100 protein-coding genes, 1 tRNA gene and 1 pseudogene (2 of these 102 running past the window's edge) are annotated in these 115,343 nt (G+C 71.8%); 47 read left to right on the top strand and 55 right to left on the bottom strand.

Annotation, left to right across the window (positions count from 1 at the left end; genetic code table 11):
* A pseudogene (locus OG408_RS04265) lies at positions 1–1,527 on the bottom strand (hypothetical protein) (its annotated part extends 743 nt beyond the left edge of the window); the annotation flags it as partial.
* Positions 1,528–1,808: 281 nt separating this feature from the next.
* Between OG408_RS04265 and OG408_RS04270 the strand changes: the two are divergent.
* From OG408_RS04270 to OG408_RS04285, 4 genes are all read left to right on the top strand, one after another.
* Positions 1,809–2,651 (top strand): DeoR/GlpR family DNA-binding transcription regulator, encoded by an 843-nt coding sequence (locus OG408_RS04270; RefSeq protein ID WP_266775567.1) that lies wholly within the window; start codon positions 1,809–1,811, stop codon positions 2,649–2,651.
* Positions 2,652–2,715: 64 nt separating this feature from the next.
* Complete coding sequence (locus OG408_RS04275) at positions 2,716–3,168, top strand: SRPBCC family protein (protein WP_266775569.1); 453 nt, start codon at positions 2,716–2,718, stop codon at positions 3,166–3,168.
* A 121-nt stretch (positions 3,169–3,289) separates the two neighbouring features.
* Positions 3,290–5,299, top strand: coding sequence for a hypothetical protein (locus OG408_RS04280; protein ID WP_326668299.1), 2,010 nt, complete (start codon positions 3,290–3,292; stop codon positions 5,297–5,299).
* Between the two features lie 116 nt (positions 5,300–5,415).
* Positions 5,416–5,895 (top strand): SRPBCC family protein, encoded by a 480-nt coding sequence (locus tag OG408_RS04285; protein WP_266775573.1) that lies wholly within the window; start codon positions 5,416–5,418, stop codon positions 5,893–5,895.
* A gap of 8 nt (positions 5,896–5,903) precedes the next feature.
* Here the strand turns inward: OG408_RS04285 and OG408_RS04290 are convergent, their stop codons facing one another.
* Positions 5,904–7,064 (bottom strand): PLP-dependent cysteine synthase family protein, encoded by a 1,161-nt coding sequence (locus OG408_RS04290; protein ID WP_326668300.1) that lies wholly within the window; start codon positions 7,062–7,064, stop codon positions 5,904–5,906.
* Between the two features lie 219 nt (positions 7,065–7,283).
* Here OG408_RS04290 and OG408_RS04295 point away from each other — a divergent pair, with 219 nt between their 5' ends.
* Positions 7,284–7,637, top strand: coding sequence for a hypothetical protein (locus OG408_RS04295; protein WP_266775577.1), 354 nt, complete (start codon positions 7,284–7,286; stop codon positions 7,635–7,637).
* 186 nt (positions 7,638–7,823) lie between these two features.
* Entirely contained in the window at positions 7,824–8,345 is a 522-nt protein-coding gene (locus tag OG408_RS04300; RefSeq protein WP_326668303.1) for an ATP-binding protein, read from the top strand.
* Positions 8,346–8,413: 68 nt separating this feature from the next.
* On the opposite strand, the gene OG408_RS04305 is transcribed toward OG408_RS04300, so the two are convergent.
* Genes OG408_RS04305 through OG408_RS04315 form a run of 3 tightly spaced genes read right to left on the bottom strand, consistent with a single transcriptional unit; the run spans position 8,414 to position 12,041 of the window.
* Positions 8,414–10,984 carry an ABC transporter permease gene (locus OG408_RS04305; RefSeq protein ID WP_326668305.1) on the bottom strand — a complete coding sequence of 857 codons (2,571 nt, stop codon included), beginning with the start codon at positions 10,982–10,984 and terminating at the stop codon, positions 8,414–8,416.
* Entirely contained in the window at positions 10,981–11,757 is a 777-nt protein-coding gene (locus OG408_RS04310; RefSeq protein ID WP_326668306.1) for an ABC transporter ATP-binding protein, read from the bottom strand. Before OG408_RS04310 ends, OG408_RS04305 begins: the two co-directional genes overlap by 4 nt.
* Positions 11,754–12,041, bottom strand: coding sequence for an SHOCT domain-containing protein (locus OG408_RS04315; protein WP_266775585.1), 288 nt, complete (start codon positions 12,039–12,041; stop codon positions 11,754–11,756). The genes OG408_RS04310 and OG408_RS04315 overlap by 4 nt, the downstream gene beginning before the upstream one ends.
* A 203-nt stretch (positions 12,042–12,244) precedes the next feature.
* Between OG408_RS04315 and OG408_RS04320 the strand changes: the two genes are divergently transcribed.
* Genes OG408_RS04320 through OG408_RS04335 form a run of 4 tightly spaced genes read left to right on the top strand, consistent with a single transcriptional unit; the run spans position 12,245 to position 14,760 of the window.
* A complete protein-coding gene (locus OG408_RS04320) occupies positions 12,245–12,814 on the top strand; it encodes a TetR/AcrR family transcriptional regulator (protein ID WP_285570560.1) in 570 nt (189 codons plus the stop codon).
* Between the two features lie 41 nt (positions 12,815–12,855).
* Positions 12,856–13,254 (top strand): (R)-mandelonitrile lyase, encoded by a 399-nt coding sequence (locus OG408_RS04325; RefSeq protein WP_285570563.1) that lies wholly within the window; start codon positions 12,856–12,858, stop codon positions 13,252–13,254.
* 10 nt (positions 13,255–13,264) lie between these two features.
* Positions 13,265–13,846, top strand: a complete 582-nt coding sequence (locus OG408_RS04330; protein WP_266775591.1) for a DUF4865 family protein — start codon at positions 13,265–13,267, stop codon at positions 13,844–13,846.
* Positions 13,840–14,760, top strand: coding sequence for a phosphotriesterase family protein (locus OG408_RS04335; RefSeq protein WP_266775593.1), 921 nt, complete (start codon positions 13,840–13,842; stop codon positions 14,758–14,760). Before OG408_RS04330 ends, OG408_RS04335 begins: the two co-directional genes overlap by 7 nt.
* Positions 14,761–14,795: 35 nt before the next feature.
* Here the strand turns inward: OG408_RS04335 and OG408_RS04340 are convergent, their stop codons facing one another.
* Positions 14,796–16,010 carry an ROK family protein gene (locus OG408_RS04340; RefSeq protein WP_266775595.1) on the bottom strand — a complete coding sequence of 405 codons (1,215 nt, stop codon included), beginning with the start codon at positions 16,008–16,010 and terminating at the stop codon, positions 14,796–14,798.
* Between the two features lie 179 nt (positions 16,011–16,189).
* Here OG408_RS04340 and OG408_RS04345 point away from each other — a divergent pair, with 179 nt between their 5' ends.
* The 4 genes from OG408_RS04345 to OG408_RS04360 all read left to right on the top strand — a co-directional run bounded on the left by OG408_RS04345 (position 16,190) and on the right by OG408_RS04360 (position 19,082).
* Positions 16,190–17,407 (top strand): MFS transporter, encoded by a 1,218-nt coding sequence (locus OG408_RS04345; RefSeq protein ID WP_326668309.1) that lies wholly within the window; start codon positions 16,190–16,192, stop codon positions 17,405–17,407.
* Between the two features lie 80 nt (positions 17,408–17,487).
* A complete protein-coding gene (locus OG408_RS04350) occupies positions 17,488–17,859 on the top strand; it encodes an SCO4225 family membrane protein (protein WP_266775599.1) in 372 nt (123 codons plus the stop codon).
* Between the two features lie 21 nt (positions 17,860–17,880).
* Entirely contained in the window at positions 17,881–18,636 is a 756-nt protein-coding gene (locus tag OG408_RS04355) for a maleylpyruvate isomerase family mycothiol-dependent enzyme (RefSeq protein WP_326668312.1), read from the top strand.
* A gap of 131 nt (positions 18,637–18,767) precedes the next feature.
* A complete protein-coding gene (locus tag OG408_RS04360; RefSeq protein WP_326668314.1) occupies positions 18,768–19,082 on the top strand; it encodes a DUF6332 family protein in 315 nt (104 codons plus the stop codon).
* On the opposite strand, the gene OG408_RS04365 is transcribed toward OG408_RS04360, so the two are convergent.
* From OG408_RS04365 to OG408_RS04375, 3 genes are all read right to left on the bottom strand, one after another.
* On the bottom strand, positions 19,043–19,708 hold the full coding sequence (locus OG408_RS04365) for a response regulator (protein WP_266775605.1): 666 nt from the start codon (positions 19,706–19,708) through the stop codon (positions 19,043–19,045). The genes OG408_RS04360 and OG408_RS04365 overlap by 40 nt on opposite strands.
* Complete coding sequence (locus OG408_RS04370) at positions 19,705–21,039, bottom strand: sensor histidine kinase (RefSeq protein ID WP_266775607.1); 1,335 nt, start codon at positions 21,037–21,039, stop codon at positions 19,705–19,707. The genes OG408_RS04365 and OG408_RS04370 overlap by 4 nt, the downstream gene beginning before the upstream one ends.
* 144 nt (positions 21,040–21,183) lie before the next feature.
* A complete protein-coding gene (locus OG408_RS04375) occupies positions 21,184–21,981 on the bottom strand; it encodes a TetR/AcrR family transcriptional regulator (protein ID WP_326668318.1) in 798 nt (265 codons plus the stop codon).
* Between the two features lie 128 nt (positions 21,982–22,109).
* On the opposite strand from OG408_RS04375, the gene OG408_RS04380 reads away from it, so the two are divergent.
* A complete protein-coding gene (locus tag OG408_RS04380; RefSeq protein WP_326668319.1) occupies positions 22,110–22,562 on the top strand; it encodes a nitroreductase family deazaflavin-dependent oxidoreductase in 453 nt (150 codons plus the stop codon).
* 219 nt (positions 22,563–22,781) lie between these two features.
* Here the strand turns inward: OG408_RS04380 and OG408_RS04385 are convergent, their stop codons facing one another.
* Positions 22,782–23,996, bottom strand: a complete 1,215-nt coding sequence (locus tag OG408_RS04385) for a geranylgeranyl reductase family protein (RefSeq protein ID WP_148015434.1) — start codon at positions 23,994–23,996, stop codon at positions 22,782–22,784.
* Positions 23,997–24,179: 183 nt separating this feature from the next.
* Between OG408_RS04385 and OG408_RS04390 the strand changes: the two genes are divergently transcribed.
* A complete protein-coding gene (locus tag OG408_RS04390; protein ID WP_266775616.1) occupies positions 24,180–25,544 on the top strand; it encodes a dipeptidase in 1,365 nt (454 codons plus the stop codon).
* 166 nt (positions 25,545–25,710) lie between these two features.
* Here the strand turns inward: OG408_RS04390 and OG408_RS04395 are convergent, their stop codons facing one another.
* The gene (locus OG408_RS04395) at positions 25,711–26,748 is read right to left on the bottom strand and encodes an NUDIX hydrolase (protein ID WP_326668322.1); all 1,038 of its coding nucleotides are present in this window, start codon (positions 26,746–26,748) and stop codon (positions 25,711–25,713) included.
* 217 nt (positions 26,749–26,965) lie between these two features.
* Between OG408_RS04395 and OG408_RS04400 the strand changes: the two genes are divergently transcribed.
* Entirely contained in the window at positions 26,966–27,142 is a 177-nt protein-coding gene (locus OG408_RS04400; protein WP_266775620.1) for a hypothetical protein, read from the top strand.
* A gap of 153 nt (positions 27,143–27,295) precedes the next feature.
* On the opposite strand, the gene OG408_RS04405 is transcribed toward OG408_RS04400, so the two are convergent.
* Together OG408_RS04405 and OG408_RS04410 are read right to left on the bottom strand one after the other, a co-directional pair.
* Complete coding sequence (locus OG408_RS04405; RefSeq protein WP_326668325.1) at positions 27,296–27,568, bottom strand: hypothetical protein; 273 nt, start codon at positions 27,566–27,568, stop codon at positions 27,296–27,298.
* Positions 27,569–27,785: 217 nt separating this feature from the next.
* Positions 27,786–28,052, bottom strand: a complete 267-nt coding sequence (locus tag OG408_RS04410) for a hypothetical protein (protein ID WP_266775624.1) — start codon at positions 28,050–28,052, stop codon at positions 27,786–27,788.
* Positions 28,053–28,177: 125 nt separating this feature from the next.
* Here OG408_RS04410 and OG408_RS04415 point away from each other — a divergent pair, with 125 nt between their 5' ends.
* Positions 28,178–29,299, top strand: coding sequence for a hypothetical protein (locus tag OG408_RS04415; RefSeq protein ID WP_326668328.1), 1,122 nt, complete (start codon positions 28,178–28,180; stop codon positions 29,297–29,299).
* A gap of 30 nt (positions 29,300–29,329) precedes the next feature.
* Here the strand turns inward: OG408_RS04415 and OG408_RS04420 are convergent, their stop codons facing one another.
* The 5 genes from OG408_RS04420 to OG408_RS04440 form a co-directional block, all read right to left on the bottom strand.
* A complete protein-coding gene (locus OG408_RS04420) occupies positions 29,330–30,955 on the bottom strand; it encodes a TROVE domain-containing protein (RefSeq protein ID WP_266775628.1) in 1,626 nt (541 codons plus the stop codon).
* 102 nt (positions 30,956–31,057) lie between these two features.
* Positions 31,058–31,128: transfer RNA gene (locus OG408_RS04425), tRNA-Ser, on the bottom strand.
* Positions 31,129–31,336: 208 nt separating this feature from the next.
* Positions 31,337–32,251 (bottom strand): carbohydrate ABC transporter permease, encoded by a 915-nt coding sequence (locus OG408_RS04430; RefSeq protein WP_266775630.1) that lies wholly within the window; start codon positions 32,249–32,251, stop codon positions 31,337–31,339.
* A complete protein-coding gene (locus tag OG408_RS04435) occupies positions 32,248–33,162 on the bottom strand; it encodes a carbohydrate ABC transporter permease (RefSeq protein WP_266775632.1) in 915 nt (304 codons plus the stop codon). Before OG408_RS04435 ends, OG408_RS04430 begins: the two co-directional genes overlap by 4 nt.
* Positions 33,163–33,178: 16 nt before the next feature.
* Complete coding sequence (locus OG408_RS04440) at positions 33,179–34,468, bottom strand: ABC transporter substrate-binding protein (protein WP_266785953.1); 1,290 nt, start codon at positions 34,466–34,468, stop codon at positions 33,179–33,181.
* 263 nt (positions 34,469–34,731) lie between these two features.
* On the opposite strand from OG408_RS04440, the gene OG408_RS04445 reads away from it, so the two are divergent.
* Positions 34,732–36,774, top strand: coding sequence for an NPCBM/NEW2 domain-containing protein (locus OG408_RS04445; protein ID WP_326668332.1), 2,043 nt, complete (start codon positions 34,732–34,734; stop codon positions 36,772–36,774).
* Between the two features lie 109 nt (positions 36,775–36,883).
* Here OG408_RS04445 and OG408_RS04450 read toward each other — a convergent pair whose 3' ends face one another.
* Positions 36,884–37,840, bottom strand: a complete 957-nt coding sequence (locus tag OG408_RS04450) for an ROK family protein (protein WP_266775636.1) — start codon at positions 37,838–37,840, stop codon at positions 36,884–36,886.
* 182 nt (positions 37,841–38,022) lie between these two features.
* On the opposite strand from OG408_RS04450, the gene OG408_RS04455 reads away from it, so the two are divergent.
* Positions 38,023–39,051, top strand: coding sequence for a LacI family DNA-binding transcriptional regulator (locus OG408_RS04455; protein ID WP_266775638.1), 1,029 nt, complete (start codon positions 38,023–38,025; stop codon positions 39,049–39,051).
* A 140-nt stretch (positions 39,052–39,191) separates the two neighbouring features.
* Positions 39,192–40,988 carry a hypothetical protein gene (locus tag OG408_RS40125; protein ID WP_405401858.1) on the top strand — a complete coding sequence of 599 codons (1,797 nt, stop codon included), beginning with the start codon at positions 39,192–39,194 and terminating at the stop codon, positions 40,986–40,988.
* A gap of 70 nt (positions 40,989–41,058) precedes the next feature.
* Here the strand turns inward: OG408_RS40125 and OG408_RS04465 are convergent, their stop codons facing one another.
* The 5 genes from OG408_RS04465 to OG408_RS04485 all read right to left on the bottom strand — a co-directional run bounded on the left by OG408_RS04465 (position 41,059) and on the right by OG408_RS04485 (position 45,569).
* Positions 41,059–42,357, bottom strand: coding sequence for a DUF6986 family protein (locus tag OG408_RS04465; RefSeq protein ID WP_266775640.1), 1,299 nt, complete (start codon positions 42,355–42,357; stop codon positions 41,059–41,061).
* A gap of 171 nt (positions 42,358–42,528) precedes the next feature.
* Positions 42,529–43,491 (bottom strand): electron transfer flavoprotein subunit alpha/FixB family protein, encoded by a 963-nt coding sequence (locus tag OG408_RS04470; RefSeq protein WP_326668336.1) that lies wholly within the window; start codon positions 43,489–43,491, stop codon positions 42,529–42,531.
* 61 nt (positions 43,492–43,552) lie between these two features.
* Positions 43,553–44,338, bottom strand: coding sequence for an electron transfer flavoprotein subunit beta/FixA family protein (locus OG408_RS04475; protein WP_266775645.1), 786 nt, complete (start codon positions 44,336–44,338; stop codon positions 43,553–43,555).
* A 201-nt stretch (positions 44,339–44,539) separates the two neighbouring features.
* Positions 44,540–45,046, bottom strand: a complete 507-nt coding sequence (locus tag OG408_RS04480) for a flavin reductase family protein (protein ID WP_266775647.1) — start codon at positions 45,044–45,046, stop codon at positions 44,540–44,542.
* Between the two features lie 196 nt (positions 45,047–45,242).
* On the bottom strand, positions 45,243–45,569 hold the full coding sequence (locus OG408_RS04485; protein ID WP_266775649.1) for a TlpA family protein disulfide reductase: 327 nt from the start codon (positions 45,567–45,569) through the stop codon (positions 45,243–45,245).
* A 218-nt stretch (positions 45,570–45,787) separates the two neighbouring features.
* Between OG408_RS04485 and OG408_RS04490 the strand changes: the two genes are divergently transcribed.
* The gene (locus tag OG408_RS04490) at positions 45,788–46,510 is read left to right on the top strand and encodes a lysophospholipid acyltransferase family protein (RefSeq protein ID WP_266775651.1); all 723 of its coding nucleotides are present in this window, start codon (positions 45,788–45,790) and stop codon (positions 46,508–46,510) included.
* A gap of 30 nt (positions 46,511–46,540) precedes the next feature.
* Here the strand turns inward: OG408_RS04490 and OG408_RS04495 are convergent, their stop codons facing one another.
* The 5 genes from OG408_RS04495 to OG408_RS04515 all read right to left on the bottom strand — a co-directional run bounded on the left by OG408_RS04495 (position 46,541) and on the right by OG408_RS04515 (position 51,192).
* On the bottom strand, positions 46,541–47,233 hold the full coding sequence (locus OG408_RS04495; RefSeq protein WP_285568955.1) for a B3/B4 domain-containing protein: 693 nt from the start codon (positions 47,231–47,233) through the stop codon (positions 46,541–46,543).
* A gap of 26 nt (positions 47,234–47,259) precedes the next feature.
* On the bottom strand, positions 47,260–47,862 hold the full coding sequence (locus tag OG408_RS04500) for a transglutaminase-like domain-containing protein (RefSeq protein WP_326668339.1): 603 nt from the start codon (positions 47,860–47,862) through the stop codon (positions 47,260–47,262).
* A gap of 77 nt (positions 47,863–47,939) precedes the next feature.
* Entirely contained in the window at positions 47,940–49,022 is a 1,083-nt protein-coding gene (locus OG408_RS04505; protein ID WP_266775657.1) for a threonine aldolase family protein, read from the bottom strand.
* A complete protein-coding gene (locus OG408_RS04510; RefSeq protein WP_266785955.1) occupies positions 49,001–49,768 on the bottom strand; it encodes an SDR family NAD(P)-dependent oxidoreductase in 768 nt (255 codons plus the stop codon). Before OG408_RS04510 ends, OG408_RS04505 begins: the two co-directional genes overlap by 22 nt.
* 26 nt (positions 49,769–49,794) lie before the next feature.
* On the bottom strand, positions 49,795–51,192 hold the full coding sequence (locus OG408_RS04515) for a DUF6421 family protein (RefSeq protein WP_266775659.1): 1,398 nt from the start codon (positions 51,190–51,192) through the stop codon (positions 49,795–49,797).
* Positions 51,193–51,684: 492 nt separating this feature from the next.
* Here OG408_RS04515 and OG408_RS04520 point away from each other — a divergent pair, with 492 nt between their 5' ends.
* Positions 51,685–52,368, top strand: coding sequence for a glycerophosphodiester phosphodiesterase (locus tag OG408_RS04520; protein WP_266775661.1), 684 nt, complete (start codon positions 51,685–51,687; stop codon positions 52,366–52,368).
* Between the two features lie 18 nt (positions 52,369–52,386).
* Here the strand turns inward: OG408_RS04520 and OG408_RS04525 are convergent, their stop codons facing one another.
* The gene (locus OG408_RS04525; protein ID WP_266775663.1) at positions 52,387–52,944 is read right to left on the bottom strand and encodes a GNAT family N-acetyltransferase; all 558 of its coding nucleotides are present in this window, start codon (positions 52,942–52,944) and stop codon (positions 52,387–52,389) included.
* A gap of 78 nt (positions 52,945–53,022) precedes the next feature.
* Between OG408_RS04525 and OG408_RS04530 the strand changes: the two genes are divergently transcribed.
* From OG408_RS04530 to OG408_RS04560, 7 genes are all read left to right on the top strand, one after another.
* On the top strand, positions 53,023–53,409 hold the full coding sequence (locus OG408_RS04530; protein ID WP_266775665.1) for a VOC family protein: 387 nt from the start codon (positions 53,023–53,025) through the stop codon (positions 53,407–53,409).
* Between the two features lie 126 nt (positions 53,410–53,535).
* The gene (locus OG408_RS04535; protein WP_326668343.1) at positions 53,536–54,141 is read left to right on the top strand and encodes a DUF5134 domain-containing protein; all 606 of its coding nucleotides are present in this window, start codon (positions 53,536–53,538) and stop codon (positions 54,139–54,141) included.
* Between the two features lie 86 nt (positions 54,142–54,227).
* Positions 54,228–55,163, top strand: coding sequence for a M56 family metallopeptidase (locus OG408_RS04540; protein ID WP_266775669.1), 936 nt, complete (start codon positions 54,228–54,230; stop codon positions 55,161–55,163).
* A gap of 152 nt (positions 55,164–55,315) precedes the next feature.
* Positions 55,316–56,008, top strand: a complete 693-nt coding sequence (locus tag OG408_RS04545; protein WP_326668345.1) for a phosphatase PAP2 family protein — start codon at positions 55,316–55,318, stop codon at positions 56,006–56,008.
* Between the two features lie 47 nt (positions 56,009–56,055).
* Complete coding sequence (locus tag OG408_RS04550) at positions 56,056–56,757, top strand: HAD family hydrolase (protein WP_326668347.1); 702 nt, start codon at positions 56,056–56,058, stop codon at positions 56,755–56,757.
* 70 nt (positions 56,758–56,827) lie between these two features.
* Positions 56,828–57,007, top strand: coding sequence for a hypothetical protein (locus OG408_RS04555; protein WP_266775675.1), 180 nt, complete (start codon positions 56,828–56,830; stop codon positions 57,005–57,007).
* Between the two features lie 149 nt (positions 57,008–57,156).
* Positions 57,157–57,381 (top strand): hypothetical protein, encoded by a 225-nt coding sequence (locus tag OG408_RS04560; RefSeq protein ID WP_266775677.1) that lies wholly within the window; start codon positions 57,157–57,159, stop codon positions 57,379–57,381.
* Between the two features lie 268 nt (positions 57,382–57,649).
* Here the strand turns inward: OG408_RS04560 and OG408_RS04565 are convergent, their stop codons facing one another.
* Positions 57,650–59,140: an LVIVD repeat-containing protein gene (locus OG408_RS04565; protein WP_326668350.1), complete on the bottom strand. Its 1,491-nt coding sequence runs from the start codon at positions 59,138–59,140 to the stop codon at positions 57,650–57,652.
* 324 nt (positions 59,141–59,464) lie between these two features.
* Here OG408_RS04565 and OG408_RS04570 point away from each other — a divergent pair, with 324 nt between their 5' ends.
* From OG408_RS04570 to OG408_RS04585, 3 genes are all read left to right on the top strand, one after another.
* On the top strand, positions 59,465–60,256 hold the full coding sequence (locus OG408_RS04570) for a carbon-nitrogen hydrolase family protein (protein ID WP_326668352.1): 792 nt from the start codon (positions 59,465–59,467) through the stop codon (positions 60,254–60,256).
* A gap of 355 nt (positions 60,257–60,611) precedes the next feature.
* Entirely contained in the window at positions 60,612–61,244 is a 633-nt protein-coding gene (locus OG408_RS04580; protein WP_326668354.1) for a DUF305 domain-containing protein, read from the top strand.
* Positions 61,245–61,355: 111 nt separating this feature from the next.
* Entirely contained in the window at positions 61,356–62,726 is a 1,371-nt protein-coding gene (locus OG408_RS04585) for an FAD-dependent oxidoreductase (protein WP_326668356.1), read from the top strand.
* Positions 62,727–62,753: 27 nt separating this feature from the next.
* Here OG408_RS04585 and OG408_RS04590 read toward each other — a convergent pair whose 3' ends face one another.
* The gene (locus tag OG408_RS04590; RefSeq protein WP_266775687.1) at positions 62,754–63,122 is read right to left on the bottom strand and encodes an ArsR/SmtB family transcription factor; all 369 of its coding nucleotides are present in this window, start codon (positions 63,120–63,122) and stop codon (positions 62,754–62,756) included.
* A 186-nt stretch (positions 63,123–63,308) separates the two neighbouring features.
* On the opposite strand from OG408_RS04590, the gene OG408_RS04595 reads away from it, so the two are divergent.
* Positions 63,309–63,884 (top strand): YdeI/OmpD-associated family protein, encoded by a 576-nt coding sequence (locus OG408_RS04595; protein ID WP_326668359.1) that lies wholly within the window; start codon positions 63,309–63,311, stop codon positions 63,882–63,884.
* Positions 63,885–63,891: 7 nt separating this feature from the next.
* On the opposite strand, the gene OG408_RS04600 is transcribed toward OG408_RS04595, so the two are convergent.
* From OG408_RS04600 to OG408_RS04630, 7 genes are all read right to left on the bottom strand, one after another.
* Entirely contained in the window at positions 63,892–64,308 is a 417-nt protein-coding gene (locus OG408_RS04600) for an acyl-CoA thioesterase (protein ID WP_285568986.1), read from the bottom strand.
* A gap of 58 nt (positions 64,309–64,366) precedes the next feature.
* Positions 64,367–65,446 carry an aldose epimerase family protein gene (locus tag OG408_RS04605; RefSeq protein ID WP_266775693.1) on the bottom strand — a complete coding sequence of 360 codons (1,080 nt, stop codon included), beginning with the start codon at positions 65,444–65,446 and terminating at the stop codon, positions 64,367–64,369.
* Positions 65,447–65,550: 104 nt separating this feature from the next.
* Positions 65,551–66,585 (bottom strand): LacI family DNA-binding transcriptional regulator, encoded by a 1,035-nt coding sequence (locus OG408_RS04610; protein WP_266775695.1) that lies wholly within the window; start codon positions 66,583–66,585, stop codon positions 65,551–65,553.
* A gap of 98 nt (positions 66,586–66,683) precedes the next feature.
* Positions 66,684–67,727 carry an ABC transporter permease gene (locus tag OG408_RS04615; RefSeq protein ID WP_266775697.1) on the bottom strand — a complete coding sequence of 348 codons (1,044 nt, stop codon included), beginning with the start codon at positions 67,725–67,727 and terminating at the stop codon, positions 66,684–66,686.
* The gene (locus OG408_RS04620; protein WP_266775699.1) at positions 67,724–68,698 is read right to left on the bottom strand and encodes an ABC transporter permease; all 975 of its coding nucleotides are present in this window, start codon (positions 68,696–68,698) and stop codon (positions 67,724–67,726) included. Before OG408_RS04620 ends, OG408_RS04615 begins: the two co-directional genes overlap by 4 nt.
* A complete protein-coding gene (locus OG408_RS04625; RefSeq protein ID WP_285568994.1) occupies positions 68,695–70,395 on the bottom strand; it encodes a sugar ABC transporter ATP-binding protein in 1,701 nt (566 codons plus the stop codon). Before OG408_RS04625 ends, OG408_RS04620 begins: the two co-directional genes overlap by 4 nt.
* Positions 70,396–70,585: 190 nt before the next feature.
* Complete coding sequence (locus OG408_RS04630; protein WP_266775703.1) at positions 70,586–71,671, bottom strand: ABC transporter substrate-binding protein; 1,086 nt, start codon at positions 71,669–71,671, stop codon at positions 70,586–70,588.
* Positions 71,672–72,184: 513 nt separating this feature from the next.
* On the opposite strand from OG408_RS04630, the gene OG408_RS04635 reads away from it, so the two are divergent.
* Positions 72,185–74,632 carry an RICIN domain-containing protein gene (locus tag OG408_RS04635; protein WP_326668366.1) on the top strand — a complete coding sequence of 816 codons (2,448 nt, stop codon included), beginning with the start codon at positions 72,185–72,187 and terminating at the stop codon, positions 74,630–74,632.
* A gap of 176 nt (positions 74,633–74,808) precedes the next feature.
* A complete protein-coding gene (locus OG408_RS04640) occupies positions 74,809–77,079 on the top strand; it encodes an AbfB domain-containing protein (RefSeq protein ID WP_326674470.1) in 2,271 nt (756 codons plus the stop codon).
* Between the two features lie 386 nt (positions 77,080–77,465).
* Here OG408_RS04640 and OG408_RS04645 read toward each other — a convergent pair whose 3' ends face one another.
* The 10 genes from OG408_RS04645 to OG408_RS04690 all read right to left on the bottom strand — a co-directional run bounded on the left by OG408_RS04645 (position 77,466) and on the right by OG408_RS04690 (position 94,503).
* Positions 77,466–80,750: a LamG-like jellyroll fold domain-containing protein gene (locus tag OG408_RS04645; protein ID WP_266775707.1), complete on the bottom strand. Its 3,285-nt coding sequence runs from the start codon at positions 80,748–80,750 to the stop codon at positions 77,466–77,468.
* 220 nt (positions 80,751–80,970) lie between these two features.
* Positions 80,971–83,406, bottom strand: coding sequence for a GH92 family glycosyl hydrolase (locus tag OG408_RS04650; RefSeq protein WP_326668367.1), 2,436 nt, complete (start codon positions 83,404–83,406; stop codon positions 80,971–80,973).
* Between the two features lie 267 nt (positions 83,407–83,673).
* Positions 83,674–84,771: an NADH:flavin oxidoreductase/NADH oxidase gene (locus OG408_RS04655; RefSeq protein WP_266775711.1), complete on the bottom strand. Its 1,098-nt coding sequence runs from the start codon at positions 84,769–84,771 to the stop codon at positions 83,674–83,676.
* Positions 84,772–84,895: 124 nt separating this feature from the next.
* Entirely contained in the window at positions 84,896–85,168 is a 273-nt protein-coding gene (locus OG408_RS04660) for a DUF1876 domain-containing protein (protein WP_219572999.1), read from the bottom strand.
* Positions 85,169–85,249: 81 nt separating this feature from the next.
* Positions 85,250–85,642 carry a hypothetical protein gene (locus OG408_RS04665; RefSeq protein WP_266775715.1) on the bottom strand — a complete coding sequence of 131 codons (393 nt, stop codon included), beginning with the start codon at positions 85,640–85,642 and terminating at the stop codon, positions 85,250–85,252.
* 33 nt (positions 85,643–85,675) lie between these two features.
* Complete coding sequence (locus tag OG408_RS04670) at positions 85,676–88,858, bottom strand: glycosyl hydrolase 115 family protein (RefSeq protein ID WP_326668371.1); 3,183 nt, start codon at positions 88,856–88,858, stop codon at positions 85,676–85,678.
* A gap of 102 nt (positions 88,859–88,960) precedes the next feature.
* Positions 88,961–91,375 carry a glycoside hydrolase family 3 N-terminal domain-containing protein gene (locus OG408_RS04675; protein ID WP_326668373.1) on the bottom strand — a complete coding sequence of 805 codons (2,415 nt, stop codon included), beginning with the start codon at positions 91,373–91,375 and terminating at the stop codon, positions 88,961–88,963.
* A 50-nt stretch (positions 91,376–91,425) separates the two neighbouring features.
* Complete coding sequence (locus tag OG408_RS04680; RefSeq protein WP_266775721.1) at positions 91,426–92,319, bottom strand: carbohydrate ABC transporter permease; 894 nt, start codon at positions 92,317–92,319, stop codon at positions 91,426–91,428.
* A 4-nt stretch (positions 92,320–92,323) separates the two neighbouring features.
* Positions 92,324–93,253 carry a carbohydrate ABC transporter permease gene (locus OG408_RS04685; RefSeq protein ID WP_266775723.1) on the bottom strand — a complete coding sequence of 310 codons (930 nt, stop codon included), beginning with the start codon at positions 93,251–93,253 and terminating at the stop codon, positions 92,324–92,326.
* 2 nt (positions 93,254–93,255) lie between these two features.
* Positions 93,256–94,503 (bottom strand): extracellular solute-binding protein, encoded by a 1,248-nt coding sequence (locus OG408_RS04690; protein ID WP_326668376.1) that lies wholly within the window; start codon positions 94,501–94,503, stop codon positions 93,256–93,258.
* Positions 94,504–94,717: 214 nt separating this feature from the next.
* Here OG408_RS04690 and OG408_RS04695 point away from each other — a divergent pair, with 214 nt between their 5' ends.
* From OG408_RS04695 to OG408_RS04705, 3 genes are all read left to right on the top strand, one after another.
* The gene (locus OG408_RS04695; protein WP_266775727.1) at positions 94,718–95,776 is read left to right on the top strand and encodes a LacI family DNA-binding transcriptional regulator; all 1,059 of its coding nucleotides are present in this window, start codon (positions 94,718–94,720) and stop codon (positions 95,774–95,776) included.
* A 46-nt stretch (positions 95,777–95,822) separates the two neighbouring features.
* Positions 95,823–96,365, top strand: a complete 543-nt coding sequence (locus OG408_RS04700) for a GNAT family N-acetyltransferase (protein WP_326668378.1) — start codon at positions 95,823–95,825, stop codon at positions 96,363–96,365.
* A 122-nt stretch (positions 96,366–96,487) separates the two neighbouring features.
* On the top strand, positions 96,488–97,576 hold the full coding sequence (locus OG408_RS04705) for a WD40/YVTN/BNR-like repeat-containing protein (RefSeq protein WP_326668380.1): 1,089 nt from the start codon (positions 96,488–96,490) through the stop codon (positions 97,574–97,576).
* A 21-nt stretch (positions 97,577–97,597) separates the two neighbouring features.
* Here OG408_RS04705 and OG408_RS04710 read toward each other — a convergent pair whose 3' ends face one another.
* Positions 97,598–98,275 (bottom strand): uracil-DNA glycosylase, encoded by a 678-nt coding sequence (locus OG408_RS04710; RefSeq protein WP_266775733.1) that lies wholly within the window; start codon positions 98,273–98,275, stop codon positions 97,598–97,600.
* Between the two features lie 157 nt (positions 98,276–98,432).
* On the opposite strand from OG408_RS04710, the gene OG408_RS04715 reads away from it, so the two are divergent.
* A complete protein-coding gene (locus OG408_RS04715) occupies positions 98,433–99,479 on the top strand; it encodes an N-acetylglucosamine kinase (RefSeq protein WP_326668382.1) in 1,047 nt (348 codons plus the stop codon).
* Positions 99,480–99,574: 95 nt separating this feature from the next.
* Positions 99,575–100,498, top strand: coding sequence for a sirohydrochlorin chelatase (locus tag OG408_RS04720; protein WP_266775737.1), 924 nt, complete (start codon positions 99,575–99,577; stop codon positions 100,496–100,498).
* 88 nt (positions 100,499–100,586) lie between these two features.
* Here the strand turns inward: OG408_RS04720 and OG408_RS04725 are convergent, their stop codons facing one another.
* Positions 100,587–101,657, bottom strand: a complete 1,071-nt coding sequence (locus OG408_RS04725; RefSeq protein ID WP_285569027.1) for a lactonase family protein — start codon at positions 101,655–101,657, stop codon at positions 100,587–100,589.
* Positions 101,658–101,760: 103 nt separating this feature from the next.
* The gene (locus OG408_RS04730; protein ID WP_326668386.1) at positions 101,761–103,269 is read right to left on the bottom strand and encodes an FUSC family protein; all 1,509 of its coding nucleotides are present in this window, start codon (positions 103,267–103,269) and stop codon (positions 101,761–101,763) included.
* A 378-nt stretch (positions 103,270–103,647) separates the two neighbouring features.
* Between OG408_RS04730 and OG408_RS04735 the strand changes: the two genes are divergently transcribed.
* The 3 genes from OG408_RS04735 (at position 103,648) to OG408_RS04745 (ending at position 106,219) form a co-directional block, all read left to right on the top strand.
* Positions 103,648–104,238, top strand: coding sequence for a lytic polysaccharide monooxygenase auxiliary activity family 9 protein (locus OG408_RS04735; protein ID WP_266775742.1), 591 nt, complete (start codon positions 103,648–103,650; stop codon positions 104,236–104,238).
* A gap of 81 nt (positions 104,239–104,319) precedes the next feature.
* Complete coding sequence (locus tag OG408_RS04740) at positions 104,320–104,805, top strand: Lrp/AsnC family transcriptional regulator (RefSeq protein ID WP_266775745.1); 486 nt, start codon at positions 104,320–104,322, stop codon at positions 104,803–104,805.
* Positions 104,806–105,088: 283 nt separating this feature from the next.
* Positions 105,089–106,219, top strand: a complete 1,131-nt coding sequence (locus OG408_RS04745; RefSeq protein WP_266775747.1) for a serine/threonine-protein kinase — start codon at positions 105,089–105,091, stop codon at positions 106,217–106,219.
* 33 nt (positions 106,220–106,252) lie between these two features.
* On the opposite strand, the gene OG408_RS04750 is transcribed toward OG408_RS04745, so the two are convergent.
* Both OG408_RS04750 and OG408_RS04755 read right to left on the bottom strand, forming a co-directional pair.
* Complete coding sequence (locus tag OG408_RS04750) at positions 106,253–107,245, bottom strand: aldo/keto reductase (RefSeq protein WP_326668391.1); 993 nt, start codon at positions 107,243–107,245, stop codon at positions 106,253–106,255.
* Between the two features lie 31 nt (positions 107,246–107,276).
* Positions 107,277–108,191, bottom strand: a complete 915-nt coding sequence (locus tag OG408_RS04755; RefSeq protein ID WP_285569038.1) for an oxidoreductase — start codon at positions 108,189–108,191, stop codon at positions 107,277–107,279.
* Between the two features lie 485 nt (positions 108,192–108,676).
* On the opposite strand from OG408_RS04755, the gene OG408_RS04760 reads away from it, so the two are divergent.
* Positions 108,677–112,156, top strand: coding sequence for a M28 family peptidase (locus OG408_RS04760; RefSeq protein ID WP_326674471.1), 3,480 nt, complete (start codon positions 108,677–108,679; stop codon positions 112,154–112,156).
* Positions 112,157–112,276: 120 nt separating this feature from the next.
* Positions 112,277–113,395, top strand: coding sequence for an FAD-dependent oxidoreductase (locus tag OG408_RS04765; RefSeq protein WP_326668394.1), 1,119 nt, complete (start codon positions 112,277–112,279; stop codon positions 113,393–113,395).
* A gap of 28 nt (positions 113,396–113,423) precedes the next feature.
* Here OG408_RS04765 and OG408_RS04770 read toward each other — a convergent pair whose 3' ends face one another.
* On the bottom strand, positions 113,424–114,842 hold the full coding sequence (locus OG408_RS04770) for a helix-turn-helix domain-containing protein (protein WP_266775755.1): 1,419 nt from the start codon (positions 114,840–114,842) through the stop codon (positions 113,424–113,426).
* Positions 114,843–115,328: 486 nt separating this feature from the next.
* Here OG408_RS04770 and OG408_RS04775 point away from each other — a divergent pair, with 486 nt between their 5' ends.
* Positions 115,329–115,343 carry the beginning of a discoidin domain-containing protein gene (locus OG408_RS04775; protein ID WP_326668396.1) on the top strand. 2,169 nt of this gene lie beyond the right edge of the window, so only the first 15 of its 2,184 coding nucleotides appear in the window; its start codon is at positions 115,329–115,331; the stop codon falls past the right edge of the window.

Here is a 115,343-nt window from a genome sequence, read left to right on the forward strand (position 1 = left end):
CATGGCGAGCCCGGGGACCTGGCCGCTCGCCCACGCCCCGCCGACCGCCCCCGCACCGAGCAGCAGCGTGGCACCGGACACCAGGCCGAGCATGCCGGGTGCGGAGTCGGTCAGCGCGGCCGTGGCCCGGATCCTGGCGATCTGCCGGGTCCGCACGTCGTCGGGCCGCTCCTGTCCGTACTCCGAGTCGATCAGCGGTTCCAGCCGGCGGGCCGCACGGTAGGTCCGTACGCCCAGCACGAGGCCGGGGACCAGGAGCAGCACCAGCAGGACGGGGATGACGGAGGCCTGCCAGCTGAGGAGCACCGGCGGTCCCTCTATGACGGCGCTGCGGCCCATGCCGGGGCTGCCGGGACCGTCGAGCCAGTCGGCGACGCGCTGGGCCACGCCGCCGGTCATGACGCCGCCGAGCGCGCAGGCGAGCATCGCGACGGCGGGGCCGCCGAGTCCGCGCATCACGGTGCGCGGCTCGGGGCTGCGCCGGTAGAGGCTCAGCGACACGACGGCGAGGACGACGACGAGGGCGCCCTGGGCGAGCGTGACGACGCGGAAGGTCATGTCACCGGGGAGGGTTCCGGCGGAGGTCCAGCCGGGCCGGGACCAGCCGGCGTGCAGTGAGGCGAGGACGAGCAGGGCGAGGGCGGTGACGGGCAGGTAGGTGACGACGGCGCGGTCGAGGCGGTTGTCGAGGCGCCGTTCGCTGCGGCCGCGCCGGCACACCACCCACAGGACGACGAGCATCCCCATCACGAGGGCCACCTCGATCAGCCGCCCGAACACCTCGGGCACCGGCCCGGCGACGGCACGGTCCCGACGGGCGGTGGCGCCCGTGACGGATGCGGTGACGGTCAGGAACCCGGCGGCGGTGTGGGCGGCGCGCAGGCGCGCGACGAGCCGTCGTCCGTACCAGAATCCGGGCCGTCCGAGCGCGGGCCGCACCACGGGGGCTGCGGCCGGCGGTGCGCCCTCCTCGGGGCCGGAGCCGCTGAGCGGGCGCGCCGACTCGTAGGTGCTCCAGGTCCGGTTGGAGAGGTACCAGAGGAGTCCCACCAGGGCGGTCGGCACCAGCGCGGCGAGTGCGAGCCTGCGCCCGGGCTGGGACCACCAGCCGCCCTGCGCGGAGGACAGGAAGCCCAGCCACGACCGCTGGTCGGAACAGTCCGGTACGCCCGCGCACTGCCAGGCGGTCAGATCGAGCGCGACCTCGCAGGCGGCGGCGGTCAGCAGCACGGTGAGGCTCAGGGCGAGGAGCCTGACGATCGCGCCGTACAGCCGGACCGTCCGGGGGCGGCGGGTGGCGGCCGGACGCATCCAGTGGGCGAGGTTGATCACCATGAACGGGAGCAGCAGGAGCCACAGCGCGCGGGAGCCGTTGCCGGAGGTGAGGTTGGACCAGCAGTACGCCTCGGCGATGGGCCGGTCCCGGTACCGCTCGGGGTGTGCCTCCGCGTCGATGTCGCCGGGGCGGCGGTATATGGCGGCAGTGGCGTCCCCGGTGACGCGGACCGTGCGCGGATCGGTGAGCATCTCCTGGGGAGTGGCTCCGCCCACGCCGTGGACCAGCAGTTCCAGTGCGGGTCCTTCGCTCTGCGGGGCCTGGGTGGCAGGTGGCACGGGGGTGACTCGCTCTCAAAGGTGGAAGCCCTGGGACGACGCGGCTGACGCCCGGTCACCAGAGTGGTGGATGCGTCCGGGCGTCCGCACCGCTCTCACCGAATCTCCCCAGTGCGGCGGTGTGCGACACCGCGTGGCAGGATGAGCCGTCGACATGGACCGCCGCACGGCCAGAGGGAAGGACCGGACCCGCGTTGAGCGAGAATCAGAATCTGCTCGCGGAGCAGCGGCGTGCGCTGATCCTCGACGAGGTGCGCAGGCGCGGCGGGGTCCGGGTCAACGAGCTGACCCGGAAGCTGAACGTCTCCGACATGACGGTGCGCCGGGACCTGGACGCGCTGGCCCGCCAGGGCGTCATCGAGAAGGTGCACGGCGGCGCCGTGCCGGTGGTCGAGGCGAGTACCCACGAGCCCGGTTTCGAGGCGAAGTCGGCGCTGGAGCTGACCGCCAAGGAGGACATCGCCCGGGCGGCCTCGGCGATGGCCGTGCCCGGCAGCGCCATCGCGCTCTCCGGCGGCACCACCACCTACGCCCTGGCCCAGCAGCTGCTGGACGTACCGGACTTGACGGTGGTGACCAATTCGGTGCGGGTCGCCGACGTGTTCCATGCCGCGCAGCGTCCCGGTTCGCCGGGCGCGCGGCCCGGCGCCGCGACCGTGGTGCTCACCGGCGGGGTGCGGACCCCGTCCGACTCGCTGGTGGGCCCGGTCGCCGACCGGGCGATCGCCTCGCTCCACTTCGATGTGCTCTTCCTCGGGGTGCACGGGATCTCGGTGGAGGGCGGGCTGTCCACGCCGAATCTCGCGGAGGCCGAGACCAACCGCCGTTTCGTCCAGTCGGCACGGCGGGTGGTGGTCGTCGCCGACCACACCAAGTGGGGCACGGTGGGCCTGAGTTCGTTCGCCGCGCTGGACCAGGTGCACACGTTCGTCACCGACGCGGGTCTGTCGGAGGGCGCCCGCGAGGAGATCGAGGAGCATCTGCCGGGCCTCGTCGTGGCGGGCCGGACCGCGAGCGGTGAGCCCGCACAGGACTGAGCGGCCGCCCCGGCCCGGGTTCCACTCCGCTCGCGCCGTGGCCATGACGTCCTAGGATCGAGCTGTGGCCGTCTTCCGGATCGAACGCTTCACCCCTCTGCCCGCCGCCGAGTCCTGGCGCCGGGTGACGGACTGGGAACGGCACGCCGCGCAGGTCCCGCTGACGACGATCACGGTGCCCACCGGCCTGCCGACCCGGGTCGGGACGGTGTTCGTGGCGCGTACCGGGATCGGCCCGCTGGCGTTCGACGATCCGATGGAAGTGGTGCGCTGGTCGCCTCCGGCGGGCAGCCGGGCGGGGATGTGCCGGCTGGAGAAGCGCGGCGGGGTGGTGCGGGGCCGTGCCTCGATCGACGTGTATCCCACCCATGCCGGCTCCCATGTGGTGTGGGTGGAGGAGCTCGCTGTGCGGCTGCTGCCCCGGTGGGGCGATCCGCTGATCGCCGGCGCGGGACGGCGGGTGTTCGGCCGGGTGCTCGACTCCATGCTCGACAGGCCCGCGCAGCCGTACGCCTGACGGCGGGTGCCGCCCCGGCACGGTCCGCCGCAGGCGTCATGAGCAGGTGATGTGACCGTCACACGATCGAGTCGTTTTACGGTGTGACGGTTTTCGCCTACGGCTCAGAAGGCACCGAATCATGCCGATCCACCCTCCGCGGCAGCGGTCCACCGGCAGCAGCGAGCGCCCCGGCGTGCAGCAGGCCGAGTCCGCGCTCATGGAGCACTACCCCCGTCTCGTCCGGCTCGCCTATCTGGTGCTGCCGCCGTCCCTCGGCCGGCACCGCCGGGTGCTCGCCGCGCACGCGGCGGTGCAGCGCGCGCTGCCCGGCGTGCGTGCGGCGCCCGAGGCCCCGGCCCTGTCGCGGGTCCCGGCCCAGACCCGTGGTGCCGCGCACCGGCCTGCCCCGGACGGCTCCGGCTCGGCGTACGCCTGGATGCGGCTGCGGGTGCTGCGCGCCGCGCTCGGGCACGAGCGCCGGCCGCGCTGGTGGCCGGACCGGCTCCCGGCGCCCGCGGCGCTGCGGCCCTCGCTCCCGGCCGTCTGGGGCCTGCGGCTCTTCCCGCGGGCCGGCGGCGCGGCGGAACTGGCCCTGGACCAGGCGCTGTCGGCGGTCCCCGGGGCGGTGCGGGCCGCTTTCGCGCTGCGGCTGCTGGAGGAGCTGGACGCCCGGGACACGCAGGCCCTGCTCGCCCGGGCGGGCGCGCCGGACGCTGCGGACGCGGTACGGGCCGCCGCTCGGCTGGGTGACGCCGACCGGGCGGGCACCGAAGCGCTGCTGCGCTCGGAGGAGTTCGACCCGTGTGTGCTGCAGACGCGTCCGAGCGATCTGCTGCGGCGCAGGCACCGGATGCGGGCGGTGGCGGCCGCCGCGGCGCTCTGCGTGGTGGCCGGCGTCCTGGTCTCGGTGGCGGAGGACGGTGCGCCGGTCCCGGCACCCGCCGTCGGCGGCACGCGGAGCGTGCCGGCTCCCGCACTCGATCCGGCCACGCTGCTCAGCACCGCGGCCGAGGAGTGGGCGGACACCTCCCGCATCGACTTCACCGCCTGGCCGGCCCGCGGGAACCGGGCCGGGGACCGGGCCCTGCTGAGCCGGGCGCTGCGCGCCTGGGGACGTACCCCGCAGAGCGTCGCCGTCTCGGCCACGCCCGGGACGCTCGCGGTCCCGCCCGCGCAGCCACCGCAGTTGTTGTACGCGGGTGAGGTGGACGGCGCCGCCGTGGTGATGTTCCACGACCGCGGCGTGCGGGTGGTGCGTTACGCGGAGCCGCTGACCGGGACCGGGACGCCCGCACTGGACTTCGCGCGGACGGACGGCGCGGACGTGACGACGGGGGCCGCCCTGGTCGTCAGCCGCAGCGGGGGCCGGGCCCGCTTCCTGATGGCTCCGTGGATCTCGCGGACCACGACGCGCGACCTGCTGGCGCCGGACAGCCCGGCGCGCACGCTGGAGGTGAACGCGGACGGGGTCACGGCGGCCGTGCCGCGCCCGTCGCCGGGCGGCAGCTGCGACTCCTGGCCGGCGCTCCAGCTGCGCTCATCCGAACGCATCGTGGAGAACCACGCGTTCCTCCTCACCGACCTGGGCGACCTCGCCCCGGTCCATCTCACCTTCACCCCCGGTCCGGCCGCCGGCGCCGCGGCACGACAGCCCAGGGAGGCGACGAGCACACCCGCCCTGCTGGCCTGGGCCCGCACCGCCTGTTCGCTGACGGCGCTGCGGGGCACCGGTGTCCGCGCGGTCAACAACTGGAACTTCGCCGAACAGCGGCTGCCCGAGTCCGGCACGCCCGCCGAGTGGCTCTGCACCCGCGCCGACACCTGGCAGGGCCCCGGACGCGTGCTGGTGCAGTTCCTGGCCCCCAGCGCCTCGCCCACCGGGCGGGGGACGGTGGTGGCGGACGAGCGCGACACGGCCCGGTGCAGCCGGTTCGGCCAGCACGTCCTGGCGGGCACGCACTGGAGGGCGCCGTCCGGCCAGTGGTACGTACTGGCCGCGGGAAGCCGTGCGGTGAGCGGGATCGAGGCAACCGGGGCCGTGCGCGAGAAGGCGGCCGGCACGACGCTCGCGGTGCGGGCGCCGCGGGACGCGCCGGTGGAACTGACGGCCCGGCTGAAGGAGGGCGGCTCGCTCACCGCGGTGCGCTGACCCCGTCCGCGTACCGCGGGCCGATCCGGTTCCGTTGCACCTGGCGACTTCTGACGGTCTGCCGGTTATGGTGTGCGCGGCCCCGTCCCCCGCCGATCGCACGGGAGGTGCGTTCCATGGCACGCCGACTCCGCTCCGTGAGCCTCGACTTCGTCGAGTCCGCTCCGGTGAGGCTGGTCTTCGCCGCCGAGGTGTCCGCACCGCCCGATGCCGTGTACCGGGCGCTGGCCGACGACGTCGAGGGCTGGCCCCGCTGGTTCACGCAGGTGACGGCGGCGCTGCCGCTCGACGGCGGGGCGGGTCGCGAGGTGCGGCTGCGGGGCGGGATCGCGTTCCGGGAGACGATCGTGGCGACCGATCCCGGTGAGCGGTACGCGTACCGGATCGACCAGTCCAACGCGCCCGGCCTGCAGGCCCTGTTGGAGGAGTGGCGGCTGACCCCGGCGGGCACCGGCACCCGGGTGCAGTGGACCTTCGCCGCCGACGGCTCGCCGCTGTTCCGGTTCACGCTGCGGCGGGCCCGGTCGGCGGTGGGCAGGTCGTTCCGGGACGCGGTGCGCAATCTGGACCGGCGCCTCTCGGCCGCCGCCGCCTGACGGGCCCGTCAGCTCGTCCGGGCCGCGCACTCCTCCTGGCCGGGCCAGTTGCCGGTGGCGAGGAAGCGTTCGACCGTCCGGGTGTACGGGTCGATGTCCATGTTCTGGGCGGCCAGCCAGGCATCGGAGTAGTACTTGTCGAGGTAGCGGTCGCCCGGGTCGCAGATCAGGGTGACGATGCTGCCGGTGCGGCCCTGCCCGACCATCTCGGCGACCAGCTTGAAGGCGCTCCACAGGCCGGTCCCGGTGGAGCCGCCGGCCTTGCGGCCGATGGCCCGGTCCAGGGCGCGCACGGCCGCGACGCTGGCCGCGTCCGGGACCTTCATCATCCGGTCGACGGCGCCCGGCACGAAGCTCGGCTCCATCCGCGGCCTGCCGATGCCCTCGATGCGGGAGCCGCGGTCGCTGGTGGCGTGCGGATCGTGGTTCGTCCAGCCGTCGAAGAAACAGGAGTTCTCCGGGTCGGGCACACAGATGCGGGTGTCGTGCTGCATGTAGTGCACGTACCGCGCGATGGTCGCCGAGGTGCCGCCCGTGCCCGCGGTGGCGACGATCCAGGCGGGCTCCGGGTAGCGCTCCAGCCTCAGCTGCTGGTAGATCGACTCCGCGATGTTGTTGTTGCCCCGCCAGTCCGTGGCCCGCTCGGCGTAGGTGAACTGGTCCATGTAGTGACCGCCGGTGTCCGCGGCGAGCGTGGCGGACTCCTCGTACAGCGTGCGCGAGTCGTCGACGAAGTGGCAGCGGCCGCCGTGGAATTCGATCAGCCGGCACTTCTCGGGGCTCGTGGTGCGGGGCATCACGGCGATGAACGGCACGCCGATCAGCTTGGCGAAGTACGCCTCCGAGACGGCGGTCGAACCGCTCGACGCCTCGATCACCGGCTTCCCGGGACGGATCCAGCCGTTGCAGAGCCCGTAGAGGAACAGCGAGCGCGCCAGCCGGTGCTTGAGGCTGCCGGTGGGGTGCGTCGACTCGTCCTTGAGGTAGAGGTCGATGCCCCAGCTCTCGGGGAGCGGGAACCTCAGCAGATGGGTGTCGGCGGAGCGGTTGGCGTCGGCCTGGACCTTGCGCACCGCCTCCTTGAGCCAGGCCCGGTAGGCCAGGTCGGTGCGATCGATGTCGACGGTCGCCACGATGTCGCCGTCGTGTCTGTGCTCACTCGTGTCCATCAGCGCGCTTCTCCTCGTACGACCGGTCTCGGCGAGCCCCACGATATGCCCCCTACCTGCACAAACGATGACTTTGATGCTCCATAGCGATGCCTTGGCCCCGTCGGCCGGGCGGTGGCGGGGCCGGTGCCGGGAAGGGGACCTGTGTCCTGGTCCGCTCTGGTGCACATGCCCCGGGATGTGCACACTTCTTCTCAGGGGTGCGACGGAGGGGGCGAAGTGGCCGTTTACGAGCCGGAGTTCAGCGAGGCGGGGTTCGACGAGAGCGGGTTCAGCGAGACGGGCGTGCGGATCGACCGGTGGGCGCGTTCGGTCACCCGGGCGGGGCAGGTCACCGTGAAGGACGGCCGGGTGGCGCTGCTGACCAGCTACGGCCGGGAGATCGACAGCGCGCCGGCCGGGACGGTGAGCGCGGGCAGACCGTGGTTCGCGGGCGCGGACAGGACGGTGGCGCGGGTCAACGGGAGGCGGTACCGGCTGACGATGCCGCGGCGCCGCGACAAGCCCGACAGCGCCGCTCCCGCACGCCGGTTCCTGGAAGCGGTACTCAGGGCGGGCGGCCGGCGGGGCTGACGGAGCGGCGCCGCGGGGACACCGCGAGTTGCGGTGCCGCGGCCGCTGGGCGACATTGGAGACACGTCACTCATGGTTTACCGGCGGTGACACTGCGATCCAGGCCGCCGGGCCAGATCAGCAGCCAGCCATCTGCTGGATCCGTTCCTTCGTCTTCTTCCGGACCTATTTCGGGGAGTCGCAGCCGTGATCAGCGAGCCAAGCAGGCACTGCACGGTGGAGCTCCAGGCCCTGCCGTCGCGGATCGGTCAGGTCCGCAGAATCATCTCGGCGCAGTTGCGCTACTGGCATCTCGATCCCTTGATCGACCAGGCAGCGCTCGGCGTCACAGAACTGCTGACCAATGTCCACCGGCATGCACAGCCGGACAAATCATGCACCGTCGAGATCGAGTTGCTGCTCGAACGGCTGACGGTGTCCGTCCATGACCACGACCCACGGATGCCGACCGTGCGCGAGGCCAGCGACTCCAGTACGTCGGGGCGCGGACTCGCACTGATTGCCGCGGTCAGTGAGAGCTGGGGCGTCCGCCCCCGGGGCGGTGCGGGGAAGGTGGTCTGGTTCACCCTTCCGACGCCCTCCCTGTTCGCCACGCAGCCGCCGCACGTGCTGTACGGGGCGACGACCGACGGTCCGTTCGAACTGAGCGGCATCGTGGCGCCGGAGGGTGCGTCGCCCTCGGTGGCCCGGTCGGTGGTCGTCGGCTGACGCGGCAGGAGCGGGGCGCCCCCGGTGAGGGGCGCCCCGCTCCTGCACTGCCGTTCCGCCCGCGGCGGCTAGTCGGTGGCGATGGCGCGGAGCACGTCCAGTCGCGCCGCCCGCCGGGCCGGCCGCCATCCCGCCAGCGCGCCCGCGGTGATGCCGACCGCCGCGACCACGAGCAGCCGCATCGGCGGCAGGGCGAAGGCGAACGCGGTGTCGCCCGCCCCTTCGGAGGCCTTGACCAGCACCCAGCCGAGGAAGCCGCCCAGCAGGAGGCCGCCCGCCGTGCCGAACGCGGCGACCAGGACGGATTCCCAGCGGACCATGGCCCGCAGTTGCTTCCTGGTCTGCCCGACGGCCCGCAACAGGCCCAGCTCCCTGGTGCGTTCGTGAACGGCCAGGGTGAGGGTGTTCGCGATGCCGAGCAGGGCGATCAGTACGGCGAGTGCCAGCAGGGCGTAGACCAGGGTGAGCATCATGTCGATGCCGCCGGCCGAGGACTGCGCGTACTCGCCGCGGGTCTGCACGTCCGGGTTGCCGTACGCGGCGGCGGCCTTCTCGACCGCGGCCTTGCCGTCGGCCGTGGAGACCCCGTCCGCGAAGGAGACGGCGATCAGTGAGTCGGAGTCCTGGCCGCGGTGCGGGGCCCATGCCCGGCGGGTGATGACGTAGTCCCCGGCGAGCTCGGACTGTCCGTACACGGCCCGGACGGTGAAGATCCGCTCCTGGCCGTCGGTGAAGGTCAGCCGTGCGGTGGAGCCGGTGTGCAGCCCGCGCTTGCCTGCCTCGGTGTCGGAGACGGCGAGTCCGTCTCCGCCCAGCGTCTTCATCGACCCGTCGATCCGGCCGAGGTCGAAGACCCTGGCCAGTGCCGCCGGGTCGGTCACGGTGAGGGCGCGTCCGGTGCCGTCGACCTCCGCGACGCCCTTGCCGAGGCCGACCGCGGTGTCCACGTCCGGCAGCCGGTCGACGGCCGGGGCGAGGCCGGGACTGAGCCCGCTGCCGCCGGCCCCGAAGGCGGGGGCGCTGATGGCGACGTCACCGGCGAACGAACGGTCGACGGTCTGGTTCATGGTGGCCTTCAGCGAGGCGCCGAACACCGTGAAGAGCGAGACCACCGCGACACCGATCATCAGGGCGGTCGCGGTCGACGCGGTCCGCTTCGGGTTGCGCAGCGCGTTGCGCCGGGCCAGCCGGCCGGTGGTGCCGCGCAGCCGGCCGAGCGGGCCCCCGAGGATCCGTACGGCGTACGAGGAGGCCACCGGCCCGAGCACGACGAACGCGGCGAGGGCGAGGACCGCTCCGGCGGCCGACAGCCAGATGGACGGGTCGGCCAGGGCGCCGGTCAGGATCACCCCGACCGCGGCGGTCAGCAGCGCGAGCCCGGTGACGGCGCGGGGCCGGGAGGCGGCCGAGTCGTCGACGGCGGTCTCGCGGAGGGCGGCGAGCGGAGCGGTCCGTCCGGCGTGGACGGCGGGCACCAGGGCGGAGCCGGCGCAGACCACGACTCCGACGGCGAGCGGCAGCAGCATGGACACACCGCTGATGACGAGCGATCCGTCGGGGAACGGGAACCCGATGGCCGGGAAGAGCGCCTGGAGTCCGGCGGCGATCCCGATGCCGCCGGCCAGACCTGCCGCGGAGGCGATCACGCCGACGATCGCCGCCTCGGTCAGGGTCGAGCCGAGGATCTGCCGGCGCGAGGCGCCGAGCGCGCGCAGCAGGGCGTTCTCCCGGGTGCGCTGGGCGACGACGATGGCGAAGGTGTTGTGGATGGAGAAGGTCGCGACCAGCAGCACGATGCCGGAGAACACCAGGAGCAGGGTGGTGAACAGGCTCAGGAAGGCGCCGGAGATCATGTCCTGGTTCTCGGCGGCGGAGGCCTGTCCGGTGATGGCCTCGGTGTCCGGGGGCAGCACGGGCCGCAGGGCCTCGACGAGTTCCTGCTGACTGGTGCCGGGACCGGCCCTCACCTGGATGCTCGAGGCCTGGCCGGGCTTCGGTGTGAGGTGCTGCTCGGCGTCGGCGAGCGTCATTCCGGTGTAGGTCACCTGCGCCATGCCGTCCTCGCCGCCGAAGGTGGCCAGGCCGACGACGGTGACCCGGACCGGGTCGGGGGTGCGCAGGACGGTCGTGTCGCCGATCTTCAGTCCGCCCTTGTCGGCGGTGCCGCGGTTGATGACGACCTCGCCGGCTGCGGAGGGGGCGTGTCCCTCGGCGAGCCGGTAGGGGTTGAGCTCGGGGTCGTCGATCCAGTTCCCGGCGAGGGTGGGCGGTCCCTGGCCGCCGATGGGCTTGCCGTCGGCGCCGAGCAGCTGGCCGGCGCCCTGGATGTCGGGGGCGGCCGCGGCGACCTGGGGCAGCCGGTCGATGCGCCGCACGAGGCCGGTGCTCACGGGCTGCCTGGTGCCTTCGGACTCGCCGGAGACGGTGACGACGTTGGTGGAGCGGACGACGGCGTCGGTGCCGCTCGCCGCGTTGCCGAACATCGTGTCGAAACTCGCGCGCAGGGTGTCCCCCATGACGAGGGTTCCGGCGAGGAACGCGACGCCGAGCAGGACGGCGGTCAGGGTGCCGACGAACCGGCGCCGGTGGGTGCGGAGGGAGGAGAGGCTGAGGCGCACGGTGGCGCCGGTGCTGGTCATGGCGTCCCCTGGGTGCTCGGGGCGGGGTCGAACGCCTTGAGGCGGTCGAGTACGCGTTCGGCGGTGGGGTCCGGCATCCGGTCGACGAGGCGTCCGTCGGCCAGGAAGACGACCTCGTCGGCGTGCGCGGCGGCGACCGGGTCATGGGTGACCATGACGACGGTGCGGCCGGTCTGCCGGACGGTGCGGCCGAGCAGCCGGAGCACTTCCTGTCCGGCGCGCGAGTCGAGGTTGCCGGTGGGTTCGTCGGCGAAGACGACGTCGGGGCCGCCCGCGAAGGCCCGGGCGACGGCGACGCGCTGCTGCTGGCCGCCGGACAGTTCGCTCGGCCGGTGGTGCAGGCGGTCGCGGAGTCCGACGGTGTCGATGAGCGCGTCCAGCCGGGCCCGGTCGGGCCGCTCCCCCGCGAGGTCCATGGGGAGCGTGATGTTCTCGGCGACGGTGAGGGTCGGCAGGAGGTTGAAGGCCTGGAAGACGAACCCGATGCGCCGGCGGCGCAGCAGGGTGAGCCTGCGGTCGTCGAGCGCCCCGAGTTCGGTGTCGCCGATGAACGCGGTGCCGGAGGTGAGGGTGTCGAGTCCGGCGGCGCAGTGCATCAGGGTGGACTTGCCGGAGCCCGAGGGCCCCATGATCGCGGTGAAGCGGCCGGCCGGGAAGTCGACGCTCACCCCGTCCAGGGCCCTGACCTCGGTGTCGCCCGAGCCGTAGACCTTCACGGCGTCGACGACCCGGGCGGCGGTCGTGGTGCCGGTGGCGGGAACGGTGGTGGTCATGCCGCACCGTCCTTGCCACGGATCCCGAACTGCTCGTCGAGGACGGAGAGGCGGCGCCAGTACTCGTCCTCGTCGATCTCACCGGCGGCGAAGCGCCGGCCGAGCAGGGTGATCGGTGAGGTCTCGGCGGGGCCGTTCGGCATCGCGCGGTTGTGCCAGGGGCCGCGGCCGCGCCAGACGGTGCGACGCAGGACGGTGACGACGGTGATGACGACGGCTGCCCAGACGAGCGGGAAGAGGAGGACCCACGGTCCGGGTCCGCCGTCGAAGGCCAGGGTGTTCATCTCGGTCAGCTCCTCGGTTCACGGTTCGGGACTCACGCTTTTCCTTCACCACCGAGCCTGTCTCCGGGGAGGGGGCCGCGTCGTCGTACGGCCAGCGGCAGTGGGCGTACCCCGTGGGGAGTAGACGGCGCTCCGGCTCCTGCTCCCGGGGGGCCGTGAGGCGCGTTCTGGATTCTGTACCTACTAGTATGTACAGTGGGTTCATGAGCACTCCGGACCGTCTGATCGAAGCCACTCGCGAGCTCCTGTGGGAGCGCGGTTACGTGGGCACCAGCCCCAAGGCCATCCAGCAGCACGCCGGCGCGGGCCAGGGCAGCATGTACCACCACTTCGCGGGCAAGCCCGATCTGGCACTGGCGGCCATCCGCCGCACGGCCGAGGAACTGCGCGGGACGGCGGGCGGCCTGCTGGACGCTCCCGGCACGGCGTACGAGCGGATCTCGGGATATCTGCTGCGCGAGCGCGATGTGCTGCGGGGCTGCCCGGTGGGGCGGCTGACGATGGATCCGGAGGTCATCGCGAGCGACGAACTGCGGGCGCCCGTCGACGAGACGATCGCCTGGCTCCGCGGCCGGCTCACGGAGGTGGTCCAGGAGGGTCTGGACCGGGGCGAGTTCGCACCTTCCCTGCCCCCCGGGGACATCGCCGCGACGATCGTCGCGACCGTGCAGGGCGGCTATGTGCTGGCCCGCGCATCGGGCTCGACGGACGCCTTCGACGCGGCCGCCCGCGGGCTGCTCGCCCTGCTCGCCCCGCGCCCGGACGCCGCCTGACCCCCTCACGTACACCACCGACCCCGAGGAGCACCTCACCCATGCGCATCACCAGGAACCGCCCCGGCACGCAGTCCGGACCGGCCGCGCACTTCAACGGCTCGGTCTGGCTCGACGAGCTCGCGGCCCCCGAACCGCCTTCCCGGCTGCGGTTGTTCAGCGTGCACTTCGCACCGGGCGGGCACACCGGATGGCACACCCACCCGCACGGCCAGGTCCTCCACGTCACCGAGGGCGAGGGCCTCGTGCAGCGAAGGGGCGGTCCGGTGGAGGCGATCCGGGCGGGCGACACCGTGTGGATCGAGCCGGACGAGTGGCACTGGCACGGCGCGGCACCGCACACCTTCATGACGCATCTGGCCGTCGTCGAGGCGGCCGATGACGGCAGCACCATCCACTGGCACACCGACGCCGCCGTCCCCGAGTACCCGGCAGCCTGAGGAGCGCGCGATGCATGCCATGCAGTACGAGATCACTCTGCCTGCCGACTACGACATGGGCATCGTCCGCGACCGGGTGGCGACGAAGGGCCACCTCATGGACGCCTTCCCGGGGCTCGGCATCAAGGCGTACCTGGTCCGGGAGCGCGGACGGGACTCGCCGGTCAACCAGTACGCGCCGTTCTATCTGTGGACCGGGGCCGCGGGCATGAACTCCTTCCTCTGGGGTCCCGGATTCCAGGGCGTCGTGCGGGACTTCGGCCGCCCCGAGGTGCAGCACTGGACCGGCCTGTCCTACGCGGAGGGCCCGTCGTCGGGATCACTCCCCCGGTCGGCGACGCGCCTGCGCTCCCCCGCACCGCAGGCGGCCGCTCCGGCGGACGCGGTCGATGCCGCCCTGGAGGAGAGCCGGCGGCTGGCCGAGGAGCCCGGAGTGGTGGCCACCGCGCTGGCCGCCGATCCCCGGCACTGGGAACTGCTCCACTTCACGCTCTGGGACCACCCCGGGCCGCGGGAGCCAGGCGAGCGGTACGAGGTGCTCCACCTCAGCCGGCCGGAGCGGGACCGGCTCGGGGAGGGACGCCAGTGGTAGCCGCGGTCCGCACCGTCCTCGGGGACGTCCCCGCGGCCGAGCTGGGGGTCTGCGACGCCCATGACCACCTCTTCCTGCGCAGCCCCGTGCTGCCGGGCCAGGAGCTCGACGACCCCGTGGCGGCCGGCGAACGGCTGCGCGCCTTCCGCGGGTTCGGCGGCCGGTCCGTCGTCCAGTGGACGCCGTACGGAATGGGCCGCCGGGCAGACGCACTGGCGGAGCTGTCCCGCTCGACGGGCACGCACGTGGTGGCGGCGACGGGTCTGCACCAGGCGGTGCACTATCCGGCCGCACTGCTCGACCGGATCCGGGACGACCTCGCCTCGCTGTTCGTGTCCGAGCTGACCGCGGGCATCGGCGGCACGACGGTGCGGGCGGGCCTGATCAAGGTCGCCGGTGCCTTCCACACGCTCGACGCCCACGCCCGGCTCACCATGACGGCGGCCGCGGAGGCGCATCACCGCACGGGGGCGCCGATCGCCGTCCACCTGGAGCTGGGGACAGCCGCGCTCGACGTACTCGACCTGCTGTGCGGCACGTCGGGCGTCCCGCCGCACCGGGTGATCCTCGGCCACCTGGGCCGGTCGCCGGACGGCACGGAGCAGCTGGAGGCGGCCCGGGCGGGGGCGTTCCTCGCGTTCGACGGTCCGTCACGGGCCCACCATGCAACGGACTGGCGGCTGCCGGAGGAACTGGCGGCGCTGGCCGGGGCCGGGTTCGGCGGGCAGCTGCTGCTGGGCGGCGACACCACGGTGCCGGAGACCCCGGGCATGCCGCACCTGTTGCGCCGCCTGCGCCCCCGGCTGACGGAGGTACTGGGAGCGGACGCCGTGGACAACATGCTGGTCGCCAACCCGGCGCGGGCGTTCGCGTTCGCGGCACCGGAAGGGGGCGGCCGAGGGGCGCCCCGGTGACGGAGCCCGGCCGTCCCGCCCCCGGGTGAGCAGCCTCAGGCGAGCGCGCCCAGCGGGTCGTCCAGCACCGGCTGCCAGGCCAGCTCCGCCGCCCCGACCAGGCTGTTGTGGTCGAGGGTGCAGGGCAGGATCGGCACACTGCCGCTGCGCCCCCACAGGCTGCGGTCGGCGACCACCGCGCGCAGCCGTTCCGGGTCGGCGTCCAGCAGCGCGCGGTGCAGTCCGCCGAGGATGATGCGGTCCGGGTTGAGGATGTTGACGAGCCCGGCGAGTCCGAGGCCGAGACGGTCGATCAGCTCCTCCGCCGCGTTGCGCACCGTCGCGTCGCCGTACTCGTTGCGCAGCAGGTCCCCGGACTGCTTGAGCAGGGACTCCTCGGGGCCGGGCACGCGGCCGGCGGCGGTGAGGAAGGCGAGCGGGTCGGTCTCCACGTCGAGGCAGCCGCGGCCGCCGCAGTGGCAGGGGCGGCCCTCGGGGTTGACGGTGAGATGGCCGACCTCCAGGGCGAGTCCCGAACTCCCGGTGTGCAGGCGGCCGTCCAGGACGAGCGCGCCGCCGACCCCGCGGTGGCCGGTGGCGACGCAGAGCAGGTGCTGGGCCCCTCGCCCGGCCCCGTGGCGGTGTTCGGCGAGCGCGGCGAGGTTGACGTCGTTGCCGGTGAACGCCGGTCCGGTGATGCCCGCTTCGCGGACGCATGTGGCGAAGATCTCGCGGACGGGGGCCCCGGCGGGCCAGGCGATGTGGAGGGGGTTGAGGGCGGTGCCCTCCGGCTCGGCGACCGCGGAGGGCACCGCGAGGCCGGCCCCGACGCATCGCAGACCGCTGTCGCGCAGCAACCGTGCACAGTCGTCCACGACTTCGCCGATGACCTGTGCCGGGTCGGCCGTGATGGTGACACAGCCGGGGGCGGTCGCGACGAGCCGGCCGCCGAGACCGACCAGCGCGGCCCGGAATCCGTCCGCGTGCACCTGGGCGGCCAGCGCCACCGGCCCGGACTCGCGCACGGCCAGCCGGTGCGAGGGGCGGCCCTGCGAGCCCGCCGCCGACCCGGGGCTGGAGTCGACCCGGATCAGGCCAAGCGCCTCCAGCTCGGCGGCCACCGCGCCCGCCGTGGCGCGGGTGACCCCGAGCTCGGAGGTGAGGACGGCGCGGGTGGGCGCGCGTCCGGTGTGCACCAGTTCCAGCGCGGGCCCGAGCGCGCTGCGGCCCCTCTCCAACTTCGTCCGGGTGGTGGTCCCCTTGCCGTTCATGGGGGCGAGTCTCCCATGATCCGGAGGCACTGCCGACGCGGCGGTACCCGGCTTCCCACCCGCGCCGCCCCGCTCCTCGGCGTACCGGCGCCGCTCCCGGCACACCGCGCCCGGCCGGGTTGACAGCGGGGTGGACGGCCGTCTTGCGTCCGCTGTCCACGGGCCCCTATGCTGAGTTTGTGCCGCAACTAAACAAACTGCGGACGGCACTGCCGGGGGACCCGGGCGGAAACACCGCCACACCTCCGTCGGCCCGCCTCCGTACCGCGCTGACCGTGTTCTTCGCCCTCGACGGGTTCCTCTTCGCCGGCTGGGTGGTCCGCATCCCGGCCATCAAGCACCAGACCGGCGCCTCGGCCTCCACCCTCGGCCTCGCACTGCTCGGCGTATCCGCCGGCGCCGTGATCACCATGATGCTGACCGGCCGGCTCTGCCGCCGGTTCGGCAGCCACCCGGTCACCGTCGTCTGCGGTTTCCTGCTGTCGCTCAGCATCGCGCTTCCCGCCCAGACCCACTCGGCGCTCTCCCTCGGGCTGGTGCTGCTGGTGTTCGGCGCGGCGTACGGCGGCATGAACGTGGCGATGAACAGCGCGGCGGTGGACCTCGTCACCGCCCTGCGGCGGCCCGTGATGCCGAGTTTCCACGCCGCGTTCAGCCTCGGCGGCATGATCGGCGCCGGGCTCGGCGGCCTCGTGGCGGCGGGTCTCTCACCCTCCGCGCACCTGCTCTGCCTGACCGGAATCGGACTGCTGGTCACCGCCCTCGTGGGCCCGGTCCTGCTGCGGTACCCGTCCCGCAAGCCCGTCCCGGCGGCGGCCGACCGCGGGAAGGGCGCCCAGCGCCTGACGGGACGGGCACGCCGTGTGGTGCTGCTGTTCGGCGTGATCGCGCTCTGCACCGCGTACGGCGAGGGCGCGCTGGCCGACTGGGGCGCGCTCCACCTGGAGCAGGACCTGCACGCCCACCCCGGGGTGGCAGCGGCCGGCTACTCCCTCTTCGCACTCGCCATGACGGCGGGCCGGCTCAGCGGCACGGCACTGCTCGAACGGCTCGGACAGACCCGCACCCTGGTCGCGGGCGGCACCACCGCGGCGGCCGGGATGCTGCTCGGCTCGCTCGCCCCGACCACCTGGCTCGCGCTCCTCGGCTTCGCCGTCACCGGGCTCGGCCTGGCCAACATCTTCCCGGTGGCGGTCAGCAGGGCGGGCGAACTGGCGGGTCCCGGCGGGGTGGCCGCGGCCTCGACGCTCGGCTACGGCGGGATGCTCCTCGGGCCGCCCGCGATCGGCTTCCTCACCGACTGGTTCTCGCTGCCCGTGGCCCTGACCACGGTGGCCCTGCTCGCGATGGCCGCGGCCGCCCTCGGCTACGGCGCCCGCAACGCGGCACACACCTGAGCGAGTGAGTAGCCGTACTCAGGCAGGAACGATTCACCCGGCGCAGGATGGAGAGGTCAGCCATCTACGGGGAGCACACCATGAACAAGCCGGTCCTGACCACGCGGCACGTCCGCGCACTCGCCCGACTCACCTTCGGTAACGTCGCCTCGCTGATCTACCTGGGCGTGGTGGCGGCGACCGCCGTGTTCGTCACCGTGGACACCCTGTTCGTCGCCCACGAGGACGCGTCGTTCGCGGGCGTGTGGCTCTTCTTCCTGGCGGCGCCGACCGTGTTCGTCTTCTTCGTCGGCGGCGCGGTGCTGGGCGCGGAGGCGGCGGGACCGGCCTGGTTCCTCTACCTGGCGCTGGTGGTGTCCGTGCTGGTGCAGTCGCTCGCGCTCGGCTGGTTCGTACGGCTGGTGCGCGGCGTCACCGGCCGGGCCCGCCCGGCCCACCCGCAGGGCGCCTGATCCCCTGGCACAATCCCAGCCATGAAGATCACGGAGTACATACATTCCCTGGCCGCCGACGGCCGGTTGCTGGCGGACGCGGCCGAGGGGGCGGGGACCGGGGCACCGGTGCCGACCTGTCCGGGCTGGCAGGTCCGCGATCTCCTCAGGCACACCGCGATGGTGCACACCTGGGCGGCCGCCTTCGTGACCGAGGGCCACACCTCCTACGTACCGGACGGCGGGGAGCCGGACCTGGACGGACCGGAACTGATCGCCCGCTTCCGGGAGGGACACCGGCAGCTGGTCGACGCGCTGGGCAGCGCGCCGGAGGACCTGGACTGCTGGGCCTTCTTCCCCGCCCCTTCGCCTCTCGCCTTCTGGGCGCGGCGGCAGGCCCACGAGACCACGGTCCACCGGGTGGACGCGGAGTCCGCGCGCGGCCGGGACCTGTCGCCCGTGGCGCCCGCCCACGCGGTGGACGGCGTCGACGAGCTGCTGCGCGGCTTCCACGCCCGGCCGAAGAGCCGGGTGCGGACCGAGACCGCGCGCACCCTGCGCGTGCGCGCGACGGACACCGAGGCGGCATGGACGGTGCGGCTCTCCAACGAGCCGCCGGCGGCGGTCCGCGAGGACGGAACGGCCGCGGACTCCCCCGTGGACTGCGAGCTGAGCGGCACGGCCGAGCAGCTCTACCTCACGCTCTGGAACCGGCTGCCGCTCACCGCCGTCACGGTGACGGGCGACGCGGACCTCGCACGGCTGTGGCGCGAGAACTCCTCCGTCACCTGGTCCTGACCCGGCGGGGCCCGGCGGCGGTCGGGCCCTGCGCGGACGGCGCCGGCGCGTCCTCCGGTGCGTACGGAGCGGGCGCGTGGTGGCCGGAAGCCGGGTTGTCCGGCGGCCACCGCGCCTGTGAGACTTCGGACATGGGACACCGGAGCCAGGCGGACCGTGACGCGATGACCGTCGAGATCGGCTTCGCCGTGGTGACCGGAGCCCTGCTGGCCGGAGCCGCGTTCCTCGCGGTCTGCGCCCCGGCGCTCCTGCTCACCTCACGCGACTCGGTGCCCTCCGCGCTGTTCATGGCCGCGACCGCCGTGGCCGCGCTGGTCTTCGTCGGCCGCGTCGTCGACGTGCTGTGGCGGTTCGGTCACCGCGACACCGGGCCCGAGATCGGCAGGCACGGCCCCGTACTGCCGGATCAGCCCAGCCAGCCGGGGCGGACGAGACCCGACTCATAGGCCAGGACGACCAGTTGGGCACGGTCGCGGGCGCCTAGCTTCACCATCGTCCGGCTGACGTGGGTCTTGGCGGTGAGCGGGCTGACGACGAGGCGGCGGGCGATCTCCTCGTTGGAGAGACCGATGCCGACGAGCGCCATCACCTCCCGCTCCCGTTCGGTCAGTTCGCTCAGCCCGTCGGCGGCGGCCGGCTCCTTGGACCGGGCCGCGAACTCGGCGATCAGGCGGCGCGTGACGCCCGGGGAGAGCAGTGCGTCACCCCCGACCACCGCCCGGACGGCCCGCAGCAGTTCCTCCGGTTCGGTGTCCTTGACCAGAAAGCCGGAGGCCCCGGAGCGGATCGCCTCGAAGACGTACTCGTCGAGTTCGAAGGTGGTGAGCATGATCACCTTCACCTCGTCGAGCGCGGTGTCCCCGGTGATGGCGCGGGTGGCGGCGAGGCCGTCGAGGTGCGGCATCCGGATGTCCATCAGCACGGCGTCCGGCCGCAGTTCACGCACCAGCCGGACGGCCTCCTCGCCGTCGGCCGCCTCACCCGCCACCTCGATGTCCGGCTGGGCGTCGAGCAGGGCGCGGAATCCCGCCCGGACCAGCAGCTGGTCATCGGCGAGCAGTACGCGAATCACGGTGTCTCCTTCTGGTGCGCCGCGCCGGAACCGGCGGCCGGCAGCGGGAGTTCGGCCCGTACCCGGAAGCCGCCGTCGGGCCTTGTCCCGGCCTCGATCGTGCCACCCAGGGCCGCCGCCCGCTCGCGCATCCCGGCCAGCCCGTTGCCGCTGCCCCCGGCGTCCGTGCCGGTCGCGGGTCCCGCGTCGTCGATCCGGAGCCGGATGCGGCCGCCCCCGTAACCGACCCTGACCTCGGCGGTACGCGAACCGGAGTGCCGCACCACGTTGGTCAGCGCCTCCTGCACGATCCGGAACGCGGCCAGGTCGGCGCCGGGCGGCACCGTGCCGCGTGCTCCGTCGGTCTCGACCGTGACGGCCAGCCCCGTGCTCGCGGCCTGTTCGACCAGCTCGGGCAGCCGGTCGAGTCCGGGGGCCGGTGCCCTGGGCGCGTCCCCGGGCGTACGGAGCGTGTCCAGGACCTGCCGGACCTCGCCCAGCGCTTCCTTGCTGGCGGCCTTGATGGTGGTCAGCGCCGTACGGGCCTGCTCGGGGTCGCTGTCGAGCAGGGCGAGTCCGACGCCTGCCTGGACGTTGATGACGGAGATGCTGTGCGCGAGGACGTCATGGAGTTCGCGCGCCATCCGCAGCCGCTCCTCGTCGGCGCGCCGCTTCTCCGCGAGTCGCCGCTCGGCACGCTGCGCGGCCCACTGTTCCCGGCGTACGCGGACGAACTCGGCGGCCGCGACGATGGCCACCACCCAGGCGGCGACCGCCAGTTCCTGCCCCCAGGGCGGGGCGTCGTCGCCCTCGGGCGGCAGCCAGCGGTAGAGCCAGTGCGCGACCAGGAGGTGGCCGACCCACACCATGGCCACCGCCGACCACGCGGCACGCCGGTGTCCGGCGACGACGGCGCTGAAACAGCCCACGGCCACGGCCAGGAACACCGGGCCGTACGGATAGCCCGCCCCGAGGTAGACCATGGCCGCTGCAGAGGCCCCGAAGACGGCCACCACGGGGTGGCGGTGACGGAGGAGCAGCACGGCGACGGCGGCGAGGAGGAGCAGCCGGGCGAAGAGGTCGAGCGGGGCCTTCTCGTCGGCCTGGCCATGGGCCGCGAAGGTCGAACCGACCATGACGAAGATGCCGAGCAGGATCGTCGATGCCCAGGGCAGCCGGCGGGCGGACCCACCCGACGCGCCCGTCAGCCAGCGCGGCGGTTCGCCCTGGCTCCAGAAGCCCCGCGGGCCCGGAGCGCCGGCCGTCCCGCCGCGCGCCCAGGGCGGCCGGCGCGCCGGGCCGCCCTGTTCCCCGGAGGGACCGTCGCCTGTCTGTGAGCGCTGCTCTTCCATGCCGGCCACGCTAGACCGCACACCCGCGCCCCGGCGTCCGCCGGGCGTGGTGATCACCCGTACTCCCTGGGGAGTACGGCGAACGGGGCCGGCGAAGGCCCCGGTGCGGAGGAGGCGGCGGCCGGGTGCTGCCGCCGCGCGGTCCTACCGGTGGCCGTCCAGCAGACCGACCGTACGGGCCAGCTCGGCCGCGGCCTGGCGGAAGAAGACCTCGCGGTCCTCCACCACGCGGTTGAACTGGCCGAAGATCTCGAACGACACCAGTCCGAAGAGCTGCGACCACGCGGCGACCAGGCGCGCGGCCGCCGCCGGCGGCAGACCGGGCGCGAGATCGGCGGCGAGCCGTTCGGCCTCGGGGCGCAGTTCCCCGGCGAGCGGTGGCAGGGCGATCCCCTGCGCCTCATGGGCCTCCACCACGATGGCGATGAGGGTGAGCCCGACCCGGGACGCGGGGCCGACGGTGGCCTGCGGCGCGGTGTAGCCGGGCACGGGCGAACCGTAGATCAGGGCGTACTCGTGGGGGTGCGCCAGGGCCCAGTCGCGTACGGCGCAGGCGACCGCGACCCAGCGGTTCAGATGGACGGCGGGCGGGGCGGGCGGGGCGGTACGGGCGGAGGCGGTGGGCGGGGCGGTACGGGCGGAGGCGGTGGGCGGGCGGGGGGCCGCGGCGCGTCCGTCGCCTTCGGCGGCCGCGGTCCGGTGGGCGTGCTCGGCGGCTTCGCCGACGGAGTCGTACGCATCGACGATCAGGGCGGTGAGCAGCTCGTCGCGGCTGGGGAAGTAGCGGTAGAGCGCCGACGAGACCATGCCGAGCTCGCGCGCCACGGCACGGAGGGAGAGCTTGGCCGCACCCTCGGCCGCGAGCTGCTTTCTCGCCTCGTCCTTGATGGCGGCGGTGACCTCGATACGGGCCCGTTCCCTGGCTCCCCGGATAGCGCTCATGTCTGCCAGTCTGCCACGAATTGGAGCACTGACCAATAACGAGAGCAGTGCTCTTGCTTTTGAGCACCCATTCCGTGCACACTGATCTCAAGCGAGAGCACCGCTCTCCCAAATGTGTGGGGGTCCCCATGTCGCAGCCGTACTACCTTCAGGGAAGCCCGTTCGCCATCCGGATGAACAGCATGATCGGGTGGCTGGCGCGGCACGGAGTCAGCCTGCTCGGATCGCAGGAGCTGTCGGTGCGGGGCCGCAAGAGCGGGCAGATGCAGCGCGTCCCCGTGAACCTCCACACCTACGAGGGTGTGCAGTACCTCGTCTCCGCACGCGGCCACTCGCAGTGGGTGCGCAACATGCGGGCGGCCGGCGGCGGCGAGCTGCGGGTGGGCCGCAGGACCCGCGCGTTCACGGCCACGGAGATCGCGGACGACGAGCAGAAGATGATCGTCGTCCGCGCCTACCTGGAGCGCTGGGGCTGGGAGGTCAACCAGTACTTCAAGGGCATCACGGCGAAGTCCACGGATGCCGAACTGCTGGCGGCCTGCCCCGACCACCCCGTCTTCCGGATCACGGTGGAGAACTGACCCCCTGCCGGACGGGACCCCACGACGCCGCGAGCCGGCCGGACACCTCACGGCCGGCGGCGGCGTGACAGCGGACCCCACGGACCCGGCAGGACTCGCGGATCTCGCGGACCCTGCGGGCCCCGCAGGCCCCGCAGGCCCCGCAGGCCCCGCAGGAGCAGACCCCACGGCCGGTCAGCAGAATCCGAGCCGGTCAACCGGATCCGAGCCGAGCAGCCCTCAGCGGTCCATCGCCGACAGCGCCCGCTGCGCCAGCGGGTGCGAGCGGACCAGCTCGGCCAGCGAGGTCGTCCCACGGGTGATGCCCGCGAACGCGTTCCACGCGGGGCGGAAGCCCGTCAGTACCGCGTGCAGCAGACCCGGGCGCCGCTCGAAGAGCTTCAGCATGCGTCGTCCCACGCTCATCTCGACGCCGAGTCCGGCCTTGATGGCGAAGGCGTAGTTGAGCGCCTGGCGGCGGGCGTCGACCGCGTCGTGCGACTCCGCGACCCGCACCGCCCACTCACCGGCGAGCCGTCCCGAACGCAGCGCGAACGAGATGCCCTCGCGGGTCCACGGCTCCAGCAGACCTGCCGCGTCCCCGCACACGAGCACCCGGCCGCGCGAGAGCGGCGAGTCGTCGCTGCGGCAGCGCGTCAGATGGCCGGAGGAGATCTTCGGCTCGAACCCGGCCAGGCCGAGCCGCGCGATGAAGTCCTCCAGATACCGCTTGGTGCCGCCGCCGTCGCCGCGCGCCGAGATCACACCGACCGTCAGCGTGTCCCCCTTGGGGAACACCCAGCCGTAACTCCCGGGCATCGGGCCCCAGTCGATCAGCACCCGGCCCGCCCAGTCCTCCGCGACCGTCTCGGGCACGGGGATCTCGGCCTCCAGGCCGAGGTCCACCTGGTCGAGCTTCACCCCGACATGTGCTCCTATCCGCCCGGCACTGCCGTCCGCGCCCACGACCGCACGGGCCAGGACCGTCTCGCCGCCGGACAGCACGACCGCGACCGTGCGCCGGTCGGGCACCGCGGCACCGTGCTGCTCGACCCGGGAGACCGTCGCCCCGGTGCGCAGTTCGGCGCCGGCCTTCTGCGCCTCCTCCACCAGGCCCGCGTCGAACTCGGGGCGGTTGATGAGGCCGAAGAGCATGCGCCTGGAGCGGCGGGTGCGTGCCAGCCTGCCGTTCAGCGAGAACGTGACCGCGTGGATCCGGTCCCTCAGCGGCAGTTCGAAACCGGGCGGCAGCGAATCGCGTGAATATCCGATGATGCCGCCGCCGCACGTCTTGTAACGGGGCAGCTCCGCTTTCTCCAGGAGCAGTACCCGACGGCCGGCGACCGCCGCCGCGTATGCCGCGGAGGCTCCCGCCGGTCCGGCGCCGACTACGACGACGTCCCACACGGACGACTCTTCGTGCTCATGTCCGGCGTCTGCGTTCTCGCTGCTCACGATGTGCTTCTGCTCCCGATCCGACCAGTGGCCCAAGCTGCTTCCGGCATCCTACGGCGCGCCGCGGCCGACCCCTGCTGTGGGAGGATCGGCCGAGCCTCCGTCGTACCTGCAACGCCGCACTCCTGGCGTGCATGTACCCGGATTCATACACATAACGTCGCACCTACGAGGAGCGTGCCCATGACCGCCCATCCGATTTCCGAGACCGTCGCCTCGCTGATGCCCCGCGCCAAGGCGGAGCTGACCGAGCTGGTGGCTTTCCAGTCGGTGGCGGATCCCGCGGTGTTCCCGAAGAGCGAGTGCGAGGCGGCCGCGGGCTGGGTCGCCGACGCGCTGCGCGCCGAGGGCTTCCAGGACGTCGCCCTGCTCGACACCCCGGACGGCACCCAGTCCGTCTACGGCTTCCTGCCCGGTCCGGCCGGCTCCCCCACCGTGCTGCTCTACGCGCACTACGACGTGCAGCCGCCGCTCGACGAGTCCGCGTGGCTCTCCCCGCCGTTCGAGCTGACGGAGCGCGGCGGCCGCTGGTTCGGCCGCGGCGCGGCCGACTGCAAGGGCGGCTTCGTCATGCACCTCCTCGCGCTGCGCGCCCTCAAGGCGAACGGCGGGGTCCCGGTCTCGGTGAAGGTGATCGTGGAAGGCTCGGAGGAGCAGGGCACCGGCGGTCTGGAGCAGTACGCGCAGGCCCACCCCGAGTTGCTCGCCGCGGACACCGTCGTGATCGGCGACACCGGCAACTTCCGGGTCGGTCTGCCGACCGTCACCTCGACCCTGCGCGGGATGACGATGCTGCGGGTGCAGCTCGACACCCTCGAAGGGAATCTGCACTCCGGACAGTTCGGCGGCGCCGCGCCCGACGCGCTGGCCGCGATGATCCAGCTGCTCGCGTCGCTGCGCGCCGAGGACGGCACGACGACCGTCGACGGCCTGACCACGGACACGGAGTGGGACGGTCTGCAGTACCCGGAGGAGGAGTTCCGCAAGGACGCCAAGGTCCTGGACGGGGTGGAGCTGATCAGCACGGGTACGGTCGCGGACCGGATCTGGGCGCGCCCCGCCGTCACCGTGATCGGCATCGACTGCCCGCCGGTCGTCGGCGCGACGCCCTCGGTGCAGGCGAGCGCACGGGCACAGGTCAGCCTGCGGGTGCCGCCGGGCGAGAACGCCGATGAGGCGACGAAGCTGCTGACCGCACACCTGCGGGCGCACGCACCGTGGGGCGCGCGGGTCTCGGTCGAACAGGTCGGCCAGGGGCAGCCGTTCCGCGCCGACATCACCAGCCCGGCGTACACCGCGATGGCGGACGCCATGCGGATCGCGTACCCCGGCCAGGAGATGCAGTCCTCCGGCATGGGCGGCTCGATCCCGCTCTGCAACGCGCTCTCCGAGCTGTACCCGGAGGCGGAGATCCTGCTGATCGGGCTGAGCGAGCCGGAGGCGCAGATCCACGCGGTGAACGAGAGCGTGTCCCCCGAGGAGCTGGAGCGGCTGTCGGTCACCGAGGCGCTGTTCCTGCAGAACTACGCGGCCTCGAAGAACGTCTGAGCGAGCCTCCGGGCACGACTGCGCTCCGGGCGGAACCGCCCGGAGCGCACGTCGCAGGCGAGCCGTGGCCTCGTTCCGGCGGCCGTCCGCCGCCGAGAGCGGCCACGGTCCGCCTGCGCCACGGCACCCCGCTCACCCCGGCGCCGCCACGCCCGTGCGTGCCCCATCAGCCGACCGGGACCCCGGCCTCCAGGTTGAGGACGGCCGACCGCTCACGGGCACGGAGCGCCCAGCGCAGCCGTTCGTACCGGGTGGGCGGCAGCAGGTCTGCCGCCTCCTCCTCGGTGACGAACCGCCAGCCGCGCAGCTCGGAACCGGGCAGCAGGAGCCGTTCGGCGTCGGCGCCCGGCAGCGTCCCGCCGTCGAAGAGCAGCCGCAGCCCGCCGAAAAAGGGCGGCCGGGGCGCCTCCCAGTCGACGACGAGGAGTCTGGGCACCCGTTCGAGATGGATCCCTATCTCCTCGGCGACTTCCCTGATCCCGGCCTGCGCCGGGGCCTCGCCCGCCTCCACCACACCGCCGGGGAACTCCCAGCCGGGCTTGTACGTGGGGTCGACGAGCAGGACCCGGTCGTGTTCGTCGAAGAGCAGCACCCCGGCCGCGACGGTCTCCGCCGTGGGGTCGGGTGTCTGGACGATCTCGCACGCCGGGGCCGCACCGGTGCGCACGGCCTCGGCGATGAGCTCGGCCGTCTCGCGGGGGGTGAGTGCGCTGTTGTCTATGGTGTGGGCGTCCCCGGTGATCCAGTCGAGCGCCGAGCGGTAGGGCTCGATGCTCTCGTGCGCCCACTGCCCGGTGCCGTCGGGCTGCTCCGGATCGTCGGGGAAATCTGCCCGGTGCGCGATCCGTTGCCGCAGGATCGTTTCCTCAGGTGAGAGCAGTACATGACGCACCGCGATGCGTCTGGAGGCGAGCCCTCCGAATATCTCGTCGCGATACTCCTGTCGCAGCAGCGTCATCGGCACCACCAGCACCCCACCGACCTCGGCGAGCAGAGCCGCCGCGGTGTCCACCACGAGACGCCGCCAGATCGGCAGGTCCTGGAAGTCGGTCACCTCGGCGAACTTCTTCTGGGGCAACAGGGTTCCCAGCCCCGTACCGGTCAGTTCCGGGTCGTAGAAGGTGCTGTTCGGGATCAGATCGATCAGTTCGCGCGCGGCGCTCGTCTTGCCCGCGCCGAACGCACCGTTGATCCAGACGATCACGGTTCCCCCTCTTCCGTAGCCCCCTGTGGCTTGCCCGCAACACCCTGCCGCGAAAACACGACTGTGGCGATGACGTTGCGGGAACGCAACCGCGCCTGCCGGCCGGCAGACGTCTTCAGGTACGGGGAACGGGGCCCGGTCCGGCACAATCCGGCCGTAACGGCGACGGCGGGGCGTCGTTGGAGCGGACAGCAGAACGAACGACAGGGGGTGGGCCGTGCGCCGCACCGTGCTTGAGCAGTTTCCCGCAGGGGACCCGCGGGGCAGCTGGCCCGCGGAGGAGTTCGCGGCGGCCCGCCGCGGCGAGGGTGTCGCGGCGGAAGTCGTGATGGACCTGGAACAGGACGCGTTCCTGGTGATCGTGCCGCAGCAGTCCTCGGACCGGGGGCGCTGAGGAGGTCCGGAGCATGCGGGTGGCCGGAGCGTGCGGGTGGCGTGAACAGGCCGGTCACCGGGACGCGAACGCGTGACCGGCCCGGCCCTGGGAGCGCGGCAGGCGGTCGGCCCGATCAGTCCGTCCTATCAGTCAGCCAGCCCGTCCGCCCTATTAGTCAGTCAGCCAGCCCGTCCTACCAGTCAGTCCGTCCGACCGACCGACGCCCTCCGGATCCGACCGGCCGTCCCCCGGCGCCTCGTTCCGTCGCGCGGCCACGGCGTCGAAGAGAGTCCAGCCGTCCACGGCCAGGACCTGTGGAGCATCGGTGCACCAGCCGCGGAGCAGCGCTTCGTCGAGCAGGGCACGGACGGTGCCCGGCTCATGGAGGTTGAGGAAGCCGCCCCCCATACCCACCGCACCGGAGGGCACGTAGGCGTCGGGCACCAGCCGGCCCGGACCCGCCCTGAAGGTGACCTCCAGCCTGCCCCGCTCCTCGGCCGGGTAGACGGCAACGACCTCCCGGCAGTCCAGGGTCCTGCCGTCTTCCCTGCGGTGCCGGTGGCTCCCTTCCAGTGGAAGGCGGTGCCGTCGGCAACGAGACGTCGGGCCTTCTTCTCTCTGCGCGCCGTCCGGGGATGCCAGTGCCTCCCGGCACCGGCGCTCAGGGCGTGTCGCCCCGCCAGTCCCACTTGTACGGGTCATCGGCCCGTGGCCCGTACTCCGCCCTGCCGCCGGCACCGTAGGAGCCGATCTCGGTGATCAGCGCGGAGCCGTCCGCGAGGGCCACCTCTGTCCAGCCGGTCACGTCCAGCAGCAGCCCGTCGAGCGGACCGCCCACCAGCTCCCGGTAGACACGCCCCGGCCGGGGACCCGGGTCGGGGTCGTCGTGATCGGCGCCGTACACCCTGCGCCGCATGATCTCGTCCATACCCGCAGGATCGCACCCACCACTGACAACCGCTTCGGCCGGTGAGCCCGTGCGACTCGATCGGAGGTACCTCCCGGGCTCCGGAGCGCCTTGATCCTTCCGTTCCGTGCCTGTTCAATCGGCGGATGGCCGGAAGTGATGCCGATCCGAACCCCTGGACCGCACTGTCCGCGAGCCTTCGTCCCTCCGAGGACACCGCCGTGGCGTGGCTGCGCGGTCTGGGGAACAACCCGGCCGCGCCGCCGGAGGTGCTGGTCGGTCTCTTCGACGCGGGCCCGCGGCCCTGTGTGTACTTCCTGTACCGCGACGACCTGCCGGACGGCGTGCTCGACGCGGCGGTCGTGCACCCGGCCAAGAGTGTCCGGGTCACGGCAGCGGAAGCGGGGAGGCTATCGCCGGCCCAGTGGAGCCGGCTCCTCGCCGCGACCGACGACCCGGCGCTGCGCGCCGTTCTGGCGGAGCTGGCGGCGGACCAGGCGTCGTACCGGGCATCCGGGGCGCGCATCGGGGTGGCGAATCCGCCGTCCCCCGGGTCCCGGCCCCCGTCGACCCCGGCCGAGATCGCCACGATGGCGGCCGCCGTGCCCGATATCACCGCCGACTCCCCTACGTACGCGGTGTGGTGGATCGCCGCGCTCCACTCCGACACCGACGCGATGCGCCGGCTGGCCGCCTCGCCGAACCTGCTGATCCGCCGGAGTGTGGCCCGCGCCCCACGCCTTCCGCCGGACGTCGTGGAACTCCTCGCGCACGACACGGACCGCGTCGTACGCCTCCTCAGCGAGTCCTGCGAGGACGCCCCGGCGGACCTGCTCCTGGAGGTGTGGAGCTGGTGGTCCGGCAGCTTCTCCTTTCCGGGGCGCCCGCGCAATCACCCCAACTTCCCCCGCCACGGCCTGCTCCGCTTCGCGGAGGACCCGGCCCCCCGGATGCGCCTCCTGGCACTCGACGACCCCGCTTCGTCCGCCCTTCTGGTCGAACGGTTCAGCCACGACCCCGACGCCCTCGTGCGGACGAGGGCCGCCCTCGACCCGCGCCTGTCCGCGGCATCCGCTGTCAGGCTGACCGGCGACGCCGATCACCATGTCCACAGCTCGGCCCGGCGGAATCCGGCACTGCCGGCGGACGCCCTGGTCTCCTCGCTCCTCGATGACCACTGTGCCGAGGCGGCCGCCCGGAACCCCGCCATCCCGACGGCCGTCATGCACCGCATGATCTCCCTGGCGACCCCGCGCCAACGACCGTGACGTGCCGGCCGCCGGTCGGACCGCAACGGGTCAGACGGCCGCGGTTTCCCACGGCCACGCCGCGTCCCGGCCCGCTTCGAGCAGCGGGATCATGCGGAACGCCTGGTCGGTGAGGCCGCCGAAGGTGTGCCGCGCGCCCTGGCCGGACGGGGTGTGCCCGGCTTCGTACCCGGCGAGGTTCCAGGTGTACATCGGGGTCGCCGCCGGAATCGCCTCGGTGACCTCCTGGGCGTCGTGGCCTGCCTGTTCGTCGGTGACGATGACGACCCGGTCGTGGCCGCGGAACGTCTCGCGGAGCGCCGGGGCCGTATCGGTGCCCCCGCCGAGGAACCAGCCCCCGTCCTTCCACTTCCGGACGTCACCGAGCAGGGAGCCACCCCGGGTGACGCGGAACGCCTTCGTCCTCGCACCGGGCGGCTGGTCCCAGTACTGGCGGGCCGAGGAGAACGACACCACGTCCGCCTTCGCGCACCGCCGCCCCAGCGCGATGCCGAAGAGGGCCGCGGCGTCCCACCGCATGAGGGAGCCGTCGCGGGAGAACGACGCGTCCATCGACGACGACGTGTCGACGAGGATCAGCGTCCGCCCGCCCAGCTGCGGAATGCTGGAGAGCGAGCAGGTGAGCGCCTGGTCGAGTGCGTGTCCCCAGCGCAGGGACGGCGCGGCGTTGAACGCGGAGTAGAACCGCATGGGCAACTGCCGTGACCGGGCGACCTGCTCGGGGTCGGAGAGCCGCTTCGCCACCTGCTCGGCCACCTCGTCGCCGACGCCCGTCTCGTCGAAGTTCCGGAGGTTGCGCAGCAGCGCCATGTACCCCATGGAGGGTATGACCGCCTCCCACGCCTTCGCGTCCATGGGGCCCTGGAGCCAGCCGGCCAGCGCCTCCCATGTCATGCCTGCGTCGCGGAACAGGTCCGTCACCCGGGGGGCCTCAAGGGCACCGCGGCGGTCCTCGGCCGGCATCCTCATCAGCGCGTCGCGGGCGCGCAGCGTGGGGAGGACGGTCGGTATCTCCTCGTCCCGGTTCTTGCGCCGGTCGATGGCGTGCTTGAACAGCGCTCCCTGCCAGGGCTTGTCGTCGGCGGGGCTGGGGTGGACGAGGTTGAGGACGTCGCCGAAGCGGTAGCCCTTGGAGCCGGTGTCGTACGCGAGCAGGCTCCGCTCGTTGTAGAGACGCTGTACGGCGTCGGCGACGCCGCGCTTCAGGGGCTTCGGAAGCCTGCGGCCGTACGTGGACGTCCAGTAGCCGAGCAGTTCGCCGGGCTCGTCGGCGCGCTGGAGCACCGAGTCGACGGTCTGACGGGAATGGCCCGGCGCCTCCTTCAGCAGCCGCTCGGCCGTGAACTCGGCGGCACCGACCAGGGCGGCGGTGCGCATGTTGCCCTCGCCGCGCAGCCACTTGAGGAGTCCGGCGACCCACTCGGGGTCGCTGACCGCGAGCTTGCGGACGAGCTGGGCGTAGCGGTCGTCGCGGGCCTCGCCCTTCTCGTAGAAGGTGTTCTGCGTGACGAAGTTGCTCACCGCCAGCAGGAAGAGCTCGGACTTGGCGTCCCGGAGGTACCCGGTGCCGCCCTCCGCGGTGCGCGTGTGCGTCCCGGTGCTGCGTACGGGCGAGGCGGCGGCCGGACGGGAACCGCGCTTGTTGAAACGGGACATGAATGGCCCCCTCCTGTGGAGGGGAAGCTCAGCGTGGGGTGCCCGAGATCAAGGTCGGTGACGGAACGAAGTGCTCTGGGCCGCTGAGCTACCTCCGGTCCGTGGACCGGCGGCCGGGATTCGAACCCGGGTCCCTCTCTTGACAGGAGAAGTATCCGTCGCCTGCGCACCGGGCACCCCGGCGCTGTGCCTCCCGAGATAAGGACGGGCCCGCCGGGCTTGTGAGAGAAGTAGGCGGTCCCTGCGCACCGGGAGGTGCATGTGCTGATCGCCCCACCATAATCATCAAGCCTTCGTGCGCACAGGGATTTTTGACCCGCCCGGCCTGGCGCGCCCGGACCGCCGGGTCTCCGGAACCGCCCCGCCCGGCCCGTCCGTCGCTCAGCCCTTGCTGGAGCCCAAGGTCAGCCCCGCGATGAAGTGCCGCTGCAACAGCAGGAAGACCACCAGGGTAGGGAGGGCGACGATCACCGATCCGGCGGCCAGCAGGTTGTAGTCGGTGAAGAACTGGCCGCGCAGGTTGTTCAGCGCCGAGGTGACCGGGAGTTTGTCGCCGTCGGAGATGAAGACCAGGGCCCAGAGGAAGTCGTTGTACATCCAGGTGAACTGGAGCGTACCCAGGGCCGCGAGCGCGGGGCGGCACAGGGGCAGGGTGATGCGCCAGAACTGGGTCCAGACGCCCGCGCCGTCCACGACGGCCGCCTCCAGGATCTCCTGCGGGAGGGTCCGCATGAAGTTGGCCAGGACGAAGACGCAGAAGCCGAGCTGGAATCCGATCTGCACCAGGATGACGGCCCAGTAGGAGTCGAACATCGTCATCGAGTCGGACATCCAGTAGGGCAGCGGGATGCGGTTGAAGACGACGTACAGCGGGGTGACGATCACCTGTTGCGGAAGCAGGTTGCCCGCGGTGAAGAGCATGAGCAGGACGAGCCCGCCGCGCATCTTGAGCCGGGCGAGCGCGAACGCCACGAACGAGGCGAGGAAGAGGGTGATGAGTACCCCGGGCACCGCGATGATCATGGTGTTGACGAAGTACTTCGTCATGCCGGAGTCGGAGAACGCCTGCCGGTAGTAGTCCAGCGAGAGGTGGCGCGGCAGCGAGAAGTAGCCGTACTCCGACGTCTCGTCGTACGGCCTCAGCGAGGCGTACACGGCAAGCAGCAGCGGGGCGAGGAAGGCCAGCGACACGGCCATCAGGAAGGCGTGCACCCCGAGGCGGCCGGGCCGGATCCGGCGCCGGGGCGTGGCCGGGGCTCCGGGCGCCGGGCGGACGGCTGCGGTCTGCGTGGTCATCGGTTCTTCTCCCCTCGGAGTTCCTGGACCAGGTACGTGACGACGAATCCCAGGGAGACGGCCAGCAGGACGACGGCGATGGCGGAGCCGAACCCGATCCGGCTGGCCTCGCCGATGATGTTGTCGGTGACGAGCACCGAGAGCAGTTCGAGTCCGTTGCGGCCGTGGTTGACCGCGTACACGATGTCGAACGCGCGCAGCGACTCGATGACGGTGATGACGCCGACGATGATGTTGACCGGGCGCAGCGTGGGGAAGACGATGCGGAAGAAGGTCTGGGCCTCGCTCGCCCCGTCGATCGCGGCGGCCTCCTTGAGGGAGGAGTCGACGGCCTTGAGGCCGGCGAGGTAGAGGATCATCACGTAGCCGGTGTGGCGCCAGGCGGCGGCCAGCAGGACCATCCAGATGTTGAGGTCGGGGTCGCCCAGCCAGTCGGTGGGGTTCCTGGTGTCGCCGACGATCGCGTTGAGGGCTCCCTGGTCGCGGGAGAAGATCAGCTGCGCGATGAAGCCGACCACCGCGAGGGAGAGCACGACGGGCATGTACAGGGTCGACTGGTAGAAGCGGCTGAAGCGCACGCCCCTGTCGATGAGTACGGCGAGGAGCAGCCCGAACGGCGTGGCGACCAGGCCGAGGAAGGCGAGCCAGAGCAGGTTGTGGCGGGCGGCCGGCCAGAACTGCGGGTAGTTCGTGAACAGGTTGGTGTAGTTGCGCGTCCCGACCCACTCGATGTCGCCGATGCCGTCCCAGCTGGTGAACGAGAGGACGACGGAGGCGAGGGTCGGCCCCCAGACGATGGCGATGTCGAGCAGGACGGGTATGCCGAGCAGCGCCCCGAGCACGACGAGGTCGCGGCGGGTGAACCGCCGCGTGCCCCGTCGTCCGGTGCGCCGCCCCGAGGTGAACGGCACGGTCGGTACTCCCGGTTCAGTCCGAGGCGAAGATGGTCTTCTTCTGCCGTTCGATGTCGTTGACCAGGCCGTCCACGTCGTTCGGACTGCTGATGAACTTCTGGATCGCCGGGATCATGACCGTGGACGAGAAGTCCGGGCGGGTGTCCCGGTCCAGGAACTGGGAGATCTGCTTCGCCCCGGAGACCAGCTCGACGGCCTTCTTCTGGATGGCGGAGTACTGGGAGGTGTCGGCCTGGTCGCTGACCGCGATGTTGTTCGGGTCGCTCTTCAGGTAGATGTCCTCGGCCTTGCCGGTGGCGAGCCACTTCAGCAGGTCCTTGGCGCTCTCCAGGCTCTTCTTGTTCTTGAGGTTCTTCGACTTCTTCGCGAGCAGGAACCCGTCGATCGGCGCCTCGACGGCGTCCTGGCCGTGCTCGGGGTTGATGACGGGGAAGGGGAAGAAGTCGAGGTCGGCCTGTTCGCCCTTGGGGAACTGGGCCCCGGGGTGCGGCAGTCCGAGGACGGTCATGCCCGCCTCGCGCTTCTGCAGGCTGGTGGCGGCCTCCTGCCAGGTACGGCCGTTGGCGCCCTGCTGGCAGTACGGGAGCAGGCGCCGCCAGGTGTCGAAGACCTCCCGGACCCGTTTGTCGGTCCAGGCCTCCTCGCCGGCCATCAGGCTCTTGTGGAATTCGTATCCGTTGGTCCGCATGTTGATGTAGTCGAAGGTGCCCATGGCGGGCCAGCCGTCCTTGTCGCAGAACGCGATGGGGTCCAGCTTGTCCTTCTGCATCTGCTTGGCGAGGGCCACGTACTCGTCGAGCGTTTTGGGCGCCTGATAGCCGCGCTCGGTGAAGAGGCTCTTCCGGTGGAACACGGCCCACGGATAGTAGTAGTAGGGCGTGAGGTACTGCTTGCCGTCCTCGCCGGTGGACTGGGCCTTCAGGGCGTCCGAGAATCCCTCGTAGCCCTCCCAGTTGTCACTGATGTCGTGCAGCAGCCCCTTCTTGGCGAAGAACTGCATGCGATTTCCGGCGAACCACATGAAGACGTCGTCGGGCTTGCCCTGGAGATATCGGTTGATGTTCTCCTGAAAGGTGTTGTGGTCAACGGTGTTGACCTTCACCTTGCGGCCGTCCGACTGGGCGGCGTAGGCCTTGAAGGCGTCGGCGAACGCCTTCTTCGGAATGGGGTCGGACGAGTTCGATCCCAGGGTGATGGTCTTGCCGTCACCGCCGGGTCCGCCGCCGCAGGCGGTGAGCAGAGCGGGCAGCGTGACCGCGCCGGCTCCGACTGCCGCGCCCCGCAGCAGACTTCGCCGGGACATCCGATGTCCCGCGACACTGCCGGGCAGATCTGACCTGTCGTACGAGTGCGCCATGACCCCCTCCTCCGGAAGGCAACCGAACACAACCGAACGTGCGCTTGGATCTCACCCCCAACCAGCAGTGGCGTCAAGGGTTTTGACGAGATACCGAACAACCGGCACCACCCCTCTTCCAACAGACTTCAACACGCTCTAACGTAATCGCTCGTCTTGGCGTGCACATGTCGCCACCCGTTTCGGCACGAGCCAGGAGGAACGTAACGATGCGTCATCTTCCAAGCCGTACAACCCGAACAGGCCGCCGCAGAGTCATCGGAGCGCTCGCCGCGGGCCTGCTGTGCGCGGCGGGAGTCACCGTTCCCGCCGCCGCCCAGTCCCCCGCCACCGCGTCCGCGACACCAGGCGCCGCGCGGGCCGGCAACGGTCTCGCCCTCACACCCCCCATGGGGTTCAACAACTGGAACTCGACCCATTGCCGGGCCGAGTTCGACGAGGCGATGGTGAAGGGCATCGCCGATATCTTCGTGGCGAAGGGACTCAGGGAAGCGGGCTACGAGTTCGTCAATCTGGACGACTGCTGGGCGAAGCCGCAGCGCAACGCGGACGGCAAGCTGGAAGCCGATCCGGCGCGATTCCCGAACGGGATCAAGGCGGTCGCCGACTACGTCCACTCGAAGGGGCTCAAGCTCGGCATATACACCAGCGCGGGCACCAAGACCTGCGACAGCGTCGGACTCCCGGGCGCGCTCGGGCACGAGTACAGCGACGCTCAGCAGTTCGCAGACTGGGGCGTCGACTATCTCAAGTACGACAACTGCAACAACCAGGGCGTGGACGCCAAGGAGCGCTATACGACGATGCGTGACGCGCTGGCCGCGACCGGCCGGCCCATCGTCTACAGCATTTGCGAATGGGGCGAGAACAAACCCTGGGAGTGGGCCGCCGGTCTGGGCAATCTCTGGCGCACCACGGGCGACATCAACGACAGCTGGGGCAGCATGCTGTCGATCATGAAGCAGAACCTGCCGCTCGCGGCGGCCGCGGGCCCCGGCCACTGGAACGACCCCGACATGCTGGAGGTCGGGAACGGCGGGATGACGGACACGGAGTACCGCACCCACTTCTCCATGTGGTCGGTGATGGCCGCACCCCTGCTCATCGGCTCCGATCTGCGCACGGCGACGCCCGAGACGTACGAGATCCTCGCGAACCACGAGGTCATCGCCGTCGACCAGGACCCGCTCGGCAAGCAGGGCACCGTGCTCTCGTCCGAGGGCGGGCGCTGGGTCGTCGCCAAGGAGATGGCGGACGGCAGCCGGGTGGTGGCGCTGTTCAACGAGACCGGGAGCGCGCAGCGGATCTCCACGACGGCCGCGGCGGCGGGGCTGCCGCAGGCCTCCGCGTACACCGTGCGCGATCTCTGGGCGCACACCACGCAGAACACGGCGGGCGGCCTCTCGGCGACCGTCCCGGCCCATGGGACCGTCCTGCTGCGTGTCGCCGCCGACAGCGACTGGGCCGCCTATCCGCCCGCGGTGGAACTGGGGCTCGGCACAATCCCGTTCGTGGAGGCCGGCCGCACGCAGCAGCTGACCACCACGGTCACCGGCCTGGGCCGGACGCCCGCCGTGAAGGTGTCGGCCGCGCTCTCCGGGCCGGCCGGCTGGCGGGTCAGGGCCGATTCCGCGACCACGGCTGCCGCCCTGCCGACCGGCAGGGCGCTGACCACCCGCTGGCGCGTCACGGCTCCGGCCGGCACGGCAACCGGTGCCTACGATCTGACACTCACCGCGCAGTACCGCTCGCCCTCGGGACAGCGGGTGCGGACCTCCGTACCGTTCCAGGCCCATGTGGTGGTGGCGCCACCGGCCGGCGACGGCTACCTGAGCGATCTGCCGCAGCTCTCCGCGGCCAACGGCTACGGACCGGTCGAGAAGGACACCAGCAACGGTGAGAGCGCGGCCGGTGACGGCCATCCGCTCACCATCGGCGGCGAGGTGTACGCGAAGGGGCTTGGGGTGCACGCGGACAGTGCCGTCGAGTTCTACACGGGCGGCGCGTGCAGCGCGCTGACGGCCCTCGTCGGGGTCGACGACGAGAAGGGCGACAAGGGAAGCGTGGGCTTCGAGATCTGGGCGGACGGCACGAAGGCGGCATCGACCGGGGTGCTGACCAACGCGATGGCCGCGCAGCCGGTCTCGGCCGACGTGAGCGGTGCGCAGGTCGTACGTCTGGTGGTCACCGACGGGGGCGACGGCGTCGACTCCGACCACGCGGACTGGGCGGACCTCCGCATCACCTGCTGAGGCCGCCGCCCCGGGGAGGCAGAAGGTCCTCGGGGCGGCCGGGTGGCGACGACAGCCGCCGTCGCCACCCGGCCGCGGTTCCGTGACGGCCCGGAGAGCCGGACCGCCGCTAGACGGACACAGCCCCGTCCGCGGTGACCCGTGCGGCGAAGGCCGCGGCCGCCGCGCCCACGAGTCCGGCGTCGTTGCCCATGACCGCCGGTGCCACGGTGAGCTGCTGGACGAACGAGAGCGTCGCGTACCGGCGCAGGGCGGTGCGCAGCGGGGCGAACAGCACCTCGCCGGCGCCGGCCACTCCGCCTCCGATCACCGCGATGTCGATCTCGACCAGGGTGGCCGTCGCGGCGATGCCCGCGGCCAGCGCCTGCGCGGCGCGTTCGAACGAGGCGACGGCGACCGGGTCGCCCGCCCGTGCGGCGGCCGCGACCGCGGCCGCCGACGCGTCGCCGTCCGGGCCGGGCCGCCAGCCGCCCTCCAGGGCGCGGCGGGCGATGTTGGGGCCGCTCGCGATGCGCTCGACGCAGCCGCGCGCCCCGCACGGGCAGGGATCGCCGTCGAGATCCACGCTGATGTGCCCGATGTGGCCCGCGTTGCCGCTGGGGCCGGGGTGGAGCGAACCGCCGAGGACGAGCCCGCCGCCGACCCCGGTCGACACGACCATGCACAGCGCGTTGTCATGGCCGCGGGCGGCGCCGAGCCAGTGCTCGGCCGCGGTGATCGCGACGCCGTCGCCGACCAGCTCGACCGGGAGCCCGCCGGTCGCCCTGCTCACCCGCTCCACCAGCGGGAAGCCCCGCCAGCCGGGCACGTTGACGGGACTGACCGTCCCGGCCGCGGCGTCCACCGGACCCGCGCTGCCGATCCCGACGGCCGTGGCCCGGCCCCACAGCGGGGAGGCGGTCAGTTCGGCCAGCACCTCACCGACGGCCGCCATCACCGTCTCGCCGTCCTCCCGGGCGGGCGTCGGACGCTGCACCCGCACGCGGAGCGTGCCGTCGCCGTCCACCAACGCTCCGGCGATCTTGGTGCCGCCGATGTCCAGCGCGGCGACGAGGTCGGTATGCATCGGTGTGGGCTCCGGATGGTGAGGGGGCGGACCTGCGGCTTCAGTAAATAGTCTGCATAGTCTCCATTCAGCTGACAACGTTGTCCAGGGCCTATGCTCGACGCCACACCCTCCGGCCGCCCCAGCGGTACCCTCCGCGGTCCGTCCGGACAGCCCCGTACCCGACGACAGGACAGCGCACCGTGGCCGAGACCACCCGTCACCCCGAGCCCCGTTACGGCAACAGGCCGACCATGAAGGATGTGGCCGCCCGCGCCGGAGTGGGCCTCAAGACGGTCTCCCGGGTGGTCAACAGCGAGCCGGGCGTCACACCCGACACCGAGCGCCGCGTCCAGGAGGCCATCGACGCGCTGGGCTTCCGCCGCAACGACAGCGCACGGGTACTGCGCAAGGGCCGCACCGCCTCCATCGGCCTGGTCCTGGAGGATCTCGCCGACCCGTTCTACGGACCGCTGAGCCGCGCGGTGGAGGAGGTGGCACGGGCGCACGGCGCCCTGCTCATCAACGGTTCGAGCGCCGAGGACCCGGAGCGCGAGCAGGAACTCGTCCTCGCACTCTGCGCGCGCCGCGTCGACGGGCTGATCGTGATTCCGGCCGGCGACGACCACCGCTACCTGGAACCGGAGATCAAGGCCGGCATAGCGACGGTGTTCGTGGACCGCCCGGCGGGCCGGATCGATGCCGACATGGTCCTCTCGGACAGCTTCGGCGGCGCCCGCGAGGGCGTCTCCCACCTGATCGCCCACGGCCACCGCCGGATCGGCTTCATCGGTGACCAGCCCCGGATCCACACCGCCACCGAGCGTCTGCGCGGCTACCACACGGCGATGACCGACGCCGGGATCACCGTCGAGGACTCCTGGGTCTCACTCGGCTCCACGGACCCGGACCGCGTCCGGGTGGCCGCCGAGACCATGCTCTCCGGCCCGGAACCCGTCACCGCGCTCTTCGCGGGCAACAACCGTGTGACGGTGACCGCGGTGCGCGTCCTCGCGGGCCGGGAGCGGCCGGTCGCCCTGGTCGGCTTCGACGACATCGAGCTGGCGGATCTGCTCGGCATCACCGTCATCTCCCAGGACGCGGCGGCAGTCGGCCGCACCGCGGCCGAACATCTCTTCCGCCGCCTCGACGGGGCCGACCACTCACCGGCCCGCGTCGAACTCCCGACGCGACTGATCGCCCGCGGTTCGGGCGAACTGCGCCCGTCCTGAGAACACTTGAGCGGATTCGCACCTTCTGGCCTTCTGGGAGGCGCGGTGCCCGGTTCACTAGGATGTCGGACGCACTGCGCCCGTATTCCTAATTTCCGGGGAAGGTCAGAAGCAAGGTGAACGAACGCACTCTTGAGGCATTGGGCCTTGATGAAGCGCCACGCGAACACCCGCTCATCTACCCGGGGGCCTGGCCCGTGGAATCGGGCCTGCTGCATCGGAACGAGTACCTGAGGTTACGGCCCAAGCAGAACCGGCGGCTCGCCCAGTGGCTGGTGGAGAGCCCGGACAACGGATTCAACGGCAACGCCGCGTCGAGTCGTGCCGTACCGCTCGACTACGCGCTCATGAGCTCCAACGAACCGCTGATCGGGGAGCGGTACCCGGTGCTCTCGATCGGCTCCAACGCCTGCCCGGCGCAGTTGCGGCACAAGATGGAAGGGCTGGGCGTCTCCTCGACCATTCCCATGGTCAAGGTCCGCTCCACCGGCATCGGGGTCGGGGTCTCCGCCTATGTGAGTCCGCTCGGCTACGTCTCGGCGTCCCCCTTCCACACGCCGGGCAGGACCCGCGACCTGTTCGTCACCTGGCTGGACGCGGCCCAGCTGGAGATCGTCGACGGCAGCGAGGGCGTCTTCACACCCGGTGGCGAGTACGACCGGGTGTTCCTGCCGGGCGACGACTTCCCCGTCGAGCTGCCCTCCGGCGAGCGGCTGGGCGGCGTCTACGCGTATGTACACCGCTACGGCGTGATCCACGACGGAACGGGCGCCCCCAGGACGCACCCCGGCGAGCGGCAGTTGCTCACCGACCTGCTCTCGGAGTCACGGCGCCTGCGGGAGTGGTTCGGTGACACGCCCGACGAGTTCAGCTCGCGGGCCCGGGGCGACGAACAGCTCTGCGAGAAGGGCACCCGGCTGTTCCAGGACGAGGAACGCACCACACGGTCCGGGCTGGAGGACCTGGTCCCCGAGGCGCCGTCGAACATTCCGTACGACGACATCCACCCGGCCAATGACCTGCCGCCGAACGCCTTCCACGCCGCCCGCACCCCCGATACGTACGACCAGCGCGGTTCGGGTGTCGTCAGGATCTCGGCCGGGCTCGCCGCCACGCTGCGCCACCCGAGCCATGTGATCGTGCAGAACGTTCAGATTCCCGCTGCCCGGCACGAGCGGCTCGGCGCTCTGGCCAATGTGGTGGTCGCTGCCGACATCGACCGCGAGGACCGGCGAACCGTGCAGGTCGACCGCTCGCTGCGGATCTGCGTGGGGGTCGAGCCGGGCGAAGCGATCACGGTGCGCCCGGCCACGCTCCCCAAGCGCAGACACCGCTGGCAGGATCTGCTGTTCGGCAAGCAGAGCTACATCACCTGCCGGATCCAGGACGGCGACCGCGCCAGCGCGGAGCACGAGGTCTGCCTGCTGGACGCCCTCACGCTTCAGCTCATCGGCGTGTCCAGCGGCGATGACGTGGTGCTGGAGGGCTTCCCGGACGAGAACGGGATCGTGCCGATCCTCGAACTGAAGGCCATCCAGACGAGCGACGAGGTGCAGAGCCGCCGGACCGAGCTGCACGGCGGCGACATGACCAGCCGCTATCCGAGCTCGCTCGACGCGCTCGGCACCTATCCGGACCTGCCGTGGGCGTTCCTGGACCGCAGGCTGTGGTCCGGACTCGGCGTCGAGGGACAGTGGCTGGCCACCGTACGCATCCGCTGCAGCCGTACCTACCAGCTCAAGAAGGAACTCCGCGAAATGGTGTTCCTGCTCGGCCTCGCGTTCATCGGCGTGGTCACCGTGCTGAACAGCATCCTCTGGCGGGTCACCAGCCTCGTCGTCCTCGTGCTGCTCGTCGGCGTCCTGGTGAGCATGCGGCTCCGCAGCAGACTCACCCAGCGCGCGCGGCGTATCGGAGGCCCGATACAACGCCGGTGATCCGGTCGTCCCGGGCGCGGCACACGCCGGCGCCCGGGACGACCGGATCGTTCACACGGTGCGCTACCCGCTACGGCGCCGTGACGGTCAGCCCGCCGCGCCGCGGTGAGGCGAAGGCGTCGAGGTCCGCGCGGGTCAGTCCGGTCAGCCGGGCCACCTCGGCGGTGTCCAGGGCGCCGCAGTCGATGCCGCGCAGCAGGTAGCCGCTGAGCGCCTTGGCGGTGGCGGGTTCGTCCATCACGTCGCCGCCGGCCTTGGCCACGTAGGCGGCGAGCCGGGCCGCGGCCTGCTCCAGGCCCTCGCGGTAGAAGGTGTAGACGGCCGCGTAGCGGGTCGGCAGGTGGCCCGGGTGCATGTCCCAGCCCTGGTAGTAGGCGCGGGCCAGAGCGCGCCGCGTGAGGCCGTAGTGCAGTCGCCAGGCCTCGTGGACCTGCGGGGTCGGGCCGACGGGCAGGACGTTGGTCGAGCCGTCGGAGACCCGTACCCCGGTGCCCGCGGCGGCCACCTGCATGACGGCCTTCGCGTGGTCGGCCGCCGGGTGGTCGCTCGCCTGGTAGGCGGCGCTGACCCCGACGCAGGCGCTGTAGTCGAACGTGCCGTAGTGCAGTCCGGTCGCCCGGCCCTGCGCGGCGTCGATCATCCGGGCGACGGCGGCGGTGCCGTCGGCCGCGAGGATGGACTGGCTGGTCTCGATCTGGATCTCGAAGCCGAGCCGCCCGGAGGGCAGGGCGTGGGCCTTCTCGAAGGCTTCGAGGAGCTGGACGAAGGCGGTGACCTGTTCGGGGTACGTCACCTTCGGCAGGGTCAGCACGAGCCCGTCGGGAAGGCCGCCCGCCTCCATCAGGCCGGTGAGGAAGACGTCCGTGGTGCGGATGCCCCGGTCGCGTACCGCGGCTTCCATGCACTTCATCCGGATGCCCATGTACGGGGCCGCCGTGCCGTTCGCGTACGCCTCCGAGATCAGCCGGGCCGCCCGGGCCGCGGCCTCGTCCTCCTCGGCGTCGGAGCGGGGGCCGTAGCCGTCCTCGAAGTCGATCCGCAGGTCCTCGACGGGCTCGCGCTCCAGCTTGGCGCGGACGCGGTCGTGGACGGGGCCGGCGAGCTCGTCCGGAATGCCGAGGACCGCGGCGAGCGAGGCGGCGTCGGGGGCGTGCTCGTCGAGCGACCGCAGTGCCTGGTCGCCCCAGGAGCGGATGGTGCCCTCGGTGAAGGCGTCCCCGGGTACGTAGACCGTGTGGACGGGCTGGCGCGTGCCGGGGTCGCCCGGGTAGCGGCGGGCGAGTTCGGCGTCCACCGCCGTGAGGGAGGCGCTGATCCCGTCGCTGACCGCACCGGCGAGGCTCGTCGCCACCTTCTCCTGCTGACCCATCTCCGCACCCTCCGCACTCTCGTTGTTTCCGCTTCCCGGAATCAACAATCCGTATAGTGAAGTTATAAGGCTGTCGTACCTGCGTCAATGGTGATCGGAAACGGTGCGGGGCCGCGCGGTGGGTTCACCGCGCGGCCCCGGGCCGTCGTGCTGTGCTGTGTGCCGTGGGGGTCAGCCCTTGCGGGTGTTGACCTCGTCGGTGAGCTGGGGGACGACGTTGAAGAGGTCACCGACGACGCCGTAGTCGACGAGGTCGAAGATCGGGGCCTCGGCGTCCTTGTTGACCGCGACGATGGTCTTCGAGGTCTGCATGCCGGCCCGGTGCTGGATCGCGCCGGAGATGCCCGAGGCGATGTAGAGCTGCGGCGAGACGGACTTGCCGGTCTGGCCGACCTGGTTGGAGTGCGGGTACCAGCCGGCGTCGACCGCGGCGCGCGAGGCGCCGACGGCGGCACCGAGCGAGTCGGCGAGGGCCTCGATGACCGCGAAGTTCTCCGCGCCGTTGACGCCACGGCCGCCGGAGACGACGATCGCGGCCTCGGTCAGCTCCGGACGCCCGGTCGACTCACGCGGGGTGCGGGAGAGGACCTTGGTGCCGGTGGCCTGCGCCGAGAAGGAGACCGTGAGGGCCTCGACGGCACCGGCGGCCGGTGCCGGCTCGACCGGGGCCGAGTTCGGCTTGACGGTGACGACCGGGGCACCCTTGGAGACACGGGTCTTGGTGGTGTACGAGGCGGCGAACGCGGACTGCGTGGCGACCGGGCCCTGATCGCCGGCTTCCAGGTCGACGGCGTCGGTGATGATGCCGGAACCGATCCGGACCGCGAGGCGGGCCGCGATCTCCTTGGCCTCCGCGGAGGAGGGCAGCAGCACGGCGGCCGGGGACACCGCGTCGTAGGCGGCCTGGAGCGCGTCGACCTTCGGTACGACGAGGTAGTCGGCGAACTCGGGGGCGTCGGCGGTCAGAACCTTGACGGCACCGTGCTCGGCAAGCACGGCGGCGGTGTCCGCGGCGCCGTTGCCCAGGGCGACGGCGACGGGCTCGCCGATGCGGCGGGCGAGCGTCAGCAGCTCCAGGGTGGGCTTCCGGACGGCACCGTCCACGTGGTCGACATAGACGAGAACTTCAGCCATGGGACTTCAATCTCCTGCGTGTGCGAGGTAGGCGGGGGCGGTGAAGGGGTACGGCCGGGGCTCAGATGAACTTCTGGCCGGCCAGGAACTCGGCCAGCTGCTTGCCGCCCTCGCCCTCGTCCTTGACGATCGTGCCCGCGGTACGGGCCGGACGCTGCGCGGCGGAGTCGACCGCGGTCCACGCGCCACCCAGGCCGACCTCGTCCGCGTCGATCCCCAGGTCGTCCAGGTCCAGCGACTCGACCGGCTTCTTCTTCGCGGCCATGATCCCCTTGAACGACGGGTAACGGGCCTCACCGGACTGGTCGGTCACCGACACCACCGCCGGCAGCGACGCCTCCAGCTGCTCGGACGCCGTGTCACCGTCCCGGCGGCCCTTCACCACACCGCCCTCGACCGACACCTCGGACAGCAGCGTCACCTGCGGCACACCCAGCCGCTCGGCCAGCAGCGCCGGAACCACACCCATCGTGCCGTCCGTCGACGCCATCCCCGAGATCACCAGGTCGTAACCCGTCTTCTCGATCGCCTTCGCCAGCACCAGCGACGTACCGATCACATCCGTGCCGTGCAGATCGTCGTCCTCGACATGAACGGCCTTGTCCGCACCCATCGACAGCGCCTTGCGCAACGCGTCCTTGGCGTCCTCCGGACCCACCGTCAGCACGGTGACCTCCGCATCGTCCGCCGCGTCCGCGATCTGCAACGCCTGCTCGACCGCGTACTCGTCCAGCTCCGACAGCAGCCCGTCGACATCCTCACGATCCAACGTCAGGTCATCGGCGAAATGCCGGTCACCGGTCGCGTCGGGCACGTACTTCACACAGACAACGATCCTCAAGCTCACGCCGGCTCTCCTACTGCATCGTCATTTCCGGGCTGCCTTGTTGCACGCAGCATAGGCGCCTGATGGGGCGATTTCCGGTCGGGGCGACCGGCGCACCGACCGTAATATTACTCGCCAGTACACCCACTGGGTGTTCAATGAGCAAGCGCTTTGCGCTGTGATCTGGCCAACGCCGGGCGCTCGGATGCCACCACGGCGAGGTCAGTCTCGCAGAGCCGTGAACCTGCCCTGGTGATAGACCAGCGGACGGCCGCCGCCGGCCGGATCACCGACGACCGCCTGCGCGATCACGATGCGGTGGTCCCCCGCCGGGATCCTGGCCACGACCCGGCAGACCAGCCAGGCGAGCACGCCGTCCAGCACCGGGACGCCTTCGGGCCCGCTGCTCCATCGGGTGGACGGGCCGAACCGGTCGGCGCCGCTGCGCGCGAAGGTGGCGGCCAGCTCCCGCTGGTGATCGCCGAGTATGTGGACGCCGATGTGCTCGGCCTCCGCCACCACCGGCCAGCTGGAGGACGAGGTGCCGACGCCGAAGGAGATGAGCGGCGGGTCGGCCGCGACGGAGTTGAGGGAGGTGGCGGTGAAACCGACCGGCCGGTCACCGGCCGCGGTGATCACGGCGACGCCGGCGGCGTGCTGCCGGAACACGGAGCGGAGGAGGTCGGGCGAGGCGGTCCGGGCGTTGCCGAGTTCGGGTGATGCCGTCATGGAGATGTCCTTCTGCACGTCGGAGGTACGGGGCCGTGGATGCTCAGGCATCCGGACAGCGCGCACTCGCGTTGCGGGCGAGGTCGACGTGGACCCGGCCGTAGAGAAGGAGTACTGGCGGCATAGCGTCAGAGTGACGATGCGTGGCGGTTGCAGTCAAGACCGTCCCATCAGGTGGGAGAAGCATCACGGCCCGTCATATCGCCTGTCCCAGCGCGGCGACGACGTCGGCGGTGCGTGGCTGTCCGACGGCCCGGCGGACGATGCGGCCGGCGGCGTCGAGGACCAGCACGGTCGGGGTCCGGCTGATGTCCAGCGCGCGCACAAGAGTGAGATGCGCCTCGGCGTCGATCTCCACATGGGCGACACCGTCGACCATCCCCGCCACCTCGGCGAGGGTGCGACGGGTCGCCCGGCACGGCTGACAGAACGCGCTGGAGAACTGGACCAGCGTCGCCCGCTCCCCCAATTCCACGCCGAGTTGGGCCGTGTCCAGCCTGTTCGTATCTGCCTGCCCGTCCACCTTCGGCCTCCTGTCAGAGCTCTACGCAAAGGGTCAGCACCCACGGCCGCCCGGACATTCCCGGCCGTTCCACGTGACGAGAATCTCGCGCCCCGCGCCCGCCGAGACTGGCCACCACGACGCGCATGGGGCACGATCGGCCCAATGCCGAAAACCTACGGCTGCGTAACTTCCGCCGGGAGAACCCTCCCCAGGCGCTGAAGAAGGGTCTTCTCCAGATGGCAGAACTCGTCTATCGGCCGGTCATCGGCGCCGCTCGTACGTTTTTCAAGGCGCTCGACCTGAAGATCGACACTCAGGGTTCGGAGCACATCCCGAAGACCGGTGGCGCGGTTCTGGTCAGCAACCACATCAGCTATCTGGACTTCATCTTCACCGGGCTGTCGGCGCTGCCGCAGAAGCGGCTGGTGCGGTTCATGGCGAAGGAATCGGTGTTCCGGCACAAGGTCTCGGGACCGCTGATGCGCGGCATGAAGCACATCCCCGTCGACCGGAAGCAGGGCGAGGACGCGTATGCGCACGCCCTCTCCTCGCTGCGCTCCGGCGAGATCGTCGGCGTGTTCCCCGAGGCGACGATCTCGGAGTCCTTCACGCTCAAGAGCTTCAAGTCGGGTGCGGCCCGTCTCGCCCAGGAGGCCGGCGTTCCGCTGATCCCGATGGCGCTGTGGGGCACCCAGCGGCTGTGGACCAAGGGGCGCCCGCGCAACTTCAGGCGCAGCCACATCCCGGTGACGATCCGGGTCGGTGAGCCGCTGGAGGCCCCGACCGACCAGTACGCGGGTGCGATCACCCGGCGGTTGCGGGAGCGCGTGCAGGAGCTGCTCGAAGCGGCCCAGCGCGCCTACCCGGTGCGCCCGAAGGACGCGAGCGACACCTGGTGGGTGCCCTCGCACCTCGGCGGTACGGCTCCGACGGCCGCCGAGGTCCGCGAGCGCAGCTGACGGGCGCCGGCCCGGAGTGCGGCCGAAACGTCACTCCGGAGTGCGGACGGTGATCCGCGCTCCGGGGCTCAGCTTCTCCAGGGACTCGGCGAGTTCGGTGCCGGCCGCCTCGAGTTCACCGGCGGTCATCGGCGCCAGGCTCTCCAGCAGGAAGAGGGCGTTCACCGACTCCTCGGTGAGCCGGGTGCGTACTCCCTGGCGCCAGTTCCACCGCCGGCAGGTGACGCCCTCGTCGTCGCGCCAGACGACCTCGCCGGGCTCGGGGTGCTCGATGGTCTCCTCTCCGCCCGCGACGGTGGGAAAGGGCTCGCGCCCGGTGGAGCGCACGAGCCGCATGGCTCCCTCGATGCGGTCCGTGTCCTCGCCGCCGACCGGGATCAGATGGGCGACGCTGATCGCGTTGTAGAGGTCGACCAGCAGATTGATCCGGGGCAGCCCCGCCTCGCTCAGGGCCCGCTTGGCGAGCGCCTCGGCGGAGTTGCGGGTACGTGAGGGCTTGGCGCCGAACGCGGTGTAGGTGTCGCGCCAGGCGGCGAGGTGGGGGTCCTCGTGCGGGGGCCGGCCGTCGAGCCGCTCGGCGAGGCGTCGCGTCGCGTCGTCCAGGAGGGCCGAGCTCCGCACGTCGCTGGGTCCGTTGACCAGGCCGTGCGCCTCCACGGCGAGGCAGGTGAAGCCGGGGGCGAGGGCGCGTACCTCGTCGGAGACGGTGATGGTCGGGGTCATCGATACCTTGCCTGGAGTGGGTGTCGTCAGAGTGCTGTCGGGAGTGTGCGCCAGAGTTCCGCGCGGTCGGCGGCCGTCCGCAGGGCACGCAGCACCTCCGGATGCGGTGCTGCATAGAGTACTGGATAGTCCACTTCATTGAACTCCGGCCGGACGGGCCAGGCCAGCCGCTCCTCGTCCAGCGAGAACTGCGCGTCCACACCCGGCGGCACGTTGCCCCGCGGATCCTGCCGGTCCCAGCGGTCACGGCCCGGCAGCCTCAGCGCCACCAGCCCGTGGACCGCCCCCGGATCCCCGGAGTCGTCCGCGAGCGCCTGGTAGCAGAGGGCGGTGGGGATGCCCTCCGCACGCAGGAGTGCGGCCAGGGCGTGCGATTTGGCATGGCAGATGCCGTTGCGGGTGGCGAGGACGTCCGAGGCGCGCCAGGCGACCCGCATATCGCCCGAGTCCGCGGAGTGCGTGACGGTGTCACGTACGAAGGCGTAAGCAGCGGCGGCGTATGAGTATGCGTCCGTTGCCTCGGAGCGCAGTCGTGCGGCCGTCTCGCGGACCAGCGGATGCTCGTGGTCGATTGCCTCGTCGGCCGTCAGGTAGGCGGAGATCTCCGGGATCTGCTGCGTCAGCTCCATGAGCGTCGAGCGTAGGGAAGCGGCCGACCGGAGTCAATGCATTTCCGGTCGACCGCATATTCATGCATGGTGGGACGCTACGCCGCCGCCATCTCTTCCTTCAGGGCGAGGAGGAACGCGTCGACGTCGTCCTCCGTGGTGTCGAAGGCGCACATCCAGCGCACGTCACCGGCCTTCTCGTCCCAGAAGTAGAACCGGAAGCGCTTCTGCAGCCGCTCGCTCACCGCGTGCGGCAGCCGGGCGAAGACGGCGTTGGCCTGGACGGGATAGAGGATCTCCACGCCGCCGACCGCGCGGACGCCCTCGGCGAGCCGCTGGGCCATGGTGTTGGCGTGCCGGGCGTTGCGCAGCCACAGGTCGCCGGCCAGCAGCGCCTCGAGTTGCACCGAGACGAAGCGCATCTTGGAGGCGAGCTGCATCGACAGCTTGCGCAGGTGCTTCATCGCCCGGACGGCGTCCGGGTTCAGCACCACGACGGCCTCGCCGAAGATGGCCCCGTTCTTGGTGCCGCCGAAGGAGAGCACGTCGACGCCGACCGTGTTCGTGAACGTCCGCATCGGTACGTCCAGGGAGGCCGCGGCGTTGGCTATCCGGGCCCCGTCGAGATGGACCTTCATGCCGTGCCCGTGGGCGTGCTCGCAGATGGCGCGGATCTCGTCGGGGGTGTAGACCGTGCCCAGCTCGGTGTTCTGGGTGATCGAGACGACCTGCGGCATGGCGCGGTGCTCGTCGTCCCAGCCGTACGCCTGCCGGTCGATGAGCTCCGGCGTGAGCTTGCCGTCCTCGGTGGGCACGGTGAGCAGCTTGAGCCCGCCGACCCGCTCCGGCGCGCCTCCCTCGTCCACGTTGATGTGCGCGGACTCGGCGCAGATGACGGCGCCCCAGCGGTCGGTCATCGCCTGGAGCGAGACCACGTTGGCGCCCGTTCCGTTGAAGACCGGAAAAGCCTCGGCGGTGGGGCCGAAGTGGCTGTGCATCACGCGCTGGAGGTGACCGGTGTAGTCGTCCTCGCCGTAGGCGATCTGATGGCCGCCGTTGGCGAGGGCGAGGGCCGCGAGGATCTCCGGGTGGGTCCCCGCGTAGTTGTCACTGGCGAATCCGCGTACCTGCGGGTCGTGATGACGACGCGCGTCGGTCCTTACGGTTGCGGGGTCAGCCACAGGCGCTTTCCGTTCACTTCCGGGGCGGGCCGGTCCCAGACGCCGGCGATGGCATCGGCCAGCTCCTTGACGTCGGTGAAGCCCGCGAACTTCGCATTCGGGCGCTCGGCGCGCATGGCGTCGTGCACCAGTGCCTTCACGACCAGGATCGCAGCCGCGCTCTGCGGCCCCTGGTCGCCCCCCGCCTTGCGGAAGGCGTCCGCGAGCGCGAGGGTCCAGGCCTCGGCCGCCGCCTTCGACGCCGCGTAGGCGGCGTTGCCCGCGGTGGGGTTGCTCGCGCCGGCCGCGCTGATCAGCAGATAGCGGCCGCGGTCGCTGCGCTGCAGACCGTCCTGGAAGGCCAGCGAGGTGCTCTGGACCGTGCGGATCAGCAGCTTCTCCAGCAGCGTCCAGTCGGCGAGGTCCGTCTCGGCGAAGGTCGGGCTGCCGCGCCAGCCGCCGACGAGGTGGACCAGACCGTCGATCCGGCCGAACTCCTTCTCCGTCTTGTCGGCCCATTCACGGGCGGCACCGAGATCGAGCAGGTCCACGGTGTCGCCGGTGACGGTGGCGCCGCCGTGGGCGTAACGGGCCGCGTCCACGGCCTCCGCGAGCCGGGTGGCGTTCGCGTCGGAGGCGACGACCACCGCGCCCGCCTCGGCGAGCCTCAGCAGCGCCGCCCGGCCGGCGGGTCCCGCCGCTCCGGCGACCGCGACCACGGCCCCTTCGAGCGCACCGCTCCCGCTGCCCCTGCCGTTTCCGTTCATGGCCACCGCCTCCTCACGACGTGCGCTCACGCGGCCGCCTGCCCGGCTTCCGCGGCGGTGATCCCCTTGGTGGAGGCGATCACGTTCTTCAGCTTCTTGGAGAGCGCCTCATAGAACATGCTCAGGGGAAACTCGTCCGGAAGCACGTCGTCGACGAGTTTGCGGGGCGGCAGCGAGAGATCCAGGGCGTCGGGACCCTTGGCCCAGCGCGATCCCGGGTGCGGGGCGAGATAGGTGGCGACCAGGTCGTACGCCGCGAACCAGTGGACGAGCTTGGGGCGGTCGATGCCGTCCCGGTAGAGCTTCTCGATCTCGGCGCAGAGCTGGTTGGTGACCTGCGGGGCACGCTCCCAGTCGATCTTCAGGGTGTTGTCCGTCCAGCGGACGACGTCGTGCTTGTGGAGGTAGGCGAAGAGGAGCTGGCCGCCGAGGCCGTCGTAGTTGCGGACGCGCTCGCCGGTGACCGGGAAGCGGAACATCCGGTCGAAGAGCACGGCGTACTGCACGTCGCGGCCCTGGCCGAAGCCGTCGGCCTCCAGCTTCACGGCCTCCCTGAAGGCGGTGAGGTCGCAGCGCAGCTCCTCCAGGCCGTACATCCAGAACGGCTGGCGCTGCTTGATCATGAACGGGTCGAACGGCAGGTCACCGTGGCTGTGCGTGCGGTCGTGGACCATGTCCCAGAGCACGAAGGCCTGCTCACAGCGCTGCTGGTCGCCGACCATGTCGCGGATGTCCTCGGGCAGCTCGACGCCCAGGAGCTCGACGGAGGCCTCGGTGACCCGGCGGAAGCGGGCGGCCTCGCGGTCACAGAAGATGCCGCCCCAGCTGAAGCGCTCGGGGGCCTCGCGCACAGCGATGGTCTCCGGGAAGAGCACCGCGGAGTTGGTGTCGTACCCGGAGGTGAAGTCCTCGAAGGTGATGCCGCAGAACAGCGGGTTGTCGTAGCGGGTCGCCTCCAGGTCCGCGAGCCACTCGGGCCAGACCATCCGGAGCACGACCGCTTCGAGGTTGCGGTCGGGATTGCCGTTCTGCGTGTACATCGCGAAGACGACGAGGTGCTGGAGCCCGTCGGCGCGGTCCTTGGCCGGCTGGAAGGCCAGCAGCGAGTCGAGGAAGTCGGGGATGCCGAATCCGTCGGCGGCCCAGCGGCGCAGGTCCAGGACGAGGGCACGGTGGTACGCGGCGTCGTGCGGGAGGAGCGGCGACAGCTCCTCGACCGCGGCGGCCACCCGCTCCAGTGCCGACCCGGCAAGGGCCCGCGTGGGCGCGCCGTCGGCGTCGAAGTCGATGGAACCGTCCTTCGACTGCCAGGGACGGATCTCCTCCACGGCATTCTTGAGCGCGGGCCAGGCAGGGTGCTCGACCACCCGCTGAGCGGAAGGTATGTCACCGGCGGCGACGTCGTGCACAAGAATTTCCGTCATAACACTTCCTCCACGGGAGAACCTCGCGTCAAGCAACCGTATCCGTGTGCGGTTCTCCAAGACAAGTGGGGACCTGAAAATTATCCTGCACATCCCCATGGTCACCGCGATTTTTCCTGCCGTCCAGCGCTCGGGCGGCCTCTTCCACGTACGAACGGCCGTCATGGACCCTCCCGGGCCGTCCTGCCCGCCCCGGCCGCGACCGGACACCAAGGGCCGTCCCGCAAGTCCTGGTGGATCAGCGCGCGGCGCCAGATGCGGTGCATCGCAAGGCGGAGAGGCGCCCTCATACTGGGCGCATTCGGGCGATTCGGCAACGGAGGGGGTCCCCCCGTGCCGTTCCGGCTACGGGGGAGAGGTGCCGCTGCTGTCGTCGTGCGCCCGCCAGGAATTGCGGGACAGCCCTTAGGCTGCGGGACTGCGGTCATGCCGTAGTGCCGCGTGGGTAGGAGCAGCACGCGGGGAGACGCCGTCGACGGAAGCGAGAGTGCCTTGTCTTTTCTCACCATCGGTCATCGCGGGGTGATGGGTGTCGAGCCGGAGAACACCCTGCGGTCGTTCGTCCACGCCGAACAGGCCGGCATGGACCTCATCGAGCTGGACCTTCATCTGAGCAAGGACGGTGCGCTCGCCGTCATGCACGACGCCGATGTGGACCGCACGACCGACGGCAAGGGCCCGATCGCCGAGAAGACCCTGGCGGAGCTGCGTGAGCTCGACGCCGGTCAGGGGGAACGCGTGCCGGTCTTCGAGGAGGTCCTCGACGCCGTGCGCTCCCCCTTGCAGGCGGAGATCAAGGACGTGGCCGCCGCGCGCACGCTCGCCGAGGTGATGCGGAGGCGCGATCTCGTCGAACGGGTCGAGGTGATCTCGTTCCACGACGAGGCGATCGCCGAGATCGCGCAGCTGGTGCCGGGGGTGCGGACGGCTCTCGTGGCCAGCCGCTGGGGCGACGACGTGGTGGACCGCGCGAAGGCGGTGGGCGCCACCCGGCTGGTGCTCAACGTCCGGCGCATCACGCTGGAGCTGGTCGAGAAAGCCCACGCCGAGGGGCTGACCGTGGTCGGCTGGGTGGTCAACACCCAGGACCATCTGCGGCTGGCCCGTGGCCTCGGGCTCGACGGCGCGACCACCGACTTCCCGGAGATCCGCCGCGCCGGCCGTTTCACCGCGTAGCCGGGCCGCGGGCCCGGGTCAGGCCTCGGGCAGGTCCTTGACGAGCAGCTCGAAGGCGAGGTCGTCGCGCTGCGGAACACCGAAGCGCTCATCGCCGTACGGGAACGGGCTCAGCTTTCCCGTACGGCGGTAGCCGCGGCGCTCGTACCAGGCGATCAGGTCTTCGCGCACCGAGATGACGGTCATGTGCATCTCACGCGCACCCCAGCTCTCGCGGACCGTGCGCTCGGCCTCGGCGATGATCACCTTGCCGAGGCCCGCGCCCTGGAGTGCGGGACGCACGGCGAACATGCCGAAGTAGGCGGCCTCGCCCCGGTGTTCGAGCTGGCAGCAGGCGACGGTCTCGCCGTCGCGCTCCACCACGAGCAGTCGGCTGCCGGGGGCCTCCACCACGTCGCGCACGCCCTGCGGGTCGGTGCGCTGCCCCTCCAGGATGTCGGCCTCGGTGGTCCAGCCCGCGCGGCTGGAGTCACCGCGGTACGCGGCCTGGATCAGCTCCACGAGGGCGGGCACATCCGCTTCGGTCGCGTCGCGGAAGGTCAGCTGTCCCGAGTCCCGGGGCGGGGCGGTGTCCATGGTGAGGCTCTCCGTTCTCTGCTTCGGCCGTGCCGCAGCAGCGTAACTCCCGGCGGGGCAGCCCTTAGAGTCCGGACCATGGTTCATGTGCTGAGCAGCCGGATCCTGGTGACCCCCACGGATCCCGAACGGTCACGGACGTTCTACGGGGAGTCCCTCGGGCTCCCCGTCTACCGCGAATTCGGTACGGGTCCCGAGCGGGGGACGGTCTACTTCCTCGGCGGCGGGTTCCTGGAGCTGTCCGGTCGCGGTGACGCGCCGCCCGCCCCCGGACTGCGGCTGTGGCTCCAGGTCGCCGATGTCCGGGCCGTCCACGCGGAGGTGTCGGCCCGCGGTGTGGAGGTCCTGCGGCCGCCGCTGCGCGAGCCCTGGGGGCTCGACGAGATGTGGATCGCCGATCCGGACGGGGTGCGCATCGCCGTCGTCGAAGTGCCGGCGGAGCACCCGCTGCGCTATCGGCCCTGAGGCCGCGGCGCCGCAATACACTCCCGTCGCGCGCTCCCCCTGTACCCCAGTGCGCCGCGTACGAGGGTGCGGGCCCGGGCATCGACTAGACGACGGCGATGTCGTTCGCCCAGGGGGAGGTCTGCTGTGCACGGACCCGCGATGTCCGGCTGGCTGCTGATGACGTTGTGCGCGGCGACGGGCGCGTACTGCCTGCTGCGGACCCGCAGCGGGACCGGGGAGGAGCGCAGAGCGGCGCGTGCCGAGGCGCTGATGGGCTTCGGCATGGCCGCCATGGCGATGCCGGCGGCTGTCGTCGCCCCGCCCGCGTGGGGATGGGCGCTGTACGCCGTGCTCTTCGGCGCCGCCGCGGTGCGCGCCCTGTGGTTCTCCCGCCGCAGCGGTCACCATCTGCACCACCTGGTCGGCTCCTCGGCGATGGTCTACATGTCCGTGGTGATGGCGCGGTCGGGCGGGACGGGGCACGGCGGCCACGCCTCCCACGCCATGGCGGCCGCCGGAGGCGTGCCCCTGCTGACCGGGCTGCTCCTCGTCTACTACGCCGTGTACGTCCTGCGGTCCGGGGCGCGGCTGATACCGGTGACCGCGGCGGCGGCAGGGGGCGGGACCGTGACCGGCGGAACCCTGACCGGCGGGACACCGGCGGCCGGCTGGGGGACCCGGCCGGAGCTGGCGCTGGCCTGCCGGCTCACCATGGGCATAGCGATGTTCGCGATGCTGCTCGCTCTGTGAGACGGGAGCCTCCACAAACCGTGGCGTGCGTCACTTGCCGAGCGCAGCCATACCCGTGTGTACCGCGCCCCTCATAGGCTGACGCCATGTTGGTCTCCCTCGTGCTGCTGCTGCTCGGTGCACTGGCCGCCGTCGTGACCCCGCGGCTGATGGCGCGGGCCGAGTGGCCGGAGCGCGAGCCCGTGGTGGCGCTGTGGGTGTGGCAGTGCGTGGTGGCGGGGGTGCTGCTCTCGTTCGGACTGTCCATGACGTTCAGCGCGGCCGCGGCCTGGCAGGCGGTGCGCGGCCATGTGTTCGCACCCGCCCCCCACGCCGTCGTCGAGGCCTACGCTCTGGCGGCCTACGGCCCGTGGTCGGCCGTGATGGCCGTGCTGCTGGCTCTCGGCGGTCTGTGGACGGCCGCGATGCTGACCCGCGAGATCCGTCGCGTCCGGCTGGAACGCAGGGGACGGCGCGCCGAACTCCTGGTGCGTTCACCGCTGATGCCCGGCGAGGAGCCCGGCAGCGGCCGGCTCGTGGTCCTGGAGGGGGAACGTCCCGACGCCTGGTGGCTGCCCGGTGCCGCGCCCCGGCTCGTCATCACCACCGCCGCTCTGGGACGGCTGAAAGGCCGTCAGCTCGACGCGGTGCTCGCCCATGAACAGGGGCATGCGAACGCCCGGCACGACTGGCTGCTCAACTGCTCGGCCGCGCTGGCGTCCGGCTTCCCGCAGATTCCGGTGTTCGCGGCGTTCCGCGGCGAGATGCACCGGCTCGTGGAACTGGCCGCCGACGACACGGCCTCACGGCGCTTCGGGCGGCTGACGACCGCGCTCGCACTGGTCGAACTGAACGAGGACCGGGGCGTGTTCGGCCCGTGCCCGACGCCGGACGCGCAGATGCCCCTGCGGGTGAACCGGCTGCTGGCGCCCGCGGGGCGGCTGACGGCGGGCCGTCGGCTGCGGCTCACCGCGGCGGCCACGCTCCTGCCGGTGGTCCCGCTTCTGGTGGCGTTCGTTCCGGCGCTCAGCGCACTGGGATAGCAGGACCGGGAGTTCCCGGGTCCGGCGGCAGCCGGACAGCCCGACCGGGCGTTCTCGTACGCGTTTTCGCCGGCGGCCGGTCACGGCACCCGGACGTCCTGCCCGCCGCGCCGGGATGGCCGTACGACCCGCCCGTCGGCAAGGATCACCTCATGCACTCCCCGCCCCTCTCCCCCACGCGCCCCGCCCGCATCCCGGCTCCGGCTCCGTGGACGGGCATCGTCTGCGGCGTCCTCGCCCTGGTGCTGCTCGCCCTGGTCGCCGCGCGCTGGTCCCCGCTGATGCGCCTGGACCGTGCGGTCGCCGAAGCGCTGCACCGGCGGGCGGTGACGGAGCCCGGCCTCGTCCATGTGAACCGGGTGCTGACGGACTGGCTGTGGGACCCCTGGACGATGCGCGCGCTGATCGCCGTCGCCGTGGTGCTCCTGTGGTGGCGCGGCGCCCGGCTGCTCGCGGCCTGGGTGGCGGTGACGAGCCTGCTCTCCAGCCTGCTGCAGCAGGGGATCAAGGCCGCCGTCGGCCGCGAGCGTCCCCGCTGGCCCGATCCGGTGGACTCCGCGCACTACGCGGCGTTCCCGTCCGGACACGCGATGACCGCCATGGTGAGCTGCGTGCTGCTGCTGTGGCTGCTGCGCCGGTCCGGGGCCCGTCCCTGGATCCGGCGGACCGCCCTCGCCGCCGCCTGGATCTCGGTGCTCGGCGTCGGTCTCACCCGGCTCTACCTGGGCGTCCACTGGCCGTCCGACGTACTGGGCGGGTGGCTGCTGGGAGCGGCCCTGGCCGCCTTCGCGACCGCCGGGTACGACCGTTACACCTCGCGCGACCGGGCGCCGGACGCCGCCTGACCGGGCATCCTTGCCCCGCGGTCACCGCGTCGGCGAGGATCGGGGCCATGCCGATCAAGGGTGTGCTCTTCGACTTCTCCGGGACGCTCTTCCGGATCGAGTCCGTCGGTTCCTGGCTCGCCGCGGCCCTCGCCGAGCGGGAGGTGAGTCCGGACGAGGCCAGCTTCGAGCGGTGGGTACGTGAGCTGGAGGCCTCCGGTGCGCTGCCGGGCGGTCCTCCTCCCGCGCAGGTCCCGGAGGAGCTGGCGGGCGCCTGGGCCGCCCGCGACGAGAGCGCCCGGCAGCATCGCGAGGCGTACACCGGTCTGGCGCGGCAGGTCGAACTGCCGGATCCGGGGCTGTACGACGCGCTGTACGAACGCCATATGGCCCCGGCCGCCTGGCGGCCCTACCCGGACGCGGCGGAGGTGCTGGCCTCGCTCCGCGACCGCGGTGTCGCGGTCGGCGTGGTGAGCAACATCGGGTGGGACCTGAGGCCGGTCTTCCGGGCGCACGGCCTGGACGGCTTCGTCGACGCGTACGTACTGTCCTTCGAGCACGGCGTCCACAAGCCGGACGCACGCCTCTTCCACACCGCCTGCACACTTCTCGGACAGGATCCGGCCGATGTGGTGATGGTCGGCGACGACCGGCACGCCGACGCCGGGGCGGCCGCGCTGGGCTGCGAGGTACGTTTCGTGGACCATCTCCCGGTGGACGAGCGGCCGGACGGTCTGCGGGAGCTCGGTCTGGCCTCCGAGGTTGCCTGAGAGACATGTGAGAGATGTCCCTGACGCGCAATGGGTCGGATTGTCACATCGGGGCCTTAGCCTGGTAGGCATGTCCCCGACTCCGTGCCCGTCCGGTTCCGTGCGTCCCGCAGCAGTGGTGAATGAAGACATTCGCGACCTGTGGCAGCGTTCGGGCGGCTGCCTGTCCCCGGAGGACGAGGAGCAGTACCAGCGGCTGCTGGTCGAGTGGGCCGCGGCCACCGGCGGCGGCGCGAGGTCCGCCGCCTGAGCATCCGGGCCCGTCCGGGTCCGCCCGCCCTCTCCGGCGCGACTGCCGCGGGGCCGCCGAAGCGGTCCTCGTACACCTTTTCGATCTGCCGTTCGACCGGGTTCCCGATTCGCTGTGCGGCGGCCGTCGGCACGTCGCACCCTGGAGGCATGACTTCTCCCCCGATCGTGATCTTCCGCCCCTCCCCCTCCGGCGGACGGCGCGTCACCGTGCAGCGCGACGGGCGGGTCCAGATACTCGGCCTCGCGCACTCCGACCACGATGTGATCGTGTTCCTCGAGGGTGCGGGGCTCGACGACCCCGAGCGGATTCTGGACAGCCCCGAGTGGGTCGAGTGGCGGGGCGGTCGGGCCCATCGGTACGAGGCGGCCTGAGACGTCTGGTTCCGGCGATCCCCTGCGTCGCCGGAACCAGGCGGTCACCCCGGCCGGTCCAGCCGCCGGGGACCGCGTACCGGCCTGCTGACGGCGGGCGGCCGGTGCGGGGGTACAGCATGTCCCGGCGCGGCGGATCGGTCAATGAACGGACGCGCCGGTACCGCCCGGGCAGTTGCCCGGGCGGTACCGGCGCGGGGACCACTCCGACGTCCGTACGGCGTGACGGCCGGCCGGCCGCCCTGGTCGGCGGCCGGCAGCCGTCGGCTCAGCGGTCGAAGTAGTCGGGCTGCGTCTGGACGTTGAGTTCGTCCGTCCGCACCCGCTTCGCCGGGTCGGTCCGCCGGTCGTCGATCTTCAGGACGTCGAAGCCCTTGGCGATGTCGTTGGAGTAGATGTAGCCGTTGTAGTAGTACGCCGACCAGGGGCCGGCCGTGGTGACCTCTTCCGTGGTGACGGGACCGCGCTCGAAGAAGCCGATCTCCTTCGGCTTCGAGGAGTCGGTGAAGTCCCACACCGAGACGCCGCCCTGGTACCAGGCCTGGACCATCAGGTCGCGGCCCTTGACCGGGATGATCGAACCGTTGTGGGCGACGCAGACCTCGGTGTCGGCCTGCGGACGGTCGATCTTGAAGTAGCTGCGGAAGACCAGCTTGCGGTGGTCGCCCCGGCCGACGATGTCGTAGATGCCGTCCGCGCCGCGCTTCGGACCGATCTCCTCGTTGCAGGTGGCAGCGCCGCCGCCGCCGAGCTCGTCGGTGAACACGACCTTGTCCGCCCGCTGGTTGAACGTCGCGGAGTGCCAGAACGCGAAGTTCACGTTGTCCTGCACCCGGTCGATGATCTTCGGGTTCTCCGGGTCCTTGATGGAGAACAGCAGACCGTCACCCATGCAGGCACCGGCGGCCAGGTCCTTGGACGGCAGCACGGTGATGTCGTGGCAGCCCGTCGTCTTGCTGACGCCCGGGTTGGTGGGACCGCCCGGGTTCCCGCCGTCCGGGAAGAGGACCGGGAAGTTCACGATGCGGGCCTCTTCGGGGGCCTTGCGCGGCACCTTGATGACGGAGATCCCGTCGTGCGGAGGCTGGCAGTCCGGGAACGTCTCGTTCGGCGAGTACGAGGAGACGTACACGTAGACGTTCCTGCGGTCCGGAACCAGCGTGTGCGTGTGCGATCCGCACGCGGTCTCGACCGCCGCGACGTACTTCGGGTTGCGCTTGTCGCTGATGTCGAAGACCTTCATGCCCTCCCAGGAGGACTTCTCCGTCGCGGGCTGGGTGGTGCTGGTGCAGGAGTTGTCGCTGCGCGAGGAGTCCGTGGACAGGAACAGCAGGTTCCCGGAGACGGAGATGTCGTTCTGCGATCCGGGACAGAGCACCTGCGCGACCGTGCGGGGCGCCTTCGGATTGCTGATGTCGAAGATCCTGAAGCCGTCGTAGTTCCCGGCGAAGGCGTACTTCCCCTGGAAGGCCAGGTCCGTGTTGAGTCCCTGGAGCGCGTCCTTGGGGACGTTCGCGAGGTGGGTGATGTTGCGGCTGTGGACGATCTCGTCCACGCCGGGCACCTCACCGCTGGCGATGGCGGCGGTCGCCTGCGCCTGCTGACGCGCGGAGACGTCGGTCCGGCTCGTGGCCGTGTCACCGGGGTCGGGTGTCGCGGCCGCGGGCCCGGCCATCAGCAGGGTGGCGAAGAGCCCGGCGACGGCTGCCGCCACGCCCAGACGTCTGCGCCGCACCGGGGTGGTGTGCAACGAGGTCACTGCGTCCTCCCATGGATCCGTATGTAGTTGAACGGGGCATGGACTCCGGCAGTATGGTCCTTGCCATGGGCATCTCAACAGATGGCAACAGAGACGTAATGAAAGTTATTGGCTTCAGGCCATGACCAGCGGTGGTCCGGCCCCTGCCACTCGCCCCGGGCGATCTCCCCGGCCACAGGGCGGCCCTGGTGCGAACGCCGCCTGCAGCAATGGGCGACCTGCGGGGATTGCGGCACCACCGCCCGAACCCGCGGCGGCACCTGGGTCCTCCGGCGGTGACCGGGCCGCTTGCGCAGACGAGTTCAGCCGCGGAAAGCAGGACTGATGAAAGCCTCCACAGCCATCGCACAGTTCCCCATCACCTGGGACATCGAGCGGAATCTCGCGGCCGTCACCGCGCTCCTGGCAGACGCCCGGCCGGACGAGATCGTCGTACTCCCCGAAGGCGCTCTCTCCGGCTACGGCGCCGACCTCTCACCTCTGGAACACCTGACGCCCTCGGCCCTCGCGCATGCCATGGACCGCCTCGCAGAGCTGGCTCGGCGCAGAGCCGTCCATCTGTTCTGCGGCACTTTGCTGTACGAACGCGGCGCCTGGAGCAATGCAGCCCTCTACTTCTCTCCGGACGGCACCCGCTGGACCTACCGGAAGACGAACCTGGCGATGAACGAGCGAGGCCGGCTCGATGCCGGCTCCGAGCTCTCGACGCTCACGATCCACCTGGCGAGCGGACCCGTCACGCTCGGCGTCCAGATCTGCCGCGAGATCCGTTTCCCCGAGCAATGGCAGCATCTGGCCGACCGCGGAGCAGAGGCCTTCATCTACCTCACCCATGCGGCCAACCCCTCCGAGCCCGCAGGGGTCTGGCGGAGCCACCTCATCAGCCGCGCAGCGGAGAACCAGCGGTTCGTCCTGGCAGCCAACGTGGCAGATCCACGCCAGCACTGCCCCAGCATGGTCATCTCACCGAGAGGAGAGGTCCTCGCCGAGGCGGACTCCGGCGAGTCCACCACGATCAGAACCACGATCGACCTTGCCGAGTCCGCCCATTGGTACCTCGGCCAGCGCCGACGGGACCTGCTCAGGACGAGTTATCAAGGTCGGACGAACGCCTGACAGGGCAGGACCGGAACCGCGGGCGCGGGCGTGAGCCGGGTCGGTTCAGCGACGGCGGGACCCAGGCGTGGTGACGCAGCATCATGCCTGTGGCGACCCGGGGCGGGTCAGTCACATCGCTGTGTTCGGCAAGGTGACGCCCAGCGGGTGGGACAGTTGCCGGCCCATCCTCCCGGCCTGCCGGGCGGCCGCTGCGACAGCCTGACCCCAATCGGGACATTCCCTCGCAGCCCGATCGAAGAATGACAGTTTTTGATCAGAGCTGCGCGTTGACGTGTTAGGACAGAGCGCAACCACCCATGTGTCAGCGGAGGTCTCTTTGTTGAGTCGTCGTCAGGTCATACGGTTCCGCGACTTGGCTCTGTTCGCTGCCGTCGCGGCGGCCGTGCTCACGTCGGCAGGCTGCGACGCGGGCGGTGCCGACAGCGGTCCGAAGGCCGGGGCGCACGGCGGCGGCACGGTCGTGGCGCCCGGGAAGCCGGGCGAGCCCGCGCGGACGCTCTCCGCCTCGGAGGCCGCCGAGGAGGCCGGGGTGGATACCCCCAACTCAGCGGACGTCCGCTACGTACAGATGATGATCCAGCACCACACGCAGGCACTGGAGCTGACCGCGCTCGCGCCCTCCCGGGCCCGCTCGGCCTCGGTCAAGCGGCTCGCCGAGCGCATCACGGCCGCCCAGAAGCCCGAGATCGGAGCGATGGAGGGCTGGCTCAGCCGTCACGGCCGGGCCGGGCAGTCCGCGGGCCACGACCACGGCGCGATGCCCGGCATGGCCACGACGGGGCAGCTGAAGGGCCTCCAGGCGGCGAAGGGCGCTGCCTTCGACCGGTTGTTCCTCAAGCTGATGATCACGCACCATCAGGGGGCGGTCACCATGGCGACCGAGGTGCTCTCGGAGGGCAACAACGTGCAGGTCGAGGAGATGGCCGGGGACGTCGTGGCCCAGCAGACCACCGAGATCGGCCGGATGCGCGCCCTTTCCTCCTGAGCGGCGGGCAGCCTCGGCAGGGCGCGCGGTCCCCAAGAGCACGCGGCGCACCTCTCCCCCGCCGGGTCCGCCGGTGCGATGCTGGAGACACCCTCAGGGAAGAGGTGCGCCGTGCTCCGTGTCGCAGTCGTCGGCTCCGGTCCCAGCGGGATCTACACCGCCCAGGCCCTGGTGGCGCAGACCCTGGTGCCCCATGTGCGGGTGCACGTCCTGGACCGGCTGCCCTGCCCGTACGGTCTGGTGCGGTACGGCGTCGCGCCGGACCACGAGAAGATCAAGTCGCTGCAGCGGAGTCTGCGGACGGTTCTGGAGCACGAGCGCGTCACCTTCGTGGGCAATGTCGCCGTGGGCGGGGACGGGCTGCCGCCCGAGCGGCTCGGCGAGCTCTACCACGCGGTGGTCTACTGCGTGGGAGCGGCCACGGACCGCCCGCTGGGCATCCCCGGCGAGGATCTGCCCGGCAGCCATTCGGCGACCGAGTTCGTCTCCTGGTACAGCGCCCACCCGGATGCGACCGACGGACTGTTCGCGCTGCGGGCGCGTTCGGTGGTGGTGATCGGGGTCGGCAACGTGGCGGTCGACGTGGCCCGGATCCTGGCGCGGGGCGCCGATGAGCTGCGCCCGACCGATGTCCCGCAGCCCGCGCTCGGGGTGCTGGCCGGCAGCCAGGTGCGCGAGGTGCACATGGCCGGCAGACGCGGGCCCTCACAGGCCCGGTTCACCACCAAGGAGCTGCGGGAGCTCGGCGGACTCCCCGGGGCGCGGATCGTCGTGGACCCCGCGGAGCTCGCCCTGGACCCCGCCTACGCGGGTACGGAGCCCGGCTCCCCGCCGCTGCCCGCGCTGGTCCGGCGCAACCTCGACGTGCTGCGCGGGTGGGCCGTGAGCCCCCCGGCCCCCGGCCCCGGCGCGGCCAGGACCATCGGGCTGCGGTTCTTCCTCCGCCCGGTCGAGCTGCTGGAGCGCGGCGGGCGGGTGGCGGGGGTGCGGTTCGCCCGGACGGTCCCCGACGGCAGCGGTGGGGTGCGCGACACGGGTACGTACGAGGACATCGGTGCCGGGCTCGTGCTGCGGGCCGTCGGCTACCGGGGGATGCCGCTGCCCGGTCTCCCCTTCGACGCGGCGCACGGGACGGTGCCCCACCGGGCCGGCCGGGTGCTGCGGGACGGGGTGGACTCGCCCGGGGAGTACGTCGCGGGGTGGATCAAGCGCGGGCCGACCGGCGTCATCGGGTCGAACCGTTCGTGCGCGAAGGAGACCGTCGCGTCGCTGATCGAGGACGCGGCCGTGCTCACGGGGCGCCCGTCGGCAGCGGATCCGCTGGCGGTGCTCCGGTCCTGGGGGCTGCGGCCGGTGGAATGGGACGGCTGGCTGTCGATCGAGCGGGCGGAGGCGGCGCTGGGGCGCTCGCTCGGCCGGGGGCCGGTGAAGATCCCGGACTGGCCGGGGCTGCTGGACGCGGCACGCGGCGGCACTCCGTAGGGCGGCGCGCGCGGCCCGTCCGGCCGGTCAGGCCTCGCCGAGGCGGTCCGCCTGGAGGTTCGCCGCTTCGAGCACCCGGTCCAGCAGTCCGGGGAAGAGCGCCTCCAGGTCCTCGCGCCGGAGCCCGTTCATCTTGGCGGTGCCCCGGTAGATCTGCTGGACGATGCCGCTCTCGCGGAGCACCCGGAAGTGATGCGTGCTGGTGGACTTGGTGACCGGGAGGTCGAAGCGGGAGCAGGTGAGTTCGCCGTCGGCGGCGGCCAGTTCGCGGACCACGCACAGGCGCACCGGGTCGGAGAGCGCGTGCAGGACGGACTCGATCCTGATCTCGTCCCGTGCGGGGTGGGCCAGCGTGCGGACGCCGGAAGCCGGTTCTGTGGTGCTGACAGGGGTCACGTTGGCTCCGCATCGTCACTCGGTCCGGGGCTCCCATAATACGAGGCTCATCGTAATTGGACGCACAGGGCGGGAGCACGTACGGGGAGGGCAGGAGGCATATAGGACAGAAACTGTCCTGGAGGAGAATTAGCGTGGTGGTGCAGCCGGGCGGACCGCCCGGTATCCCTCAGGAGGCGCAGACCGATGACGGAGACCCTGGAGCACGCCCGGCCCTTCGCACGGGCCGCGGAGCTCGAATCGTGGCTGGAGAGGCACCACGCCGACCGGGACGGACTCTGGCTGAAGCTCGCCAAGCGCGGCTCGGGCGTGGCGTCCGTGGACACGGACGAGGTCCTCGACCTCCTGCTCTGCTTCGGCTGGATCACCGGGCAGCGCAAGTCGTGCGACGAGGTGTACTTCCTGCAGCGGATCACGCCCCGCCGCCCCCGGAGCGTGTGGTCGCTGATCAACGTGGAGAAGGTCGAGGTGCTCCTCGCGGACGGGCGGATGCGCGAGGCCGGCCTCGCCGAGGTCGCGGCGGCGCGGGCGGACGGGCGGTGGGAGGCGGCGTACCCCTCGCAGCACAGGGCCGGCGTCCCGGCGGACCTCGCGGCCGCTCTGGAGGCGGACGAGGCGGCCCGGCTCTTCTACGAGGGGCTCGGCAAGTCGGACCGCTATCTGGTGATCCTGCGTCTCATGACGGCGACGAGTCCCGGTGTCAGGGCGGCCCGCCTCCAGAAGGCCGTGGCCTCCATGGCGGCGGGCCGGAAGGTCCGCTGACGCCCGGTCAGCCGCTCAGCAGCTCCGGCTCCTTGGCGAGCGAGGCGAGCCGGTCACCCGGATCGGCGATCAGCCTGCGCGTCGTCAGGTCGAGGACGCCCGCGACGCCCGTGATCTCGGCCGCCACCGTGCCGTCCTCCTTGAGGACCTGCTGGGCGACGGTGAACGTCTTGCCCTCCCCGTACTCGAACCGGCAGGTCACCCGCACCCGCTCGCCACCGCGCAGCTCGCGGCGGTACTTCACCGTGACCTCCAGCGCCACCGGCCCCACTCCGTCGGCCAGCAGCTTCTCCTGGGGCAGTCCGGCGGCCCGCAGCAGCTCCCAGCGCGCGTGCTCGGCGTACTGGAGGTAGACCGCCTGGTTGAGATGTCCCTGCGTGTCGAGCTCGTAACCCCGCACGGTCACGTCCACAAAAAAGGTCATGGACGTCGCAACACCCCGTCCCATTCCGGCATTCCCGCACCGGCCGGGTGGCGCGGGCTCAGTCCGTGGCCGCCGCGAGGTGCGGGAACCTCAGCTCGGTGCGGCTGGAGAAGACCTCGTCCGGCCGCAGGACCGTGCCGGGGTGGTCCGGACGGTTGGGTGAGTCGGGCAGGTGCTGGGTCTCCAGGCAGACGGCGCTGTGACGCTCGTGGCGTCCGCCCTCGGGGGCGGCCAGGGTGCCGTCGAGCTGGTTGGCTGTGTAGACCTGGATGCCGGGTTCGGTGGTCCACACCTCCATGACGCGCACGGCACCGGGAGCGGTGAGCCGGGCGGCGCGGCGCAGGCCGTCCGGTGAGCGGGGCCCGTCCAGCACCCAGCAGTGGTCGAAGCCGCCGGCCCGGCGCAGCTGCTCGTCCGGCAGCGCGATGCGGTCCCCGACGGTGTGCGGGGCGGTGAGATCGAACGGGGTGGCCTGCACGGGCAGGGCGGGGCCCTCGGGAATGCCGTCGTCGTCGACGGGGAGGTAGTGGCCGGCGTCCACCTGGAGCGTGTGGCCGAGGATGTCGCCCCGGGCGGTGAGCTCGAAGTAGGCGTGGTTGGTGAGGTTGATGACGGTGGGACGGTCGGTGGTGGCGGTGTAGTCGAGGGCGAGGGTGCCCGCGGTGTCCAGGGTGTACGTCACGGTGACGTCCAGCGCGCCGGGGAACCCCATGTCGCCGTCGGGGCTGTGCAGGGTGAGCCGGAGCGTCGCGGCCGTGTCGTCGGCCTCGCCTGCGGCCTGCCAGACGTGGGTGTGGAAGCCGTCGGGCCCACCGTGCAGGGCGTGGCCCCGGTCGGTGGCGGGGACCTGGTGGGCCGTGCCGTCGAGGGTGAAGCGGCCGTGCGCGATGCGGTTGGCGAAGCGGCCGATGAGGGCGCCGAAGAACGGGTTCTTGCCCGTGTAGTCGTCGAGGGACACCAGCGGGCGTACGACCGAGGCGGGGACTCCCCCGGTGTCCGGCACGGTGAGACGGTGCAGGACGCCACCGTAGGTGAGGATCTCGGCCTCGACCCCGGTACCGGAGTCGAGCGTCCAGACATCGACGTCCGTGCGCCCGTGGGCGCCGAACGGTTTGCGGTTCACGGTGGGGCGAGGCATCAGAGATCCTTGGGACGAGCGGACGGCCGGGCGGAGCGGGTACGGCGGGCCCTGGACGGGAGCGCCGGACTCCCCCGGGGACGGCGGGAGTCCGGCACCACGGGTCACGGTCCGGCGGGCTCGGCGGGAGGCCGGGGAACGGTGGATTCGCGGACGACGAGCCGGTAGCCGGGCCGCGGGCGCCGGGGTTCGGAGACCGGGTTGCCGGAGAGGCGCTCGACGAGGCTGTCGACGGCCAGCCGGGCGATGGCCTCCTTGTCGGGGGCCACCGTGGTGAGCGTGGTGGCCCCGTAGAGGCTCTCCTCGATGTTGTCGAACCCGACGACGGCGACGTCCTCGGGGATGCGCAGCCCTCGCTCCGACAGCGTGCGCATCGCCCCGATGGCGATGAGGTCGTTGTACGCGAAGACGGCGTCCGGCTGCTCCCCGCGGTCCAGGAGGGCGGCCATGGCGGTGGCTCCGTCCTCGCGGCCGTAGCCGTCGGTGACGACGACGAGCGACTCGTCGGCCTCGATTCCGGCGGCGGCCAGCTCCTCCCGCCAGCCGCGCAGCCGCAGGTGGGCGGGCTGGCGTTCGCGGCCGGTGCGCGAGCCGAGGAACGCGATCCGGCGGTGGCCGTGGTCGATGAGGTGGCGCACGGCGTCGCGGGAGGCCGCCACGTTGTCGATGGCGATGTGGTCGTACGGGGCCTCGTACTCGCGCTCGCCGAGCAGCACCAGGGGCGCGGTCTCGGTGCGCGCCATCAGGTCCTCGGTCTCCAGGTGGATGGGGCTGAGGATGAGCCCGTCGATCACATGGGACCGGAATCCCTGGCTGACCAGGAGTTCCTTCTCGCGCAGTCCGCCGGTGTGGTCGACCAGCACGGTGTAGTCGTGCCGGGCGGCGGCGTCGACGACGGCGCCGGCCAGCTCCGCGAAGTACGGGTTGCCGAACTCGGGGACGGCGAGGGCGATGATGCCGGTGCGGCCCTTGCGCAGATGGCGTGCGGTGAGGTTCGGCCGGTAGCCGAGCTCGTCGATGGCCTGCTGCACCTTGGCCCGCATCTTCGGTGTGACGTGCTGATAGTTGTTCACCACGTTCGACACGGTCTTGATGGACACGCCCGCCCGTAGTGCAACGTCCTTGAGGCTGACGCCCACGGCACTCCCTGGATCGACTTGTCGCGCGTTGACGCGCGGTGGCCCGGCTGTGCCGGTTCGGCTCGAACGGTGCCGGGGCCGCGGGCCCCGGCACCGGTTCAGGTGGTTCTGCGGCTGCGCGCCAGATAGCGCTGGGCCACGACGACAACGATAAGGAAACCTCCGCTGACGACCGACTGGTAGGAGGAGTTCAGCGAGCCGATCTGATTGATCAGATTCTGGATGACGGCCAGCAGCAGCACGCCCCAGAGCGTTCCGCTGATGGAGCCGGCACCGCCGATCAGGAGGGTGCCGCCGATGACGACGGCGGAGATCGCGTCGAGCTCCATGCCCACGCCGACGATGGTGACGCCGGAGGTGAGCCGGGCCGCGTTGAGCGCTCCGGCGAATCCGGCGAGCAGTCCGCTGAGCGTGTAGACGAGGATCTTCGTACGGGCGACGGGCAGGCCCATCAGCATGGCCGCGTCGTTGCTGCCGCCGACCGCGAAGAGCGTCTGCCCGAACGAGGTGCGCTGGAGGATCAGTCCGCCGATGCCGAACAGCACCAGGGCGATGAGGATCGGGTAGCCGAAGCCCCAGACGCTGCCCTGTCCGAGTTCGGCGAAGGCGGAGTCCTTGGGCACCAGGTAGGTGGTGGCGCCCTCGTCGGTGATCGCGAGGAGCAGACCGCGCGCCCCCAGCAGGGTGGCGAGCGTGACGATGAAGGGTGCCATTCCGGCGCGGGCGACCAGGAGTCCGTTGAGCAGTCCGATGGCCCCGCAGACCACGAGCGGGACGAACAGGGCGGCCAGGAAGCCCCATTGCGAGGCCCAGGCGGCCAGTACGCCGCCGAGAGCGAAGACCGAGCCGACCGACAGGTCGATGCCGCCGGTGATGATGACCATGGTCATGCCGAGGGCGACCACGGCGGGGAACGCCGCCTGGACGGTCACGCCCCGGGCGTTGTCCAGGGTGCCGAACGTCGGGTAGACGAAGGACGCCACGATGACGACCGTGAGCAGGACCGCGAGCACGCCCTGGCGCTGGAGGAGTTCGGCGATGCGCTGCCCGGTCGCGGGGCGGGGGGTGCCGCCGCCGGCTGCTGCCGGGGTCTTGCGCGGTACCGGGGCCTGGACCGCGGGGGCGGGTGAGGTTTCGTTCATCGGGACCGACGCTCCCGGGCGACGTAGACGGCGGCGATGATGATGGCCGCCTGGGCGATCTGTGCGGTGGAGTCGGGCAGGTCGTGCTTGACGAGGGTGGCGCGCAGCAGCTGCATCAGCAGGGCGCCGGCGACGGTGCCGAGGATCCGGATGGAGCCGCCGTTGAGCGGGGTGCCGCCGACGACGACCGCCGTGATGGCGGAGAGCTCCATGAGGGTGCCGAGCGAGGAGGGGTCGCTGGCGGTGAGCCGGGCGGTGGCGAGGATGCCGGCCAGCGCGGCGAGGACCCCGCAGAGCATGTACACACCGATGAGCACCCGTCGTACGGGCAGTCCGGCCAGGGCCGCGGCCGAGCGGTTGCCGCCGATGGCGACGACCTGGCGGCCGAAGGTGGTGCGGGTGACCAGGAAGGCCACGGCGAGGGCGAGGACGCCGGCGATGAGGACGACCAGCGGGATGCCGAGGAAGGATCCGGTGCCCAGCGAGAGCAGGTCGGGGTTGACGATCTGCTTGAGCTGGCCGTCCGCCATCACCAGGGCCAGGCCCCGGCCGCCCACGAACAGGGCGAGGGTGGCGACGATCGGCTGGAGTCCCACGAGGGAGACGAGTGTGCCGTTGACCGCTCCGACGAGTGCGCCGGCCAGCAGCGCCATGACGAGCGCGGCCACCAGGCCGTAGCCGAGGTAGAGCGGCAGCAGGGCGGCGGCGAGCGCCATCGTCGAGCCGACGGAGAGGTCGACGCCCTCGGTGCCGATGACGAGCGCCATGCCGAGGGCGACGATGACGATGGGGGCGACCTGGACGAGCTGGGTGCGGAGGTTGTCCGCGGTCATGAAGTGCTCGGTGAACAGGGCGTTGAAGAGGAGGACGACCGCGACGGCGAGGTAGACGCCGTACTCCTGGTACCAGGCGGGGTCGCGCAGCCGGGCCAGCGGCCGGGCTGCGGGGGTGGAGACTGCGGCCTGGGTCATCGGGGGTCCTCCTTGGCGGCCGGGGCCTTGTCCACGGGCGCCGGTGAGTGGTCGGCGAGTACTTCGAGCAGATGGCTCTCGGCCACCTCGTCGCCGGACAGTTCACCCGCGACCGCGCCGCCGCGCAGGACGACGATGCGGTCGGCGCCCTCGATGAGTTCCTCGATGTCGGAGGAGATGAGCAGGACGGCGAGGCCCTCGCCGGCGAGGTCGTCGATGAGGCTCTGGACCTCGGCCTTGGCGCCGACGTCGATGCCGCGGGTGGGTTCGTCGAGCAGCAGGACCTTGGGCTCCAGGCAGAGCCAGCGGGCCAGCAGGACCTTCTGCTGGTTGCCGCCGGAGAGCTCGCCGACCTTCTGCTCGGGGCTCGCGGCCTTGATCCGCAGCCGCTTCATGAAGATGCCGACGATGCGGTCCTGCTTGGCGCGCGAGACGATGCCGGCGCGGGAGAGGCGGGGCATCGCGGCGAGCACGATGTTCTCGCGGACGGAGAGGCCGGGCACGATGCCTTCGGCCTTGCGGTCCTCGGGCAGCAGGCTGATGCCCGCCCGGATGGCTCCGGCGGAGGTGAGCCGGCGCAGGGTGCGTCCGCCGATGGCGAGTTCGCCGGAGTCCAGGCTCAGCGCTCCGGCCAGGGCCTTCGCGGTCTCGCTGCGGCCGGAGCCGAGGAGCCCGCCGAGGCCCAGCACCTCACCGCCGTACAGCGACAGGGATATGCCGTGCAGCAGGTGGTCGCGGGAGAGGCCCTTCGCGGTGAGGACCGGGGTACGGGTGGTGTCGTGGCCCTCGGAGCCGAAGCTGGTGAGTCCGGAGCGGCGGACCTCGGCCATGTCGCGGCCGAGCATCATCGAGACGAGCTGCATGCGGTCGAGGTCGGCGAGGTCGCCGGTGTGGATGTGCTTGCCGTCGCGGAGCACGGTGACGCGGTCGCAGATCCGGTAGAGCTCGTCCATGCGGTGGCTGACGTAGAGGACGGCGATGCCGCGTGCGCGCAGGTCCCCGATGACGCGGAAGAGCGTCTCGACCTCGCGCGGCTCCAGCGAGGAGGTGGGCTCGTCCATGATGACGACCTGGGCGTTGACCGAGACGGCACGGGCCAGGGCGACCATCTGCTGGGTGCCGATGCCCAGGGTGTGCAGGGGCCTCTTCGGGTCGACGCGTACGCCGAAGCCGTCGAGCAGTTCGGCGGTCTCGCGGTGCATGCGGCCGAAGTCGATCAGGCCGAAACGGTTCTTCGGCTCGCGGCCCAGGAAGATGTTGCGCGCCACGCTCATCAGCGGGACGAGGTTCACCTCCTGGTAGATCGTGGAGATGCCGGCCTGCTGCGCCTCGAACGGCCGGGCGAAGGCGATCTGTTCGCCGGCCAGCCGCAGTTCGCCCTCGTCGGGCCGGTACACACCGGTCAGCACCTTGATCAGGGTGGACTTGCCGGCTCCGTTCTCGCCCACGAGTGCGTGGGTCTCGCCGGGGCGCAGGGCGAAGGAGACTCCGTCGAGTGCGACGACGCCCGGGAACCGCTTGCTCACCGAGCGGGCTTCGAGGACGGGTGCGGCCGGATCGGAGGTCTCCGGCGCGGCGGCTTCCTTCGCGCCGGCGTCGGGCGCGGCTGCCGCCCTCTCGTGGGCGGCCGGCGCGGATGCCTCCTTCGCGTCGGCGGCCGGCTCCGGCGGCTGCGGTACTGCTTCGGGTGGTGCCATGGCTGTTCTCGGCCTTCCGCTCTTCCAAGGGTGTCGGGCCCGGGGCCGCCGTGACGGGTGGCCGCGTCACGGCGGCGGGTGAAGCCGGCGGGTCCGGGCCGGGCCCGGCCGGGGGCCGCGCAGGGTTCGCTGCGCGGCCGGTCCCGGCCGGCCCGCTGCCGGCGTTACGGGCAGGTGGCGCGGGTCTGGATCAGAACGCGCCGCCGAGCGAGGCCTTGGCGTTGGACTCGTCGTAGGCGCGGTCGGAGATGATGACGTTCTCCGGGATCTCCTCGCCGCCGTAGAACTTCTGGGCGGTCGCGAAGGCCAGCGGGCCGAAGCGCGGGTTCGACTCGATGACGGCGTTGTACTCGCCGTTGACCAGGGCCTGGACGGCGTTGCGGGTGCCGTCCACGGAGACGATCTTGACGTCCTTGCCGGGCTTCTTGCCGGCTGCCTTCAGCGCGGTGACGGCGCCGAGGCCCATCTCGTCGTTCTCCGCGTAGACGGCGGTGATGTCGGGCTTGGACTGGATGAGCTGCTCCATGACCTGCTGGCCCTTGTCGCGGGCGAACTCACCGGTCTGCTGGGCGACGATCTCCAGGCCGGGGGCCTTGGCCTTGAGCTGGTCGACGAAGCCCTTGGTGCGGTCGGTGGTGACGTTGTTGCCCGAGGCGCCGAGGAGGATGGCGACCTTGCCCTTGCCACCGGTCGTCTTGATCATCGCGTCCGCGGCGCGCTTGCCCTGCTCCACGAAGTCGGAGCCGAGGAAGGCCACGTAGTCCTTGCAGGCGGTGGAGTTGAGCTTGCGGTCGACGGTGAGGACCGGGACCTTCTTGGCGGCGGCGGCCTTCAGCGCCGGCTCCAGGCCGTCGGAGTTCAGCGGGGCGACGATGAGGAACTGGGCGCCCTGCGACAGCATGTCCTGGATGTCGCTGATCTGCTTGGACAGCTGCGACTGGGCGTTGGTGGTGAGCAGCTTCTTGACGCCGACCTTCTTGGCCTCGTCCTTGATGGACTGGGTCTCGGCGATGCGGAACGGGTTGGCCTCCTTCTCCGACTGGGAGAAGCCGACCACGGCGTTCTTCAGGTCCAGCTTCGGTGCTCCGTAGGTCTGCAGCGAGCAGCCCGAACCGGAGGAGGACTCAGGAGACTTGGCCGCCTGAGCGCCCTGGCTGCTGTCGGCGTTCGCGGTGTCCGACGTCTCCGACTTGGAGCAGCCGGAGGCGGCCAGCGTGGCGGTGGCGGCGAGGAGGCAGGCCACGGCGAGGGTACGGGTTCGGCGCTGGATCATCATGCGCGGGAGCTCCTTGGCGGGATGACGGCACGTCGATGGACGTGCGGTCGGGCATGGCTGGATGATGCATCGGCTGCCGCTCGGCGGCTGATGCCACTGCGTTCCTCACGACCCCGCCACCTGGACGAACTGCGGTCGTGAGAGCCTGCGCGGCCTCTCGGCGGCTCGGTTTACAACGTTATATAGGCGCCGTGGCACGGGCGGCAAGAGCGTGGTCGATGCGTTTCCAAAATGTGTCGGAGCGATGCGGTGCCGACGGGCGGCTCCCGCCCCACTGGTTGCCGCCGCACCCCTGGACACCCGCCCGACACCGTGCTGTCATACCGCCGGTACGCAATTTTCCAACGTTGCAAGCACGGTGCCGCGCCACCCCTCCGGTCGCGACGGCGTGCCTTGCCGTGCGCGCGTCCGGTTCCGCCCCGGGCCGGTGGGCGTCATGGCAACCCCCGCACGTGTCATGTGCCGTCCCCGAGCCGGAGCCCCGCACGGCCGGCCGAGAGCAGGAGCCCCTCCATGCCCCTGAACCGCAGACAACTCATGGCCGGCGCGCTGGCCACCGTCGCCGCCACCACGGCCGCTTCGGGCCGCTGGGCCACCACGGCGACCGCGGCCGAACACCGCGCCAGGCCCGCCCACGGCGGCCACTACTCCCCCAACGCCGCGCCCCTGCACCCGACGGCCTTCCTGAAGCTGCCCCCCGGCCGGGTCACCGCACGCGGCTGGCTCGCCGGACAGCTGAAGCTCCAGCTGGACGGACTGTGCGGCCGGTACGAGGAGTTCTCGCACTTCCTCGACTTCACGGCCACCGGCTGGGTCCGCCCCGAGCTGGGCGGCTGGGAGGAGGTCCCGTACTGGCTGCGCGGCTACACCGACCTGGCGATCGTCACGGGTGACGCGACGGCGCTCGCCGCCGTGCGCCGCTGGTTCGACGCGATCCTCGCCACCCAGCAGTCCGACGGCTTCTTCGGGCCGAAGGCGCTGCGCACGTCCCTGAACGGCGGCCCGGACTTCTGGCCGTTCCTGCCGCTGGTGCAGGCCCTGCGCTCCTGGCAGGAGTACTCGGGCGACACCCGCGTCATCCCGTTCCTCAGCCGGTTCTTCCGCTACATGAACGCCCAGGGACCCGGCGCCTTCAACACCAGCTGGATCGCACTGCGCTGGGGCGACGGCCTGGACAGTGTCTTCTGGCTCTTCAACCGCACCGGCGACACCTTCCTCCTGGACCTCGCCGACAAGATCCACGCGAACGGTGCCGACTGGGGCGACAACCTGGTCAACCTGCACAACGTCAACATCGCGCAGGGCTTCCGCGAGCCCGCCCAGTACGCGCTGCGCAGCGGTTCGGCCGAGGACACCCGGAACACGTACGGGACGTACGGCAAGGCCATGGACCAGTACGGGCAGTTCCCCGGCGGCGGCTTCGCCGGGGACGAGAACGCGCGCCCCGGGCACGGCGACCCCCGGCAGGGCTTCGAGACCTGCGGCATCGTCGAGTTCATGGCCAGCCACCAGCTGCTCACCCGGATCACCGGCGATCCGCTGTGGGCCGACCGCTGCGAGGAGCTGGCCTTCAACTCGCTGCCCGCCTCGCTCGACCCGTCGGGCAAGTCCGTCCACTACATCACCAGCGCCAACAGCGTGGACCTGGACGACGTCCCCAAGAGCGGCCGGCAGTTCCAGAACGGTTTCGCCATGCAGGCGTTCCTGCCCGGCGTCGACCAGTACCGCTGCTGCCCGCACAACTACGGCATGGGCTGGCCCTACTTCGTCGAGGAGCTGTGGCTCGCCACCCCGGACGGCGGGCTGGCCGCCGCGATGTACGCGAGCTGCGAGGTCACCGCGAAGGTCGCGGACGGCACCGAGGTCACGTTCACGGAGGAGACCGGCTACCCCTTCACGGACACGGTCACCCTGACCCTGAAGGCGCCGAAGAAGCTGTCGTTCCCCCTGGTGCTGCGGGTACCGGCCTGGTGCGACAGCCCGGAGGTCAAGGTCAACGGGCGTCCGGTCGCCGCCCCCGCGGGCCCGGCCTTCACCCGCGTGGACCGCACCTGGTCCGACGGCGACCGGGTGACGCTCCGCTTCCCGCAGCGGACCACGGTCCGCACCTGGGAGCACAACCACGCCTCCGTCAGCGTGGACCGCGGCCCGCTCACGTACTCCCTGCGCATCGACGAGACGTACGAGCGCATCGGCGGCACCGACCAGTTCCCGGAGTACGCGGTGCACGCCACGAGCCCGTGGAACTACGGCCTCGTCCTCGACGAGCGGAAACCGGCCGCCTCGCTGCGCCACCACAGCGTCCGCCACCTCAAGGACGCGAACCCGTTCACACTGGAGGGCACCCCGCTGACCATGACGGCGAGGGCCCGGCGGATCCCGGAGTGGACGGCGGACGGCGAGCACGTCGTCGCGCCGCTCCAGGACGGCCCGGCCGGCACCACCGAGCCGGTCGAGGAGATCACGCTCGTCCCCATGGGGGCGGCGCGGCTGCGCATCACCTCGTTCCCCACGGCCGACCCGGGCGCCGGGCCCTGGCTGTCCGACCGCTGGTACCGCATCCGCAACCGCCACTCCGGCAAGGTCCTCGGCGTCGACGCCATGTCCACCGCCAACAGCGCCCATGTCGTCCAGTTCGGTGACACCGGCACCGACGACCACGACTGGCAGCTGGTCCCGGAGGGCGACGGCTGGTACCGCGTCCGCAACCGCCACTCCGGCAAGGTCCTCGGCGTCGACAACATGTCCACCCAGGACAGCGCCTACGTCGTCCAGTTCGACGACAACGGCACCGACGACCACCTCTGGCAGCTCGTCCCCGACGGCGACGGCTGGTACCGCATCCGCAACCGCCACTCCGGCAAGGTCCTCGGCGTCGACAACATGTCCACCCAGGACAGCGCCCACGTCGTCCAGTTCGGTGACACCGGCACCGACGACCACCTGTGGCAGCTCGTCTGACCCCCGACCGTTCCTCCGCACATCCCGCACCGCTCCCCGCGCCATCCGGCGCGGGGAGTTTCCCCGTACCGGGGGCAGCCCCCGGCGAAGGAGACGAACCGATGAGCCGTTTACGTGTGCCCGGCCGCAGGCCGTGGTGGAGACGGGCGATCGCCACGACCGGACTGCTGGCGCTGGTGTCCTCGGCACTGGTGGGAGTCGGATCGGCGCCGGCCGGTGCCGCCTCCTGGGCACCCAAGCCGTCCCCGATGACGACGCCGTGGACCGCCCAGGTCCCGGTCGACAAGCCGCTGCCGGAGTATCCGCGCCCGCAGCTGACCCGGCCCGACTGGGCCAACCTCAACGGCATCTGGGACTTCGCGGTGACCGGCCGCGACGCCGGGCAGCCGTCCTCGTTCCCCGATCAGATCCGGGTGCCGTTCGTCGCGGAGTCCGCGCTCTCCGGCATCCAGCGCAGGATCACCGAGAATGACAAGCTCTGGTACAAGCGCACCTTCGCCGTGCCCGCCGGCTGGAACGGCCGCCGGGTCGAGCTGAACTTCGGCGCCTCCGACTGGCAGACGACGGTCTGGGTCAACGGCACCCAGGTCGGCGCCCACAAGGGCGGCTACGACTCGTTCGCGTACGACATCACCCCTCAGCTCAACGGGGGTACGAACACGGTCGTGGTGTCCGTGTACGACCCGACGCAGACGGGCGGCCAGGCCGTCGGCAAGCAGCGCATCAACGACGTGCAGCCGCACAGCGGCGGCGGCATCTTCTACACCGCGGCCTCCGGCATCTGGCAGACCGTCTGGCTGGAGCCGGTCGCGGCGGCCCACATCACCCGTCTCGACATGACGCCGAACCTGGGCGACAGCACCCTGCGGGTGAAGGTGCAGGGCGCGTCCGCGTCCGGCCGCACCGCCCGGGTCACCGTCTCCAGCGGCGGAACCGTGGTCGGCACGGCCACCGGCACCGTCGGCTCCGAGATCTCCGTCCCGGTGCCCAACGCGCATCTGTGGACTCCGGAGGACCCGTTCCTGTACGACGTGAAGGCGGAGCTGCTCGACGGCTCGGCCGTCACCGACTCGGCAAGCGGCTACACGGGCATGCGGTCGATCGCCGTGGCCAAGGTCGACGGTGTGCTGCGGCCGGTGCTCAACGGGAAGTTCGTGTTCCAGACCGGCACCCTGGACCAGGGCTACTGGCCGGACGGCATCTACACCGCGCCGACCGACGCCGCCCTCAAGTCCGACCTCCAGGCCCACAAGGACCTCGGCTTCAACATGGTCCGCAAGCACATCAAGGTGGAACCGCAGCGCTGGTTCTACTGGGCGGACAAGCTGGGCCTGCTCGTCTGGCAGGACATGCCCGCCATGGACACCGGCAAGAGCCCCGGCACGGCGGCCCGCACCCAGTGGGAGGCCGAGTTCCACGCGATCATCGACCAGCACCGCAGCTCGCCCTCGCTGGTGATGTGGGTCGACCAGAACGAGGGCTGGGGGCAGTACGACCAGGCCAGGATCGCCAACGAGGTGAAGGCCTACGACCCCTCCCGCCTGGTGAACAACATGAGCGGGGTCAACTGCTGCGGCTCGGTGGACGGCGGCAACGGGGACGTGGTCGACAACCACATCTACGTCGGCCCCGGCAACACCGCGCCGACCGCGACCAGAGCCGCGGTCCTCGGTGAGTTCGGCGGCCTCGGCTACAAGGTCCCCGGACACGAGTGGTTCCCCGGCGGCGGCTTCAGCTACGAGGACCAGGCGAGCGTCTCCGCGCTGAACAACCGTTTCGTCGGGCTGCTCGACAGCATCCGCGTCGGCCAGCTGCCCGCGGGCCTCTCCGCCTCGGTCTACACGGAGATCACCGACGTCGAGAACGAGGCGAACGGGCTGCTCACCTACGACCGCCAGGTCGTCAAGGTGGACACCGCACGGGTGAAGGCCGCCAACCAGGCCCTCATCAACGCCTCACGCAACCCGGCCCCGCCCGTGACCCTGCCCACCGGGCAGTACAAGTCGCTCCGCGTCACGACGCCCGGGTACACCAACAAGTACCTGCGCCACCAGGACGCGCTCGCCTTCACCGAGGTCGTCGACGCGGGAAGCAGCGGACTGCTGAAGAACGACGCCACCTGGAAGATCGTCACCGGACTCGCCAACAGCAACTGCTACTCGCTGGAGTCCCGCAACTATCCCGGCGAGTACCTCCGGCACCGCGACTTCCGGGTCCGCCGCGACGCCAACGACGGCTCGGCGCTCTTCAAGGCCGACGCCACCTGGTGCGCCGTAGCCGGCACCGGGGGCGTGCGACTGTCCAGCGCCAATCTGCCGGGCAGCTATCTGCGCCACATCGATTCGGAGGTGTGGCTGGCCACACCGGGCGGCGGGCACGCCTGGGACAACCCGGCCACCTTCACCGAGGACACCACCTGGGCGGTGGAGGCGCCCTGGGCGCCGTGATCTGACCCGCCCGCTCCATCGCTGTGGCCGACGGCCCGGACACGACGCGACCGCGTCGCATCCGGGCCGTCGGTCTGGCGCGTCCCGACAGCCGGGGCGAGATACGTGTGCGGCAGCGCCGGCCGGCCGCCGCGGTCGCGAGCAGACACCCGCCACACCATGTCGCCGAGCCGATGCGGCCGTGAACATGCTTGGCAGCGAGGCCAGTTCGTCCCGTGGAAGCCCGGTCTGCGCCGCCGGGACGTCGTGGGTGCGGGTCAGGGTCACATGTCCCGGCACCTCCCGGCCCCCCACGCGGCGCATGCCGCTGCCTGCCGCCGCACGGATGCGGTGGCAGGCAGCGGTTTCGGTACTTCAGGGGTTCAGCACTTCACGAACAGCCCGGACTACGGCTGCTCGCTGTCGTGCAGCGCGCTCACCTCGTCGGCGGTCAGGGCCTTGTCGTACACCGCGACCTGGTCGACGGAACCGTTCCAGAAGTCGGTGTTCCCACCCGACCACTTGGCGCGGCCCACGGCCAGGGCTCCGCTGCTGACGTCGGCCGATCCAGCCGGCGCGGTCGCGGCGAGCTTGCCGTCCACGTACAGCTTGATCTCGTCACCGCTGCGCACACCGACCACGTGGTACCACTGGCCGAGCTCGGGCTTCATCTCCAGCCGGGCGCGGTGGGCGCCGGGGGTGGAGAAGGCGAATCCGCCCTGGCCGTACTGGAGGTAGAACGGGTTCTCCTGACGCCGGCCGTCCTGGCTGACGATGGTGGCGTAGTTGCCGGGCAGGGCGTCCAGCGACGCCCAGGCGGAGACGGTGTAGTCGCCGGTGGTGTCGACGACCGGGCCGTCGGTCTCGGCGTACTGGCCCGCGCCGTCGAACTTCAGCGCCGAGCCGTGCACGCCGGCCGTCCAGGACGTGCCCTCGGAGAGGGTGAGGGCCTTGTGGTTCGGCCCGCTGTCGGCGGCCTCGGTGCCCTTGTTCTCGTCGAGGGACCAGGCGCCGCCGCCCTTGATCTCGTCCCGCTCACCGGCGGCCGCGCCGGCGGCGATGACCTCTCGGTTGATCTTGCGGACCTGGGCCGGGTCGACCTTGATCTCGCGGCGGTCGTACGTCCAGAGCCCGTTGAGCTCGTTCTCCAGGTCGGTCACCTGGGTGTAGATGGAGCCGGAGAGTTCGGCGCCGGCCGCCTCCAGGTAGTACTTACGGGTGTTCTCGACGTACTTGGCGGTCAGCGCGGCCTTGTCGGCGACACCGCTGTAGATCGCGGTGGGCGCGCCGGGCCACATGTGTCCGGGCATCCGCAGGGTGAATCCGCCGTGCTCGCCGTCCATCGCCGCGCGGTTGTCGTCCGGGAAGGCCGGGTCGGTGTTGTTGTAGTCGTGGTGGTCGATGATGTCGCCCTTGCCCGAGTCACCCTTCGAGTTGCAGCAGTTGACACCGCTGTGGGCGTTGACGACGCGGGAGGGGTCGGCGGCCTGGACCTGCTCGGTGATCTTGCCGGTCTCGGTGCGGTCCCACTCGCCCCAGCCCTCGTTGAAGACGATCCAGGCACCGATCGAGGGGTAGTTGTGCAGCTGCTTCATCATCTCGGCGCCCTGGTCGAGGAAGGCCTTGTGGCCCTTCTCGCCGGTGAGGTTGCCGGAGACGAAGTCCTGCCACACCAGCAGACCCAGCTGGTCGGCGTGGTAGTACCAGCGCGCGGGCTCGACCTTGATGTGCTTGCGCACGGAGTTGAAGCCGAGGTCCTTCTGCGCCTTCAGGTCGAAGAGCAGGGCGGAGTCGCTGGGCGCCGTGTTCAGGCCGTCCGGGTAGAAGCCCTGGTCGAGCTGGGCGAGGGAGAAGAACGGCTTCCCGTTCAGGACCAGCTTCTGGTAGCCGCCGACCTCGGCGACACCGAAGGACCGCATGCCGAAGTAGCTGTCGACGGTGTCCTTGGAGCGGCCGTCGTCGAGGGTGACCTTCAGGTCGTAGAGGTAGGGGTCGTCAGGCGTCCACAGGTGCTGCTTCGCGACCGGCAGGCTCAGCTCGCGGTTGGCCGGGCCGGTGACGCTGCCGACGACCTTGCCCTTCTTGTCGCGGGCGACGGCGGTGATCCGGGCGGAGGACGAGGCGTCGGCGGAGTTGACCGTCAGGGCGAGCCGGCCCTTGCCGATGTCCGGGGTGGTCGTCAGGGAGTCGACGGCCGCCGGGGCTACGGGCTCCATCCAGACGGTCTGCCAGATGCCGGACGAGGCGGTGTAGAAGATGCCGCCGGGGTTGGCGGACTGCTTGCCGGTGGGCTGGTCGGCGCCGGTGGTGTCGGTGACCGCGACGACGATCTCCTGCTGACCGCTGCCCTTGACCGCGTCGGTGATGTCGGCGCTGAAGGCGGTGTAGCCGCCGGTGTGCTCGGCGACCTGCTTGCCGTTGACCCAGACGGTGGCCTGGTAGTCGACGGCACCGAAGTTGAGCTTCAGCCGGTTGCTCTGGCCCTTGCCGTGCTTGTCACCCTTGACGGCCCAGTTCTTCGGGACGGTGACGAGCTTGCGGTAGAACATGTGGTCTTCGTGGCGCTCGAGACCGGAGAGCTGCGACTCGACCGGGTAGGGCACGGTGATGCGCTCGCCCAGCTTCTTGCCGAAGACGGGCTGCTCACCGGCCTTGGCCCCGGCGAACTCCCACGGGCCGTTGAGGTTCTTCCAGTCGTCGCGCACCTGCTGCGGCCGGGGGTACTCGGGCAGCGGGTGGTTGCGGTCGACCTTGTCGCCCCAGGTGGTGGTCAGCCGGTGCGTGGACAGGTTCGTGGCGGTGCGGCTGATCTGGGGAACGGCCTTGCCGCCGACCTGGAGGCCGGCTTCGCCGTCGTACCCGACCCTGACCTGCTGGCCCTTCTGGACGGGCCCGGTCAGGGTGATGTCCAGCGCCTTGGCGTTGCCCGGCACCCGGGCGACGGACTTCACCGGGATCGGCGAGGTGTCGGCCTCGATGGTGAGGTGGTCCTTCAGGGCGGCGTAGTCGGCCACCTTGTCCTCGAACGTCGCCCGGAGCTTCAGGCCGTTGTCCGCGACGCTCAGCCCGACCGGGTAGACCTCGAAGTCCGCGGGCGGGGTGAAGGCGGACTCGGGCACGATCTGCCGGGCGAGCGTGGCACTGGACCAGCGCAGGAACATGTTCGCGCCGCCGGTGTCCTGGAACATCTCCAGCTTGAACGTGTGCGGCTCACCGGCCTTGAGCGCGACCGGCTTGCTGGTCTGCTCGTTGTCCCAGTCCGGCTCCCAGTGGTCGATGACCACCTGGCCGTCGATGAAGAGCCGGAAGCCGTTGTCGCCGCTCGCGGCGAAGGTGTAGTCCCCGTCCTCGGGGGCCGTGATGTTGCCGGTCCAGCGGGCGGTGGTGTTCTCGGTCCGGCCGGTGGTGGACTCGAACGTGCCGGTGAGACCGGGGAAGTTGATCTGCGGGTCGAGGGCGACCCCGCCGAGCTTGTCGAAGTCCCGCGCACCCGGCGCGGACATGCTGAAGTACTCGCCCTTCAGCCCGTGCACGGCTGTGGCCGGGTCACCGGCCTTGAAGGTGGTCGCGGAGGCGGTGCCGGCGGCTGCGGCGGGGGTGGCTGCGGCGGCCGGGACCAGGGTGGCCCCGACGGGGACCAGCAGTGCTGCGGCCACGGCCGCCGTTCGGAACAGAGCGCGGGGGCGGGGCATTTGTCGTCTCAAGGCGTCGTCCTGTCGAGAGAGCTGAAGTGCCTCGAACCTGTGAGGCACAGCACACAATCGAACATTGAGCCACAGCATCAAACGCAAAACAACAGTCGTGCACAGAGAATTTTCAACGATAGAAACCTCTGGCACCGAACCCGTGCCACGCCTGTGCCGGATCGCCGCGCACACGGCGCGGCCGATCCGGCACAGGCTCGCCGTCCGGCTACCGCGGCAGCCCCGAAGGGGCCGTGGCCCACGAGGTGTTGGCGGTGGCGGACAGCCGGTAGACGAGCGAGCCACCCCGGCCGAGCAGGCTCGCGTCCGTCCACGAACGGTCGTGCGCGCGCCCGTCGACCGTCACCGCGTCGATGTACGGATGGGCGGCGTCGGCGGCCGGAGCGGTGATCGTGATGTCCCCGCCGTGCGGCCGGTCGATCACCGCCTTCGGGAACAGCGGGGCGCCCAGCAGCATCGAGGCGCCGCCCGGCGTCTGCGGGTAGAGGCCCAGCGCGGAGAAGACGTACCAGGCGGACATGGTGCCCAGGTCGTCATTGCCCGGCAGCCCGCGCGGGCCGGTCCCGTAGACCGTGTTCAGGATCTCGCGGACCGTCTCCTGCGTCTTCCACGGCTGACCGAGGGCGTTGTAGAGCCAAGGGGCGTGGATGCCGGGCTCGTTGGTGGGGTCGTAGCGCACCGCGTCACCGCCCTTCACCGACCAGGAGCCGTCCGCCTTGTGGAAGAAGCCGTCCAGGCGCCGCGCCGCGATGACCCGGCCGCCCATCGCCTCCGCGAGCCCCTGGACGTCCTGCGGGACCATCCAGGTGTACGTGGCGCTGGTGCCCTGCGCGAAGCCGCGGTCGCTGCCCGGGCTGAACGGCCCGGCCCAGGAGCCGTCGAGGTTGCGGGGCTGGATGTAGCCGTCGGTGCCGGCCCCGTCCGTGGCCTGCGCGTTGTACACGTTGCGCCACCAGCCGCCGCGCTCCCTGAACGCCGCGGCCTCCTCGTCCCGGCCGAGCAGCCCCGCCCAGCGGCCGAGCGCGTCGTCGGCGACCGCGTCCTCCAGTGTCTCGGCGGCGCCGCCCCAGCAGTGGCAGACGTCCTGGGGCGCGTAGTGGGAGTCCAGGTACTGGGCCAGGTTGGGACGCTGGCCGGTGCACTGCCCCGGGCAGCCCGCGTCCGAGAGCCCGTCGGCCACGGGGACGGTCGCCTGCCGCGCCAGCGACTCGTACGCGCCCTCGTAGTCGAAGTTCCGCACCCCCATGGCGTAGAACGTGGCGAGGGTGGCCGCGGTGGGGTCGCCGGTCATCACGTGGGTGGCGCCGTTGATGTGCACCCAGCGGTCCCACACACCGCCGTTCTGCCGGGCGAAGTTGTACAGCGACTGGGCGAAGTCCCCGGCGATCTCCGGCTTGATGAGGGCGAGCAGCTGGATCTGCGCCCGGTACTGGTCCCAGCCGGAGAAGTTGCTGTACTGCGCCCCCTGTCCGCGCTCGATCCGGTGGGGTTTCCCGTCCATGCCCGGGTAGCGGCCGTCGGTGTCGCTGATGATGTTGGGCTGCATCAGGGAGTGGTACAGCGCGGTGTAGAAGGCGGTGCGCTGCGCCTCCGTGCCGCCGCCCGTGCGTACGGAGGCCAGCTCGCGGTCCCAGCTGCGGCTCGCGGCCGCCGCGACGTCGTCGACGCCCGCGTGCGGGGCGATCTCCGCCTTCAGGTTGGCCTCGGCGCCGGCCTGGCTGACGTAGGAGATACCGACCCGCATGTGGACGTCGCTGTCGGTCGTGGTGTCGAAGCCGACCCAGCCGCCCGAGCCGCGGCCGGCCCGGTCCGCGCCGGTGGCGTAGCCCTCGCCGCCGCTGCCGGCGGTCGAGCCGGGGGCGAGCGTGCCGTCCTTCCAGGTGCCGGTGGAGGAGAAGGCGCGGTCGAAGGAGGCGGTGAAGTAGAGGCGGTAGTAGCTCTTGCGGTTGTTGGTGCCGCCGTTGGCGCGGCGGCCGCAGAACGCGCCGGTGAGCACCGAGCCCGTGACCTTGCGGCGGGCGGTGTCGATCCGCACCTCGGCGTCCTCGCTGCCGTTGAGCGAGTTCGAGACGCGGAAGAGCAGGTTGGCGGGTTCCCCGGCCGGGAAGGCGAAGTCGGCCACACCGGCCCGGCGGCTCACCGCGAGGTCGGCGGTGGCTCCGGAGTCGAGGCCGAGGGTGTAGCGGCCCGGCACGGCCCGCTCGTCGTCGTGCGAGAAGTCCGCGGCGTAGACGGCGTCCTTGGTGTCGGCCGACGGCGACGAGGTGATGTCCCCGACGAACGGCATGACCGGGATGTCACCGGCGGCGCCCGGGTCGCACCCGGCGCCGTTGACGTGGGTGAGGCTCAGGCCGCGCAGCCGGGTGGTGTCGTACTGGTAGCCGTTCGCGGCGCCGGTGCCCGTCTGGTCGCCCTTGGTGCTCGTCGGCGACCAGGCGATCATGCCGTTCGGGGCGGTGGCGCCCGGAAAGGTGTTACCGCCGTTCGCACTGCCGATGAGCGGGTCGACATAGGCGGTGGGGCGGGTGACGGGCGTCGCGGCCTCGGCGGCGGGCAGGACGGCGGCGGCCAGCGCGCCGGTGATGACCACGGCGGCTGTTCGCGCGGCGAGGCGCCGGGTCGCGGTCAGCGGTCTGGGGGGCATGTCGCGGTACCTTCCGGGGAGTTCGGACAACGTTGTCAGCGACCGGGGTCCGGCCGGTTGCAACGGTGATCGATTCGCGGCCGAGCGTAGATCCCCGCGGCGCAGGAGGGAATGCCCCGGCAGCCATCCCGGGTGAACGCGCGATGAACGGATGCCGCGATCCGGACGGTACGCACGCAACCGCCCTCCCCGCAGCGCCCGGGCCACCGCCGGAGGACGGCGGGGCGGGACGTGCGGGGAGGGCGGTCGCGTGCCCCGGGCGATCGGTCAGATCGCGTAGGCGTACTGCTCGGGGGCGTGTGCCCGGGCGCTCAGTTCGCGGGCCGCGTCCTGTGCCCAGGACGGGCTGCGCAGCAGTTCGCGCCCCAGGAGCACGGCGTCCGCGCGCCCCTCGGTGAGGATCTTCTCGGCCTGCTGCGGGTCCGTGATCAGGCCGACGGCGGCGACGGGCAGCGAGGTCTCCCGCTTGACACGCTCGGCGAAGGGGACCTGGTAGCCCGGTCCGCTCTCGATCCGGGCGCGGGGCGCGTTTCCGCCGGTGGAGACGTCCAGCAGGTCGACGCCGTGGGCGCGGAGCTCCTCCGACAGCCGGACGGTCTCGTCGGCGGTCCAGCCCTCGCGCTCGTCCTCCGCGTTCTCGGTGAGCCAGTCCGTGGCGGAGATGCGGAAGAAGACGGGCAGGTCCTCGGGCCACACCTCGCGTACGGCGTCGACGACCTGGAGGGCGAAGCGGACGCGGTTCTCGTAGCTGCCGCCGTACTCGTCGGTGCGGTGGTTGCTGTGCGGCGAGAGGAACTGTCCGACGAGGTAGCCGTGCGCGCCGTGGATCTCGGCGACCTGGAAGCCCGCTTCGACGGCACGGCGAGCGGCCTCGCGGAAGTCGGCGACGACGCCCTGGATCTCGTCCACGGTCAGTTCGTGCGGCACGGGGTAGCCGGTGTCGAACGGGAGGGGGCTGGGGGCGACGGGCGTCCAGCCGTGCGCGTCGGGGCCGACGGGTCCGCCGCCGGTCCAGGGAGCGGCGGTCGACGCCTTGCGGCCGGCGTGGGCCAGCTGGATTCCGACGGCGGAGCCCTGCGCCTTGACGAAGTCGGTGATCCGGCGGAACGCCGCGACCTGGGTGTCGTTCCAGATGCCCAGGTCGGCCGGGCTGATGCGCCCCTCGGGGCTGACGGCCGTCGCCTCGGTGAGGATGAGGCCCGTTCCCCCCGTGGCGCGGGCGGCGAGATGGGCGAAGTGCCAGTCCGTGGGCACGCCCGTGTCCGGCCCCACCGGTGCGGCGCTGTACTGGCACATGGGTGCCATCCACACCCGGTTGGGCACGACAAGCGACCTCAGGGTGAAGGGCTCGAAAAGGGCACTCACGACGGACTCCGTTTCGCCGGGTACGGAAAGGATCGCTAGTACGATACATCCCGTACTACGACGTCCGTCAAATTACGACGCCTCTCGTACAAGGTGACGCGGAAAGCGCCAGGGCCCCTCTCGCTCAGGTCAGCGGGTACGACGTGCGGCCGGATGCCTCGTCGATCTCGTCGTGCGCCTTGGTCAGCAGCTTCATCGCCAGTTCGTTGAGTGCGCGGGCCCCCGCGATCTCCTCTCCCACCCGGGGCTGTTCGGAGTCGGAGGGATGGCGGCTGGCGTAGCCGTGGGCCCGCACCTCGCTCCCGTCGGACAGCCGCACCAGGGCGGCCGCGCGGGTGCGATGGGTGTCTTCCTCGAATTCCAGCTCGATGTGCCATCCGACAGCCGTCTGCGTCATGGCGCTCACCTCCGGGGACTCCCCTCCAGGGTGCGCCCCCGGCCGCGACCGTGCGCGGCAGGGCGGGGCCGCCGACCGGTGTTACCGCCCGCCCTGCCGCCTGCGGCGCAGAGTGATCCTGGCGTCGGCGTCGTACGCCTGACTCCAGCTGCGGCCCGCACCCGACTTCCAGGTGACATGGGCGGTGTCCCCGTCGGTCCGGACGGCGTCCACCGTCATGATCCGGTCGCCGTCGCGCACGTCCCCGCGGCGCAGCTCGTCCGCCCGGACGGTGACGGGGTCCGCCGACGCCGTGCTCTCGGCCTCGTCCGCCGCGAGGCCGAGAGCAGCGGCCAGCTCACGGGCACGGGCCGGGGTGCAGAGGAGCACGCGGTCTCCCGGCGGTGTGCCGATCCTGATCTCGACCGCACTGCCGACGGGGGTCACTTCGAGGTGCTCGGCCGGCGCGCCGGTGCCGTCGTTGCCGCTCTTCATTCGCTCTGCTCTCCCTGGCCCGGACCCCCGGGCTCAGTGCAGCCGGAGGCTCTCCGGCGGGCCCAGGTAGCTGGGCTTGAGTCCGCCGGTGTCGACCACCAGGTTCTGCAGCACCACCGTCGGGTCGACCATCCAGAATTTCAGCACATGCACTCCGGCGTCGCCGATGTGGTGCACCGTTTCGGTGATGTTGACGTTGTCGGAGGTGTGGCGGGCCCACTGCGGGTTCATGGTGCCGTCGTCGGCCCCCGTCGCCTTGGTGACGTTCACCGTCTGGGGTGCGGCGTCGTCGAAGGAGACGGCGTACGTCAGTCCGTCGGTCGGCAGCGGATTGTTGCGGGGCGAGAGATACGCGTGCACGGTGACCGGGCCGGTGGTGAAGAGGCTGACCCGGTACTCCAGCCGCGGGCCGGCGCCGCCGGGGGTCTGCCGGGCCGCGGTGACCGGGAAGGGCTCCATCCCGGCTCCGGTCCTTCCGATGTCCGGGATGCGCTGCCAGCTGATCCCGTCGCCGCCGACGGCCCGGCTGTAGTGGTCGGCCTCGATGGAGACGTACCCGTTGGCCTCGACGAAACCGTCCAGGCGCGAGCGGGACACGGCGGGGCGGTCGACGACCGCCGTGACGACGACGTCCGGCCCGTCCGGTCCGCTGACCGTGACCGGGACCTCGGTGACCCCCTCCGGGGCCCTGTCCCAGTCGACCCGCAGGGTGATCCGGTCCTGCCGGTCGACCCGGCCCCGGACCCGGTCCGCGATCAGCCAGGGGGCACCGGTGCGCACCCGGTAGCCGAACGGGGCCCGGCCCCGGTTGAACACCTCGATGTACTGCGCGGGCTGGCTCTGGTACGGGCTGAAGACGGGCAGCACGGCCGCGCTTCGCTCGTGCGGCCACCACCCCGCCGAACCGTCGACGGCCACGCCCATCTCGGCCCCGGAGGGCAGCTCGATGCGCTTGACCGCCGGGAACAGCACGTCCTTGAGGGCGACGTTGTCGATCTCGGGCTGCTGCCACGGGGCGTTCGGTCCGTAGCGGGCCACATCGCCGTAGTCGATGTGCGGCTGGGTCTGGAATCCCTGCCACTTCCCGCCCGCCACCTGCGTGTTGAAGCGGGCCGCCAGGGCCAGGTCATCGGCGAGCCGGGCCTCGGCGGCGGCCGCGAGGTCATTGGTGAGGGCCCGGCCCTGCCGGGCGTAGTGCAGGTTGGTGAACTCCGCCGCGCGCAGCGCGTACAGATTGGCGGTGGCCAGCACCTCGTAGCCGACCAGTTCGTACCAGGCGTCCTGTGCGGACGCCGGCAGCCTGCGCCCGACCCGTTCCGCCTCGGCGCCGAGCGTGCGCCACTCCTCGGTGACCCGCTCCAGTTCGCGGTAGTCGACGATGCTGAACGGCGTCGCCTCGTCGTCGTACACGATCGCCGAGCTGTCCTCGGCGGGGTCCTTGGCCGGATCGAGGGTGATCTTCCGGTTGAGGAGTTCGGGCTTGCGCCGCGACTGGAGCCGGGCGTACGTGCGCAGCACCTCGGCCACCGCGGCCGCCTGGTGCTCGCCGAAGTTCTGCCGGGCGTACTGCTCCTCCCATTCCGGCAGCCGGTCCAGGGTCCAGCGCTCCGGGTTCCAGGCGTACTCCAGGAAGAACTGCGTGGGCAGTTCGTTGCCCTTGAGGTCGCCGGCGTTGGTGACCCACAGACCGTGGTTCCCGTAGGCGACGGACTGGTGGAGCTGGTCCCACATGTTGGGCAGGGAGGCGGTGTCCACCCACTTGTAGTTGCGGCCGACACCGACGTAGTCGAAGTGGTAGTAGAGGCCGTAACCGCCCGCGCGGGCGTCGTTCCCCAGGTCGGGCAGTTTGCGGATGTTGGCCCAGTTGTCGTCGGTGAGCACCACCGTGACGTCGTCGGGGACCCGCAGCCCGCGGTCCCAGTAGTGCTGGACCTCCTTGTAGAGCGTCCAGACCTGCGGGATCGTGGTGACGTCCCGGCCGGAGACCTCGGCCAGGATCTGCCGCTGGGTGGCGATGATCTCGGTCATCAGCTCGATGCCGTCGCCGTCGGGCAGGCTGACGTCACCGTTGCCGCGCATCCCCAGGGTGACGACGCCCTCGAAGTCCTCCTCCTTCATCCGGCGGATGCCGTCGGCCCAGTACGCCTTGATCGCCTCGGCGTTGCGTCGGAAGGACCACTCGCCGGTGCCGCCGTAGGGGTCGTGGCCGGGGACGGTGACGGCTCCGGTGCTGTCGCGTACCGCCGCGACCGCGTGGCGGTTCCACTCCTCGATGCCGCGCATCATGGGCGCCTCGTGCGAGGTGCCCATGACGACGCCGTACGCCTTGGCCGTGGCGTGGTTGAGCGGGTCGTCCTCGGCGAACGCGCGGCCCCAGACGGCGGGCCAGAGGTAGTTGGCCTTCAGCCGCAGCATCACTTCGAAGATCCTGGCGTAGAAGCCGGCGTTGAAGCCGCCCTCGAATCCGGGCGCCTTTCCGGGGCCGAAGTACGCGGGGGCCCAGGTGCCGAGCGCCGGGTTCTCGTCGTTGATGAAGAAGCCGCGGTACTTCACGGCCGGGGTGCCCTGGCTGTGACGGCCGGGCAGGACGTGGATCTCGTCCCGGTGCACGGGGGCGATGTCGTCCCACCAGTACCAGGGCGAGACGCCGATGCCGCGCGAGACGTCGTACGTACCGAAGATCGTGCCCCGCTGGTCGCTGCCCGCGATCACGAAGGCGCGGTCGACGCCGGGCAGCGGCTTGTCCACGACGGTCTGGAGACTGGTCTCCCACCTGCCCCGGATCGCGGAGACGTCGAGCTTGCCCCTGGCGATCAGCCCGTCGATCAGCGGGCTGCGGCCCACGGTGCCGATGACCGTGATCTCGCGGGCCCCGGGCACCGCGCCGTGTGAGAGGGCGGGGCGGACGCCGGTGACACGTTCGATGTCGCTCCGCAGGTCGCCCGCCACCCGGACGACGCCGTCCCAGTCGCCGTCGCTGACCAGGATCGGGGCGGCGCGGCCGTTCCTGACCAGCGCGAAGCTGCCGGGCCTTGCGGCGAACGAGATGTACGCGCCGGGGTCGGACGGCCGGACCGCCGGGCCATGACCGGTCGCGGACGCCTCGGCGGACAGTCCGAGGAGGGAGCCGAGCGGTGTCGCGGTGAGGGCCGTGAGGCCCAGGCCGAGCCCCAGCGCCGATCTGCGGCTGGTGTGCCGCGGAACGTTGTTGTCCATACTGCACTCCTGTTTCGAAAGTTTCGTGGGCCTCCCCGCAGCGGCGTCAAGGCCGGATCGGGCGGGGAGGCCCACGTGGACGGGGCCCGGCGGGAGGACCGGTCAGCGCACGGCCGGCTCCGGCAGGGGCGCGGGCTCGACCGAGGTGCCGCAGACGAGCCGGCGACGGTGGTCGACGACGCGCTCGGGGCCGGTGAGCCGCAGCCGTACGGTCCGGCGGACGTCGGCCGCGTCGCTGGAGGTGGCAAGGCGCAGTTCCAGCTCACCGGGCTCGACGATCCGGCGGCCCGCGACACCCGTGAAGGACGCCAGATCCGCGTGGAAGCGGAACCGGACCCGGGCGGCGGCGCCGGCCGCCAGCGGAACCCGGGCGTAACCGATCAGCCGGGCCTGCGGGCGGGTGGTCTGGGCGACCGGGTCGTGCAGGTAGAGCTGTACGACCTCCGCCCCCTCGCGCTCGCCGCTGTTGCGGACCGTGATCTCGATCCCGGTGGAGCCGTCGGTGGGGAGCTCCGCGGGTACGGACGCGCCCGGCTCCCAGTCGAACGTCGTGTACGACAGTCCGTGTCCGAAGGCGTAGAGCGGTGTCGGATCCAGATTGCTGACCCCGCTCACCAGCCCCAGCGGCGGCTGCAGATACGTCCACGGCTGGCCGCCCGGCCCCCGCGGCACGCTTACCGGCAGCCGGCCGGAGGGGTTGACCCGGCCGGAGAGCACCCCGGCCAGCGCCGCTCCGCCCTCCTCGCCGGGGAAGAAGGCCTGCACGACGGCGGCCGTCCGGTCCGCCCAGCGCCCCAGTGCGTACGGGCGGCCCGTCAGCAGCACCAGGACCACCGGGGTGCCGGTGGCCAGCAGGGCGTCGAGGAACTCGCCCTGCACACCCGGCAGCGAGAGATCGGCCGCGTCGCAGCCCTCGCCCGACGTACCGCGGCCGAACAGCCCGGCCCGGTCGCCCAGCACGGCGACACAGACGTCGGATTCGCCGGCCAGCCGCACGGCGTCGGCGAACCCGGAGGTGTCCGTGCCGTCCACCTCGCAGCCCGCGGCGAATCCGACACCGGAGCCCGGGAACTCCCCGCGCAGCGACTCCAGCACCGTCGGCACGTCGATCCCCATCTCGGCCTCGGGGTGCGAGACACCGACGTGGCTGGGGAAGGAGTAGCAGCCGAGCATCGCCAGCGGGTCGTCGGCGCGCGGCCCGACCACGGCGATCCGTGCGCCGTCACGCAGCGGCAGCGTGCCGCCGGGGTTGGCGAGCAGCACGCAGGCCTGTTCGGCGAGTTCGCGCGCCAGTGCCCGGTTCTCCGGGGGGTCGAGGTCGACGGTGTCGCGGGCCTCGTCGGGGTCGGCGCCGGCGAGCACGGTGGGCAGCGGTGACCAGTCGGGGTCGAGCAGTCCCAGTTCGCACTTCTGCAGCAGGACGCGGTGCAGGGCGCGGTCGACGAGCGCCTCGTCCACCACGCCGTCCCGCACCGCGCCGACCAGGACGTCGCCGTAGCTGCGGACGGTGGGCAGTTCCACGTCCACGCCCGCGGCCAGGGCCAGCCGGGCGGCGCCGGCCCGGTCGGCGGCGACCTTGTGCAGGGTCTCCAGGAAGCCGATGCCGAAGTAGTCGGCGACGACGGTCCCGGTGAACCCCCAGGTGTCCCGGAGCAGTCCGGTGAGGAGCGCGGGGTCGGCGGCCGCGGGCACGCCGTCGATCTCGGCGTACGAGTGCATCACCGAACGCGCCCCGCCCTCCAGCAGCGCCATCTCGAACGGCGGCAGGATCACGTCCGCCATCTCCCGGGCCCCGGCCCGTACCGGGGCGAGGTTGCGGGCACCGGCGGAGGCCGCGTATCCGGCGAAGTGCTTGAGCGTGGCGATGATGCCGGCCGACTCCAGCCCGCGGACGTAGGCGGTGCCGATGGTGGCCACCAGGTAGGGGTCCTCGCCGATGGTCTCCTCGACCCGGCCCCAGCGCAGGTCGCGCACCACGTCCAGGACGGGTGCGAGTCCCTGGTGGACGCCGACCGCGCGCATGTCCGTGCCGATCCGGCGGGCCATCTCGGCGACCAGGTCCGGGTTCCAGGCGGCACCCCACGACAGGGGCACGGGGTAGGCGGTGGCCCCCCAGGCCGTGAAGCCGGCCAGGCACTCCTCGTGGGCGAGGGCCGGGATGCCGAAGCGTCCGGCCCCGGCGATGCGGCCCTGGGCGCGGGCCAGGGCGAGTGCCCCGACGCCGGGGTCGACGGGGGCGGTGCCGAAGGGGCGGGTGAGCTGGCCGAGGCCGCGGGTGGTGAGGCCGTCCCAGTCGACCGGGTCGACCATGTCGTTCTGGTGCGGGGCGACCCCGTCGCCGTCGGCGTCGGCGCCCACCCAGATTCCGTACAGCTGGGCGGCCTTCTCCTCCAGGGTCATCCGGGGGATCAGGTCGGCCACCCGCTCCTCGGGGGTGCGGGAGGGGTCGCGCCACGGTCCGTCGACGGCCGGGTCCGCTCCGGCGCCGCGGGCGTGCGGGACAGCGGGGATTGCCATGGGGGCAGGGGTTCCTCTCATGAGTGCGGTGGTGCGGGGCGGCGTGGGGGCTACTTGCCGCCCACCCCCATCAGTCCGTTGACCAGCGCCTTGCGCGCCACGAGGTACACCGCGAAGATCGGCACGACGGAGAGCACGATCGCGGCCAGCACGGCGGGGATGTTCATCCCGAACTGGGACATGAAGTTGAACAGGCCCAGCGTCAGCACGCGGTGCTCCTCCGACTGGGTCAGGATCAGCGGGAACAGGAAGCCGTTCCACGCCTGGAGCGCCGTGTAGATCGCCACCGTGCTGATGCCGCCCTTGGACATCGGGATCGCCAGCTGCCACAGCATCCGCAGCGGTGTCGCGCCGTCGAGCGCCATCGCCTCGTACATCTCCTCGGAGACGTCCCGCATGGTGCCGCTGAGGATCAGGACCGCCACCGGCATCGCGAAGGCCGCGGTCGGCAGGATGATCGCGGGCAGGCTGTCGTACAGGCCCAGCTTGCTGATCAGCAGGTACAGCGGCACGATCACCGCCTGCGCGGGGATGGCCACGCCGAGCAGGAAGGTCCGGAAGGCGAGCGAGGAGAGCCTGCTGCGGGCCCGTACCGCGACATAGGCGACGGGTACCGAGAGCAGCAGGACGATGGCCACGGTGGCCACCGCGACGATGGCGGTGTTGGTCAGCATCCTGGCGAAGCCGCTGTCCAGGACCGTGCGGTAGTTGTCGAGCGTGGGATGGGTCGGGACGGCCAGCGGGTCGCCGTTGAGCGCCTCGTCCTGCCGCATGAGCGACGAGGAGACCAGCGTGTAGAGCGGTACGACGACGAGCAGCAGCCAGACCGTCGAGCCCAGGCCGGCCAGGGGGTTGCCCCATCTCCTGCGGCGCCGCGCGGCGGTCTGCCGGCCGCGGGTCACGGGTGACGCGGGGCGCGTCTCGGGGCGGGTGTCGATCGACATCGCGTCACATACCTTCCCGGGTGGACCGCATGTTCCCGAAGCCGCTGAAGCGGACCAGGACCAGCGACAGGGCGGTGGCCACCACGACGAGCGCCGTCGCGATCGCCGCGGCGTAGCCGAGGTCGTAGGTCTGGAAACCGGTCCGGTACATCAGGTACGGGAGCACGGTGGTGTCCGTGCCGGGGCCGCCCCTGGTCATGATCAGCACGGTGTCGAAGTAGGTCAGCGATCCGACGATCATCAGGACCGATGAGGTCGTGATGGTGTGGCGCAGCTGCGGCAGGGTGATGTGGAAGAACTGCCGCAGCATGCCGGCGCCGTCGATCTCCGCCGCCTGGTAGAGGACCTGCGGGATCTGCCGGGTGCCGCCCTGGTAGATCAGGGTGTGGAAGGGCATGAACTGCCAGCCGCCGACGAACGCGACGGTGAGCAGCGCCCCGGTGGACGAGCCCATGATGTTGGGGTCGATGCCGAACCAGGGGCCGATCTTCTTGATCACGCCGAAGTTGGGGTCGAGCAGGGCGTGGAAGAGCATCGCGATGGCCGTGGTGGAGAGCAGCAGCGGAATGAAGAAGACCGCCGAGAGCACGGCCCTGCTGCGCTGTCTGCCCGCCGCCCAGACGCCGAGCAGCAGGGCCACGGGGGTCTGGAACACCCAGCTGACCGAGGTGAGCAGCAGGCTGAGCCAGGCGGCCTGGCGGAACTCCGGGTCCTTGAACAGCCGGGTCCAGTTGTCCAGACCGATGGGGGTCGGGGAGTTCAGCCCGTCCCAGTGGCAGAAGGAGAGGTAGACGGCGATCGCCAGCGGGACGATCGCGAAGAGGGCGAAGAAGAGGATGCCGGGCACGGCCCAGCCGACCGAGGGGCGGCCGACGTGGCCGCCGGCCGCCTTCGCTCCCCCGCGCACCTTCTTGTACGAAGAGACGTGGGACATCGCTACTTGACGGCCTTCATCGCGGCGACGAACTGCTCGGGCGTGGAGGTGCCGGCGAACAGCTTGCTGATCTCGGTGAGCAGCGGGGTGGCGTAGCGGGACTCCAGCGCCTGGTCCCAGGAGAGGGTGAAGCTCGGGGCCTTCTGGACCATGTCGTACTGGTCCTTCGCGTACTGCGGGTTGGGCGAGCCGCTCAGCATGGAGGCGGCGTTGGACGTGGTCGGTACGTCACCGTTGTCGACCAGCGCCTGGGCGTAGGACTTGGAGGCCATGGTCTTCAGGAAGGCTATGGCCGCGTCCTTGTGCTTGGTGCGGGAGTTGATCGACCAGTAGTTGGTGGGGTTGCCCACCACGTCGGCCGGGTCCCCGACACCGCCGGCCACGGTCGGGAAGTTGGCCCAGCCGAGGTCCTTCTTGGCGAACTCGGGTGCCTTGCCGAGCTGGGTCGAGTACTCCCACGAGCCCATCAGGTGCATGGCCGCCTTGCCCTTGCTGAGCAGGGTGGGTGCGGCGCCGCTGCCGTAGTCGACGGAGTTGAAGTTCTTGCCGAAGGCTCCGCCGTCGACCAGTTCCTTCACGGTCTGGGCGGACTTGAGGACCGCGGGGTCGCCCCAGCCGGAGGAGTCCCCGTTCTGGATCTTCTTGAAGACCTCGGGGCCGCCGATCCGGTCGAGCAGGTACTCCATCCACATCAGCTCGGGCCACTTCTCCTGGCCGCCGAGCGCGAAGGGGGTGATGCCCTTGGCCTTGAACGTGGTGATGGCGTGCTGCAGGCCCGCCCAGGTCCTGGGGGCCTCCAGCTTGTTCTCGGCGAAGAGCTTCTTGTTGTAGAAGAGCATCACGGGCTGCATGCCGCGCATCGGCACCCCGTAGATCTTTCCGTCGAGGCTGCCCGCCTCGACGATGGACGGGAGGAAGCCGTCCTTGAGCGTGGCGTCGTTCTTGACGGTCGAGGTCAGGTCGACGAGCTGGCCGGCGTCGAGGTACGGCTTGATGGAGCCGCCGCCCCAGTTGTAGAAGATGTCCGGGGCGCTGGGCGAGCCCATGGCGCTGCGCAGCTTGTTGACGTACTCCGTGCCCGGGACCGGGATCAGCTTGACCTTGACCTTCGAGGTCTTGTTGAACTCCTTGACCGCCGCCTGCTGGATCTTGACGGCGTCGTCCCCGTAGACGTACGCCGTGATCGTGTCGCCGCCGCCGCCGCTGCCGCCGTTCGATCCGCAGCCGGCGAGCACGCCTGCCGTGACCATGGCGGCACCGGCCGCGGTCCATCTCGCCGCACGCGAACTCCGAGTGAAAATTCCCGACCCCATGACCGCACCTCTGTCGAATGTTTCGGCCTTGCTTGCGAATGTTGCCGGAACCGTACGGTCGGGTTTCGGGCCCGTCAAGAGGGGCGGCGGAGGAAATCCCGCTCGGGGTCCAGCCCCTGCCTCCCTGCGGCGGGGAGCTACGATTCCCGGTATGAGCCCCGCAAACGTCCAGTCACATCAGGAGAACGCGCCCACCGGCGAATCGTCGGAAGGCACCGCCACCCTGGCGGAAATCGCCCGCGCGGCCGGAGTCTCGGCTCCGACAGTTTCGAAGGTGCTGAACGGCCGCGCCGATGTCGCCCCGGGGACGCGGACCAAGGTCGAGGAGCTGCTGCTGCTGCACGGCTACCGGCGCAGACGCGGCTCCACCACCCAGTCGCAACTGATCGATCTGGTCTTCCACGAGCTGGACAGCGCGTGGGCGATGGAGGTCGTCCGCGGGGTGGAGAACGTCGCCCGCGAGGAGGGGCTGAGCCTGGTGCTCTCCGAGAGCGCGGGCCGGCTCACCCCCGGGCAGACCTGGGTGGACGGGGTGCTGGCCCGCCGGCCGGTCGGGGTGATCCTCGTCCTCTCGGACCTCACCGCCGCCCAGCGCGCCCAGCTGACCAGCCGCAGCATCCCGTACGCGGTGGTGGACCCGGCGGGCGACCCGGGGGACGACGTCCCCTCGGTCGGGACGACGAACTGGCAGGGCGGACTGGCCGCCACCCGCCATCTCACCGGACTCGGGCACCGCCGCATCGGGGTCATCAGCGGGCCCTCGCGGATGATGTGCAGCCGGGCCCGGGTGGACGGCTACCGCGCCGCCCTGGAGACCGCGGGCCTGCCGATCGACCCCGAGCTGGTCCGCGAGGGGGAGTTCCAGCACGAGGCCGGGTACACGGCGGGGCTGGAGCTGCTGCGCCTGCCCGACCGGCCGACCGCGGTCTTCGCGGGCAACGACCTCCAGGCGCTCGGCGTCTACGAGGCCGCCCGTGAGCTGGGCCTGCGCATCCCGGAGGACCTCAGCGTCGTCGGCTTCGACGACCTGCCGCTCACCCGGTGGATCGGGCCGCCGCTGACCACGGTGCGCCAGCCGCTGACGGAGATGGCCGAGACCGCCGCCCGCCTGGTCGTCGACCTCGGGCGGGGCAGACAGCCGGCGACCACGCGCGTCGACCTGGCGACCAACCTGGTGGTGCGCAGCAGCACGGCGGCGCCCGGCCACTGATCAACTCCGTTGCGCGGGCCGGCCGGCGTCCGTACCGTCGCGCGGCATGAAGACCCCTGTCCTGCGCACCCGGCGGCTGCTGCTGGAGCCGTACACCCCCGCCGACGAGGAAGGGTTCGTGGCGCTCTTCCAGGACGCCGGGGTGGCCCGCTGGATGGGCGAGGGCCCGGCCACGGAGGCGGCGGACCGGGCGCTGTTCGGGCGGATCTTCACCAAGGTGTACGCGCGGGACCTGTTCGGCGTGTGGGTGGTGCGGCAGGACGGGCGCGCCGTCGCGCACGCAGAGATCAAGCCGTCCCCCACCCCCGGCGTGGACGGCCACGAGATCGTCTACGCGGTGACCCCGTCGGCGTGGGGGCGGGGGCTGGGCACCGAGATCACCGAGGCGCTGGTCGCCCACGGCTTCGGCACCCTGGGCCTGGCCGAGGTGCACGCCACCGTGCACCCCGCCAACGAGGCCTCGCTCGCCCTGCTGGGCCGGACCGGTTTCCGTCACGTCCGTGACATCCCCGAGGACGACGGGAGCACGACCCTCCTCCTGACCCGCCGGAAGACGGCCGCAGAGGGGCCGGGGCACCGGGTGCGCTGAGCGCGGGCGCGGGCGCCCGCCGCGGATGCGGCGAGTGTCCGGAGCCGTCCTGCGCGCCACTGTCAGTGGCTGGGTGCAGACTGGCGCGTATCCGGCACAACGGCGTTTCGGGAGGTTCGGTCATGACCGATGTTCTGCTCACCGTCGGCACCCGCAAGGGGCTCTTCATCGGCCGCAGGCACGGCGGGGCGTGGGAATTCGACGGACCGCATTTCAACGCGCAGGCGATCTACTCGATCGGCATCGACAAGCGCGGGAAGGTCCCCCGCCTGCTGGTCGGCGGCGACAGCGCGCACTGGGGCCCCTCCGTCTTCCACTCCGACGACCTCGGTGCGAGCTGGGTCGAGCCGAAGCAGCCGGCCGTGAAGTTCCCGGAGTTCACGGGGACGTCCCTGGAGCGGGTCTGGCAGCTGCACCCGGCGGGCCCCGAGGCGCCCGGTGTGGTGTACGCGGGCACGGAACCGGCCGCGCTGTTCCGTTCGCGGGACGGGGGCGAGTCGTTCGAGATCGTCCGCCCGCTCTGGGAGCATCCGACGCGCTCGCGGTGGGTGCCCGGCGGGGGCGGCGAGGGGCTGCACACGGTGCTGACCGACGAGCGCGACCCGCGCTCGGTCACGGTCGCCGTCTCCACCGCGGGGGTGTTCCGGACCACGGACGGCGGCGAGAGCTGGGCCCCGGCCAACAAGGGGGTGTCGGCGGTCTTCCTGCCCGACCCGGACCCGGAGTTCGGCCAGTGCGTCCACAAGGTCAGCCGGGACGCGGTCGACCCCGACCGGCTCTACCTCCAGAACCACTGGGGCGTGTTCCGCAGCGACGACGGCGGGGGCAACTGGACGGACATCGGCGCCGGACTGCCCTCCGACTTCGGGTTCGCGGTGGCCGCCCACCCGCACCGCGCGGACACGGCGTATCTCTTCCCGATCAACGCCGACGCCGACCGGGTGCCGGCCGACCACCGCTGCCGGGTCTTCCGGACCACCGACGCGGGCGCCAGCTGGGAACCCCTGTCGGCGGGGCTGCCCGACGGCGCGCACTACGGCACGGTGCTGCGCGACGCGCTCTGTACGGACGATGCCGATCCGGCGGGAGTGTACTTCGGCAACCGCAACGGCGAGGTGTACGCGAGCGAGGACGACGGGGACAGCTGGCAGCAGCTCGCCTCGCATCTGCCGGATGTCCTGTGTGTCCGGGCCGCGGCGGTCGACGGGTGACGGGCGGGGTGCCCGCCACGCCTACGGCAGGCGCCAGTCCACCGGCTGCGCCCCCTGGCGGACCAGGAGTTCGTTGGTCTTGCTGAAGGGGCGCGACCCGAAGAAGCCGCGGTCCGCCGACATCGGGGACGGGTGGGCGGACTCGATCGCCGGGTAGTCGCCGAGTGACGGCCGGAGGTTGCGGGCGTCGCGCCCCCAGAGGACGGACACCAGCGGGGTGCCCCGCGCGACCAGGGCCCGGATGGCCTGCTCGGTGACCTCTTCCCAGCCCTTGCCGCGATGGGCGGCGGGCTTGCGGGGTGCGGTCGTCAGCGCCCTGTTCAGCAGCAGCACGCCCTGCCGCGTCCACGGGGTCAGATCCCCGTTCGACGGGCGCGGCAGGCCCAGGTCCGTGTTCAGTTCGCGGTAGATGTTCTCCAGGCTGCCGGGCAGCTGACGGACGTCCGGTGCGACCGCGAAGCTCAGCCCGATGGCCATGCCCGGTGTGGGGTAGGGGTCCTGACCGACGATCAGCACCCGAACCTCGTCGAAGGGCTGCTGAAAGGCGCGCAGGACGTTCGCCCCCGACGGGAGATAGGTGCGGCCCGCCGCGACCTCCGCCCGCAGGAAATCCCCCATCTCGGCGACGCGCCCCGCCACGGGGGCCAGCGCCCGGGCCCATCCGGGCTCCACCACTTCGTTCAAAGGTCGTGCTGTCACGCGCTCACCCTACCGGCGTAACGGCGGCCTCCTCCCGCCTCCCCCGTCGCCGCCGAACTCGTGGGCCGGGAGGGCTCCGTGGCGACACCGCCGACGGTGCGCCGAACGTCTGCGGCTAGGCTGCCGCCGTCATTCCTCTGCTTACGGGAGCCATTCCATGGAGTCACACGGGCACGCGTCCGGGGAGCACGTCCTCGGCGTGGACTCCGGCGGTTCCGGGCTGAGGGTGGCGCTCGGCACCGTGGGCGGGGAGACCCCCCTGGCCACGGCGGTGTGCGCCGAACCGGTGCGGACCGGGTCCTCCGGCATCGACGCCGCCCACCTCCTCGAACAACTGCTGCCCACCGCGCGCCGGCTGCTCGCCGGGCACGGCGGCGGTGACCGCGTCGCCACCGCGGCCATCGGCGCGGCGGGCATGGCCACGCTCGGCGACCAGCTGCGCGCCGAGCTGCCCGCGGCGCTGGCGGACGCGCTCGGCGTACGCACACTGGCACTCGCCGCCGACGCGGTGACGGCGTACGCGGGGGCGGTCGGACAGCGCCCCGGCGCGGTCGTCGCGGCCGGCACGGGCCTGATCGCCCTGGGCACGGATCTGACCGGGTGGCGGCGGGCCGACGGCTGGGGCCATCTGCTGGGTGACAGCGGCGGAGGGGCCTGGATCGGACGGGCCGGACTCGACGCGGCGATGCGCGCCCACGACGGCCGGCGCGGCGGTTCCGCGGCGCTGCTGGCCAGGCTGGAGGCGGTGTTCGGGCCGGCGCCCGAGCTGCCGGGCCTGCTCTATCCGCGGACCGACCGGCCCGCGGTCCTTGCCTCGTTCGCACCCGAGGTGGCCGCGTGCGCGGCGCACGATCCGGTCGCCGACGGCATCCTCCGCGACGCCGCGGCCCACATCGCCGAGGCGGCCGCCGCGGTGTGCCCGAAGGCCGGGGCGGACGACGAACCGTATGAAGTGGCGCTCACGGGTGGCTTGTTCCGGATGGGCGACCCGCTGCTCGAACCGCTGCGTGCCGAGCTGGCGCGACAGCTGCCGCACGCACGGGCGGTCCCCGGTTCGGGTGATCCGCTGATGGGCTCCCTGCGCATCGCACAAGCGCTGGCCAGGGGCGGTCTGAGGCTCCCGCACCATCCCACGCTGCTCCGCGTCACCGTGTCCGCGCCGGGGACCGGCCGCACCCCGGGGGTGACAGAGCAGGGCAGTTGACCAGTAAGCCGCTCATCGGATAAATGCGGACAGACGACGCTCGACGGGGCCCTCCCCGAGCAGCGGGGTACCCAAAACCAGTAGCATGCGGCGCCATGAGCACCCCCACTGGGCCCGCTTCCGGCCTGCCTGTACGAATGCCGCGACCTCGCCAGTCCGGACGGCACCGCCGCCCGGAGCCCGTGGTCGCGCCTGAGGGCGCTGCCGCGCTCGTTCTCGCCGTTCCCGGTACCCCCTCCCCGGCCAGCCGCAGTCTGGCCGAAGAGGTGATCAGCATTGCCCGTTCCGAGCTGCCCGGTCTGAACGCCCTGATCGGTTATCTCGACGGCGACGATGCCGAGTACCCCACCCTTGCCTCCGTTCTCGCGCACTCCGCCGCCGAGCGCGTCGCGCGCTTCGAGCAGGCGCAGGCCGCCGGCCGTGAGGTCGCCGAGCCCGCCGGTCCGGCCGCCGTCGTGGTGCCGCTGCTCGCGGGCCCCGACGGCACCCTGGTGCAGCGGATACGCCGCGCGATCGAGGACAGCCGGGCCCAGGCCGAGCTGACCGATGTGCTCGGACCGCACCCGCTGCTCGCCGAGGCGCTGCACGTACGCCTCTCCGAGGCCGGTCTGGCCCGCGCGGACCGCGCGAGGCTCTTCACCGTGGCCACGGCCGCCGACGGCATCGTGCTGGCCACGGTGGGCGGCGAGGAGGCCGTGCAGGCCGCCGGGATCACCGGCATGCTGCTGGCCGCGCGGCTCGCCGTGCCGGTGATGGCCGCCGCGCTCGACGTCGAGGGCTCGGTCGCCTCGATCGCCGACCAGCTGAAGGGCTCCGGCTCGCAGCAGCTGGCCGTGGCCCCGTACCTGGTGGGCCCCGAGGTCGCCGACGGCCTGCTGGACGCCGCGGCGAAGGAGGCCGGCTGCGCGAGCGCGGAGCCGCTCGGCGCGTACCCGGCGATCGGCAAGCTGGTGCTGTCGATGTACACGAGCGCGCTCGGGATCGCTCCCCCGGTGGCGCAGGGGGCCCAGGCCCACTGATCGATCCGCAGGTCCGGCGGCCGGGTGCGCCGTCGGCGGCACGCCGATGCCCCGGGACCCTTCGAGGGTCCCGGGGCATCGGTGGTTGTCAGGCGAAGATCACGCAGGAGGGTGCCTGGACGTCCAGGGACCCTTCCGGGGCCGGGATGCCGGTGGCCGGGTCCACGGCGAACCAGGCGACGTTCCCGGACCGCTCGTTGGCGGCGTACAGCCGCCGTCCGCTGGGGTCGAGGGCGAGGTCGCGCGGCCAGTGCCCGCCGCAGCTCACCGTCGTGACCAGGGACGCCTGCTCGCCCGTGGCGTCGAGGGCGAGCACGGAGATGCTGTCGTGGCCGCGGTTGGCCGCCCACAGGAACCGGCCGTCATGGGCGACGACGACCTCGGACGGGTAGCTCTGCCCGCCGTCGCCGCCACTCGCCCCGGCGGGCAGCACGGACGTCTCGCCGACGGCCTCCAGGGTTCCGGCCGCGGCGTCCCACCGGCACACCGTGACCGTGGGCTCCAGCTCGTTCAGCACATAGGCGTGGGCGCCCGCCGGGTGGAAGGCGAGGTGGCGCGGGCCGGTGCCGGGGCGCAGCACCGTCTCACCGTGCAGGCGCAGCTCCCCGGTGTCCGGGTCGAGTGCGCAGATCCGTACCGAGTCGGTGCCGAGGTCGACGCTGAGCACCCAGTTCCCCGACGGGTCGGGGAGGACCTGGTGGGCGTGGGGTTCCTGCTGGCGGGCGGTGACCGGACCACTGCCCTCGTGGGTGAGCACGGTGCCGGCAGCGCCGAGGGAACCGTCCGCGAGCACGGGCAGGACGGTGACACTGCCGGAGCCGTAGTTGGCGGTGACGACATGGCCGGCCGCGAGGGCCAGGTGGGTGGGGCCGTTGCCCTCGACCGGTCGGATGTCCCCGAGCGGCCGCGGCACGTCGTGGCTGATGTCGAGGGCGCCTGCCGCCCCCTTCTCGGTCTCGCTGACCGCGTACAGGACCGCGCCGCCGGGGCCCGTGCCCCGGCCGAGGGCGAGGTAGGAGGGGTCGGGTACGACGTCCGTCGTGCCGAGGACGGTGAGCGCCCCGGTCTCCTGGTCCACGGCGGCGACGGTGATACCCCGTCCGCCCGCCGAGGTGAACGACCCGATGAATGCCCGTCCGGCACCGTTGCTGCTGTCCACCGCACTGCCTCTCTCCGCCGACTGATCGCGACGGCGGCGGCCGCCGCGATCTTCCGCGGCGACCGTAGCAGTGCCCGGCTGCGGTCTAGACCAGGGGTGCGGGTCAGGCCGGGACGAGGGGTGCGCGGGGCGGGGCGTGCAGGGGTGCGGCCAGTTCGGCGAGGGCCCGCTCCAGGCCGTGCAGGTGGGCGAGGGCGGGTTCGGTGACCGCCGGGTGGGCCGGGAGGCCGGCGGCAGGGGCGGTACGGGCCGGCCGTTCGGAGGCGGTGAGCGCCTCCACGGCGTTCTCGACGCGCCAGCAGGCCGCGGCGAGCCGGGCGTCGTGGGAGGCTTCCGGGTCCGCCGCGACGGAGGCCAGTCCGCGCACCTCGCGCGCACAGTCGTCCAGCAGCGCGAGCACGTGCCCGGCCCGGGCCCTGCGGGCGCGCAGCGGGCTCAGGGGGTGGACCAGCGGGGCCAGCGAGAGACGGACGCGGCCGAGCAGCGCCTCCAGCTCGGCGACGCGCGGCGCCGGGTCGGCGCCGGCCGAGCCGGAGAGCCGGGCGGCGGCCTCCTCGGTGCAGGCGTGGACGCAGCGCAGCGCCCGCTGGATCCAGGCGTCGGTCGTGGCGTGCGTGGTGACGGGCAGCACGACGAGCACCGCGAGCATCGCGCCGAGCGCGCCGACGGCCGTCTCGCCGAGCCGCAGCGCGAGCAGGCCCGGGTCGAGCACCCCCAGGGAGCCGTAGAGCGCCCCGGCCATCACCGTCACGGAGAGCATCATCCAGGTGTAGGAGACCGCCGCGGTGTAGAAGATCCCGAAGACCCCGGCCGCGACGAGGAGCGCGGTGGGTACCGGAGCTCCGTGCAGCGGGACGACGACGGCCAGGCCGACGGGGATGCCGATCAGCGTGCCCAGGACCCGGCGGAAGCCGCGTACCAGCGTCTCGCCGCGTGAGGCGGTGTTCACGAAGACCCACCAGGTGGCACCGACGGCCCAGTACCAGCGCTGGTCGGACATGAGCTGTCCCGCCAGGAGCGCGACGGTTCCGCCGGCGGTCGCCTGGATCGCCTGCCGCGTGGTGCCCCTGGCCAGGCCCGCGCCCATGACCGGGGCGGGCACGGTGGGCGCGGTCAGCCGGCGTTCGTAGCACCACAGCCCGAAGCGGACGGCCGAGGAGGAGAGCAGCGAGAGGGCGACCGCGGAGTAGAGCTCGGGGAGCTGTCCGGGGAGGGTGTGGAGGAACTGCGTGGTGAAGAAGGCCATGAAGGCGAACACACCGAGGGAGTGTCCGCGCGGTCCCCACCGCCGCGCGTAGACGCCCGCGCCCATGACCGCGAGGAAGGCCGCGTCACGTGCGGCGGGGTGGTCGTGGAGCAGGGCGGCGAGCGCGAGCACCGGGAAGCCGACGGCGGGGAGCAGGGCGGTGGTGACGGCCTGGCCGCGGACGGTGGGATCGGTCACCGTGAACAGGGCGAGGAGCGCGGCCAGCCCGCCGGTGATGGCCGCGACCAGGGAGTGTCCGGCCAGGCCGCACACCGTCACCGCGAGGCCGATGCCGAGGACGGCCCGGGCGGCGAACCTCAGCCGCAGCCGCCCGGGGTCCCGGGCCACGAACGCTCTCTTCAGCACTGCTGCTCCCCGCCTCCGTCCGCCGGCTCCGCTCACCGGCATGAAAAAGGCGCCGCGGAATCCGCAGCGCCATCGACAGGTACATCAGAGCATCCGGAGGCCTGTTGGCTCAAATTGACACCGGAAGACTGGACCAATGGCACAGTAGTCAGCCACCCCTGAGCGCCACCGGCCGACCAACGGACCACCGCCCGGCGCACCCCGTCGCAACGACGCCGCCCGGCCCGTCCCGGCACGGCACCTCACAAACCCTCCCCCGGGCCGGTGACAGCACCCCTCGCGCATGGTGTGGACATGATGAGTTGACATCACTACGCTCACCCTTGGTCTAGACCGCAGAACCCTCCGGACATCACCCCACATCTCCAGGAGCGACGTATGCGCAGAAAGATCACTTCCTTACTGGCCGGGCTCGGCCTGGCCGGCGTGGCGCTGTTCGCCACCTCCGGCAGCGCCCAGAGCCACGGCTACACCGACTCCCCCATCAGCCGCCAGCAGCTCTGCGGCATCGGCACCGTCAAGCACTGCGGCCAGATCCAGTGGGAGCCCCCGAGCGTCGAGGGCCCCAAGGGATTCCCCACGCGCGGACCGGCCGACGGCCACATCTGCGCGGGCGGCATCGGCCGCTTCTCGGAGCTCGACGACCCGCGGGGCGGCGCCTGGCCCGCCACCCGGGTCACCGCCGGACAGAACTACACGTTCAACTGGCGGATCGAGGCCCGGCACGCCACGACCGACTTCCGCTACTACATCACCAAGGACGGCTACGACCCGGCCCGGCCGCTCACCCGGGCCGACCTGGAACCGCAGCCGTTCCTCACCGTGCCCTTCGGCGGCCGGCTGCCCGGCTCGACGGTGACCCACTCGGGTGTGCTGCCGCAGAAGTCCGGCAAGCACCTGATCCTCGGCGTGTGGACGATCTCCGACACCGGCAACGCCTTCTACGCCTGCTCCGACGTGCAGTTCTGACACTCCGCCGCCATGGCCCGGCGGTGCGCCGTTGGTACAGTCGCTGCCCCGACCGACGTACCACGGAGAGGCCGGCGGACCATGGCGGTGGACGCGCTCGACACCCGGATCCTGCGGCTGCTCATCGAGCAGCCGCAGACGAGCGTGCGCGAGTACGCGCGGATCCTGTCCATCGCCCGGGGCACCCTCCAGGCCCGTATCGACCGGCTGGAGCGGGACGGTGTGATCACCGGCAGCGGTCCCTTCCTCTCCCCCGCAGCCCTCGGCCACCCGGTGCTCGCCTTCGTGCACCTGGAGGTGACGCAGGGGCATCTGGACGATGTGGGCGAGGCGCTCGCCGCCGTGCCGGAGATCGTCGAGGCCTTCTCGACCACCGGCGGCGGTGATCTCCTGACCCGGGTGGTGGCCCGGGACAACGGGCATCTGGAGGACGTGATCCAGCGGCTGATCCAGCTGCCCGGCGTGGTCAGGACCCGGACCGAGGTGGCCCTGCGCGAACGGGTTCCGCACCGGTTGCTGCCCCTGGTCGAAGCGGTTGGCCGGGCGGCGGCATCCGACCGGGGATGACCCGCCGAGAACATGACCGCCTCGGACGTCTCCGGTCTGGCGCCCCGTCACCGCGCGGGCGGCCGGGCCCGGATGACGGGCGGTCGACCGGGGGTCCGCGCGCCGGATATCCTGATCATGCCGTGTGCTCCCACCCCGCCCCTCGTTCCCGGCGAGGCCGCCGCGGCGGCCGAAGCGGTCCCCGGCCGGAACTGTCCGAGATACCCGAGCTATGCGAGATAGGTGTGCACAGGTGCTGGTTGCTGGTCGGTACCGATTGATATCCGCCATCGGCCGTGGCGGGATGGGTGAGGTGTGGCGGGCCACGGACGAGATCCTCGGCCGGGCCGTCGCCGTGAAGCTGCTGCTGGGGGAGCACGCCGACGAGTCGGCGACCGCCCGGTTCCGGCTGGAGGCCCAGACCGCCGCCCGGCTCAGCCATCCGCATCTGGTGGCGGTGTTCGACTTCGGGTCGTGGGAGGACCGTCTCTTCCTGGTGATGGAGCTGGTCGAGGGCCGGAGCCTGTCCGATCTCCTCCTGGCGCAGGAGCGGCTGGGACCGGAGCAGGTCGCCCGGATCGCCGGCCAGGCGGCCGCCGGACTGGCCGCGGCCCACCGGCAGGGCATCGTCCACCGGGACATCAAGCCGGGAAACCTGATGCTGGACGCCGAGGGCTCCGTCAAGATCGGCGACTTCGGCATCGCCCAGTTCGTCGACGACCCCTCGGCCGCCCTCACCACGACCGGCCACATCGTCGGCACGAGTCTCTATCTCGCCCCCGAACGGGCCCTCGGCCGCACGGCCGGTGCCGCGTCGGACATGTACTCCCTCGGCTGCGTCGTCTACCAACTGCTGCTCGGTCAGCCGCCGTTCCGCTCGGACACCGCGACCGCGACCCTGTACCAGCACGTGGACACACCGCCGACGCCGCTGCGGCAGCGCGGCGTCGAGATGTCCGCGGCCTTCGACTCCTACCTCCTCGGCCTGCTCGCGAAGCAGCCCGAGGAGCGGCCGAGTGCCCAGCAGGTCGCCGACTGGTTCCTCAGCGAGGCCTGGCGGGGGCAGGCGGAGCCGCTGCCGCAGCACCGGCCCGCTCCCCCGCGTGCCGCGTCCCCGGCCTACGCGCCGACGACGGCACCGCCCGCCGTGCCCGGCCGGCACTCCGGCGCGGACTCCGGTGCCCCGACGACGTACCGGCTGCCCCAGGCGCAGGGCCACGGGCGGCGGGCAGCGGGCCGGTCCCGCAACAGCAGGCGGCGCAGCACCAGAGAGGCGATCAGACGCAGACCCCGCGTGGCCAGCGCCATCGCGGGCACGATCGCCTTCCTCGCCGCCGTCTACCTGGGCATGAGCCTGTTCTCCCCCGACTCCAGCTCGGCCACCACACCTCAGGACAGCGGAACGACGAGCGGGTCCGTCTCGCCCGCGCCGTGACGGGAGCGGCGCGGGCGAGGAGCCGGGGACCGGCTACCAGCGGCCGTGGACGGACGCGCGGATCCTGCGGTCGTAGAGGTCCCGCACCGCGTCGGCCGTGCCCCGCGGCAGCGGACCCTGTGCCGCGGCCGCCGCGTTGCCCCGGGCCTGCTCCACTGAGCGCGCTCCGGGGATGACCGCGGTGACGCCGGGCTGCTGGATGATCCAGCGCAGCGCGGTCTGCGCGGGAGTCGCGCCGTCCGGAGCGAGCCCGGCGAACTCGGCGGCGGCGGCCACCCCGGTGCCGTAGTCGACTCCGGAGAAGGTCTCGCCCTGGTCGAACGCCTCACCGTGCCGGTTGTACGTGCGGTGGTCCTCGGGTGCGAAGACGGTGTCCGCGGTGTACCTGCCGGACAGCAGCCCGGAGGCGAGCGGCACCCGGGCGATGATGCCGACCCCCGCCGCGCGCGCGGCGGGGAGCACCTCGTCCAGGGGCTTGAGCCGGAACGGGTTGAGGATGATCTGGACGCTCGCGACACCGGGCCGGGCGATGGCGGTCAGCGCCTCGGCACACGTTTCGGCACTCACCCCGTAGGCGGCGATCCGCTCCTCGGCGACCATCGTGTCGAGCGCGTCGTAGACCTCGTCCGAGGAGTAGACGGCCGTCGGCGGGCAGTGCAGCTGTACGAGGTCGAGGGTGTCGACCCCGAGGTTGGCCCGCGAGCGGTCGTTCCACGTACGGAAGTTGTCCAGGACGTAGTTCTCCGGCACCTGATCGGCGCGCCGGCCCATCTTCGTCGCGACGAAGACGCCCGTGTCGGGGCGCTCCTTCAGATAGCGGCCGATGAGCTGTTCGCTGCGGCCGTCCCCGTACACGTCGGCGGTGTCGAAGAAGGTGACGCCGCCTTCGACGGCGGCGTCGAGCACGCCGAAGGCATCGGCCTCACGCACCTCGCCCCAGTCTCCGCCGAGCTGCCATGTGCCCTGTCCGACGACCGATACGTCCCGTCCGGTCCTGCCCAGTTCGCGCTGCTCCATGAGGATCATGCTACGTCCGCCGGGGCCCGGGCCGCCCTGATCAGCCGGCGTCCCGGCCGAGCTCGGCGAGTCGGCGGACCTCCTCGTCGGTGAGCCGCAGGGCGCCTGCCGCCACGTTGGCCTCCAGGTGGTCGGGGTCGCCCGTGCCCGGGATGGCGAGGACGTGCGGGGCGCGCTGGAGGGTCCATGCCAGCCGGACCTGGGCGGGCGAGGCGTCGTGGGCCCGGGCGACGTCGAGCAGCGCCTCGTCCTCCGCCGACCGGTCGGCTCCCGACTGTCCGGCGTCGCCGGCGATCGAGTAGAACGGCACGAAGGCGATGCCCAGCTCGCCGCAGGTCCGCAGCACCTCCTCGGCGTCGGCGCGCCGGGTTCCGATGCCGTACCGGTTCTGCACACAGACCACCGGTGCGATGGCGAGTGCCTCGGCTATCTGCTCGGGCCAGACGTTGGAGAGTCCCAGGTGGCGGATGAACCCCTCCTTCTGCAGTTCGGCCAGAGCGCCGAAGGACTCGGCGATCGGGGCCGGGCCGTTCACCCGGAGGTTCACCACGTCGAGGTGGTCGCGGCCGAGCTGGCGGAGGTTCTCCTCGACCTGCCCGCGCAGTTGCCCGGGCCGGGCCCAGTCCAGCCAGTCGCCCGAAGGCCCGCGGCCGGGGCCGACCTTGGTCGCGATGACCAGGTCGTCGGTATAGGGCCCCAGGGCGCTGTTGATCAGCTCGTTGGCCGAGCGCCGCGGCGAGAAGTAGAAGGCGGCGGTGTCGATGTGGTTCACACCGAGCTCAACGGCCCGGCGCAGCACAGCGACGGCCCGGTCGCGGTCGTGCGGGCCGCGGTCGTCGCCGAACGCCGCACCGTTCTGGGTCAGGCGCATGGCGCCGAACCCGATCCGGTTGACGGTCAGGTCGCCGAGCTGCCAGGTGCCGGCAGCCGCTGCGGTGATGAGGTGCGAAGTCAAGGGCGTGATGCCTTCCTCGAAGGAGTGCTGGACAAGGGGGTGCCGAACCGGAAGGCCAAGCGGTGAATGACAGAGGTCTTGCGCCGAGGGATGGAATCGTGATACCTTCGCCTCAACATCCGTGCCACTTGCACCACTTGGCGCGGATGCAGAATAGAGCAAGCCCGTCGGTTCGTCCAGCCCCGCCCTCCTCCCCCGCACCACGAGGAGGGTTTTTCGCTGTCCGGCCACCCTCCGGCGATGGCTTTCCTGTGCGCCGGCTGTGCGATCCCACAGGTCCGACTTGACCAGACTTGCCAAGTCCCCCCGAGGCGCCCGCAGTTCGTTGACGAGGTCATGGCGACGTGTGAGTGTTCGGTCGCCCGATCACGGACACCACCTGGGCGGACGGCCCGCGCCGGCCGCACGGGCGGGTGCGTCTCCCCACGCCGCTGCCCGTGACCGAGGTCCCCACGAACCGAGGAGCCTCGATGAAACGCAGACCGATGACGGCCGGGACAACCCTGGCCGTCCTCGCCGGAATGCTGGTCGTCACGAGCGGCCAGTCAGCTTCTGCAGAACCGTCGCCCCCGTCCCCGACTCCCCTGTCGGCCGCCGTGTCGGCCGCCGACCGGGCCGCGGCCGGCGGTCTCGACACCCTGGCCAAGGGACCCGAGGAACGGTACGAGCGAAAGACGGTGACCCCCTGGGTCAACGGGCTCTACTCCGTCGCGTACGAACGCACCTACCGCGGCCTTCCGGTCGTCGGCGGGGACGCCGTCGTGGTCTCCGACTCCAAGGGGCGCATCCGCGGATCCCAGTCGGCTCTCTCCCGGCGCGTCAACGTGCCGACCACCGCGACCGTCCCGGCCAGGACGGCCGAGGCCACCTCGCGCAAGCGGCTCCGCTCGGTGGAGCGGGTCGACAGCCACCGGCTGGTCGTCCGGGCCACCGGCACGAAGACCCGGCTGGCCTGGGAGACCGTACTCACCGGCCGGACCGGCAAGGCCCCCAGCCGCCTGCACGTCTTCGTCGACGCGGGTACCGGCGCGGTGCTCGACAGCTATGACGACGTCAAGGCCGGCACCGGCAACAGCCAGTGGAACGGCCCGTCCCCGCTCTCCATCAACACGACGTCCTCCGGAGGCAGTTACTCCCTGCGCGACCCGGGACGCCCCGGGCTGACCTGCGCCGACTACAGCACCGGGAGCGTCTTCACCAAGTCGAGCGACTCCTGGGGCACCGGCAGCGCCTCCAGCAAGGAGACGGGCTGCGTCGACGTCATGTGGGCGGCCCAGCACGAGTGGGACATGCTGCGCGACTGGCTGGGGCGCAACGGCCACGACGGCAACGGCCGCAGCTGGCCGGTCAAGGTCGGGCTCAACGACGTGAACGCCTACTGGGACGGCTCCACCGTCTCCATCGGCCACAACAACGCCAACCAGTGGATCGGCGCCATGGACGTCGTGGGCCATGAGTTCGGCCACGGCATCGACCAGTACACACCCGGCGGCGCCAACAACGAGTCCGGGCTCGGCGAGGCCACCGGCGACATCATGGGGGCGCTCACCGAGGCGTACACCAACGAGCCCGCCCCGTACGACGACCCGGACTACACCGTCGGCGAGAAGATCAACCTCGTGGGCAACGGGCCGATCCGGATCATGTACAACCCGGGACAGATCGGCGACCCGAACTGCTACAGCTCCGCCATACCCGGCACCGAGGAGCACGCGGCGGCCGGTCCCCTCAACCACTGGTTCTATCTGCTCGCCGAGGGCTCGAACCCCGGCGGCGGCAAGCCGTCCAGCCCCACCTGCAACAGCTCCACCGTCACCGGAGTGGGCATCCAGAGCGCGGGCAAGGTCTTCTACGGCGGCATGCTGCTCAAGACCAGCGGCATGACGTACAAGCGCTACCGCACCGCCACACTGACCTCGGCCAAGAACCTCGACGCCACCTGTGTGCTGTACAACCGGACGAAGGCGGCCTGGGACGCGGTGAGCGTCCCCGCCCAGAGCGGTGACCCCACCTGCACCCCGAGCGGCAACAACGACTTCTCGCTGTCGCTCGACCCGGCATCCGGCTCGGTGAAGCAGGGCAGTTCGGTGACGGCCACGGTCAGGACGACCGTGACCTCCGGCAGCGCACAGACGGTGAGCCTGTCGGCGACCGGACAGCCGAGCGGTGTGTCCGTCGCCTTCAGCCCGTCCTCGGTCCAGTCCGGCGCGACCTCGGCGATGACCGTCTCGACGACATCGGCCGCCGCACCCGGGACGTACACCCTCACCGTGAAGGGCGCAGGCACCCAGGACCACACCGTCCAGTACACCCTGACCGTCGGTGACGGCGGCAATCCGGGCGGCACGGCCCCCGACATCAGCGTCGCCAACGTCCAGGCGCACCTCACCCAGTTGAACACGATCGCCACCCAGAACGGCGGCAACCGGCGGGCCGGCAGCGCCGGTTACACCGCCTCGCTCGCCTATGTGAAGGGCAAGCTGCAGGCGGCCGGCTACACCGTCAGCGAGCAGACCTGCACCACCTGCACCTACCGGGGCAACAACCTGATCGCGGACTGGCCGGGCGGTCCCGCCGACCGCACCGTGATGTTCGGCGCCCACCTGGACGGGGTCGCCGCCGGTCCCGGCATCAACGACAACGGCTCCGGTTCCGCGACCCTGCTGGAGAACGCGCTCGCCCTGGCCCAGCAGAACCCGACGATGACCAAGCACGTGCGCTTCGCCTGGTGGAACGGCGAGGAGCAGGGTCTGGAGGGCTCCGAGTACTACGTCGGTCAGCTCACCGCCGCCCAGCGGGCCGCCATCAACGCCTACTACAACTTCGACATGGTCGCCTCGACGAACGGCGGCTACTTCATCAACAACCTCAACTCGGCGGCCTCGGCCCCGATGAAGGAGTACTGGACCTCGCTCGGCCTGGCCCCGGAGGAGAACATCGAGGGCCAGGGCCGCTCGGACGACTACTCGTTCCAGCAGGGCGGCATCGCCACCTCCGGTTACGCGACCGGTGCCAGTGACACCAAGTCCGCCGCACAGGCCACCAAGTGGGGCGGTACCGCGGGCCGTTCGTACGACCCCTGCTACCACCAGTCGTGCGACACCACCGCCAACATCAACGCGACCGCGCTCAACCGCAGCGCCGACGGGGTCGCCTACACCGTCTGGAAGACGGCGGTCGGCACCACCGCGCCCGCCGACGACTTCTCCGTCTCGGTGAACCCGGTCTCCGGCAGCGTCCAGCCGGGCGCGTCCGTCACCGCGACCGTGGCCACGGCCACCACAAGCGGCTCCGCGCAGAGCGTGCGGCTCAGCGCCTCCGGTGCGCCCAGCGGGGTCACCGTGTCCTTCGCCCCGGCCTCCGTGCAGTCGGGCGCCTCGTCCACGATGACCGTCTCCGCCGGGGCGCAGGTCACCGCGGGCACGTACAGCATCACCGTGACGGGGACGGGCACCGCCACCCACACCACCACGTACTCGCTGGTCGTCGGGGGCTCCAGCAGCTGCCAGGCCCGGCAGGTCGTCGCCAACGGCGGGTTCGAGAACGGCACGGCACCCTGGAGCCAGTCGGCCGGGGTCATCAACAACCGGACCTCCGAGAAGCCCGCGCACAGTGGCGCCTACCAGGCCTGGTTCGGCGGCTGGGGCAGCACGCACAGCGACACCGCCACGCAGTCGCTGACCGTACCGGCGGGCTGCTCGGCCTACCGGCTGTCGTTCTACCTGAGCACCGACACCGACGAGTCGGCGGGCGACCCGACGGCCTACGACACGTTCACCGTGAAGCTGGGTTCCCGGACGCTGGCCACGTACTCGAACGTCGACGCGGGCAGCGGCTATGTCCAGCAGTCCTTCGACGTCGGCTCCGCCGCGGGGCAGACGGTGACGCTGGGGTTCACCAGTAAGGAGGACGCCTACCTGCAGACGAGCTTCGTCGTGGACGACGTGGCACTGGACGTCAGCTGATCAACTCCCGGAGGCCGTGGGGGCGGGGCGTGATCCACACGTCCCGCCCCGCTCCCGTCCCGGTCCGGTTCCGTGAAAGAGCGGGACCGGGCCGGGACGGGAGACGTAGGTTGTACCGGCATGAGATCCCGTATCGCTGTGATCGGCAGCGGCCCCGCAGGTCTGGCCTTCGCCCGTGTCCTCCACCGTCATGACCACCCCGTGACCGTCCTCGAACGCGATCCCTCCCGGGACGCCCGCCCGCCGGGCGGCACGCTGGACCTTCAGGAGGGACTGGGCCAGCGCGCACTGGAGAAGGCGGGCGTGCTGGCGGAGTTCCGGGAGCTGTCCCGCCCCGAGGGGCAGGCCATGCGCATCCTGGACACGGACGGGACCGTGCTGCGCGACTGGCAGCCCCGTCCGGATGAGCGGGCCAATCCGGAGATCGACCGGGGCCAGCTCCGTGACCTGCTGCTCGGCCCCCTGGACGTCCAGTGGGGGCGGGAGGTGACGGAGGTCGTGCCGGGCGGCGGGGACGGCGCGCTGGTCCGCTTCGCGGACGGGCGGCAGGAGACCTTCGACCTCGTGGTCGGCGCGGACGGCGCCTGGTCCCGGGTCCGTCCGGCGCTCTCGCCCGTGACGCCGCAGTACACCGGTGTCACCTACGTCGAGACCTCCCTGGACGACATCGACACCTGCCACCCCGACCTCGCCCGGCTGGTCGGCGACGGTTCCGTGGCGGTGTACGGCGTGAACCGCTCGATCGTCGCCCAGCGCAACAGCGGCGGCCACGTCAAGGTGTACGCCCAGTTCCGCACGGAGGAGGACCGGTCCCCTCAGGGGGCGGCCGGCACCGACGCCGTGCGATCGGGCCTGCTGGCACTGTTCGAGGGCTGGGCACCTCCCGTCCTCGACCTCCTCCGCCACGGCACGTCCTTCGTCCGCCGCCCCCTCCACACCCTTCCCGCGTCCCACACCTGGGCGCATGTCTCCGGGGTGACGCTCCTGGGCGACGCCGCCCACCTGATGCCCCCGCTGGGAGCGGGCGCGAACCTCGCGATGCTGGAGGGTGCCGAACTCGCCGAGTCCATCGCCTCCTCCGGCCCCGGGGACCTGGACGAGACCGTCCGCGCCTTCGAGGAACGGATGTGGACCCGGGCCGGCCGGTGGGCGAGCATCACGATCGCCGGCCTGGAACGCCTGGTGAGCCCGGACCCGTCCGCCGCCCTCGCCCTCTTCGACGACGTCCAGCCCTCCTGACCGTTTCCCGCGGACCCCCGGCGCCCGCTCAGCGGACCACCGCCGCCAGTCTGCGGACGAAGTCGTCCGTCTCCGGCCGGCGGGCCGTGCGGTCCGTGCGGCCGGCCAGTCTGGTGTGCAGGCCGCGCAGTTCCTGGCCGAGCAGCGTCGCGGGGTTCACCTCGGTGGTGTCGAGGACCGGGCCCGCCACGGCCTGCGCCGCCGCGGGGTCGCCGGCGCAGGCATGGGCGTCGGCCAGCCGCGCCAGGAACAGCATCCTCGCCGAGTGCATACCGGGCGGCAGCAGGCCGAGCGCGGTGCCCGCCGCCCCGACGGCACGGAGCGCGTAGCGGCGGTCGCCGGTGGCCGCGGCCAGATCGCGCAGCGCCCCGGCCGCGCCGGACTCCACCCGCAGACGCACGGAGGCGACGGAGAGCCAGGGTGCCTCCGTCTCGTCCCGTTCGCCGACCCGGTCCATCTGCGACCAGGCCCGGTCGATGTGGCCCAGGGTCCGGGCGGCGTCGCCCCGGACGGCGTGACCGCGCGCCTGGTACAGATCGCTCATGGCGCCCGCCCAGTGCCGGCCCGCGGCGGCCCGGCGGATCTCCTCGCCGTAGGCGAGCGCCGACGGGCCGTCACCCTCCAGCCGGGCAAGGGTGCTCATGTCGCTGAGCGCCGCGACCTCCGTCCCCACGTGACCGGCCATGGCGGCCCACACCAGGGAGCGGTCGAGCCAGGCCATCGCCGTCCCGTTGCGGCCCCACAGGAGCCGCAGGCAGCCCGCCGACTGCGCGTACTCGGCCGCGAGCGGCGCGAGCCGGCGCTGGTACGAGGCGGCGGGAAGCGCCATCCACCGGAGCATGGCGTGCAGGGTGCGCTCGACGACGGCGGTCGCTCCCGGCCAGGCGCGTTCCTCGTCGGCGCGCAGACAGACCGCGAGCAGGGCGGTCAGGGCGTGCACGGTGTCGTGGTCCAGGGCGGGCCGGGGCGAGGTGTCCGGGTCCAGGGCGCAGAAGGCCGCGTGCAGCGCGATGACGTCGGTGAGCACGGGGACCGTGCAGCCGTCGCGGCCGTGGACCGGGCAGACGAGTCCGTAGGCGGGCAGGCTCACCGGCAGTACCGTCCCCGGCGGGAGCATCGCCAGGAGTTCCCCGCCCGCGGGTTCCCCGGGCAACGGGCCCCGGCGCGCGGGCGTCCGAGCCCCTCCCGCCCGCTCCTGCGCACCGGCGTCCTCGCACGCGGCCAGCAGGTCGCCGCCGGCGCCCAGAAGATCGTCCAGCCGGCCTGCCAGGGGCGGCGGTGTCCGGCGGCTGCCGTGCTCCAGTTTGCTGATGGCGGTGTGGTCGTAGCCGACGCGCGCGCCGACCTGTGCCTGGGTGAGGCCGGCCCGCCTGCGCCACTGACGTAACCGGACTCCGAACGATCTCCATGCCTCCGCGGTACGGGCGTCCGCCGGAACAGGGCCCATGCCCTCGGTCACCCGGAACCCCGTCGTCCCTGGTCAGGGACGCCACGCGTGCCACGCTCACGGCTCATGCCCCGGAGGATAGCGAGCGGCGGTGCCCGTTGTCCCCGGGGTGTCCGGAAGATGTCCGGTAACAGGCGCGGCGGTTTCCGGTAAGCGGATCCACCGACCCTTCACACCTGTCCACGGGAGCTGATCGGTTGCGGTGGCAACGACCCGCTTTCCTTCACTCACTCCGCGTGGCCGCAACATCATCCCCTGAATCGATGGTTCGTCAGATCCCTTACGGGGAAAGCCTCAAGGCTTCGGGAACTCGGTCAATCGTGAGGTATCAGTCATCATTTCTTGTTCTCAACAGAGCTCGGTGAAGCGGGTGTTGCACACCTATTGACGCGTGGGGACGCGAGGGAGAAGTATCCCCATCGGCCGGAGAGAGCGCTCTCCGGCTTCGTGTCGTGCACCCGTACCGCGACTCAGGAGAAAACCCCCATGTACGCACCCCCC

Origin of the sequence: Streptomyces sp. NBC_01257, assembly GCF_035917255.1 — a bacterium.
GTDB lineage: Bacteria > Actinomycetota > Actinomycetes > Streptomycetales > Streptomycetaceae > Streptomyces.

Coding starts and splice junctions, on each gene's coding strand:
- OG408_RS04540 (WP_266775669.1), top strand. CDS start 54,228: ATGTTGGTCTCCCTCGTGCTGCTGCTGCTCGGTGCACTGGCCGCCGTC.
- OG408_RS04615 (WP_266775697.1), bottom strand. CDS start 67,727: ATGAACGAAACCTCACCCGCCCCCGCGGTCCAGGCCCCGGTACCGCGC.
- OG408_RS04630 (WP_266775703.1), bottom strand. CDS start 71,671: ATGATGATCCAGCGCCGAACCCGTACCCTCGCCGTGGCCTGCCTCCTC.
- OG408_RS04715 (WP_326668382.1), top strand. CDS start 98,433: ATGGAGTCACACGGGCACGCGTCCGGGGAGCACGTCCTCGGCGTGGAC.
- OG408_RS04555 (WP_266775675.1), top strand. CDS start 56,828: ATGTCCCCGACTCCGTGCCCGTCCGGTTCCGTGCGTCCCGCAGCAGTG.
- OG408_RS04480 (WP_266775647.1), bottom strand. CDS start 45,046: ATGACGGCATCACCCGAACTCGGCAACGCCCGGACCGCCTCGCCCGAC.
- OG408_RS04650 (WP_326668367.1), bottom strand. CDS start 83,406: ATGCCCCCCAGACCGCTGACCGCGACCCGGCGCCTCGCCGCGCGAACA.
- OG408_RS04660 (WP_219572999.1), bottom strand. CDS start 85,168: ATGACGCAGACGGCTGTCGGATGGCACATCGAGCTGGAATTCGAGGAA.
- OG408_RS04515 (WP_266775659.1), bottom strand. CDS start 51,192: ATGACGGAAATTCTTGTGCACGACGTCGCCGCCGGTGACATACCTTCC.
- OG408_RS04310 (WP_326668306.1), bottom strand. CDS start 11,757: ATGACCACCACCGTTCCCGCCACCGGCACCACGACCGCCGCCCGGGTC.
- OG408_RS04690 (WP_326668376.1), bottom strand. CDS start 94,503: ATGGTCACGGCAGGCGTGCTCGCCGGCTGCGGATCGAACGGCGGCAGC.
- OG408_RS04740 (WP_266775745.1), top strand. CDS start 104,320: ATGGCGGTGGACGCGCTCGACACCCGGATCCTGCGGCTGCTCATCGAG.
- OG408_RS04675 (WP_326668373.1), bottom strand. CDS start 91,375: ATGGCAATCCCCGCTGTCCCGCACGCCCGCGGCGCCGGAGCGGACCCG.
- OG408_RS04380 (WP_326668319.1), top strand. CDS start 22,110: ATGTCGCAGCCGTACTACCTTCAGGGAAGCCCGTTCGCCATCCGGATG.
- OG408_RS04315 (WP_266775585.1), bottom strand. CDS start 12,041: ATGAACACCCTGGCCTTCGACGGCGGACCCGGACCGTGGGTCCTCCTC.
- OG408_RS04700 (WP_326668378.1), top strand. CDS start 95,823: ATGAAGACCCCTGTCCTGCGCACCCGGCGGCTGCTGCTGGAGCCGTAC.
- OG408_RS04350 (WP_266775599.1), top strand. CDS start 17,488: ATGAACAAGCCGGTCCTGACCACGCGGCACGTCCGCGCACTCGCCCGA.
- OG408_RS04735 (WP_266775742.1), top strand. CDS start 103,648: ATGCGCAGAAAGATCACTTCCTTACTGGCCGGGCTCGGCCTGGCCGGC.
- OG408_RS04560 (WP_266775677.1), top strand. CDS start 57,157: ATGACTTCTCCCCCGATCGTGATCTTCCGCCCCTCCCCCTCCGGCGGA.
- OG408_RS04285 (WP_266775573.1), top strand. CDS start 5,416: ATGGCACGCCGACTCCGCTCCGTGAGCCTCGACTTCGTCGAGTCCGCT.
- OG408_RS04620 (WP_266775699.1), bottom strand. CDS start 68,698: ATGACCCAGGCCGCAGTCTCCACCCCCGCAGCCCGGCCGCTGGCCCGG.
- OG408_RS04695 (WP_266775727.1), top strand. CDS start 94,718: ATGAGCCCCGCAAACGTCCAGTCACATCAGGAGAACGCGCCCACCGGC.
- OG408_RS04665 (WP_266775715.1), bottom strand. CDS start 85,642: ATGAAGAGCGGCAACGACGGCACCGGCGCGCCGGCCGAGCACCTCGAA.
- OG408_RS04765 (WP_326668394.1), top strand. CDS start 112,277: ATGAGATCCCGTATCGCTGTGATCGGCAGCGGCCCCGCAGGTCTGGCC.
- OG408_RS04495 (WP_285568955.1), bottom strand. CDS start 47,233: ATGACCCCGACCATCACCGTCTCCGACGAGGTACGCGCCCTCGCCCCC.
- OG408_RS04680 (WP_266775721.1), bottom strand. CDS start 92,319: ATGTCGATCGACACCCGCCCCGAGACGCGCCCCGCGTCACCCGTGACC.
- OG408_RS04305 (WP_326668305.1), bottom strand. CDS start 10,984: ATGACCAGCACCGGCGCCACCGTGCGCCTCAGCCTCTCCTCCCTCCGC.
- OG408_RS04770 (WP_266775755.1), bottom strand. CDS start 114,842: ATGGGCCCTGTTCCGGCGGACGCCCGTACCGCGGAGGCATGGAGATCG.
- OG408_RS04465 (WP_266775640.1), bottom strand. CDS start 42,357: ATGGGTCAGCAGGAGAAGGTGGCGACGAGCCTCGCCGGTGCGGTCAGC.
- OG408_RS04685 (WP_266775723.1), bottom strand. CDS start 93,253: ATGTCCCACGTCTCTTCGTACAAGAAGGTGCGCGGGGGAGCGAAGGCG.
- OG408_RS04705 (WP_326668380.1), top strand. CDS start 96,488: ATGACCGATGTTCTGCTCACCGTCGGCACCCGCAAGGGGCTCTTCATC.
- OG408_RS04370 (WP_266775607.1), bottom strand. CDS start 21,039: ATGGAAGAGCAGCGCTCACAGACAGGCGACGGTCCCTCCGGGGAACAG.
- OG408_RS04545 (WP_326668345.1), top strand. CDS start 55,316: ATGCACTCCCCGCCCCTCTCCCCCACGCGCCCCGCCCGCATCCCGGCT.
- OG408_RS04355 (WP_326668312.1), top strand. CDS start 17,881: ATGAAGATCACGGAGTACATACATTCCCTGGCCGCCGACGGCCGGTTG.
- OG408_RS04530 (WP_266775665.1), top strand. CDS start 53,023: ATGGTTCATGTGCTGAGCAGCCGGATCCTGGTGACCCCCACGGATCCC.
- OG408_RS04290 (WP_326668300.1), bottom strand. CDS start 7,064: ATGGACACGAGTGAGCACAGACACGACGGCGACATCGTGGCGACCGTC.
- OG408_RS04450 (WP_266775636.1), bottom strand. CDS start 37,840: ATGCATACCGACCTCGTCGCCGCGCTGGACATCGGCGGCACCAAGATC.
- OG408_RS04600 (WP_285568986.1), bottom strand. CDS start 64,308: ATGACCTTTTTTGTGGACGTGACCGTGCGGGGTTACGAGCTCGACACG.
- OG408_RS04410 (WP_266775624.1), bottom strand. CDS start 28,052: ATGGACGAGATCATGCGGCGCAGGGTGTACGGCGCCGATCACGACGAC.
- OG408_RS04525 (WP_266775663.1), bottom strand. CDS start 52,944: ATGGACACCGCCCCGCCCCGGGACTCGGGACAGCTGACCTTCCGCGAC.
- OG408_RS04550 (WP_326668347.1), top strand. CDS start 56,056: ATGCCGATCAAGGGTGTGCTCTTCGACTTCTCCGGGACGCTCTTCCGG.
- OG408_RS04745 (WP_266775747.1), top strand. CDS start 105,089: ATGGGTGAGGTGTGGCGGGCCACGGACGAGATCCTCGGCCGGGCCGTC.
- OG408_RS04360 (WP_326668314.1), top strand. CDS start 18,768: ATGGGACACCGGAGCCAGGCGGACCGTGACGCGATGACCGTCGAGATC.
- OG408_RS04280 (WP_326668299.1), top strand. CDS start 3,290: ATGCCGATCCACCCTCCGCGGCAGCGGTCCACCGGCAGCAGCGAGCGC.
- OG408_RS04415 (WP_326668328.1), top strand. CDS start 28,178: ATGGCCGGAAGTGATGCCGATCCGAACCCCTGGACCGCACTGTCCGCG.
- OG408_RS04720 (WP_266775737.1), top strand. CDS start 99,575: ATGAGCACCCCCACTGGGCCCGCTTCCGGCCTGCCTGTACGAATGCCG.
- OG408_RS04330 (WP_266775591.1), top strand. CDS start 13,265: ATGCATGCCATGCAGTACGAGATCACTCTGCCTGCCGACTACGACATG.
- OG408_RS04760 (WP_326674471.1), top strand. CDS start 108,677: ATGACGGCCGGGACAACCCTGGCCGTCCTCGCCGGAATGCTGGTCGTC.
- OG408_RS04670 (WP_326668371.1), bottom strand. CDS start 88,858: ATGGACAACAACGTTCCGCGGCACACCAGCCGCAGATCGGCGCTGGGG.
- OG408_RS04510 (WP_266785955.1), bottom strand. CDS start 49,768: ATGAACGGAAACGGCAGGGGCAGCGGGAGCGGTGCGCTCGAAGGGGCC.
- OG408_RS04470 (WP_326668336.1), bottom strand. CDS start 43,491: ATGGCTGAAGTTCTCGTCTATGTCGACCACGTGGACGGTGCCGTCCGG.
- OG408_RS04605 (WP_266775693.1), bottom strand. CDS start 65,446: ATGCCTCGCCCCACCGTGAACCGCAAACCGTTCGGCGCCCACGGGCGC.
- OG408_RS04375 (WP_326668318.1), bottom strand. CDS start 21,981: ATGAGCGCTATCCGGGGAGCCAGGGAACGGGCCCGTATCGAGGTCACC.
- OG408_RS04340 (WP_266775595.1), bottom strand. CDS start 16,010: ATGAACGGCAAGGGGACCACCACCCGGACGAAGTTGGAGAGGGGCCGC.
- OG408_RS04325 (WP_285570563.1), top strand. CDS start 12,856: ATGCGCATCACCAGGAACCGCCCCGGCACGCAGTCCGGACCGGCCGCG.
- OG408_RS04430 (WP_266775630.1), bottom strand. CDS start 32,251: ATGACCACGCAGACCGCAGCCGTCCGCCCGGCGCCCGGAGCCCCGGCC.
- OG408_RS04490 (WP_266775651.1), top strand. CDS start 45,788: ATGGCAGAACTCGTCTATCGGCCGGTCATCGGCGCCGCTCGTACGTTT.
- OG408_RS04320 (WP_285570560.1), top strand. CDS start 12,245: ATGAGCACTCCGGACCGTCTGATCGAAGCCACTCGCGAGCTCCTGTGG.
- OG408_RS04445 (WP_326668332.1), top strand. CDS start 34,732: ATGCGTCATCTTCCAAGCCGTACAACCCGAACAGGCCGCCGCAGAGTC.
- OG408_RS04390 (WP_266775616.1), top strand. CDS start 24,180: ATGACCGCCCATCCGATTTCCGAGACCGTCGCCTCGCTGATGCCCCGC.
- OG408_RS04595 (WP_326668359.1), top strand. CDS start 63,309: ATGACGGAGACCCTGGAGCACGCCCGGCCCTTCGCACGGGCCGCGGAG.
- OG408_RS04625 (WP_285568994.1), bottom strand. CDS start 70,395: ATGGCACCACCCGAAGCAGTACCGCAGCCGCCGGAGCCGGCCGCCGAC.
- OG408_RS04440 (WP_266785953.1), bottom strand. CDS start 34,468: ATGTCCCGGCGAAGTCTGCTGCGGGGCGCGGCAGTCGGAGCCGGCGCG.
- OG408_RS04645 (WP_266775707.1), bottom strand. CDS start 80,750: ATGCCCCGCCCCCGCGCTCTGTTCCGAACGGCGGCCGTGGCCGCAGCA.
- OG408_RS04500 (WP_326668339.1), bottom strand. CDS start 47,862: ATGGAGCTGACGCAGCAGATCCCGGAGATCTCCGCCTACCTGACGGCC.
- OG408_RS04570 (WP_326668352.1), top strand. CDS start 59,465: ATGAAAGCCTCCACAGCCATCGCACAGTTCCCCATCACCTGGGACATC.
- OG408_RS04750 (WP_326668391.1), bottom strand. CDS start 107,245: ATGATCCTCATGGAGCAGCGCGAACTGGGCAGGACCGGACGGGACGTA.
- OG408_RS04420 (WP_266775628.1), bottom strand. CDS start 30,955: ATGTCCCGTTTCAACAAGCGCGGTTCCCGTCCGGCCGCCGCCTCGCCC.
- OG408_RS04635 (WP_326668366.1), top strand. CDS start 72,185: ATGCCCCTGAACCGCAGACAACTCATGGCCGGCGCGCTGGCCACCGTC.